Here is a 115343-nt window from a genome sequence, read left to right on the forward strand (position 1 = left end):
CACTGCTGCCTTTATAAAAAACGACATGAAACCTAGTTTTATTCCGTATTTCTTTTCAAAAATTTCCTTATATTTTGCTCTTAGATCCATGACATTTTTCATGTCAATTTCATTGAACGTGGTCAGTATTGCAGCAGTATTTTGCGATGCTTTCAAACGAGCAGCAATGACTTGCCTTATTTTGCTCATTTTCACTCGTTCTTCTCTTCTCTCTCCACTTGCTACACTTTTTGGCGATTCATATTGTTTTACCGCAGGTTGTTCAGCTTTACTCATATGGTCTATCACATCTGCTTTGGTTACTCTGCCTCCCATGCCAGTTCCTTTTATACTTTCTGCACTGATTGCATTTTCTTCCATAATTTTACGAGCTGAAGGGGCATCTTTTTTATCAGCGCTTTCGCCTTTATCTTCTTTTTTCACTTCTTCTTTTACTTCTCCTACAGCAAGTTTTGCCAGTAATTGATCAGGGCTGATTACATCATCTTCTTTCACAAAAAATTCGGTTATTTGTCCTGAAGCTTCTGCAGTTAGTTCTAGCGCCGTTTTATCAGTTTCAATTTCAAAGATCAAGTCATCTACTTTTATTGCTTCACCGATATTTTTCTTTATTTTTACTATACCTTCCGTAACCGATTCACCACCAAGAGTTTTTGGTGCTCTGACTTCTATAATTTTGCTCATAAAACAACTTCTTTATAAAACTTTCTATAAATTTATACATGAAAAGAAACATAAATAAACTAATAAATTCATTAGGCCTTTTATCATAATGCTTGATTATTTCTTTTTATATATTTAAAATTAAAATACTAAGTAAATTGAAATAAGATTATGGATTTTGATAAAGCAGGCAATGCAGAAGATTTAGATAACGAAAAACTTCAACTGATATGTAAGGCTTATAACAGAAGATTACTATCAAGTCAAAGAGTTGTTGATGGCATCAATTCAATGAATTACAGTAAACTTAAAATCTTATGCAAGTATAATAATAAGTTTAGTTACAAAGGTATTGAAGAATTACTATCAGATAAAGAAATTGTTGATAACATCAACGATTACGATGATGAAATGTTTAGGTCTATGATAAATCATGCAACTTCGGAGCACAATATTCTAGAAATACTAAAAGGTGGAGAGGTTTGCAATACCAATAATGAATTTGAGAGTAGTGATAGTGAGGAAAATGAAGAAGATTATGGATATTATGATAATTCTGATTACGAGGAAGATGAAAAAAATGATCTGAATAACTTTGCTAAAGAAGCACTAGGAAATAAAGGAACTAATGAAAAACGTATTGATGATGGTCAGTCTCATAATATTAATCACGTAATATTTATATACATGACTAATAGTAAGAAGTTTGCTGATAAAGATTTTACAAAGTTATACGACAATAAGGAAATTCTTGAACGCATTAATTCAGTTACTGATGAAAGATTTGAACTCATACTTAGTATTGATAGGTTTGACGGTACCAGTATTATAGAATTACTAGAAAATCAAAATGCTGCTAGGAACATCGATCTTATTGATAAAGAAACGTTGAAATATATAATTGAGAATGATAAATTTAGTCTTAAAGATATCATAAAATTACTAGAAAATCAGGAAGTTGTTGAACGCATTAATTCGGTTGGTCCTAAAAAATCTAAAATCATACTTAATAGTGATAAGTTTAATGATACCAGTGTTATTGTAGAACTACTAAAAAATAAGGAAGTTGCTGAGAACATCAATCTTATTAGTGAAGGACTGCTTAAATACATAGTTAAGAGTGTTAGGTTTAGTAAAGTACTAAAAGATCGAGAATTTATTAAGCTTACTAATTTGATTGATTCTGAAAAATCTAAATCCGTATTTAGGAAATTTGATCATACCATTATTATAGAATTACTAGAAAATCAGGAAGTTGTTAAACGCATCAATTCGATGAATAGTGAAATATTTAACTTGATATTTAAATATCTTGATAAAGGATATATTATGAATTTACTGAAATATCAGAGTTTGTTTGATCAAATCAATTCTCTTGATGGGAGTAAAGTTAGTATCATGATAAGTAATAATTTTTATACAGATGAAGAGATTGTAGAAATACTAAAAGATCAGAGTTTACTCGCTCGAGTCAATTCTATTGATCTTGAAAAACTTGAACTTATATCTAATAGTAGTAAGTTTTATCGCCCCATGATTATGGATTTACTAAAAAGTCAGAATTTTATCGATTCTATTAATACTGAAAAATTTCGACTTCTACTTAATAGTATCAAATTGCATGGCAAAAGGATTATAATACTACTAAAAGATCAAAATGCTGTTAAGCATATCAATTCTGTCAATAATGAAGAGCTAAAAGCAATAACAGATAATGTTACTGGTAAGGTATTTGTCAATATATTTAAAAATTTTAAACCTAGCGTAAAGTCGACTTTGAGGCTTGCTATAATCCTGCGTAAAGCTGGTAAAATTACAGATATTAATATCGATTACTTGAACAACAAGGAACGTATTTACGAAGATATAATTAAATATGTTCCCCAAGAGCTGAGCATAGACATTAAATATCCTTTACCAGGAATTGCCATGGACGTTAAAGATCTTCCTCAAAAGCTGGACATAGATATAAAGTCATTTGTAGAATCCAGTATATTCAAGAAAGGTATTGCATGCGAAGAACCTACGTCAACATTATATAATTTATCTCTAGCGCAGGTTATTGAGAATATAAATCCACATAAAAGAGCCAGGTATTCCTAACACCACTAAATTCATTTGTTTATAATAATTTCACTATACCGTAAAATCATCTATATTAGACTGTTTTTGCTATATTTTCTCTCCGCTTTTTCTTGGTAAGATCACTAAGCAGCTGATTGAGAAAATTTTTATAATATAGACCTTCGATGATTTTTCAGTAATAATATAGTTTCAGGTGAATATAGTGAACGTTTCATACAGAAATATAGAAATTAAGCTAATTTAATATAGGTAATATAGGTAATATTGGTAAAACCGAATAACAGGTTGAATTTAAATGTTAAATCTAGAATCTCTACCAAAACATCTAGCAATTATTATGGATGGTAATGGTAGGTGGGCAAAGAATCAAGGAATGGTAAAAATTGATGGTTATAGAAAAGGCAGTGAAGTTGCATTTGATATTGCTAAACATTGCACAACCTTAGCCATATCTTACTTAACTTTGTATGCATTTTCCATGGAAAATTGGCTCAGACCTGAAAACGAAACAGACTACCTATTTAATTTATTTTACTCCACTTTAACTAATGAAGATAAAATGAAATTCATTTGCAATTGTAACATTAAGTTAAATTTTATTGGCAATTTAAGTCTATTGCCCAGTAAAATATTCGATCAAATCAAAAAAGCAGAAGAAGTGACACATAAGAACGATGGTCTATTACTCACTGTTGCAGTTAGTTATGGAGCAAAGCAGGAAATTATACATGCTATCAACAACGTCATAAAAGGAAATATTGATTGCGTATTGGAAGAGGAATTTGAAAAATTTCTGTATACTAAAGATTTACCAAAATTGGATTTATTAATTCGCACTGGTGGCGAGAAAAGGTTAAGCAATTTTTTATTATGGCAAGCAGCTTATGCTGAATTGTATTTTTGTGATACTTTGTGGCCCGATTTTTCTTGTCAAGATTTGACCAAAGCACTAGAAGATTATACAAAAAGAGAAAAAAAATATGGTAGATAATAACTTTATGGTTAGAATATTGTCCTCAATAGTAATATTACTCATATTTTCTTTTGCTACATATTTCAGTGATTTATCATTTTATCTACTAATTTTTTCAATTGCAGTTTTATCTTCTTTTGAATGGTATAATCTAACTCAGGGCAATAGAATCTTATACATTTTCGCATTACTATTAATCGCACTACCAAATGCCTCGCTAATATGCCTATATAATCTACCACAGGGAAAATATGCATTAGTATGGCTTATCTTAACTATTTGGAGCATCGATATTGCTGCCTATTTTTTCGGCAAAAATTTTGGTAAAACTAGAATTTGTCCAATCATTAGCCCTGGGAAAACTTGGTTAGGACTTTTTGGTGCAGTCTTAGCTGGAATAGTGTGTACAATTTTTGGCTCAATATTTTTGAGTTTATTTCCAATTTTTTATTCTCCAATAATTGGTTTGATAGTTGCTATTCTAGCCCAACTTGGAGATTTCACTGAGTCACTCATCAAAAGAGTTTACAATGTTAAAGATAGTGGAGGTATTATACCAGGCCATGGAGGAGTACTCGACCGTATGGATAGTTTCATTTTTACTGCCCCTCTCATTGCTATTTACATAAGCTAAAAAAATGAAGTACTATTAACCTTTGGTTCTTTCCTTCTTGCTTATTACTTTCACCTCAACAGATTGAAATTCTTCGGCACTCACTATTTCATCCATTGACTTATTACAATAAGGACAATACATTTCTCCTTCTTTGTGTAAGTATACTATTGGATGACCAGAACCATCATCATTCTCATCACCACGGCAGCAAACTATTACATTATTATCCCTCACTTTTAACATGTCTCTCCTTTAGCTTACAATATTTTACACATCTAACATACTCGTTTGGAAATAAAAAAGACAACAAATACTTATTCTCCATTTTCTACCCTATTTAGATTAATCAATTCACTTTGGACACTTTTTGACACAAAGTTGCTAACATCTCCTCCTAATCTCGCTATTTCCTTTACAAAACTTGATGAGATAAATTGAGTATCCTCAGATGCAGGAAGAAATATAGTTTCGATTTCAGGAAAGAGCTTATAATTTACCCAACTCATTTGAAACTCGTAATCAAAATCCGATACTGCTCTCAGTCCTCTAATAATAACAGAAGCATTTTGCTCTTTGGCAAACTTCACTAGCAACCCATTAAAGGATATAATATCTGCATCAATTCCTGCTCCTTTCACTTCATTTTTAGCCATGCTTGTGCGCAGGCTTATGTCAAAATTAGTATGTTTATTAACATTCTCTGCAACACCAATTATCAACTTATCGACTAGCTTACATGCTCTTTTTATTATGTCAAGGTGCCCAAAAGTTATGGGGTCAAATGTACCAGGATAAATTCCTATTTTGTTACTAATGTTCATTTTTTGTTTCTATACTTCAAAAACTTTTGATGGACATGATAACGTTTTTTATCTAAAAATGAAAGTACGTAGTTGGCCTGATAGCTCAGTTGGTAGAGCAAAGGACTGAAAATCCTTGTGTCGCTGGTTCGATTCCTGCTCAGGCCACATTCTTTTTCTTAATGTTCTATAATATATTATAATATTAATATAATTATTTAGGAAATAATGTATAAATGTTACAATAGAATATTTAATATACTATTAATTACATTTCTACTATTAAGTAATATCGCTTATAGTGAAAAAGTAAACAAAGAATTATCTGCTTTGACAGTGGAAAATGCAGTAAATTATAATATAATTGTTGGTTTATTGCAAACAGATGAATCTCAAAATATCTATGAGATATTCAATAATTTTGGGGTTAAAACTATATTCATTGACTACGACAAAATAATTAATCTAAAAGAAATCCAAGAAGAGTTCGCAAAACAAGATGAAATATTGGCAAAAAAGCTGATACTAGATCGAATAAAAGTTGAAGTTGCAAAATTTATCAAAGAGCAAAAGATAAACAGAATATTTATTTCAGATAACTTTCATTCAGCTCTTAACCCTTACCGCCAGCTTGTGAATGAAGCAATTGTAAAAATAGTAGAAGACAATCCTACAATTCATTTGCTTGCCATATGCGGTGGTTTAAAAGACATTATGCATGCAAAAGAAATTGAAATAACAAATGTTGTTAATGATGAGAAAAATCATTTAAAATCAGCATCCTATCCACAAAAAGAGAATATATCTCTTCAGCAGATAAAAATTGTTCCAGGTAGTCGTTTGGAAAAAGTGGTAGCTAGATTTTTACTACCTAATCAAAATGGCTGGTTTTCAACTTATTTTCCGAATGCTCATTCAGGTACAGTAAGTAATACTACAGAGAATAGAAGAAGGCTAGAGCTACTTGGATATAAAATTGCAGCATTTGCCAATGACGGGGTAATAGAAGCTATCGAAGATAAGCATGGTAATATTTACTTTCAAAGTCATCTAGAAGCCCTTGTTGTCAAATCAGATAAAAACTCTCGTTTGTCAAGCCAAAAGGTACGTCAGGTTTCAACACTAGTTGCTATAGCGATTATAAATGATTTTCTTCATCGCGTTTAATGCTAAAATAAGGAAAATCATTTAATGTCATGGCAGTACCCTTTTTCTTGTCATTCCAGTGCGTGACGATGGAATTCAGTTTTTTATTTCATCAAATTTAGCATAAGCTCAAGTTTGCTTATAAATTTTTCTGGATGCCAGTGTCTGGGCACTGGCATGACATTATGTAATTTGGGCTCCAGTGTCAACTACTCTAATGACACCTGATTATGATGAAAGCAATCTAATGATTTATATAAACCCCATAGCATGTCGAACGAAGCTTTTTTTAAGAAAATCTGAATTTTCAACTACCATTAAACCAAGATTGCTCAGAACTTTAACGCAAAGTATTCTGTTGGAAAATATTCTATTTAGTCCATCAGTTGCAAGTGCCATAGTAAAATTATCAAAGTATCTATCACGTGAAATTTTCTTCAATAGATAATTACTGCCAACATCAATGCCAGAGGATTTTGCAGCAGTTATTTGTCTAATAACACTCTCTACATCTCTCATTCCAAGGTTAAGTCCTTGACCTGCAACTGGATGGATTGAATGTGCTGCATCGCCAATAAGCAAAATTCTGCTTTTTCTTGTTTTGTATGAACTTAGAAAATTTTTATTTATAAATGACTTTAAGTTTAAAATTGAGAAAGTAGTTGTTATATATACCAGCAAGTATGAGTTAAATTTGTATTATGGACTTGAATAAATTTACCGAAAAAGCAAAAAGCCTAATCCAGAGCGCTCAAATTAAAGCATTGGGAGCTGGGCATCAGATTTTTATGCCTGAACATTTACTTAAAGTAATGCTTGAAGATGAGTCAGGTTTAGTTCAGGATTTGATAGGCGCTTGTGGTGGAAATGTTCAGAATATTTCTGATGCTGTGAGTAGTGCAATTAAAAAGTTTCCAGTGGTTGGAGGACCAGGTAGTGGTGGGCTTCAGCTTTCAAGAGAGGTAGCAAAAGTTTTTGATGATTCAATTGGTATTGCGAGGAGAAATAAAGACACATTTGTTACTGTTGAGCGGTTACTGCAGGGCCTTGCTGCACAAAAAGATGAAATTGTAGGTAAAATTTTAGCAGAAGGTGGTGTAACACCGCAAAAATTAAATTCAGTTATTGCAGAAATGAGAAAAGGTGGCAGTGCAGACTCTCCAAATAGCGAGGAAAAATTAAATGCGGCAAAGAGGTATACAAAAGATATTACAGAGCTTGCTATGCAAGGTAAGCTTGATCCTGTAATTGGTCGTGATGAGGAAATCAGAAGAACTATGCAGGTATCGTTGAGGCGAACAAAAAATAATCCAGTACTGATAGGTGAACCTGGTGTTGGAAAAACTGCAATAGTTGAAGGTTTAGCAAACAGAATTGTTGCAAATGATGTACCACTTGGTTTGCGTGATGCAAAAGTTTTAGCTTTGGATCTTGGTGCATTAATTGCTGGAACAAAATTTAGAGGGGAGTTTGAAGAGAGACTAAAAGCAGTGATTAATGAGATTTCAAAAGCAGAGGGAAAAGTTATTTTGTTTATAGATGAGCTTCATACTTTAGTGGGAGCAGGAGCGACAAGTGGTGCGATGGATGCTTCAAATTTGCTCAAGCCTGCTCTTGCGCGTGGAGAAATTCGCTGTATAGGGGCTACAACTTTGGATGAGTATCGTCAACATATAGAGAAAGACCCTGCGCTTGCAAGGCGTTTTCAGCCTGTGTTTATTTCTCAACCTACTGAGACTGATACTATTTCAATACTGAGGGGTTTGAAGGAGAGGTATGAGGTGCACCATGGTATTAGAATCACAGATGGTGCAATAATCGCTGCTGCAACGCTTTCTAATAGATATATAACAGATAGGTTTTTACCTGATAAAGCGATCGATTTAATTGATGAAGCAGCAAGTAGGGTTAGAATTGAAATGGACAGCAAGCCTGAGGTTGTTGATGAGCTTGAAAGAAAGATTATACAGCTGAAAATTGAGTCAGAGGCTTTGAAAAAAGAAAGTGATGAAAACTCTAAGCAACGTTTAAAAAAGATAAATGAGGAAATTGAGAGTCTAAACAGTAAATTTGCTGACTTAAGCAGTAAATGGCAGATGGAAAAGAATAAGATAGCTAAAATACAAGAAACAGCTGAAAAATTGGATAACTCGAGAAAAGAGTTGGAACTGGCTCAGCGTAATGGAAATTTAGGAAGGGCAGGGGAGTTGATGTATGGTGTGATTCCTCAACTTGAAAATGAGTTAAAAAATCAGGAAAAAGTTACTGATAGTTTCCTAAAGAAAGAAGTGACTGAGAGTGATATTGCAAATATTGTTTCAAAATGGACAGGCATTCCAGTTGATAACATGATGCATAGTGAAAAGGAAAAGCTCCTTAACATGGAAAATGAAATAGGAAAAAGAGTAATAGGGCAGAGAGATGCAATTGAAGCGATAAGTAATGCAGTAAGGCGCTCCCGCTCTGGTGTTCAGGATACTAATCGACCTTTTGGTTCATTTTTATTCTTAGGTCCAACCGGAGTTGGAAAAACAGAGTTGGCAAAATCCCTTGCCGAATTTTTGTTTGATGATCAATCAGCACTTCTACGCTTTGATATGTCAGAATATATGGAAAAACACTCCGTTTCAAAGTTAATTGGTGCGCCTCCAGGATATGTTGGCTATGAACAAGGTGGCAGGTTAACTGAGGCAGTAAGGAGAAGACCATATCAGGTAATTTTGTTTGATGAGATAGAAAAGGCAAATCCAGATATATTTAATATATTGCTGCAGATCTTGGATGAAGGCAGGCTCACCGATAGCCACGGTAAATTGATTGATTTTCGCAATACCATACTGATTCTAACTTCTAACCTTGGTGCTGAGGTGATGCTAAGAGGAGCTACCGAATCTGTGAAAGATGAGGTGATGAAAATAGTTAAGTCAGCGTTTCGTCCAGAATTTTTAAATAGACTGGATGAAATTATTATATTCCACAGCTTAACCAAAGATGACATTGATAAAATTATAGATGTTCAATTCTCTTATTTACAAAAGATGCTTGCTAAGCGTAAACTGAGTATTAGTTTATCGCAAGAAGCTAAAGAACTAATAGCACAAACTGGATATGACCCTGAATATGGAGCGCGGCCTCTGAAAAGGGTAATACAAGAATGCATTCAAAATAATCTAGCTAAGTTAGTTTTATCGGGGGAAATAGTAGAAGGAGATCAGCTAATAGTGTATACTTCTGGTAACGAAATCTTAGTTAAAAAGATCTAGATTCGCTGTGTATTTTTGTTTTGAAAAATGTGTATAAATCATAATGTTAATGTTGAGTCTTTATTTAAGCTAGTTGATCAAGGGAATAAAAAAGAGAAAGAAAAAATTAAAGAGTTTATACAGTACTTTTATAATTTTGTTTATAATAGTGACCTAAAAGTCAACGATAAATTTCTTTTATACATTGCAGAAGATGCATACAACTTCATTCTTAAAAAAGAAAAAGAAGAAAGTAAATTGGCAGTAAGTAATGTAAATGATATTTCAGGAATAGAAGGCAATTTCACTATAATTAAAATCACAAATTATGACATGCCCTTTTTAGTGGATTCTGTCATTTCCACTATTAAGTCACACGGTTTAACTATATGCTATTATAGTAACAGCATAATTAATGTTCAAAGAAAAAATAGCCTAATAGATAAAATTCATCTTTTGGAAGAAAGTAATGGAATCAAAGAGTCAGTAATATATGTAATTATTAAAGGCATAAGTGGTAGCTTTGTTGATACACTAGAAGAATCTCTACGAAAGACGCTAAAAGCAGTTAACTGCGTTGTAAAGGACTGGCAATTGATGCTCAAGAAGCTTCTTGAGCATCCGGCATTGGATGCTGGAGGCAGAGATTTTCTAGCTTGGTTGAAAAATAACAATTTTGTATTTTTAGGTTATCAAGAATACATTACTAATAAAGAAGGGAAGCTTGCTCTAAGTGGTAAGGAGAGCCTCGGGTTAATGAGAGCAAGTGAAGAGTACCAAAATTCATCAATTTCTTCTGAAAGCTTGAATTCTTTATACATACTAAGATCAGACCTAATCTCAATAGTTCATCGGCGTACCTATATGAATTGTATAGGAGTGAAAGAATTTAATGATCAGGGTGATGTAATAAAGGAACAGCATTTTTTTGGGCTATTTACTTCTATAGCAGAAGTGCAAGATATTCGAACTATTCCGGTAATAAAGGATAAGGTTACAACAATAGAAAAAAAGGCAGGATTTGTTCCTGGTGGCCATAACAATAAAGCTTTAATTTCCATTTTACAGGCATTTTCTTGTGACGAATTATTCCAATCAAATGAAGATGAGTTATTTGAAACTTGCACCTCGATCATGTCTCTTGCGATTAGACCAAGAGTCAAATTATTTTTGAGAAAGGTAGGGAACTTTATTAGTTGCATAGTATTGATACCGATGCGTTATGCTAGTGCAAGACTAATGTTTAAGATACGCGATATATTGAAAGATGAAACGAATGCAGAAAGTTCAGATATTTATAACAATCACATTATCAATGAATATGATTTGATGAAATTACACGTGGTGCTAAGAACCAAAAGTGCTAGCGTTTTTGATGATGAAGTTTTGCGTATCGAAAACAAGTTAAGAAACATTACAGAAAAGTGGGAAGATCGTTTTATAGACAATTTATATAATACTTTTAGCACTGTTGAGGATATATTTATCCGCTATTGCAAGGCATTTCCGATAAGTTATCAAGAGAATTTTGAACCTCATGATGCGTATTATGATATGAAAAAATTGGAGATAGTGAGAAAGAAAAAAGTCAGCGAAGTTGATTTGAGGCTTACTCGTGACAATCTCAACTATCAATTGAAGGTTTACACTCCAAGCAACGGAGGCCTTGAATTGTCAAAGATATTAAAGGTTACTAAGAATTTAGGGGCTAAGATTCTATCTCATAATGGTTATTATATAGAAATCAACGGTGGAATATGGATACATCATTTTGTGTTGTCAAGAGTTGATGAATTAATAGACAACATTACTTTAAAAGAGCAGTTTGAGGTAACACTTGTAAAAGTGTTCAGCAAGGAAATAAAAAATGACTATTTTAACAGCTTGATCATTATTGCTGGGCTCGAGTGGAAGGAAGTGCTTCTGATTAGAGCGCTAAGCGCCTACCTAAAGCAGACATCATTTAGCTATAACCCAGAATATATCCAGAAAGTAGTATCAGAGTATCCAAAAGTAGTAAGGTATTTAGTAGAATTATTTCATTCAAGATTTGATACTAAAATAGATATTGATAGGGCAGAAACTACTAGCATTTTGACAGAAAAAATCGAGGAGCTTCTAAAGGAAATCAGCAATGCTTCACATGATTATGTTTTACGTTCGATATTTAATTTGATGATGGCCATTTTGAGGACCAGTTATTATCAGGATGATAAACCTTACTTATCTATAAAATTTGATTCAAGTAAGATAAATGATTTACCTGATCCGCGTCCATATCGTGAATTGTATGTTTATTCAAACCTTTTTGAAGGAATACATCTAAGAGGAGGGAAATTGGCCCGTGGCGGCTTGAGATGGTCAGATAGGACGGAAGATTTTCGCACTGAAGTTTTGGGCCTCATGAAAGCCCAGATGACAAAAAATGCAGTTATTGTACCTGTTGGTGCAAAAGGTGGGTTTGTAATAAAGCAAGTTTATAAAGACAAAAACACTTTAAGAGAGAAAGGTGTTGAATGCTACAAGAATTTCATTAGAGGAATGCTTGATATTACTGATAATGTAGTTGATGGCAAAATAATTCCACCAGAGAATGTAATTAGGTATGACGAAGATGATCCATATTTGGTAGTTGCGGCAGATAAAGGCACTGCTTCATTTTCTGATTATGCTAACCAAATAGCTTATGAATGTAATTTTTGGCTTGGAGATGCATTTGCATCTGGTGGATCAGCAGGTTATGACCACAAAAAAATGGGTATTACAGCAAGAGGTGCATGGATTGCAGCAGAGCGGCATTTTTGGAGAATGAATAAGGATATTTACCAAGATGCAACTGTTATTGGAATTGGAGATATGGCTGGCGATCTGTTTGGAAACGGTATGCTGCTTTCAAAAGATATGCGCTTGATTGGTGCATTTAACCATATGCATATTTTTGTTGATCCAAACCCTGACGCAGAAAAAAGTTTCGCAGAGCGTAAACGCCTCTTTGAATTACCGTTTTCCACTTGGATGGATTACAATAAAGATTTGATTTCTTATGGTGGTGGGGTATTTGAGCGTAGCAGCAAGCAAGTAGACATTTCTCAAGAAATGAAAAAGTGCTTTGATATAGTGGAAGATATCTTATCTCCAAATGATTTGATTCGGTATCTGCTCAAGGCAAAAGTGGACTTCATATGGAATGGAGGAATTGGCACATTTGTTAAGGCAAAGAGTGAAAGCCATGGCATGGTTGGTGATAAAGCAAACGATGAGTTAAGAGTGAATGGTGAGGATATTAGAGCTTCTATGTTTATAGAGGGTGGCAATCTTGGTTGCACGCAGCTTGGAAGGGTAGAGTATGCTAAGAGAGGTGGGTACATCAATGCAGATTTTGTTGATAATTCAGCAGGAGTAATATGTTCCGATCTTGAAGTTAACATCAAGATTGCTTTTGTTGCAATTATGAAAGAAGGGGGAATTTCCTTGGAAAAAAGGAATGAAATACTGGCTAGCATGATAGATGAAGTTGCATCTAAGGTACTTGAAAACCATAACAGGATTGAAACAAAAGCATTGCTTCTTGAGTGCTTGCAAGCTAAAGAAAAGTTGGAGCAGCACCATAAATTATTACTCAGTTTAGAGAAATTTGGGCTGCTAAACCGAGATGTAGAATTTCTTCCAGCTGAAGAAGAGGTAGCAAGAATGTTAACTGATGGAGAAGGTTTCTGTTCTCCTCAGCTTTCTGTTCTGATGTCTTATGCAAGAACAGCAATAAAAAATGAAGTTATACACTCTGAGCTACCTGAAAAAGATTTTTTGTGCCGTGATTACTTACTAAATTACTTTCCACAAAGGATGGTAACAGAGTTCAAGGATTCCATATTGAAACACCAACTTTGTAGGGAAATTATTTCTACTTGCATTACAAACGATGTAGTAAATAGGATGGGCTGTATATTTATTAATAATTTGGTTGAGAGTACTGGAATTAAAGTACATGAAGCAGTTAACATATATATCGTTGTTAATCACCTATATAATTTAAGTAGCCTTTGGCAGAAAATTGATGAATTGGATGGAAAAATTGATGTTGATTCATATTTGCAAGTAGTGAGAAGTGTGCAAAAATTTATTGGTAGGGTATCATTTTGGTTAGTAAAAAATCTTGGTAAGCTTAATCTTGTAGAACTAGATGGTGTTACAAAATTTAGGGGTGCAATTGAAACTTTAGGCCATGATATTTTAGATGAGCACCTATTAGAGGTCTATAATCATGGATTAGCTTCTTTGTTAGAGCTTAACATAAATAAAGATCTAGCAAAAAGGGTTGCTGATCTACGTATTCTTATTTATGCGCTGGACGTTATATCTGTTGCTGAGCAGACATCTTTGTCCATCCTTGAGGCTGGTAGAATATACTTTGAATTAAAGTCGCTGCTAAGATTTGATATGATTAGAACAGTTGCTGGCAAGATGAAAAGCCATTCTTCCTATTGGGATCGCAGCTTAATTAATGATTTATTAGATGATTTAAGCAATTATCAACATAAGCTAGCTGTTAAAGTTATAAAAGCTACTGATAATCATGTAGACAAGGTTCAAACTTGGGCTATTAATGATAAGGATTATATAGAGCGCTACAATAGCTTTTTAGATGAGATGGTCGCTTATAAACTTGATTTAAGTAAATTAATACTCATAATCAGAAGAGTTAAAATACTTGCTTCATAGGAAAAATGTTTAATATAGGTCTGTCAGAAGTTTTAGTTGTAGCTTTAGTGAGTATAATTGTTCTTGATAAAAGTAAAGTACCTGTATTTCTTAATCTTATTAAAAATATATATAGGTATTTCTGGGTTGTAAAATCAAGAGTTAGGAAATTGTTGAAGGATACCGGAATTAAAGAATTATATGAAGAGCATAACGTTGAAAAAGTCAATTACATAATTGGTGAAGATGGCAAGCTTTATCCTACTTACAATGTAGATAGTACAAAAAATGACAGCAAAAATCCTAGTAGTAGATGATATACCATCTAATGTTAAGCTTTTGGAGGCTCAGCTAAAAGCAGAGTACTATACAGTTATTGTAGCTTATGATGGCGAGGAGGCGATAGATTTAGTAGCGGAACAGCAGCCAGATATTATCTTACTTGATGTCATGATGCCAAAAATGAGTGGTTTTGAGGTTTGTAAGAAGCTAAAGAATGATCCCTTAACGACTTATATTCCAATAATTATGGTAACTGCGCTGCATGACACTCATGATAGAGTGGAAGGAATTAATGCTGGTGCGGATGACTTTCTAACTAAGCCGATAGATGAAACTGCTTTATCTGCAAGAATTAAGTCTCTTGTGCGCTTAAAGATGATAATAGATGAGTTGTGCTTGAGAGGAGAAACTAATGCTGAGATTGGTGGAGTAGCAGAAAGCAGTATTATGGATTATTCTAATCAGATTTTTGATGCTAATATACTTGTTGTAGATGAGGACACCTTTCAAGCAGAGCAGATACACAATGTTCTAAAGCAACGCTTCAGATCAATTAAAATACTGCACGATCCAAAAGAAGCATTAAAGGTTGGTATTAAGGATAATTACGACCTGATTATTTCTGACATGCAGTTTTCAAAAACTGACGGCCTACGGTTGTGTTCTAAGTTTCGTAGTAAAGTAGAAACACGTTATACACCAATTCTGATCCTTTCTGAAGATTATGATAAAAGCAATTTAGTAAAGGCACTTGATGTAGGTGCTAATGATTATTTAACAGTACCTTTAGATGAGAGTGAATTAATAGCTAGGGTTAATTTGCAAGTGAAACGCAAAAGGTATCAAGATGCCTTGAGAATGAATTTATTTAATAATGTGGAAATGTCTATAAAGGATCCATTAACTAACTGTTATAATAGAAGATATTTTGATGCACACTTAAGAAATATTGTTAAGGATTCTGTGGAAAAAGATAGAAGTTTATCTCTTATGATACTTGATATAGATTATTTTAAGATGGTGAATGATAACTTTGGGCATAATGCTGGAGATGAACTTTTAAAGGAAATACAGAAAAGAATTTCTGAAAATATCAGAGTGACAGATTTATTAGCTAGGTTTGGTGGTGAGGAATTTGTTGTTGTAATGCCAGATACCAATGTATCAGATGCGTATACTATTGCAGAGAGAATAAGGAAAATTATTGCCAAAGAACCTTTTATACTTGTGGATAAAAATACAACCCATAATGTAACTGTGAGCATTGGAATTTCAGCAATGCAAAGATCTGACCTTGATGATGTTAAAAAATTTATAGTACGTGCTGACAAATATTTATATAAAGCAAAAAACAGTGGTAGAAATAGAGTGGTTACTGGTTGAAGTTCTTTTAAATAAGTAGTAACTAAGATTCAAATGATAGCATAAAATTTCTCAACTCCGGAAATTTCGCATTTAACTGCAGAAATAGATATTTATTTAAAAAATACCCTGTAATTTTTAACCCTAGTCTGAATTCTTGATATGAGTAGCTATTTTGTAGGTTGTTATTGTATACATCATGCAACATCTGTGGAAAAGGTAGTAATTTATCTGCATAACAGTCACCTACTTTTTTTGACACTGCTCTACCAGTTTTTGGAGAAATAAATTGTAGATTTTCTTTCACACCTGTTACAGCACATTTTGATAGGTCTAACTTAAATCCAAGTTGCGTAAGAAGCAGAAGCTCTAAGTTAAGGTAATGACTTTGCCAAAACTGGCTATTATGTTTTATTACATCGATGAAGTGTCTAAAATTATCATACAACTTGATGCAGGATTCACTTTCTGGAAGCACTTTTTCTAATATAGACGAGAAAGAAACAATAGCAATGCTTTTTAACCTATCTTGAAAGAAATGATGAAATGGAGATTCAATCAATTCGCACTTTAAAAAACCTAGATTTTCAGGTAGCTTAGCACTCCATTCTGCATGTAATAGATTACTTATTTGAAACTTATAATTGCTATTGTTTGTTAACCTAGTTAATCCTCTGCACTTTCCATGATTTTTTGTAAATAGAGAAAGAATTAAATTTTTATCACCGTATTTTTTAACAGCTATAATAACACCTTCATCTTTCCATCTCATTTAGAGTATATTGACCATATGATATTATAGAGATAATAAAATTAGTGTAGCAAATTTGAGTTTAAGTCAACTGAAATATATTGACTTTATGTGCAATATTAGCTTTAAACCAGTAAAACAAGCTGCTTAACATATGCGCCCTCTCTATTTTAATTATATTCTTCTTTTGTCTCTATGTTGTTTTTTGCTTTTTTCAATGAAAGCCCAAACGAATGATTCATCAGTTATTCCTATACCACAAAGAAAAAAAGAATTAGTTGAGTTAGTACAACCGAGGCAAATTATTGAAATACAGGAAATTGATGAGGGTATTCCAATTCCCAAAAGAAAAAAGGGTGTAGAAAGAAAACTAAGAGAATACATCAAAGAGGTGAAAAATGAAATAAGAGATAAGAAAAATATTGAGAACAAAGATGATGAATTGGCTGTAACAGAAATTATTAATTCTATAAGGGATAAACTGACAGAGTGTTGGAGCATTCCTGAGGGCATAGTTTATAAAGAAAATTTTAGTATAAAAATTAACTTATTATTATCCAGTAAAGGCGAGATCGTTGTAGCCAACGTAGCAGATAGTAGTTCTTATCAAAATAATCCTCTTTTTAGATCAGCAGCAGATAATGCAATGCGTGCAGTGTATAAATGTAGCCCGTTAATTGGCTTACCTGCTGAGCAGCATCACATTTGGCGCGAAGTCACGTTAGATTTTATTCTAAATAGGTGAATTTACGTTACCTGAATTAGTTACTTGTGATGAAAAATAGATCAGCAAATTTTCAATCAACAACAGCTAAAGACCTTTCTGCAACGTTGATTTCTCTTATATCTGTAACTTCGTCATTCTGATTAAACGAAATTTGCAGAGACTTACTACTGTACTTCCTTTTTCCCAAGAAGTTAGCTTGTTTAATTTTATATGAGACATAGTACCAAACATTTTCGTCGAACTTTGATACTAATGTTGGCAATCCTAAAGTATGAACCACTTTTTCTCTATCATCACCTACTTTTATTTTGCTCCACAGTTCAACATTAATGCCAGGAACTCCGTGATTATAGATAGTGTGCATGCAGCCTACTGAAAACAGCAAAACAGAAAATATTAATACTCGCATTTTGTCAATTAGTTATTTGAAATCATAATACACTGATAAACTATCTGTCGTCAAATTTCAAAAAAGTTAAATTGACTGATTCTCAATATCATTTAATATAATATTTACTTCAAAATAATTAGGTACCTTATGTCATTGCTAGAAGCAGATCCAATATACAAGCCTTTTAATTATCCTTGGGCATATGATGCATGGTTGCAGCAACAAAGGATACACTGGATACCTGAAGAAGTTCCGCTTGCTGATGATGTGAAAGATTGGAAAACTAAACTTTCGAATGTAGAGAAAAATTTATTGACCCAGATTTTTAGGTTTTTTACTCAAGCAGATATTGAAGTAAATAATTGCTATATGAGGCATTATTCAAATATATTTAAGCCAACAGAAATATGTATGATGCTTGCAAGCTTTTCCAATATGGAGACTATACACATTGCAGCCTATTCATACCTTCTAGATACGATTGGCATGCCAGAAAGTGAATATCAAGCATTCTTAAAATATGATGCTATGAGAAAGAAGTATGAATACATGTTAGAATTTGAGGAAAGTAAAAAGCACGATAAAAAACATGTTGCTAAAACTTTAGCAGTATTTGGTGCCTTCACTGAAGGATTGCAGTTATTTGCATCATTTGCAATTTTGCTCAATTTTCAACGGTTTGGAAAAATGAAAGGTATGGGGCAAATAATTGCTTGGTCAGCACGTGACGAAACCTTGCATACCAATTCAATTATCAATTTGTTCAATACGTTTATTAAAGAGAATAATGAAATTTGGAATGACGAGTTCAAAGAAGAATTATATTCTGCATGTCGCACTATTGTTGAACTTGAAGATGAATTTATAAGTCTTGCTTTTGATTTAGGAGATGTTGAAGGGCTATCTGCAGAGGAAGTGCGCAATTATATACGTTACATAGCAAACAGAAGGTTAACGCAATTAGGTCTTAAATCTATATATAATGTTCAAGATAACCCTATTCCGTGGCTTGATGAAATACTAAATGGCGTGGAACATACAAATTTCTTTGAAAATAGAGTAACAGAGTATAGCCGTGCAGCAACTCAAGGCACTTGGGAGGAAGCTTTTGCTAAAAACTATACAAAAAGTGAATAGCAGTAACTTCACCCTTTTTTATCGTTTCAACGGAAGTTTGCGATACATATCAAAGGTGGAAGGAGGAAGAATTTGATATAAATCATCTATTTAGCTTAGAGAAAAGAGAGTATAGATATAAAGTTACATTATTGCATGTAATAGTTGGAGATTTTGATTGCTTAGAGGAGGAGGAGAAGAAGTTAATACGATATCTATTAGACAAAGGTGCTAATGTTAATGCACGAGATTCTTTTGGAAAAACTCCTTTGCACAATAGTCATGACAAAGAGGTAACACAAATTTTACTAGATGCAGGTGCTGATCTTTTTATAAAGGATCATTATGGAATGACTGCAAGATAGCGTTGATGCAGAACAAAAAGCTAGTACAGCGGCAAGTATTGTAGTGTAGTTAAGTAAAAAAAGGAAGAAGAGACTTCTTCCTCTTTTCTCCAAATTTTTTATATATAATTGAGAATAAAAAAACTGTGGATAACTCTGAAAAAGATCAAAAAAGACATCAAAAAGAGTATGATTAGATTGAAATATTTACAGAAAAACTTACTCAATTGATAAATATCTTAACACTTTTTTGATAAAAGACAAATAGAGGGTCGTATTGGAGCTAAAGGTTGAAATTTTAAGTGTTTTTAAAGTAGCAATTTAATCTTAAAGAGGTACTTTAATAGTTCCTTTTAAGTACTAATCCGGAGGTTCGATAGGTTGTTGTTTAAAAGATTGGCGGATATTTTTATTAGTATCGAAAATTACATAATGTATATTATGGAAAATATAAGAAACACAAGCTTTCAGCAAGAGAAAATTCAATTTTTGCTCTTCTCAAACAGCATAAAAAAGTGCCTGTTGAACCTCCAGATTAATGCTCAAAAATGTTCAATTGATACTTTAAAAGTATTACTTTAAAAATACCTAAAGTATCACTTCAAAAGCACTTAAAAATTTTATCTTTTAGGAAAAATTTTCCAAGACTACCCCCTTATTGGCTTTTGTTAGAAAAATATTAAAATTATAACCAAATATGTAATCTTTTATATAATTGTATTAGCTTGGCTCCCTTAATGGTTGTTTCTTTTTTTTAAAAAATATTAAAATAAATATAACTTTTTAGAGTTATCCACAGTTCTTTTGCTTTCAATTATATATATATTAGTATTTGGAGATCATATTTATTATAGATCTCCGAAGTACTCATAATGTGTAAAATATGTATTTCTCTGGGTTATCAACTTAGTTATTAACAATTCTGTGAATAACTAAAACAAGAAAAAGGGGCTTCTAATCAAATGGAAATAGTGTCATTCTTTAAAAAACGACGCTAAAAACATTGTTTCTGTTCGAGCAATGGTTACACCTATTATCAGATCTAGGTACCCTGAATAGGATTAAGGGTACCTAACGAAGTAAAAAACTTGGAGAAAAGGAAGAAGTCTTTTCTTCCTTTTACTTAATTTGGCTGAGGCAAACCTTGTTCTGTTGCCGACCTTGATGTGTCAGGATTTTCTATCTTAGTAGATACTGCATATGTAATACCACCAGCAATAAGTCCAGTGAGTACAGCAGCAGCTACAACTATACCAACTAAAACCAGTATTGGTAATGCAACCACCAGCAGCAAAAAGTCCACCACCAACTGCTAATGCAGCTACAACACCACAAACACTACCAACTTTCATTGCCTTATACTTGTATTTATCCTCTGCCTTTTTTAAAAGCTGCTTTCTTTCTTTATCATAGGTACAATCTCTTGCAGTCTTTCCATAATGATCCTTTATAAAAGGATTAGCACCTGCATCTAGTAAAATTTGTATTACCTCTTTGTAACAACTCTCGTGCAAAGGAGTGTTTCCACAAGAATTTCGTTTATTAACATTAGCACCTGCATCTAGTAAAATTTGTGTTACCTCTTTTTCATGACTCTTGTGCAAAGGAGTGTTTCTAAAAGAATCTAGTGCATTAACATTAGCACCTTCGTCTAATAGATATCGTATTAACTTCTTCTTTTCCTCCTCTAAGTAATCAAAATCTCCAACTACTAAATGCAATAATGTACTTTGATATCTATACTCTATTTCCTCTAAGCTAAATAGATGATTTATATCAAATTCCTTCTCCTTCCACTCTTTATATGCATGTTTATAGCTTTCTTGCAAGAAGTCTTTAAATAGATCCAGATTATGATCATTCAACACACTTTCCCTAAACCAGAATAAAAGCTCTTCTTTTCTAATAGCCATAATATTTATAAAAACACTAATACTTTAATTATTATACATTTAAGCAAGAAAGTCAAGAATTTAACTAGTATCACAAACATTCAAACAAGAAAAAGGTGCTTTTACCCGAATAGATATTTTATAACGTCTTAATGCTAACTCCACCGACATATAAATTTGCGTGGCTTTTTCCAGTATTAAGCAATGCAAGTCCAATATTGTCGACACTAGAGCGTAGTTCTCCTACTTCTTCATTATGTTCACTGATTACTTTAGTGCCAATATTTGGAAGTGCATTTTTTCCCTCAACAAGGTAAAGTTTCCTTCTGAATTTTTCTTGTCTGCTCATTCGATTTACAACTTCCTGACCTATATAGCACCCTTTATTAAAGCTTATACCATTTATCTTATCGATTAAATATTGCAGCGGAAATGATGAATTTTGCACCATATCTTTTGCTCCATCTGGGACAAGGTTTTTAATTCTAACTTTTTCATACTGAATAAAATCTCCAACCGGTTCTTTTATTTCATCTTCATGTATGATCCTCATTCCTAGCAGCTTGTGCCTTGGATCTTGAAAAATAACTTGTGACTTACTACTACACTTCGCCAACTTAGCATCAAACAAAACTCCAACCTTATATAGTGAACTAATGTCTTTAATCCTCACTCTAAGGTAAGTTTTGAGCAAGTCTAATTTTTCAATTATTTGCTGTAGATGGGCATTTTCACACTCCAAATAAATATATTTATCATGCTCAATGAGGAAAAAATCGTACAGATATTTTCCCTGAGGGTTGAGTAATAAAGAGTAAATTGCCTGCTGGCTACTTAGTTTATTAATATCATTTGTTATAACACCCTGAAGAAAATCTCTCGTATCTGGTCCGTATAAAGATATTAGACTACGGTTTGCTAGCGGTATGTAACCCATAAAACTTCTGTTCAAACCTTAAATTATACACTTTTACTAACTCCAACCCTTGAAATGTAACCTTTAGATGACTACATAGAATTGTAGGTTAATCTATTAATGAGGAAACATAAATGTCAAGTGTAAATTTGAATGTATTAGATGATAACGTGCTAATAAAGCCTATTACTGAAGAAAAACAAGGTGGAATTGTACTACCATCAAGTGCTGAAAAGAAGCCTACTAAAGGTGAAGTTATAGCAATTGGTAGTGGTTCACGCAACTCAAGCGGAGAGCGTATAGCTTTAACTGTAAAAACTGGTGATAAGGTTTTCTACAGGCAGTGGGCTGGGACAGAAGTAGAGCATGATAATGAAAAGTATGTCGTGATGAAGGAGTCAGACCTACTTGCTGTTATCAAGTAGGTATTCCTATTTTACTAAACTAATGCGCTATATAGTGCATTATGTATTTTAATATTCTAAATTTTTTATTAATTTAAGGAGTGATAAAAATGGCTAACATAGTAGTATCAGGCGAACAGTTGCAAGAAGCCTTTCGTGAAGTTGCAGCAATGGTTGACTCAACGGTGGGAGCAACTGCAGGGCCTAGGGGAAATACAGTAGGAATTAGCAAGCCATATGGTGGACCAGAGGTCACAAAGGATGGCTATAAGGTAATGAAAGGTATAAAGCCTGAAAAACCATTACACTCTGCGATAGTAAGCACCATTGCTCAAAGTGCTTCTCAGTGTAATGACAAAGTTGGTGATGGTACCACAACATGCTCAATACTGACTAGCAATATGATAATGGAAGCTTCAAAGTCAATTGCAGCTGGAAATGATCGTATTTGTATCAAAAATGGAATACAGAAGGCAAAAGATGTGATATTAAAGGAGATTACATCAATGTCTCGCACAATTTCTTTAGAGAAAATGGATGAAGTTGCACAAGTTGCAATAATTTCTGCAAATGGTGATAAAGATATTGGTAATAGCATTGCTGATGCTGTTAAAAAGGTTGGAAAAGAAGGCGTCATCACTGTTGAAGAGAGTAAGGGTTCAAAAGAATTAGAAGTTGAACTTACAACTGGTATGCAGTTTGACCGTGGTTATCTCTCTCCATACTTTGTTACAAATAATGAAAAGATGAGCGTGGAGCTTGATGATCCATATTTGCTGATTACAGAAAAAAAACTTAATATTATTCAACCTTTACTTCCTATTCTTGAGGCTATTTTTAAGTCTGGTAAACCTTTGTTTATCATTGCAGAAGATGTTGAAGGTGAAGCATTAAGCACTTTAGTGATCAACAAATTACGTGGTCTAAAAGTTGCTGCAGTAAAAGCTCCAGGTTTTGGTGATAGGAGAAAGGAGATGCTCGAAGATATAGCAGCTTTAACAGGTGCTAAGTATGTCATAAAAGATGAGCTTGGAATCAAGATGGAAGATTTGACTCTTGAAGATCTTGGTACTGCCAAAAATGTTAAAATCACTAAAGACAATACTACAATTGTTAGTGAAGACAGCGACTCTGATAAAAAAAACAGAGTAGATGCTAGAGTTAACCAGATTAAATCTCAGATTGAAACTTCAACCTCTGATTATGATAAAGAAAAGCTGAGAGAGCGTTTAGCGAAATTATCAGGGGGTGTTGCTGTGCTCAAAGTTGGTGGAGCAACTGAAGTGGAAGTTAAAGAGCGTAGAGATAGAGTCGAAGATGCTCTGCATGCAACAAGAGCTGCAATTGAAGAAGGGATAGTTCCAGGTGGAGGAGTTGCGCTTCTTTATGCTGCATCTGCTCTTGATAAGCTAAAAGCTTCAAGCGATGAAGAGCAAATAGGTATCAACATTGTCAAAAAAGTTCTCAGTGCTCCAATCAAAAGATTGGTTAAAAATGCTGGTCTTGAATCTGCTGTTATAATTGACTATTTGATTAAGCAGAATGATAAAGAGCTTATATACAACGTTGAGGCTATGAACTACGCTAATGCATCAACAGCTGGTGTAATTGATCCGGCAAAAGTAGTTCGTATTGCTTTTGAAACGGCAGTGTCTGTAGCAAGCGCACTTATTACTACTGAATCTATGATAGTTGATCTACCAAACAAAGAAGAAAATGCTTCATCACCTATGGGTGCAGGAGCAATGGGCGGAATGGGTGGATTCTAAGTAAACAAGAGCCTTGGAGCAACTTGCTCCAAGGTATCTTTCTAGTTCTAAAAAGTCTTACATTTATAAAGGAAATAAATTTGTGATTTTCTATGCAAAGCCACTACTATTTATATTTGTTACGTCTCTTTAATATTATAACTGCTTAAAAATAAAAAAATAATATATGAAAGTTATAATTGCTACTATATTTGTATTAGCATAATATTATATTAACAAATGATTTATATAATATTTTTATTATAATAGATAGAACTTAAATTATTTTCTTCATAAATAGAGTATTTATGAAAATACGTATATACTCAATCCTACTTTTACTTTTTTCTTGCACTCAATTGTGCGCTGAAGAAGAAGTTGCAAAATTTGATCTGCTCATTGGTAAGGTAAATAAAGCAAACCTTACCATTGAAGGCGCAATAAAGGTTACAATAAAACCAGGTTGGCATATATATTACAAAGACCCTGGAGATTTCGGCCTTCCTACTTCCTTTGACTGTCAGGGTAACATATCAAATATAGATATTCATTGGCCTACTCCCAAGGAACATGAAGATAAAGTTGGGGAAGTTACATTTGTTAGTAACATATATGAAGATATGGTGTTATTTCCCTTTAAAAACAATATCATTCCAAATCAGGAATACGCTGATATTAACTTTCATATAAAGTACGCAATATGTAAAGATAGGTGTATCCCTAAAAATGCCGAGATAAAAACCAGTCAACCACTAAAGGATTTTATAGATTCTGATATCAATAAACTCATAAATGAGTGGTATGAAAAATAGAGCTCCCAGCGAGCAAGTGATAGTTATACGATAGCTTAAAAATGTTATTCCTGTCCCTGAATTTTCCAATAAAGATCTTTCCAAAAATTTCGATCATGAAGCCTTTTGGGGACCAAAAGGCTTCATTTCAATCAATAACGAAAATTATAACTTTGAAAGAGCTGCTTGCTTATTAACTCCTGTAGTAATTTGTATGCTTTCCACACTTGTTGAAGGATAAAATCCTTTTATTACTTCAGAGCCTTCTCGCTTTAAATATGACAATGCTTCATATAAAGGCTTCGCTTCATATTGTCTTCCTACTTTTACTTCTTTATGTGCAGCTAATTGATCCCAAGTAACACCATTGCTTTCAATAAACTCTACAGAACCATTATCGCTAATGCTAATTTTCATTTTACACTCTTTCCCCTCAACATACCAATTTAAATTCATATAATATGAGCCATTAGCTACTTCATAAATTCTTACTCCATTCTCATCAACTCTGCAGCGTATTCCCCTTGTTTCACACTTGCTTTTACTAGGCAGTAATAATGTAATTCCATCTACACCATATTTTCTGCATAGATCACTATTTAAAACATCAACCACATTTATTGATTTTGTAGAATCGCCAAGCATAATTCTGAGTGCAGGCTTAATCTTACCTTTCTTTCTACTTTCTTTAATTCCTATATATTCTAAAGTATTGTCTTTTATACTTTCCTTTACATCTTGTGCAATGTTGTTAGCAATTTTGCCTACAATATTTTTGCTATCGTACTTATTAGCATATTTGTATTCATATCTGCCATTAACTTCATATCTATACTTTTCCTGTCCTTCTTCACTAGGAACCACAGTAGAAAAGTGTTTAAACCACACTTCATCATAATCAATACTAACTTCTTCGTTCTTATCTTCAGAATCTATAGATATTTTGCTACCTGGGCTTACATTTTTAAAGAACTTATCCTTTGCACGTAAATAAAAATTTTCATTTGTATTTTGATTCAGGTCAGTTTTAATTAGACCTTTAGGATTATCTAACATATACCTCCACACATTAAATTATATAGAGGTATATTAGTGTTGACCTTCTAAGTCAACACTAAACAATAACAAAAACTATAGTTGTTTCTTTTCACCTGCTAAAGATTGTGCTTGTGCTCCATCTACACTTGTTGAAGGTTGCTTCAATATGTGATTTAGATATTCTCTGTACTTCATCAGTGTATTTAATGCTCTTGTAGCTTAAACTTCTTATCAACACCTTGCCTAAATGAAAAATATTTCCTCTTTCTTGGAGAAATTTGTTATATTCATTGCAGTTACTGACTTTCATTTGCTGTGGCATATTTTTTCTTCAATGGTTAAATGGCTATTCTATAATGAATTTTGTCAGTAACTGCCAGTTCTTTTCTCTTGAGTGATGCAACAAAGCCATCCCAGTGTCAAGCACTGGAATGACACCCATTTCTTTCTAGTGTCCCCTTTCTTGTCATTCAAGTATCCTTTTCTTATCATCCGAGTAGCTAAAACTAGGATCCATTGTTCATTTTCTGGATTCCAGTCTGGAATGACATTGTTTTAACATTGTACCATATTACAATCAGTTGTGATTGGTATGACAAGATAAGAGGTGCTAGAATAATGGAACCGAAGTCATACATAGAAAATAGGTTAGGTATTTTTCAACTTTTGCTATATACTCAAGTAAAAATCTCTCTTTTACAGATGGATACAGTAAAGTTTGTTTTATTACTGCCAACAATACTACTCATACTAGTTGCTGGTGTTTACCTATCGGTTAAACTAAAATGGTTGCAGATATTTAGACTACCGTATACCCTTTCACTTATTGGAGCTAAAAGAGGAGAAAATAAATTTTCTTCTATAGCTGCTCTGTTTACAATCTTAGGGGGAAATTTAGGAGTAGGAAATATTTCAGGAACTGCTGTTGCTCTAAAAACCGGAGGACCGGGATCCATTTTATGGATGGCAATAATTATTGTTGTTACTTCTGTGATAAAATATGTTACTTGTTACCTAAGTATAAAAACCAGAAAAGAAAAAAATGGACGGTTTATAGGTGGACCTGTAGCCTACATGGCTGATGCATTTAACTCTAGAAAAGCTACAGTTGTGTTTCTAGTTATTATGATGATGGTTTCAATAACAGTTGGTAACCTTGTTCAGGTAAATTCTCTATCAATACCACTCAGCATGGTAGATATACCTGTAGTCATTGGCGGCATTATAATGGCCATAATATTTTTTGTTGTTGCAGCTCTCAGCTTAAAAAAAATTAAAATTTTTATATCGGCTATGATACCGATAATGACGGTAAGTTACCTCACACTTTGCGGTATCATATTATTTAAGTTTAGTGAAAATATTCTTCCTTCTCTAAAACTAATAACAAGCAATTTTTTTACAACTAGTAGCTTTAACTCTGGCTTATCTTTAGGTTTAATTTTAGAAATATTGACTATTATTCAAGTAGGAACTCTGCGAGGTATTTTTGCAACAGATATAGGACTTGGCCTCGAAGGAATTGTACACTCCTCGATTACTCCTAAAAAAAATAACAATAAATTTATCATTGAACAGAGTCTAATCACAATAATATCTCCTTTTATAGTTGCACTCATAGTATTCATTACAACAATGGTACTGCTTGTCACAGATTCTTGGATTACTGATTTAGAGAGCACTAACATGTGCATATTTGCTTTTAGAAAAGCTATGAATTGGCCCTATACTGACTATTTAATTATGGCTATAATGTTTTGTTTTGCCTTTACTACTATCTTTACTTGGTTTTTTTGTTCAAAACAAACAATACGCTATGTATCTATGGATAATAAATACACCAAAATCTGGACTGTAGTTTTTACCTTAATCATTCCATTTGGTGCAATTGGTGGAGTTAAGTTACTCTGGGATATAGCTGATATCTCGATTGCTGCTTTGCTTTTTATTAACATACTTGCTATACTCAAGCTCACTTCTCAAGATCCAGAAGTATTTACTATGAGTAGCAAATACTTGAAGTTGCAAAAACAGAGCTAAAGCAATATTTTAAGTTGTCATCCCAGTCTGGAATCCAGCCTTTCATGAACTTCATCAAAAATGTTATGTTTTAACATAATAATTGTATGCTCACTAACTGAGTGCGACTGGATCCCAGTGTCAGCTACTAGAATGACATACTTTTTGGTGAAAATTACTCTTATATTATAACGTTTGTAGTTATGAATTTGACTATAGGATCAAGTCTAGAAAAATCTAGATTCCAGACTGGAATGACAACTTAAATTGCTTGATGTGAACATAAAATAGCTCATGTCATCACGTTAGCAATACAACTTCTTTAATAAAAACTAAATCAATTCCCGTAATAATTGTACTAGCTAAGGCTAAAAGGCAGAGGGTTATTAGTGAGGAAAAATATGAATACTCAAAGCACACAACAATATCATGAATTCATTCGAGGATTTTTTACTTTATTCGATGAAATAAAAAAGGAAGACGACCCAATTTATAATTCCAGAGTTGGTTTTAATGCAGTAAAGTTTCTAATAAAGCACCCCATCTGGAATTTGGAGACAGATGAAGACAAAAATAAAGCTTATGAAGTTATTCTTCCAGAGCAGAACAAGATAAAGAAAGCCGAACAAAAGCTTGAAAGTGAAGTTAAAGCAAGGTTAAAAGAGTATGTTGATGATATCGAAGGAGTTTCAATATATGGCGATCACGCAAGTATTACACTGGGAGATGACAAAAAAGAGTTTAAAATCAGCGAGTTTTTAAATAGTGACTTTTGTCAGAAGAAAGGAATTTCGGGATTTTCAACGCTGCATAGTGATGGAAAGAGCGGAATGCACGGTTTTGTTGCCGAAGAAGGAAAGAAAAGAATAAGGCATTATGTTGTAACCGATGGTTCATATGAAATGACTTTGAATTGGCATGACAAAAATGGAAAAAAATGTACTATCAAAATCAAGATTGATAAAGATGGTGTAGATCTCACTGAACGTAATGGTGTTACTGAGGAACAATTAAAAGCAAACACAGATGTAAAAATAGGTGGCTTATTCCTATATCAAATACAATTCAAGGAGAAAGGACAAGAACAAGAGAAACAACAATCATCTGAAACTTTCATAGAAAGTGATATTAGTAAAGGTATTGGCGTTCAAGCTACTCAAGATCAAGAAGTTGAGTTTAAGCATGTAACGACTAGCACTACAAATTCTAATAACGCATCTGCTAAAAAGATTCCACCGTCACTGCCACCTAGAGCTAGTTCATTACCTAATAATCAGAAAAAAGATGAGTATCAGCCAATACGGATTAATAGTAGAAATAACTACAATTCTCCATATTCTGATGCTTCTTCAAGCAGTACTATTTTCACCAAGTCTGTAATCTACAATCAAGATAATACACAAGAGGATGAACGGTATGACAATCCTACATTTGGACATGCTGTACCTGGAAGCCGAAAATCAGATGAAAGTGAGCAAATATCTAATAATCGGCAAAAAGGTGCAATTTTTGATCCTACAACTACTGAAAGCGCTGCACCAGTACAAGACGTTGCATTCAAAAAAGTTAAAGATGCATTTAAGTATGAAAACGCTAAAGAATCACGCAATACTGGAAATAAGCAACCACTAAATGATGTAGCTTCGATTCTTGCATGGAAAGCAAAAAATGAGTTATTACGTAGTGAAAGTGAGTATGATGAAGAATTTTCTGACTTCGAAGATGGTTGGAGCGATAACGAAGATGAGTATATAACGCTTTCAAATCCTCAATCAGATTATAAACAAGAAAAAGATTATCTTAGCACTAAGGAAAACGAAGAAAGAGGAAACGATAAACAAAAAGAAACCGAACAAGAAAATGAATCGCTAGAATACAGCTCAACAGACATAAAAACAAACGATTCGGGCTATTCATCTCCAACTCACTCTAATCATGAAAAATCTCGAGTAAATTCCGGACAGTTAAAAGCGAGCCTAATGAATGTTGAACAAAGAGATGATACCCTACTTACGGAATTTACCAGTAAGTTGGATAAAGAAACTCAGAAGTTCCCACTAAAACCGGTGGATAAGAAAGAAATGAGCGAACAAATCAAAGAACATTTATTAGCAGCTGGATTGCTAAAAGACAATGCAGCAGAAACAAAAACAAACGACTCAGGTTACTCATCTCCAACTTACACTAGTAACTATAATTTTCAGGTCAATTCTGAGCAATTAGAGAAGAGATTAGAAACCATTGAACCAAAAGATACATTGGAAAAATTGAATAAAGGATTGAGAGAACCTTCACACCAGGCTACTAAAGATTTATTCTCAGAAAGTATGTTGAAAGAAATAAAAGAAGGTAAAAAATATGACCCTGTACGTAAGTTATTAGAAAGAAAAGTGGCAGAACAAGAAAATGATAATACTAATCTGACTATAGACAAAAATAGCGAACTATATAAATTGCTAGAAAAAGATGCAGCACAACTGAAAGCTGGAATAGTAGAAGAGGAAAGAAAAGATACTTTAACAGAACGCAATGATAGTCCTGATCGCAATAGAATTGCATTAGCAAATAGAAATAGAATCTGGGCTAAACTTATTGCTGAAGAAAAACAAAAAAAGGACAGTGGTATTAGTATAGGTTAAAGTAATTACTTAGCAAGCAATGGGTTTCATGTAATGGTAACCCTATTACAGAAGAGTATGAGCCACGTAAAAATAATACAAACATTCCTGCAAGACCTTGTATGTTGCACCCCCCTGCCCTGTTTTTCCACTCTTCTGATGCTAAATAATATTTAATTTCTTGTTCGCTGAGACGCTTAAATTTCACTATTGTAACTACAGTCCTAATATGCTGTTTAGATTGATCAGGAGTTAATAAACACACACTGGTGTATACTCTATGCCTTCTTCCTGATAACAAGCGAACGCATTTTTCTGCTTGCTCAACGTTTTCAGCTTTGAGCAGTATCCTTCTACCACAAGCAACAACTGTATCAACACCAAGCACAAAGTAATTTGGATTTGAACTTTGTGTTTTCTCAGCTTTACTTTTTGCCATACGGATTGAGTAATCTCTTGGAAGTTCCTTTTTTAAAGGAAATTCATCTATGTCTGCTGGCAAAATTAAACCTGGCTCAATATTTATTTGTTTTAGTAAAGCTATACGCCTTTTCGATGATGAAGCAAGAATAAGATTATTTAGAGATCGTTCTGTCACTTGTACCTTTAAGCCTTCTAATTATCCTACCCTTTTTTGCATTCCTATCATAAACACTCATCTCAACCAACACCCTATCGCCTATAATTATGCGTATTTTACTTCTTCTCACTTTCCCTGATACATGACAGATAATCTCATGTTCATTGTCCAGCTTCACTCTAAATTCTGCTGCAGGTAGTAAAGCAGTTACTGCCCCTTCCACTTCAAAAATTGTTTTTGATTTGTCTTCTTTTATCATTGTCGTATTATAATTTAATAATCTTTTTCAGTCTACTATAGATTTTAAATTATTATCAATACAGGAGATTTTTATACTCTACTTGAGTATTGCTCTTGCAACTTAACTCCAATCATCTCCTTAACAATGCAAGAGGAAAGCGAGCTACCTACGCTTCTACTCTCTACTACCTTCTCAATAGAAGTTATGTTAGAAGATAAATCATTATCACAATTTTCCTCATCGCTATCAAGTCCACTATCAAAACTTGAAGATCTGGATAACTCTGTCTTCTTTTGTGAGGCACTATCAGGCTCACTAAAAACGTTTCCTGCTAGAGTATAAAATTGATGATTGAAGCTTCTTTGTTCAATAGAACTCATGTTAGAAGATAAACCATTATCACTACCATATCCGCCATCAGAGCTTGAAGATCTGAGTAACGTCATCTTTTCTTCCAGTGGAACACAAGACTCATTATTAGTCTCATTAAAAATATTTCTTGTTGGAGTATAAAATTGATTATTGAGGCTTCTTTGTTCATCAGCATGAATTTTTTCTCCCAGTCCATCAGCTATTTCTACAACTTTATCATCCCATTCATTCTCACACTCTAGCTTGCTTCTTAACTCTTCAACTTCCCATGCTAGTTTGCATATCCCTTGTTCATAAGATTCCAGTTGTGCTTTATGCTCATCTTTCAACTCTTGCACTTGAAGTTTTAAATTGCTTATATACTGCTCCTTTTCCTTCATTATGTGTGCTGCTTCTTTTAATTTGTCTTCTAACTCCTTCTTTTCTGTATTAACACCTTTTAGCTTACCCTCTAGCTTTCCTTTTGCTTCACATACATTTTTAAGTTCTTGTGCTTTCTCTTGTAACTCTGCTAACACACTTGCTAACTTTTTATCTTTTTGTGCCAGTTCAGTTTGCAATTCCGTGTTTTTTCGCTCTTCTTTTCCAAAACTGTTTTGTAAATCAGTTATTTGTTGTGAAGCAATTTCTGGTTGAGTTTCAGTGTGCTGTAAATTGGCTTCCAATGCATTGCTATTAATAGAAGGAGAAGAAGGAAGGCTATTATCAGCATCAACTTTATGATCTAACTTCCCCTCTGGTTCCTTACCTTGATAAGCCACCATAGATTCATTGTAAAGATTAATAGGAGTAGCCCTATCCTCTTCTAGTGATTCCATTACAGCATCATATAAGGAGAGACCTTGAATATATAATTCATCGTTTTGCTTTATTAATTCTAGAATCTCCTTCGATGAAACAAAATCTTCACCATTAAATTTTAGTATTTCAGTTATGCCATCGCTACTCACATTCATAATCATGGTACACATTCCTGATCCATCTTTTGCAGGCCAAGTGCTTGTCATTTCATAATATGCACCTTCTTTAAATTCATAATATCTTTTCTTATCTTTTTTATGAGCGTGTATTTCATGTTTTTTATTGCAATAGATATTCAGTTCTTTAATATCTTTCTCTTGCTGTAAAACGTCACTAATCTTTGTTGGCTCACTATTGTCGTAATGAGTAAGGTTAATATTCAAAACTTTATTATTATTGTCAATTTCTTCACAGTAAACTTGAAAGTCCTCTTTCCATTTTCCAAAATACCTACTTGCAACTTCTTTTCCTTCCTTTACTAACTCTATGTATTTACCTATATTTTTCTCAAAGTCCTCATTAACAGGCTTTTCTCTTTCTTTTACTGCTTGATCCACGTACATTCGCTTAAAATCATTATCACCTATTAGATCATTAAAACGCCAATTATCATAAGCTTTTTGTATATCAGCAAAGTCCATCTTTTCTCTCAAAAGCGCTAATAAGCTTATCTTATCTCTCAAATTTTCTAACTCACAATCGAGAAAATCATCGAAACTTCATAACTTTTTATACAGTTCTCTATCTTCTATAATTGAGCGAAGAAATTTCATTATAGTAAGGTTCTTAATGGAAGGCTCATTTTTTTCTACATCATTAATATAGCTTTTGAGAAATTGAAATATACCAAGCCCATCACTATCTTGGACAAACTTCTCTCTATCATTAACACAATTGTTGCCCTGTGATGAACATAATCTATTATGCAATTTTTGCAAGTCATGTATTGACTTAACTACATATTCTGCAACTGACAATTCTCTCAGCTGATCACTTGTTTTTTCCGCTTTTATTGCTTTGTCTCCCTTAGTCAAACCTGCAATCATAATACGCCTCCTTTAACTATGTTTATATTATAACAATCAACATGTATTTAAGAAAAATCACACTGCTCACTGTACGTTTACGCTGCTACTTTGCATAATAGATTGCTTGAAGTCACACAAGTATCGTTTTTTATTAGATAAAAGTTAACAAGACGTTTTCATAGATTTTTAAGCTTAATAACATCCTCTCTATTGGGACTAGTTGAAATTAGATGAATTGATACGCCTATTAATTCTTCTATTTTTCTCACATATTTCATCAAATTTGCAGGTAATTCCTTAACTGACCTTTTGCCTTGAGTTTTCTCTTTCCAACCAGGAAATTCTTCATATATTGGCTCTAATTCTTTTTGTATTGAATGTGATGCGGGTAAATAATCATACATTTTTCCGCCATACTTATAACCAGTGCCTATTTTAATAGTATCAAAAGAATCAAGAATATCTAATTTGGTTAATACAATGCTTGAAACTCCAGAGAGTTTTACGGCCTGGCGCACTAAAACTGCGTCAAACCATCCGCAGCGCCTTCTTCTATTGCTTACTGTTCCAAGTTCCTTACCTATAGAAAATAAGCTGTCTCCAATCTCGTTATTTTGTTCAGTAGGAAATGGACCATTACCCACTCTTGTTGTATACGCTTTTGCTACACCAATAATGTGAGCATTGTAGGATAATCCTGAGCCTGTTATCGCTTGCGATGCTACGGTATTACTTGAAGTAACAAAAGGGTAAGTTCCGTGGTCGATATCTAAAAATGCGCCTTGAGCGCCTTCAAATATTATTTTCTTACCTTCTTTCATAAAATCATTTAGTATCTTCCACACAGGTTTTTTATATGAAAGAATTTTTTCTGAAATCTGTCGAATTTCCTTTAATATTTCTTCTTTTTCAACCACCTGGTAGTTAAGGCCTTTTCTGATAGAATTATGGTAACTCAGGAGAGCATCCACTCTTTGATTGAGCTCATCTGCGTTTTCTAAGTCACAAATGCGTATAGCTCTCCTTCCAACTTTATCTTCATAACATGGCCCTATTCCTTTGTTTGTTGTGCCAATTTTGCAATTTCCGTTTAAATCTTCAAATAGCTTTTCCTTGTCCTTATGTACGCTAAGTATTAATGGACAGCTCTCGGATACCATCAAGTTGTTATAGTTTACGTCCACTCCTTTAACTTTCAATGATTCTATTTCTGATATTAGAGCTTGTGAATCAAGAGCAACGCCATTTCCTATGATAGATATTTTTCCTGGCCTCAAAACAGCAGAGGGCAGTAAATTTAATTTATAAACCTCATCATCTATTACTATAGTGTGCCCTGCATTATTTCCCCCCTGAAATCTCACAACTACATCTGCATTCTCAGAAAGATAATCTACTATTTTACCCTTGCCTTCGTCACCCCATTGCAGACCAACAATTACAATATTATTCATCACTATTTTCTAGATTAATACGTAAATATTAATGCAGCATGCTACAAATGAAAAGAGAAATCTACGCCTTTCTTACACCTATTAAATAAAGAAATATACTATCGACTTTTTTTATATGTTATCAAATTATTCATCATTATATGATACAACTTACAGTATATTTATAGTAAGGTGTTAATTATGAAAAAGGCAAAGGAGAGTCCAGTAGTTAGATTAAAGGCCACAGCTAAAGAGTTCAATTTTGGTAAATTAAGAGCAGATCAAGATAATAAATTAGCGAATTCCGGTGAAACAATGTTCTTAGATTTTCAAAGAATGAATTTTATTATTAATGAAAAAGAAATAGATAAAAATTTTATTATTGCATTTAAGGAAGGAGCTAAAGATTATAAAAATGAGATTTTTAACCGTGATAATTTTGATAACCTCTCTGAAGAAGGTAAAGCTTTTATGGAACCAGTACTTAAGGAGCTTGATCAAGATAGACTATCTGAAGTTTGGGAAAATCATTGTAATAGCCCTACAATTGCTGATGAGAAAAAAATTGATGAATATAGAAAGGAATTTGAGAGATTTTATAACGCAGGGAGAAGCTCTTATCATCTATTCTCCAAAAAAGATTACCGTGCATTAGCAAAGGAAATTTTTAAGGAAATGTTTAGATACGCTGGAGCAAGGGTTCCAAGTGATGCTATTTTAGAAGAGTTAGTCACCAATTGTAATCAAGCAGGGTATGGGGCTGGTATATTTAATGAATCTCATGCCGCACTCAGTAGTTGTAATTTAACTCCACACAGTCCTAAAAAAGTGCTAAACATTTACTGCACTGACCACAACCGCATAAAAGTGACGTCTGATATGGCAATACCTATAACCACGATTGACAATCCGGAAGAGAAAATATGTGACCTATCCAGCTCATTAGAATTTACACTTGAGTCTCAATATGGTGAAGACCTTGTAAAATATGGAGATGGTAAATTATCACTTACTATTCCTGAAGAGTTGAAAAACTATAAAGACAATGGCAAGACCTTGTTTGACACTATTAAAGAATATTTTCAGAAATTCTGTGCAAAATTAGGATTTAAACCTGAGGCAAAAATACAAATAGAGCATAACTTAGGTACTCAAATCAAAGTAAACAACTATTTAGATGGTACAATATCTACTACAGGATCGGATGCAAATGAAAAATTTACCAATCTTTTAAAGAAAAATCTCAGAGAGAGGTTATTGGGATCAGGAGTTGCTCTAGGAGGTGAAGATGTTGATGATATTATTGAAGTCAGAGTATCTGCAGTTATGGATCTACTGCGTGATTATACTAAATTGGAAGATAATAAAGAAAACAGAGAGTTATTAATAAGTGAAGTAGCAGATAATTTAGGGCTTTCCACTCAAGATAAAACAGCATCAGAAGTATTGATGGAATTAAACTCTTTACCTTCTTCGATAAAAGGTCAGGTTAATCATAATCAAGTGCAGTTTGTTGTAAATATTTTTACCAATTTAATTGTTGAAGGAAAAAGCGAAGTATACAAAGAAAAAAATGCAATTAATGCAATGGATGCAATTCATCAGAAGATAGATAAGGCAATTGTTGAGCAAGAAAAAAGAGCAACCAACAAACAAGATATAGAAAATGATAAATGGACAGATAAAATAAAAAAACAGAGATTATCTATGGAATCACATGGGCATTTGCATTAAAGATACTGTGTACAGAGGCGTAGTATGCTCAATTTTCGCCTTTCATTTAAAGCACTCAAATTGACCAAACACACTCAATCCAAAGCGTTTGTAGATTCGATATCTTGAGTAACTTGACGCAGAGAGAATTGTATACCTTAGTCAACTTTTCTAGCGGTATCCATAAGGTAAATCATTATTTGAGTGTTACACCCAAGCCCTCTTTATTTTCCTCTGTTATCAAGCTAAAAATACCATTTGGTTTCATTATGTATACGAAACTATTATGCTTGCAAGAAAAAAAACCTAAAAAACTGGAAAAGAGAATAGGAATTTGACATAAGCTATTCCCAAATTTTCAATGTTCATATGGTTATAAGCAGTACAGCTATTAATCATCCATTATTGATATACCTGAATTATTCTCAGTAAATAAATCAAGTATAATGTTAGGTACTCTACCATCAACTATGTGAACAACCCCTGCACATTCTTCTACCATTTTAGTATATGACATAAGCCTTTCAACAAATTTTTCTCCTTTAATTTTTCCACAATCAATCGATTCTTTTAAATTTTTAATCAAGACTCTTCTATTGCCAACTTTGTTTATTTCTTCATCTGTATCACTCAAGATTATCATTTTAGATGCGTAAACTGCAAGTGCAATTGCACTTGCAGTGCTATCAGTATCAATATGATATGTTTCTCCATTTTTTCCATAACCGATAGGTGCAATAACTGGTATAGAATCTGATTCTTCAATAAAGAATAATATATCAGGATTGATTTCAGTTGGTCTACCGATAAATCCCATGTCTAGTATTTTTTCAATATTATTTAATCTATTTTCCCTAAGCGTAGTGCTTATCTTTTCAGCTTTTATGAGGTTGCCATCTTTTCCACATAGTCCAATAGCTGAACCACCAGCAGAATTTATATGCTGAACAATTTTTTTATTAATTGAACCACACAGTGCCATTTCAATGATTTTCATAGTGCTTTTGTCTGTAAGTCTGACACCATTTATAAACTTATCATTCATACCTAGCATTTTTAACACTAAGTTAATTTCATATTCTCCGTCATGAACTACCACCGGATTTATACCAAGCTGTTTCAACAGAACAACATTATGCGCAAAAGCACTAAGCAGCGTTTCATCTGAGATTATTACACTGCTGCATTTGATGATAAAAGTTTCGCCTACAAATTTAGGTATGTTAGACAGAACTTCAAATAATATTTCTGTTTTTTCCTTCAATGGCATCTTACCATTTAAAGATTCATCACTTTTCATTTTTTTATCTTGTAAATTTGAAAAACTCATCTCTTACCTTGGTGATTTTATGCTTAACACGAATGCTTATTTGATGAATTGATACATGTTCATTATTAACCCACTTTTGAGTATTTTCTAGAATAGCATCTAGACTTTCCTGATTCACTTTATCTATTTTTGTTAGCACAATATTAAAGTTAATATTATTACATATTAACCAATAAACAAAGTCTTTGTCTATTTCTTTTAATCCTACCTTGCTATCTATAAGCACAAACAATCTTTTTAGATTTCTCCTGTGAATTAGATAGTACTCAATTAGGTTTAAGTATTGTACTGCTTCTTCCTTGCTTGCACAAGAATAGCCATAACCCGGTAGGTCGACAATCCTAAACTTATCATTGTACATAGAGTAAAAATTTATTTGTCTAGTGCATCCAGGTTTAGAAGAAACTCTTGCAGCTTTTTTGCTGTTTATCAGCAAGTTGATTAAACTTGATTTTCCTACGTTTGATCTACCAGCAAATGCAATCTCTGGAGCCGACTCATCTGGTAATGATTTTTTGTCTGAAGCTCCAAATATGAAGCTGCAGATTGATGTTATCTGTTTTGCCATTATACTTAGGTAGAAATATTCGAGACAATTATAGTGTTATTGCTTGATATAAGAAATTTTTTATTTCAGTATATATTACTTACTTAAACAGCTGAAAACTAGACCTGTACTATATGGATATAGAGAATAATTTACAAGACTTAAAAAAAAAGTTTTCTGATGTAGAGAGAAATCTGGAAAACCCTACCAATTTGAGTCAAAAAGAATTCGTTAGTTTTTCAAAGGAATACTCTGAACTCAGACCAATTATCGAGATAATCGATGAATATAATATATTAAAAGAGGAAATTTCAGATTTAGAAGAAATCATGAAAGATGAGAACAGCGATGGTGATATAAAAGAGTTAGCAAAAGAAGAACTTCTTGAGAAGCAAAAGATAGTATTACCGAAAGTAAAAGCAAAACTAAAGTTGGCATTATTACCCAAAGATGAAGATGACTCAAGAAATGCAATATTAGAAATTAGAGCAGGCACAGGCGGAGAAGAAGCAGCATTATTTGCAGCGATGTTATTTCGTATGTATCAAAAATATGCAGAAAGAAGAAATTGGAAGTTTGAGCCAATAAGTATTTCTAATACAGGTATAGGTGGCTATAAGGAAGCTTCTGCACTCATTAATGGAACAGAAGTTTTTGCAAGACTGAAATTTGAGTCAGGGGTGCACAGAGTACAAAGAGTGCCAGAAACTGAATCCTCAGGAAGATTGCACACTTCCGCAGCTACTGTTGCAATATTACCTGAAGTAGAAGAGGTTGACTTTGAAATAGAAGAAAAAGATTTACGCATAGATGTTTATAGATCCAGTGGTCCTGGAGGACAATCAGTGAATACAACTGACAGCGCAGTAAGGGTCACCCACTTGCCAACAGGGATAGTTGTAATACAGCAAGATGAAAAATCGCAGCACAAAAATAAGGCTAAAGCGCTCAAAGTGTTGAGAGCAAGGCTATACGAAATTGAAAGACAAAAAAAAGAAATGGAAAGGTCAACAATGAGGAAAAGCCAAATTGGTTCTGGAGATCGCTCTGAACGTATAAGAACTTATAACTTTCCACAATCAAGAATAACAGATCATAGAATTAATCTCACTTCACATCGACTAGAACAGATTATAAAAGAAGGTGAACTAGATGAATTTATTGAGGCATTGATTTCACGAAATGAAGCAGAAAGGTTGACTGGAGGGGGTAATGTTACTTTTTGATGGAAATTTGAAACAAAGCATAGGTATCAGGTTAAAAAGAAGTAAAGTTAGTTGTTCATAAGGTTGACAATTATTTAAATTTATGCTATAATTAGCAGCTCTATAACTTACAGAAACTATGGAAGTTGACTTTAATCAATATGTTAATAGTAACACCTTAGAGTTAAATAATCTATATGTATATATGGAGAAGCTAGTAAACTTTTTACAGAAAAAGCAAAATATTTAGCTCTTTACCAAAGCAGCTTATGGTTATTTAAAGCCTGCTCTTGCAAACCGACTTTGAGGGACCTACCCTCATCTATTTCGTAGCTTAAACACTCAGTTTGCTCATTTCTGACCATTCTTTGTGTCTCTACGGCACACTACGTCCACACACACTTAAAGTATTTATCCACAGTTACACTAATTTATAGAAAATGCAGATAAATTTTTTGTTGTTTTATAGCTAAATAACTTGTTGACAATAAAGACAGTATCTCCACTCTCCCTCATTACATGCATTTAGCCTTGCTCCAGCAGCTAGCGCTTCGTCTACAGCCTTGTGCAGTTCATTTGGACTTTTTGCTCTTACCACAGCACTTTTAAGCCAGCTCAACTTTTCTGCACTTGGCTTTATTTTTTGCAAAGCTGAAGCAAATGGATTCAACCCTTCTGGATAATCTGCTTGATTATTCAAAGGTTTTGTGCCATATATGTAGTCAAGTCCTTTTCCATAGTTGATTTTGTTTTCGTGAACGTTTCTGCTAGGGAAAGGCATTGTATCTTCCGGTTTTATCTCCTTCTGATTATTAATTTTGCTCACAAACTTAGACTGCTTTATATCAACGCCTTCAAGAGCACCAAATATTTTCTTCAATAACTTGTCTTTACTAGTAATATAACCCCCATATTAAAAATACTTTTTAAGTATATAAATCTTAGTTTATACACTCTATTACTCAGTATAAATTATAGTGAGTAGTTTTGCAAATACTTCCTACTATAACAATCCGTTTTCTCGAAAGCTGAAATAGCCTCCACTTGTGATGATAATATGGTCAAACAATTTTACGCTTACAGTACTACATGCTGCTGCTAAGCTCTTCGTTACTGCTTGATCTTCTTCTGACGGCTCTAAGCTTCCTCCAGGATGGTTATGTGACATTATTATTAATGTTGCATTTTTTATTAATGCTTTTTTTATAATCTCCTTTATGTATACCGGTGCTTTTTCCATTTCACCAATATAGGATTCTTCTCCGATGTAAGTCCATTATTGGCTCACTCTTAAGCTTTTCTCTGAGCACCCTTTCTAGTGTTTCCTTAACACACATAATCATTGCTACTGCAGAATCAGTCACTCCTTCTATAACTTTCAGGTCATCCATTTCTCTACCTAAAATTCTTCCTACTCCCGTATAAGTGTTCACCAGATTTTTAGCAATTTCTTGAGCTTGCGGCCTTTCATGTACTGCACTTAAAAATGTTTCCATTATTTCACGATCAAGTAGTGCTTTACCTTTGCTTTCTAATATTCTGAATTCGATTTCTTCTTTACTTTTATTCATATAATTTACCTTTCACTAACAACAAACTTTTTTTAAATATTTACTGCTGTTTTTTTATCAGCATTGGCATAGCTTTCGAGTGAAGTCAAATCAATTTTTCAATCTTTTTTACTTATTTTTTCATTAATAAGCGAAGATATTAATATATGATGATTTTTTTATTTTAAACTTGTTGAATTTCGTCTAAAGAGATGCCTACCGCTTGCAAAATAATATCAATAGAAATTCCTCCTTTCACTAAATCCTTTGCAATTTTCATCTTTTCTGCTCTTTTCACTTTCTCTTCGCAAATTTGCATGCTTTCAAACAGAGACTCTCTTAATGCATTACTTGGCTCTCAATTTCTTTGTATTCTTTTATCAAATCCTGTAGCTCATTTTCTACTTTACTACCTTCATCTATTAGTAGATCTGTAATATTAATCGATAACGCTTCTGCCATTTCATATAATTTATCAAGTGGAACAGCAGTCCTTCTTTGCTCATAGTTACTTATTTCATCACGTGTTGTATTCATTTTCTCAGCCAAATCCTTCTGAGTATATTCCCGTCCATTCTTTTATCTTTTTTCCTATCTTGTAGTATATAGAACCTGTTTTTTCTTCAACACATTCATCAGCAGACAGACCTATTGTTTTTGAAACAGTATCAACAGAAACTCCTGCTTTAACCAGACCTTTTGCAATTTTTATTCTCTCCGTTTTTTTACTATTTTTCTCACTAACTTGAACAAATTTGGTTAGTAAACAAAACATTCTACGTAATTCCTGATCATTAATCGTTTTATATTTTCTTACTAATTTCCTCTCCCTCATCTTCAAAACAGATTTTTTCATTTAATACAGGAATTAGGTCTACAATACCAATCGACAATATCTCTGCTATAGCATACAACTTTTCAATCGAAATTTTACGTGTTCCTTTTTCATATTGTAGTACTATTTGATACGTTACGCCGATTTTTCCCGCTAAATCTTTTTGAGTATAACCCTTTGCTAACCTAAAACTTCTTACCTTCTTTCCTACTTCGTGATCTAAAGAACTAGTATAGCTAACGGTCATTCTTTTTCATAACCTGCCATTTTAAAAGTTTCAGATAGAAATTTTGCTAGCATATGTTACCTTTGTTGAGAACTATAGTATTTCCCAAAGTAAATGATAAAGGTATAATAAGGTATTTGGGTTATAATGGCGTATAGTGTGGATTTAAGAGAAAAGGCAATATCGATGATAGGAAAAGGGAAGACGAAGGTTGAGGTGGCAGAGCTTCTGGAGATAGGAATAGCAACTTTGTACCGCTGGTTAAAAAAGAAAGCTGCTGGTGAAAGCCTCAAGCCATCTAAAAACGGCAGCTTCATTCGAAAAATAGACCCAAAAATACTCGAAGAATATGTTACAAAGAATCCAGATCATACTCTGGCAGAGATGAAACAAAATCTTGGATTTGGAATAAATTCAATTTGGTATAGACTAAAACAGCTAAAAATTACTTTAAAAAAAAGTCACACTATATCAAGAGCGCAATCAAGAAGCAGTTTATTGATAAAATCTCAAAAATAGACCATTCCAGCATCTTATATATAGATGAAGCAGGAGTTGATAATAAATTATACCGAGAATATGGACGTGCTCCAAGAGGAAAGAAAATTTATGCAGATATTCCAGCGAGAGAGAATCAGTATAGTAGCCGGGTGGATTGGAATGAGATTTATTGCACCAATGACTTTCAAAGGTGGGTGTGACAAAGAGGTATTCAATATATGGTTGGAGAAACCTAAATTGCCACTTGGCACAACCATAGTTATGGATAATGCTACATTTCATAAGACCACTAAAACAAAATCATTAATAGAGTCTTTTGGCTGTCATGTGCTGTATCTTCCAACATATTCACCAGATTTGAATCCCATAGAACACTGTTGGCATACCATCAAAAGCCGCCTCAGACCTCTAATGTATAAATGTACAGACTTACAACTTTTGGTTGGTAATACCATAATGGAAATTTATCATTCATTTTAGAAAATACTATACAAGCTGATCCGCCCCTGTTCTTCGCATCGGTACTCTCATCCTTGAAGTTTAGCTTCTTGGATTTCTCCCTTGTCATCGAAACGACAGGTTCCCGCAGTTCTACACAATAGCCTATAATAGTTTTCACGCCACCTATATGCCGGACGCCACCTACCCAGTAAGCAAGTTCCTTGTAGATCTATCCCAGGAGAGATGGGAGCTCCTGGTTTTGACGTCGTCTCAGCCCTTTCGACACTTCATCAGTGGTTCATTTTCATTCGCCTCTCTATTTCGTACATGACACGTATTTGTGCCTTTTCCATAACGCTCACTACCTTGACTCTTTATCAAAGCAGCTTATGGTTGTTTAAAGCCTGCTCTTGCAAGCCGACTTTGAGGGACCTTCCCTCATCTATTGTGCAGCTTAAGCACTTAGTTTGCTCATTTCTGATCATTCTTTGTGTCTCTACGGCACACCCCATCATCCGGCTTCTCTCTAATTTGGTATGCATACTTCCATGTAATTGATCGTGGCAGTGCTTATGAAGCAAGGATAGATTTTTCATGTTATTATTGCAATCTTGATGATGTACATGTGTTAAACCTAAACCAAAGATAACAATAATTACATTTACCTTGCTGTAACTTCAGTAATTTTATTACTCGTGATCTGGTAATTTACTTAAACGATTTCCCCAATATGGCCAATCTCCATCATACGGAGATCTATTTCCATTTACTTTGATATGTCGTTTAATAGCATGATCCCTATGTCTAATAAGATATAACTTGTTACTTACCATATATCTCCAATTGTCGTTACCATACTTTTTAAAGTATTTTCTTTTAACCCAACACCTTCTTTTGTCATGGTGTCTATAGACAGCCCATTTCCAAAGTTTGTTATGCATAGAGTAGTCTAATAAATTAAAGACTTTGCTTGAGACTACCGAGATGTAATATTGGCTCCAACCCCTTATTATTGGATTAAGTTCTTTTATTACAGCTTCTTGTGGCGCTGCTCGCAACTCTTTAAGCTTATGTTTTATAGATAACAAGTGTTGACTTATAGATTTACGACTTGGTTTACTTGTAACCTCTCTTATTTTGACGTGTTTGATAATGCCTTATTGAAAATCCAAGAAAATCAAATCCTGGCTTTTCCCCATTTAGGGATTTCAGTGTATGTGCAATTCTTGTCTTTGATGACTTTAATTCTAGTCCAACGGGTTTTAGCCATTTTTCAGTTAGAACCTTTGCCTTCATCACAAGTTCCTCGCTCTCGTGTAATACCACAAAATCATCAGCGTACGTAATTACACTAACTGAATTTTGCGCCTGCTTGCGAGACACCCTGCTATATTTCTTTTTCGCATATTGGAAAAGTTCTTCCTTAAGTTCTTCTTTGATATTCTGTTCTAGTCCATATAGTGCTACACATGCAAGTAATGGAGAAATTGCTCCACCTTGAATTGTGCCACGTTTGGTAGGACTGGACTTTCTATCTTCCATAATGCCTGCTTTCAACCATCCTTTTATAATTCTCTTTAAAGTTGGTGTGGTATTAAGTTTTTCAAGCAGTGCAGAATGTTTCAAAGCATCCGGAAATATCAGCATCTAGTATAAATGCTGTTTTCTGACCAAGTGCGATAAATATAGCTGCTATTGCATCATGACAGGATCTACCAGATCTAAAACCGTAAGTGTTAGGCTCAAACTTTGCTTCCCATTCCGGTTCTAGTGCCATTTTAACAAGTGTTTGCTTTGCTCTATCTGCTATTGGTAGGAATACCGAGCGGGCGATACTCCGATGACCTATCAGATTTTGGGATCCATACCCGTCTTGATGGCTTTGCCTTCTCTCTTATATTTAAGGAATTTGCTAATAGCAATCTTTCCTTTTTATTAAGATTAGACTTTCCATCAATGCCTGAAGTCTTTTTCCCTTTGTTATCCTGAGTTACCCTTCTAACAGCGAGCATTCTTGCACTTGTTGACTTTAGTAATAACCTCTGAAGATTATGCATCTTCATATCATTACATTGTGAAGCTCGGTAAATTCGTTTTTGTAGCTTAAATGAAGATTTCTCAAGCTTGCGCCAAATTCCATTCATACTTAACATTTTGTTGGCTCATAACATATTCACTACTATTCACAACTTTACCTTCCAAATTACAGTGTTTACGTCTGCATATCCCAAATATTACTTTAGGCATTAGCTTCTTAAACAATCCCTCCACATAGAAGCATTTAGTGGGCCACCTTCTTAGTTATCCTTTTTAAACAAAGGATAATAAGAGCTTCCATGTGGTTACTCCGTTCCATGAAATCTTTTCACGTTAACTTAGGTTCTTACTATTTGCCGGGAGGTTGAAAACATCTTAATTAGACCTTCTCATTCTAATTATTCATCTCTCCGTACCTTTTGGTTTATGCGTCTCAACTTTATTTCGCATATCACAAATAACGACAATTCAGACATAAGTTCCTTTCGTAACCATATCTAACTTTCTTAGGGGGGTTTATTATAAAGTTTAATATTACCCCTTTTTAATCCATGCTTGCACCTTAGAAAATCGCCACTTTCCTAAAGTGTGGATTATGCTTTCAACCCGATGTTAAGGCGGATGGAATTTAACCATCACGATTTCATGACTTTCGGGTCGCACGTTAAGTGTTTGTTTTGGATGTGTTGGTATATTAAATGTTCTACACAAACTTTTCTTTATATTAATTTATTTTTTGATTTGACACACTTTTTTGAATGTTTTCTCAACATTTCATTACCTTCTCTCTTTCTCCATTTCCTGGCTCAATATTTACACATGACATTTTTCTTTGAGGATGCCTTGATAGTGGTTTATACCCAGAAGGTCCTGGCTGTGATTTTGATAAATCTTCTATTGCCTCAAATTTTCTCTTTCTCTCTTGATAAGATTCATCTACTTCTTGACGGGTACTGGAAGGGAAAAGGTTTGACTGCACTGTATCAAGCATTTCCTTACTATTATAGTTTATCACAGCTTCAAGACACATCCTTTTGAACTCCTCAGAAGAATATTCATGGCTCTCAATTATCTGGGAAGAAAGCATTTTATGATTATAAGCTGCTAACATTGCATATTGTTCTTTTGGTGATCCTGCTTTATCTAATAGAAATTCTAACACTTCAATATCAACTTCAGCAGCAGCTTCTCTAAATGCTTCATAATTATTGGCCGCCAACATTGCATGTCGTTTTTCTGGCGATCCTACTTTATCTAATAGAAATTCTAATACTTTAATGTCAACATGAACAGTATTTACCCTAAACGCTTCATAATTATTAGCCGCCAACATTGCATGTCGTTTTTCTGGCGATCCTGCTTTATCCAATAGTAGCTCCAACACTTCAATATTACCTTCACTGGCAGCTATTCTGAGTGCTTGACAAGCATTAGCCACCAACATTGCATATTGTTCTTCTGGCAATCCTGCTCTATCCAATAAAAACTCCAATGCTTTAATATTACTTTCAGCAGCAGCTTCTCTAAATGCTTCATAATTATTAGCCACCAACATTGTATGTCGTTCTTCTGGCAATTCTACTCTATCCAGCAGTAGTTTCAACACTTCAATATTACCATTACCGGTAGCAGCTACTCTAAATACTTCATAATTATTAGCTGCCAATATTTTACTCTGTACATCTAGTAATTTCGCTTTATCCAATAGAAACTCCAACGTTTTAATATTACCACTGTCAGCAGCTGCCCTAAATGCTTCATAATTCTCCACTGCTAACATTGCATGTTGTTCTTCTAGTGATCCTGCTCTATCCAAGAGCAACTTCGACACTTTAATATTACCTTCACTGATAGCTTCCCAAAACGCTTCGTAATTATTAGCCGCCAACATTTCACACTGTAAATCTAGTAGTTTCGCTCTGTCCAATAGAAACTCCAACGTTTCAATATCACCATCATCATCTGCAGCTACTCTAAACGCTTCATAATTATTAGCCGCCAACATTTCACGCTGTACATTTGATGATTCTGTTCTATTCAATAAGAGTTTCAGTACTTCAGTGTGCCCTGCATAAGCAGCTACTCTAAATGCTTCATAATTATTAGCTGCCAACATTTTATACTGTACATCTAGTAATTTTGCTTTGTCCAATAGAAGCTCCAATACTTTAATATTACTTTCAACAGCAGCTTCTCTAAATGCTTCATAATTCTTCACTGCTAACATTGTATGTAGTTCTTCTGGTAATTCTACTCTATTCAGCAGAAGCTCTAATACTTCAGCATTATCATTACCGGCAGCTTCTCTAAATACTTCATAATCATTAACTGCCAACATTTTACACTGTAAATCTAGTAATTTCGCTCTGTCCAATAGAAATTTCAACGTTTCAATATTACCTTCAGTAGCAGCTTCCCTAAATGCTTTATAATTAGCAACCTCTATTAACATTTTATATTGAATATTTTTCTGTGATTGTGTGTTTCTGTTCATAAATTACCTCTAACCTATAGATACATTATGCAGCATAAATACTTAATAGTTTTTAACATTACTGTACTTACATTTTTGAGTACTATAAATGCTTATATTTTTTTTGTATACTTCTGCGATTTTTGCTTTCTTTAGGAAAATTTCTATTGCACTTTTATTATAAGATAAGCATAAACTTTTCTTACCATAATTCTTCTTTTCCATTTTTTAATGAATTAGTATTACATATTGCTAAAAATTTAAACAATATAACCATTTCCAGCGCTCAAAACCAAGAAGCGTGAGAACTGTTTTTCTTGGGATGCGTTGATCTACCAAACGATACATACGAACTTTTTTGTATTCTGACTTTGCTATACGCTAAAACTAGCCATATTAGCCCATTTTATCCATATATACATACGAACTGTTTTGCCTAAGCTTATGGAAATAATTTAAATCTTCTATTTTTATAACCTTATTTTTACGCAACTTGTTCTCAAAAATATACGATCTTTTTTGAAGGAGTAAACAATTGAATTGTTTATAACACTAGCTAGCATGGTATCTTCACTAAAATATTTTTTGAAAAAGTTAATTGACTTATAAATAATTCTCTACTAATACTGGCATGTGTTTGTTTATTCTGCTGAAGTTGCTCCATACAGGTTTGCTGTAAAAACTTCAGCAGTTTCCGTACTCCTTTAAAGCATAATCCATCACGCTCTTAATAATAGTGATATCAAATATAGGTCTTAACTATTTTAATCTATAGTAAAATTAGCTCAAATTTGCAGTCATAAGCAACTTTTAACCTATCTACATACTCCATTGTTACTCACCATAAAAACTTAACAAAAATATGAGTAGTAAAAAGATTGTGTTGAAATTAGCTTGACCAATATTATATATTGTACATAATATATTCTATATCTAGGCTAGGAGGTAGTATGGATACAGAGTCAGTAAAATATGTTGTAGAATCTATCAGTAAACAAAAGCTAGGAGAGGAATTAAATACTGAGCCATGGCATTCAAAAATTGAGCGTAATAGCAATGAGGAACCAACGCCTGAAGATGACATAACAGATTTAGATGATTATAGTTTGTTTGTTCAAGGAATAAGTAATCGTTCGGAATGTTATGACCTTGATCAGAGACATGAAACTAGGGAGGCTGTTGACACATGTGTAAAACATACATTGTCGTATCAGAGTGAAACTGATGATAGTGATTTATATTGGAAAAATTACTCTATTAGTCCAAGAGACTCTGCTTTAATTAAGTTAGATCTACTACTGACTGAAAGTGAGAGAAGTCTAATTGATGAATTTCGTAAAGAGTTAAAAGATGTAGTAACAAAAAATGATCAAGGTTATAGGGATAAGCATGAAAATTTTACAAACACTGCTTTAGAGCGTATAGAGTGCATAACAAATAAATATTTGCAAAAAGGGATAAGACTCAATTCAAAATATAACGATGATAAGTATACTATAACAAGTTTAATTTTTAAGGAAATAAGAAATATCCCTGATAGAATACGACAGCATAAGGGATTACCACCTTATGAGAGTTTATCAGACGATAGTGAGACTATAACAAGTTTAGTTTCTAAGGGAATAAGAGATATTCCTGCCTACGAGGGTGTATCAGATGATAAAAATATAGGTATTATACGCAATATCATGAGTAATTTACTATTAAAAGGTGGAAGAGTAAAATGCAGTTCCTTTTATGATGATAAGTTATTGTATGCAACTTATGGGTTCAGTTATGAGATTTTTGCAGAACGTGAAGAAATCGATAACAAGCTAAAAAGTGTAGCAGATGAAGGTATTATAAACAGTAGTGCCCAAGGCAAAGCTTTACACGTAGAAATGGATAATGGATATTTTTATGTAAAATATTCGCAAGATAGCACTGTTGAGGTTGCAAAAGTTATAAATAATCCAAAAGTGAAAGATTTAAGTTTTAGACATCATATATTTCATGTTGGAAAGAGTATAGTAAGAGTTGAAAATGTAGGAGGAAAAAGAAATTATACAGACGTTTTAGAAGGTGGCATTGAAATGTCTTTTACTACTGAAGTAGGAAAGATTAGTATTCATCTACGTTCTAGTGATAAAGACAACAATAAAATTGAAGTAAAGATAAGTGACGATGACAAGAAGAAACTTGATCAATTAAAAGATAAGGAAGAAATAGGAGAAAATTGCTTACTTGGTGGATATTCAGTACATGATGCGATTAAACGAGGATATTTTGAAAAACATGAAACACTACGTCAATCTTCTGAAAAAATTACCTTATCTAATGAAAAGAAAAAAAATAGTTGGTGTGAGATAGTAACAAATTCAAAACAGACAACAAGCCGTACTGTAGGGTAAATGCTAAACTGCTTGATTGTCTAAAGATCTTATATTACTCACCATAAAAACTTCACAAAAGCTTAACGACGTGAGTAGTAAAAAGATTATTGACTTAATGTTACATATTGCATACAATGTATCATATATCTTAGCTTAGAGGGATAAGTATGGGTGAGTCTACTGGGATAGTAAAATCTATTATCAATCTACTAAAACCAAAATCCAAACCAGAGCCATCTGATTTTGAATATGAATCAATTATAGAACATCTATCATCTAAAGAGCATTTATTAAATGAGCTGATGAATGATATGTGGTACTCAGGAGACTTACCATCAGTCAGAAACTATAATGAACCATTATCTTTGATAGATAGCAAACTTGGATTAAGTGAACAGATTTGTGTTTGGTTTGCTCTAGATCATGACCTTACACCAAGTCAAAAAAATTTAAACAAAAAGTTACTTAGTGCTCTAAAATGTTTAACTTCTAACTGTGGTTCATTTGATAATACTGAGCCCCTTGAAGAATTTTTACATGATAATAGAAACAATAAAGATTTAAAAGTAATTCTTAACCTAAGAAGAGGAGAATCTCAATCAACAGTATTGCATGCGATTGCAGGAGCAAACATTGGTGGATTTCGTCGCACAGGAAATCAGGCTATAGATTTACTCTTAGAAGCAGGCGCAGATCCTAACATACAAGATAATAAAGGAAAAACACCATTATACCTTGCTGCTGCCAAAGGTCACCACGATAATGCAAACTCTCTTCTTTTGAAAGGAGCTAAACCTAATATAACAAGTAGAAAGGGTAAAACTCCACAACGAATAGCAACTAATAACCTCTGCTATGATATTGAAGAATTATTTTTAACTGGTAAACAGAAAAAGATGAATAAGGAATTGTATGACTTACTTGTACTCGATTCAGACTGCACTAAAAATTTAAAGGAGTTTTTAAGTAAGCATAAAAGAGATTCAGACCTAAAAGTAGTGCTAAATATTAGGCAAGGAATGGGTGAATCAAAAGTGTTTTCGTATGTTGATCGTTTTGCTTGGGATAATGAAGATCTTGCTCAAGAGTTAAGAAAAATATTTCTAGAAGCAGGAGCATTAGATTATGGTATAAATATTTATCGTCAGCAAAAGAAAAGACAGGTCAGTAAATTACTCGTTAATTTAACCTCAAATCAAAAGGAAAAGTTAAATGAGTTTTCTGATAAGGTGTTTCAGGCTCAAAACATGGCTGAAATTGAAGAGATTGTAAACGATGCTATAAAGTCTGGTGTACGATTAAACTATTCTCTTTCACAAGATTTCTTTTCAGGTAATGAGTACACTTTTACCGATTATGTGATGAAAAAAATCAGTGAGTTGGAAAAAAATCCTAAAGTTGCTAGTAATATAATATGTCAATTAGTATCAAAAGGGGCAGTGTTTGGTAATACAGTTGATGCTAACACACTGACATCAGAATTTAAAGAGCATAAAACTAACCTAAAAAAAGCTTATATAGATTATGTTAGCAATTCTCATAAGTTTATTGAAATCGCAAAAAGTGCAACCAATAGCGAGCTAAAAGATGCAAGAATAGACAACTCCGTTTTTTACTTAGAATATTCTAAAGATAGTAAAATAGACATTATAAAGATAACAGATGGGGTAAGGGATTTAGGTCTAACCGATGGAGATGTAAAATGTGGAAGAAATATAGTAAAGATCGGTAAAAGTGAAGTAGAAATTAAAACTGAAGATGGCATAAGGAATTACACAGATCTTACAGAAGGTAGCAGTATAGTATTAACTTTCTATACTAGTTTGGGAAATGTAGACGTTAGGCTGTATCCTGACGTACAGAATAAAAGCAAAATTATAGTAGAAGTGAGTAATAGAGAAGAAATATTAGAAAAATTCAAAGGTCGCGAAGAAGAGTTAGGCAATGATTGCGAGCTTGGTAACTACTGGGTCTACGATGCTATTGAACAGGGATATTTTGAAAGATCTGGTGGATTAATGCGTCCTGAAGTAATAAGCGAGTCTAACAACAAATGGACAGAACGTGAAGAGTTAAGAAGGGTTTCTAGGGAGGAAATTACTAGGTAGAAAGTATTAACTAAGATGATTAGTAATCTAAGAAACGAATTGTCTTAAGCTCTACACGGGAGTGTTAAATAAACTGTGTCAAACCGCATTTTTAGTTCAACTCAATTTTCAATCTGCCAGGAAAGAAAACATCAAGTTGAGAGATAGTTAATGCCCAATCATGTACAGCACTTTTCCTCTGCCTTCTTTATAGCACAATATACCTGCTTATACAAGGCATTTATGCTGGTAAATGAGCCTTTGGTCTTAGTGAATTTCCTAATTTGCCTATGTAGCCCCTCTATGGGATTGGTGGTGTAGATTATCCTCCTAACTGGACCAGAATACTTAAAATAACCAGACAAGTTTTCCCAATTATTCTGCCAAGATTTTATAACCATAGGGTACTTTGTGCCCCATTTTTCATCCAATTCTAACAGATAATTCTCGGCAATTTCCTTGCTTGAAGCTTGATATACCTTCTTTAAATCGCTCAAAAAACTCTTCGCATCTTTACCGGCCACATACTTCAGTGAGTTGCGTATCTGATGCACTATACACATCTGCACTTCCGCATTAGGAAAGACACTGTTTATAGCTGCAGAAAAGCTTTTTAGCCCATCAACGCAGGCAATAAGGATATCTTCTACTCCTCTTTCTTTGAGGTCATTTAGCACTCCCAACCAGAAGTTAGCTCCTTCACTTTCAGCCAAATAAAAACCTAATACTTCTTTTTTGCCATTTTGATCTATGCCTAATATGTTATACATGCATTTACTTACGCAATGCCCGTCCTCTTTGACTTTAAAAAACATGCCATCCATGAAAACTATCGGATATACAGACTGCAGCGGGCGACTACGCCATTCGTTGATTACTGGTAGCAATTTGTCAGTAATACTTGATATCTCTGCCGCCGATATTTTGTGATCATAAATTTCCTCAACATGTGACACTATATCTCTATAGCCCATACCACTGGCAAATGTGCTCAAAATCTTCGTTTCAAGCTCTGGATGTAAGTTTGTTTGCCTTTTTTTGACTATTTGTGGTTCGAAACTTCCTTCCCTATCTCTTGGCGTCAAAAGCTCAAATGACCCTGCGCTTGTACGTAAAGTCTTTGCATTCCTCCCATTTCTTCGATTATTCTCTTCGCTTTCAGCCGATAAGTGGTTTTCTATTTCACCTTCCAGGCTTACCTCCAGCAACTTTTTTATAAACGGTGTTAATGCTCCATCTCTTCCTGTCAACGGTCTTCCTTCTCGTATAGACGACAGGATATTTGTTTCTAATTCTTTATAATCTACCAAACCGGTAGTTCTGTTTACTACTTTCTGACTCATTGTCAAACCTCCATTTTTTTATATCAACTTATTACTTTTTTTTCGGTTTGACACAGTTTATTTAACACTCCCCTCTACACAAATCACTCGCTCTTTTTTACAATTAATTTGGTTTATAGAACTACTCGTAGTAATCAAAATAAGATTTTTTCTATAGTCAAGTTATAGTAAAATGAAATGCGATAAAGTTGCATTATTACTTCTACAGCTAAATTTTAGCCTTAGCGTATTTATTATACAGGTAGTACAAAGCCATTGTTAGACTCATATATCTTCAATAATCTATTAACAATTCCTATGGTACAATCAATTTTGAAGGCTTTAGTAAAGGGGGAGTATGACAAAAGCAAATCCAATAGTTACATTAAAGGCTAAAATTAAAGAATTTGGTTTTAGTAAATTAAAGGCTGGTAAGAGCAATAAATCAGCAAACTCTGGTGAAACAATGTATTTGGATGTTTCAAGAATGAATTTTGTTATTAATGGAAAAATTATAGATACAGTTTTAACCTCTGCATTAATGGAAGGAGCTAAATGTCGCAAAAGCAATCTTTTTAACAGTGGTGATATATATAGTACTGAAACCGCAAGAAAAAAACAAAGAGAAATAGACACAGATCATGGTAGGGATTTTGTTAATTCAGTTCTAAAAGATCTTGAAAAAGAGCTTGCATATAATGCGTTAAGTGGATTATGGGAAAGTCATTGTAAAAATCTTGAAATTCCTGATTATCAGAAAACCAACTCATATAGGAAAGATTTCGAGAGATTTTACAATGCTGGAAGAGAGCACATGGATTTATTACTAAAAGTAGGAGATGACAATAAGAACTACCGCCCATTTGTAAAAGAAGTTTTTAAGGAAATGTTTAAATATGCTGAAGCAGAAGTTCCAACTGACCTTATCTTAGAAGAACTAGTTACTAATTGTAATCAAGCAGGATACTTAGCAGGTATATTTGTTGAGTATCACTCTGCACTGAGTAATTATCAATTAACACTTCGAGAACCTGATAAAGTAATAAATATTGATTACACTGGCCATAATAATATAAGAGTAAAGTCTGATATGGAAATACCTGTAGCCAAATTTGATAATCCAGGAGAAAAAATATGCGATCTATCGACTTCACTTGAATTTGTACTTGAGTCTCAAGATGGTAAAGATGGTGTAACCTATAAAGATGGCAAATTATTACTTACTATTCCTAATGAACTAAAAAATTATAAAGAGGAAGGTAGAAACTTGTTTGATGTTATTAAAGAATATTTTCAAAAATTCTGCGAAAAATTAGGATTTAAATTCGAGATAAAAACACAAAAAATAGAGCATGATTTGGATGACTCGCTGAAAGTAAACAGTTATCTTGAAGGCCTAAGAACGCCTATTTCTAGCACCAACCATATTATTGGTCATTAAAAGTAAGTATGTGCTGTAAGAGAGTTCAGTTAAGCTTTTTTCTAAAGCATACATTTCTTGTAATAATCCGAACAGGGTAAGATATGTGAGCAAGGTTATATTTGACTTGCATTATTTTTTGGTATTGGTTAATTTAATGTAAGTCAAAGGTAAATTAGGTGGATAATAAAGAAAAAGTATACCTATTTAAGCTCTCCCTAAATAAAAAAATCTATCGTGAAATGGCATTGAAAGGCAGAACTAGTCTCTATACTTTTGCAAAAGAGATTGTTGATGCTTTTGACTTTGAGTTTGATCATGCGTTTGGTTTTTATGATAACATAAAAGATATTCACGAAAGCTCAGAGGCGTATACGTTATTTTATGATTTTGGTGATCCAGTTAATGATAATGAAAAAAGTGTAAAAAAATCTTACATATATAAAATTTTTCAACTTAACAAAAAAATGCTATTCCTTTTTGATTATGGTGATAATTGGGAGTTCTTAGTAGAATGTTGTGGTGTCATTGAAGCGGAAATTGGAAAAAGATATCCAAAAATCACTAAAAAGCAAGGAGAAGCTCCTCCACAATATCCTGACTATGATATATAGTTTAGGTGCTACTTTCTATCAAATTTTTCTTATTCTTTTTAACTTTGTAGTATACCCTTTCTTATAATAGTCCGAATGAGATAAGATATGTGTTTATGTCTATATATAGGCCAATAGAGTATTATGATCTGTTCGGGTTATTTTTAAAAAGGGCTATACAACGCAACACTACTCACTAATAACGCTGTACCAACAAAACCAGCTAAGATTGCTTGTCTTTTATGGATTTTTTTTGTCTGTTGCATCGCTATCAAAACATACAGCTAAAGAGGTGCTGTCATTTGCGTTTCTATTGAGAAGTTCTGGGCTTTTTTTGCTGGTTTCACATGTAGGTTGAATCATATTAAGATCATCATTATTTTTGTTGATATTTTTACACAACTGAGTGTCGATTTCTGTAACTTTTTCAGTATTAGTTTGTTCTTTGATTCCTCTATATCAACTGCAGTAGCAGCAATTTGGCTACCTTTCTTATTTCTCAGCAATACCTTTCAATAGTTTTGGTGTTTTCATAGTTTCTCTCCTTTTGTTGTTTTTATAAATGGTATAATTACGCCGCTAATCCATAAAATTTCTCCCTTTGCTCACCCCAAAGCATCGGTATTTCCCTTAATTCAGCTAACCTCAAATCTCTTGGCTGCCTCCCATTTACTATGTCTTCTTTAATCTTTGGTGCTAAATAATTCAGCCTCAAAATTTGCTGTATACGTCTTGTACCTATATTAATTTTGGCACTCAGCTCTTTCACACTTCCATATTTTCCTGCCTCCAGTTGACGTTTCCACGAATGAGCTCTTACCACTGCTTTCAGTAGCACATTATTTGTTTTACCTTCTGGCTCTACTATCCTGCATTTATTTCCTTTCTTCTTTATTGGTACAAATTCTACCTTACCCTCTAAACGCACTTCTATTCCATCTTCTTTTACCATCACTCCCTTTATTAACTTTTTCACTACTTCTTTCTGCTTTCCAAAACTCCACTCTTCCGCTTTTTCTTCCCATTTTTCATATAAATCTTCTGCTCTCTTCATTACTTCTTTTTCTACTTCTCCTGCTATTACATTTCGGCTTCCTGATTCACAACCCTTTCCCCTTAAATGATTGTTGCATACGTAATATCGATATCTCTTATTCTCTTTTTTTGAGTATGTCAGCGTCATATTTACATCACAGCTCTTACATTTAATTATTCCCTTTAGTAGCGCTTCCTCATATTTTACTCCTCGATACGGTTGATTACTTATCAATTCTTGTGCTTTTTTCCACTTTTCCTCTTCTATTATTGCTTCATGCTTTCCCTCATACTGTTTGTCATAATGTCTTATCTTTCCCACATATATTGGATTTGTTATTATTCTTCTCACCGTTGCTTTTTTAAAGATATCCGTTTTTGCTTTTGTTCGGTATCCTTCCCTGTTTAACTCTCTTGCCAACTCTGCCATTGACTTCAGCTCCAAATATCTTTCAAATATATGCTGCACTGTTTTTGCTTCTTTTTCATTTATTATTAATTCCTTATCTTTTACATCATACCCAAGCGGTAAAGTTCCTCCCATCCATAAACCTTGTTCTTTTGATGTTGCTATTTTATTTTTTACTCTCTCTACTATCATCTCTCTTTCTAGTTGTGCTGCTCCTGATAATACTGTCTGTACGAATTTTCCCATTGGCGTATTATTGTCAAATATCTGTGTTACTGCTACAAAATTTACTCGGTGCCTTCTAAAAAATGACGTTACTTCTATGCTGTCTTTTGTTTCTCTTGATAACCTATCTAGTGTATATACTACTACACAGTCTATCTCTCCTCCTCTGACATCTTCAAATAATTCCTTTATCGCTGGTCTTTCTAAATTTTTTCCTGAATATCCTCCATCATCGTACTTTTTTGCCAATGCTACCCAGCCTTCTTTGCTCTTTATATACTTTTCACATGCTACTCGTTGCGCATCAAGACTGTTAAACTTTTGTTCTAGTCCATCCTCATTTGACTTTCTCGTATATATTGCACATCTTACTTCTTTTAGCATTTTCAACTTCCATTTTTTTCACGCATTCCAAATAATAAAGGGCCGTTGTAACTCATTCCCATTATTTTTCCGGCTACTGCTGACAATGACGTAAAAAATTCTTCTCTGTAGATTAAACCCTTATCTGTTACTATTTACCGCATGCGTCTCTTCCCCTCTCTCTAATATTAGCTCTGTTCCTGCTACTGGCAGTTTATCGCTACTTATTCTTTTTCCCTTCTCTAGCCGATCTGCCAGATACTCTAGTCTTTTTCTCCCCTTTCTTGACATTTCTCCATACGCTTTTTCCTGCATTCTATAAGCTAATCTTGGTATCAGATATTTCTTTGAATGTTTAGGTGCCTCTTCCCCAAATACCTTCTTCCACATTCTCCTTAGCTCTTCTAACGTTTTTTTCTCCAAATTCATTACTTTCTTTTCTATTTCTTTCTCCATATTTTTAGCCCTTCATAAATAGCTTTTCAATTCTGTCTGTTTCTTTCTTTAATACCTCGGTTATCTTTTTGCTACTTTTAGCATAATCCATCCCTGTCATTCCAAATTTATCTGCTTGCTCTATTTCAGCCCCTGCTTTTACTAGCTCCTCCACTATTTCTTTTTCACCTACCATACATGCAAGGTGCAGCGGTGTGCATTTACTTCCATATTCTTCCGCATTTACATTCCCTCCTGATTTTATTAATTCTCTCACGGTTTCTAGGCGTTTCTCGGTTACCGCTAGATGCAGTGCTGTATATCCTCTTGCATCTGCTGCATTCACATTCGCTCCTTTTTCGACTAATAACTTCACTGTTTTTGCGTTTATCACATAATGCAAAACTGTTCTTCCTTTTTCGTCTCTTGCATAAATATTTTTATATGAGTTCTCTAATAATTCTTTTGCTGACTTCTCTTTCTTGCCAAGCTTTAACATAATCCACCCCATCTTTTCTTTAAAAAATTTAAATCCCTTTTTTAAGCCTTCCCTCTCACTACATTTTCTATCTCATCTATCATTTCGTTCACTTGGCCCATTATCTTGCTTGCTAAATTTTTACATTCTTTCTTTATTAGCGACTTGTCTCTCTTCCTTATTTCTTCTATCTCTATTATTTTTAGCTCCGGCATATAGCTCCCATTCAACATGTCTGCTATTTCTCCCACTATCCTCTCTATTCCATAGCACGTCAGTTCTCTACTTTTTGTTATTCCTCCTTTTTCTCTCAGAAATTTACTTGCCCTTTCACTCTCTTTGCTATCACACAGACGATACTTTTCACTTTCCCAAATGTAATACATTGGTGTTGCACCATATTTATTCAGTTGATTAACCTCAGCTCCTGCTTTTACTAGCTCTTTTATTATTTCAACTCCTGCTCCTCCTATTTTGCACGCAGAGTGCAGTGGCGTACATCCAGTGACATATTGAGTGGCATTTACTTCTGCTCCCGACCTTAGCAGCACTTTTACATTTTCTAAGCTTTTCGCAAATACTGCACAGTGTAGTGGCGTATAACCATTTTTATCTCTTGCATTAACCTCTGCCCCTTTTTTTATTAATAATCTCACTGTTTTGTAATCGGAGATTTCTACTGCTTGATGCAAGATCGTTTCTCCTTCTTCATTTCTTTTATTAATATCGTTACTTGATACTTCTTTAAAAAACTTACTCTTTCTAAAACTCATTTCATACCTCACAAAATTAGCTTTTCTAGCGCCAGACAAATTTCTTATATTTACCTGCTGCTATTCAAGTCATGTCCTTTTTAGCATGAGAAAGCAAGTCCTTTTCTTTTTATTTCATACATTTTAACCTATTATTAATATAATATATGAGGATCTAAATATAAATACTTAACTTATTAGAGATATTACTTGACTATTTTTCCAACTTCTGTGCAAATGTCGATGTTCATGCCACTTCAGTACTCCTGGGTAAAACACTAAAATGTAATTTTCTAATTCGTGTATTGAATCTTCTTTTCCTGAACTTCTATCATTTTTGCAACTAACGTGATATTCCGTTAAATTAGCTTTCGCAACCTTTTGATCAGTAAGATTCTTTGCTTCATATTCATAGCTGATATTAAATCTTTCCAAAATTGGTTTGTATTCCAAGTTCCATAGCTGATCAGAAAGTTTATCATTACCAAGGAAAAGTGTGCCTCCTATCTCTTCTTGATAACAAAGAGGAAAACAGCTATTTATTTCTCCTAATTTCCAGCTATCTGACAGTACAATCTGTGCTTTCGCAAACTTAATTTCTGGTAATAAACTTTGTGGTAATGGATATAGTGCTTTTACGTTATACCACTGATGACTTCTTTCATAAATGCCTTTGTAATCCTTTGTGTGAGGCTCTGTTTCTCCAAGTACTGCTACATCTAATCGATATATGTCATTACTAAATGTTTGTTCATAATGCTCTCTTAAATAGTTGTCTACAATCTCTACTAACGGACCTCTAGAACTGAAAAAATTTATTCTTCCAAACGATAACACTGGCCCATTTTTTTCAACTTTTATACCAGAGTAGTCTGATAACAAACTTCCAAATAAACTTTCATCTAAAATAAACCTATCAACGTTATAGTGATCATTGAAAATCCTCATTAGCCGCGATCTTGCTGGTAACGATAGTTTTGCAAGTTCTACTACTGCATCTACAAAAAAGTCATTTGGAACATCTTTTATTCCTATTTGTAATTCAAAGAAGTGTTTACCAGGTGGTTCTTCGATGATTGTAATATCTTCTATATTTGCCCATTTTAGTGCTACTTTTAGTGATGCTGGAGTTCCTCTCAGTCTTTGAAATTTTACTCCTTCTATTACGGCTTTTCTTCTATCTTTTACCCAGCGCAGTATTTCTTCTAAACCATATTCTTCTATTATCCACGGCAGTATTTCATCTTTAAGACTAAACTTAAATCCTCTGATACAGCTCGGATCAACCTTATAATCTGTTGCATCAACCAGTGCTTGCTCTTGCTTTGTTGCGTTTGGGGGTAATAACATTAATTCAACTCAATCTTTAAATTTTTCAAATTTGCAGATTCATTTCCCAGAACCACAACATCCTCTCTTGGCTCGATCAATTCCACATTTTCTACACCATCTACAAATAGATTCGCTATTATCCATGATCTTGTTACACTCCACCCTAATCTTTTTGCTAATTCAAACTTCTTAATAAACTGCTTCTTGATTTCTTCCTCTGATATTAAAGGACTTATGCTCATTCTACTGTGGATATCTATTTCCATAATATTGCAGCCAATTACTGTTACTGTATCGGTTAAAACCCTTATATCATCTCTAGTAACCTGCTTTTTTACAATTTCTAGTAGCTCTTCTGACACTATGCCAGTTTGTGTTGATAAGATTGAGATTTGTACTTTCCCTGGTATAGTTGATTCCACTAGTGCATCTTTTACTCTACTATCTGCTGACAGTGCATGATATTTATAATATTCCTTACTTCCTCCTGTTAACCAACCTGCTATTTTTGCTTTTACCCTCTTTCTAAATCTTTCATCCTCTTCTTCTTTTTCTCTCTCTACTCCATAAAACTCAGCCAAATTATCAAGATCTTCTCCTGTCGCAAATTTAAGTAAGTTACTCTTTACTGCTTCATTTATTCTTTCTCTAAGCAAAAGTTCTCGCCATGCTGCTACTTCTAATACCTTCATTGCTGGATCACTTTCCACCAATCCTGTAAAACTTGCATCTCGCTTTACTAACTCTTCCTTCATTCTCGAAAAGATTTCCTCAAAGCTCAGTGATTCAATAATATTTGGCTGCTGCATCTTTATACTACAACCCCATCGAAGCGAATCTTTCTTCCCATTGGCAGATACAATCCTTCTAGATCAAGCGTCACTTTTCCTTCTTTTACTCCTTCAACTTTTACTTTTTCTAACTTAAATCTCTTCTCAAATTTCCCCAGTGCTTCTGCAGTTGATGCGTAAATTTCCAAAGTTAAATCCCTATTTATTGGCTTATCTACTAATTCAAATAGTCTTGAGCCATAATCTCTTCTCATTATTCTACTGTTAATAGGAGTGGTCAATATATCAATTATCGATTGTTTCAGATGTTCTATTCCCTCTAATTCTTTACCTGTTTTAGCGTCCATTCCTTTCATTTTTCGACTATTTTAATTTTTTTATTTTGAAAACACACTTTGATTTTTACTTACTATTTGAAAACTACAGGATGCCACATCACCTGTTCTCGCTACACCAATACCATTTACAAATACGTTGTTTGATCCTTGCGTTAGTGTTTCCCCAATACTCAAGATATCACCCTTACGACAAGCAGGTCTACCATTAACAAATACATCTTCACTCCCGCTCACACAGACATGAATCGGCATACCTGTACAATGATCTCCTATGCAAACAACTGCTTTACTCATATATATCAATTTAAATCTACTCTTCTTGCTTTTAATTTAATACTATCTTTTGTCATTTCTATACTCGATTCCCCAGCCTTCAGTGTTATTTTGTCCACTACTTCAATCTCTAAATGATGCTTCCCTTTATCATATGTAAACTTTGTCCCATCCTGAAATTTTACACTATTTATTTCCTTTTTATTCTCTGGTGCAGCATACTTCTGTTGATATATTCCAGACAGTACTACTCCTAATGATAACTCTCCCAATGGTGACAATATTACTACCTGTTCATTTATGCTTGGTGGTAGCCAGCTTCTTTCCTCTCCTGCTCTAGAAGTTATCCATGGAAGAAAATCTGTTAAAAGTTCACCTATTTTTACTCTTACTTTTGCTTTTTCATAATCTACTTCTTTTACAACTCCTATACGAACAATGTTGGCCATTTTCCTCTGTAGTTCCGAAATTGCAAAATTATTTTCTAACATTTATTTCACCGATTTCTATTTTGTGTGGCATAAATTTTCCTTCTTTCCAAATAGATCGCCCTACGTGTATTGTATGCACCCATTCAACCATCCACACTAAATATGCATCGAGCTCTGGTCTAAAGTCATCTCCTCCTCCTGATATAAATTCTCCTGGTGAAACATTTTTCACGTTCCAAGTATTTTTATTTACTACTTTCGCAACTTCAGCAGCTAATGTTCTGACAATAATAGGGGCATTTTCTATTGTGCTATCAATCACAATTCGTGCTTCAAATCTTGCTTTCAGCGCTAATTCCTCTGTTCCAGGATCATGTCCTTTTTCAAAGCTACTAAGTTCTACAAATACCGCTGGTGCTAACAGTTCTTTCCTTATTGCTGGATAAATTTCACATGTCTGTATAGCCGGTATTTCTTCCTTCAGTGTGCTGCAAATTGCTTGATGTAAATCTTTCCAGAACTTTGTCATGCATATAATTTAACTCATGTAATGTATAAAATATTTTTCAAATACCTTTTCAACTTCATAATTAACAATATTATCCTTGAAGCCTCAGGTTCTAGTGGCAACTTAACTTCCTTTATTGGCAATGCTGCCCTTCCTTCACGTTTAAACATACCGCTATTTCCTTTTGGCATAACTGCTGCAAATCCTCCTATAAACTCATGCTTTCCTACTTTCGATCCTCTTCTTGTTTTTTGTATTTTGCCAATTGCCGATGCTCTAATGTCATAGAGATTTGCTCTAATTAACACGTCTAATCTGCTAGTTTTCGCCTTAAAAATTCTTAATCTCTTTCTTATCAAACTTAATTTTATCTGCTTTTCCTCACTGATTTCCTTAGCTGCTTGCGCTTTTAACCATAGTGCCGTTTTGTTTAATGCCTTTACCGTTGCTAATTCTACTTTTCTTCTTTTAGCATTTACACTTTCTATTACCTCAACTTCTATATGAACAGACATTTTACACCCCAGACGCTTTTATTTTCCACGTTATTCCAGACTTGTCTCTAAGTGGCGGTGAGTGTACTTTATATCTTCGATCACCTATAACAAAAACATCTCCCACTATTGGCTTTAACACATCAAACGCACTTACTTCTAACGCTAAAGTTTCTTCCACAAATTGTCCTTCACCAATCTCGTATAATTTATCTGGCTGTTGCTTTAATACTTGTACCATGTATGACTTATCCTTTGATTTATACAAAGCCACTTCTCCTAAATGGGCAAAACAATCTTCTAATAATCGCTTAATATTCTCTTGCATATTTCTTTTTGATATACTAACCTTTACATGCTAAGAAAGCGCATACCGGTAGAGTCGTTCTGTGCCTCACCACCTTGTAGTTACTCTACCAGTATGTTATGCTATAGCGACTTTTACTAATACGCCAGGTCTATGGCACATTGGCAATGGATTTGACTGCGTATGTAAATCTGTTCCTCTATCAAATCTTCTTGGCTCTTGTTTTGCATAAAGTGGTTGTCCTAGTGTGTTTACCGTTTCATTAAAATCTGCTGGTGCAAAATATGTCGTAAATGTGCTTGCTGTTCCTAGTGGAAAACAGTGCCCTGTATCTTTCTCAATAAATCTTCTCACGGTTCCTTCAGGGTCAGTTGCTTGCCCTCTATATTCCTCAAATGTTATACCACAAAACGTAAATCCTGACCTCATATCATTTCGAAGCGCTGCTCCTTCTTGCCATCTCTCGTATGCTTCTTTCACTTTAGTATGTGAAGTTAGTGCATCAAAAAACTCAGGGCTTACCAAGGCATGAATTCCGGTCATATATTCACCACTTAGATTATCTTCTATGTGCCGCAATACTTCCAGACACTTACGTTTTACATCTGTTGTTGCTGTTCCCAGTGCAAAATTTACTACTTTTGGCGTGATTTCAAATTCGTTGTACAGATTTAATAATTCTGACCCATCAGCATCTAAAATTATTCCTTTCAGCGCTCCCATTCGCAAATGCTCTAATGTTATTGCATGTTTGTTCCTCATCAATTGCAAATGATCGGTTATTACATCTGCCAGCGCTTTAAGTTCACTCTCTGATCCAAATGCCCTTATTCCCTGTACTTCCTCTGGTAACACTACATCATCATGTGGAATATGTGGAATCGTAAATGTTCTTACCTTTCTTTTTCCTCTTTTTCCTACTGTTGCTGGTGCTCCGGGTAACTGCGTTGGTAGTAAACTTAATACTCCGTTTTGCTCTTCTATGGTAATATGTCTAAATCTTACTGACCTACTTGGAAACAAATTTAAATTTTCAACTCGTCCATAATTTACCGGCAATATATTCATCGCATTTGTTAGTGCCGTCATACTAAATGCTGTATTTGTAAATGGATTTTGCATTCTTTTTCCCCCTTATTAATTTAAGTTACACTCCCTTGCGGACAATGATCCCTCGTCCTTCAAGTTGCTTTATTGCTGCAGCTTTCTGCTCTTCAGTGATATTTGCTGGCCATACAACTGCATGATCTGCTAGCATTGCTATACGTGTAATGATTACTGCTTTGGCATTTTCTGTCGAATTTACATCACTTACTATTGCACCTATTGCTGTTTGTGTGCCATCTGTGGCAGTTGGATTTATTATCCTAATCATGTTGTCTTTATCACGACCAACAACTGTCCCTAGCTTCAGATTTTGACCCTTTGCTACCGTTATTTGGTCTCTTGAATATAGACTTGATGCCTCATACTTTAATAAGTCACCTAGATTATTTTGTTCTGTTATACTACTCATTTTGCTTTTCTCCTTTTGTTATATATTTTAAATGCCTACGACTTTTCGCTACCTGCATCATCAACTCTTCTCCTGAATTCTGTGGTATTGTACTTATTATCTCTGTCTTCTTTGTTCTTTCTGCAAGTAATTCCATTAAAACCTCCCTTGCTTGCTCAACACTTACACCCTGCTCAATAAATTCTCCTATTTTCTCTGGCATTCGTGATAAGTTACACAAACGTATTAATTCAACAACTTCAGTACGATACTTAGTTAAATTATTAGTTTTTAGGTCATTTGTAGTTTGTTCATTCATAATAATACTCCTGTTTTGATTAATAGATGAAAGAATTGTAATTCCATCTGCAAGACCTATCTCTACTGCTTTCTCGCCAAAATATAGCCCTGCTTCTGTTGATTTGATTGCTTCTACAGAAAGGTTTCTATTGCGTGCTATTAGCTCAACCAGCATTCCATATAAACGATTCACTTCGCTTTTTAGGTTTTCTAAACTCTCAGAAGTTATTGGCTCATGTGGATTTAAATCATTTTTTCTACTTCCTGCAAATACTGTCGTATATTTTATTCCCTGTTTTTCATCAAACCCACTTTGATCTATATGACTTGCTATTACTCCTATGCTTCCTACTCCTGAAGTTCTACTCACAAATACCTTTTCAGCGCTAGAAGCTATAGCGTACGCAGCAGAATATGCATCATCATTTGCTATCGCTATTATCCTCTTTTTTCCTCTTGATTCATAAATAAAGTCAGCTAGGTCAAATATACCGTTTACCTCTCCTCCGGGGCTATCTATTTCCAGTATAATTGTCTCTATGCTACTATCTGCTAATGCTTGTGTAATTTGTTCTTCTATTTGCTCATATGATGTCATTCCGAGCATTTCATCAAATGCACCAGGTTTTTTAGTTAAAATGCCATGTATCGGTATTATTCCTCTTTCACTATTTCTTACTGCATGTTTTATATTTTTAAAGATAGGCTGCTTTCCTGTTTGTAGTGACAGTAACTCAAAACTCCTTGGTTCTACCATTACACATCTGTTTAGCCATTGTTGTTTCATATCACCTCTTGATTGGCCGTAACGTCAGAATCAAAACTTAAGCCCAGTTCACTTGCACGTCTTTGATCTTCTGCTATTTCTTGGTCAATTTCTTCTACATCATAACCCATTTCTGATACTACTTCCGCTCGACTCTTGAATCCATTTCTTACTGCCATTTGCTGTGCTTGCTGATCTTTTAGCGGATCGACCCAATCAAATCCCTGTGGTATCCATTTTACTTCTTTTTTTGCTCCTTCTTTTCCCTTTGTCCATTCTTCACCTATGTCTAGCTCTCCAGAAAGTAGTGCTAACTCTAACCACCTATCCCATACAGGACGGCAAAACTGAAATACCATTATGTTATGCTGTAACATTGTACATCTCCTACGAAACTCTATTAATCCTGCTCTAATTGATGAATAATTAACACCGGTTAAATCTCCTGTTAGTTGCTCATATGTTATCCCTGTACCAATCGCTATTGCCCTGAGTTGCTGTCTTATAAACGCTTCATAACTTCCTCCAACATCTGACGGTTCTGAAAATTTTATGTCTTCTCCTGGGTCTAAAAGCTGCATTGTTCCTGGCTCTAAACCTGATAGTGCCACTCCTTGCTCATTACTTTCACTTTCTCCCATGATATTTGCTTCTGGATCGAGTCTCGTAATAAATCCAGCAAACATTGCTGCAGTTTTCTTTCTCACCAGCTCTGCATCATCATATTGATCAAGCTCATAAAGCTTCAGCAGTATATTAGAAAGCCAAGGCTCCCCTCTGATTTGCCCAGGTCTTAATGGTCTATAAATATGTAAAACATCATTTGCTGGCACTCTCACTGATTCTCCAAACATACTTTCACCAGGGTGTTCTTTAAATAGGTAGTATGCTTCTCTTTGCCCAAGCCTGTTAAACTCAATCCCGTTTCTTATTACATTACCATTTCCTAAAGTTTGATTTGTTTTATTATCTAAATGTTCAGACTCAAGTACTTGCAGTTGTAATGGTACAGAAAATCTATCTTCCAGCTTTCTCGTTCTTAAACGTACAAAACATTCTCCTCCCTCTATCATACTTCTGCACACTAGAGCTTGTAATCCATAAAAATCACTTACTCCGTTACTGTCTGCTTCATCTGTCCATTTTAGCCATAATTCTTGCACCTTCTTTCGAAATTCTCCATCTCTTGCTTTTGATTGTGGTTTTATTCCTGTTCCAATAGAGTTACTTACTATCGTATCAATTATATTTGCAGCGTAAGGATTTTTTCTCACCATATCACGTGATCTACTACGTAAAGTTTCAAGGCTTTGAGACAGCAAATTGTTTATACTTCCTAACTCTGGTTGAAAGTGAAAAAATCTTCTTCCTGATCCTGCTGCATCCCAGGCTGAGCTTTTGATTTTTGGCTTACTAAATAGTTGTTTGAATGATTTGAGTAGCATTACTTCTCTTTATCTGAAACTTTAGATAACTCAGCTTCTAATTCCTCTATCGTTGGTAAAGCTGTCTTTATATTCTCTGGTAGACTTTCAGTTATTCGATATTCTGCTAGTCCTATTGGTTTTGTCATATCTTTTAGAGTGTATTTTGCTAGTACATCATTTTTAGATTTACATAAAATCAACCCTACAGATGGTTGATCTGTCTCGTGTTTTAGCAAGTCATCTACTGCTGAAAGGTAGAAATTCATTTTACCGGCGTATTCTGGTTTAAACTTATTATCTTTCAATTCAATTACTATAAAACAACGTAATTTTAGATGGTAGAATAATAGATCGACAAAGAAGTCTTCATCACCAACATCTAAATGAAATTGTCTACCTACAAATGCAAAGCCTTCACCAAGTTCTAACAAAAACTTCTCCATATGTCCTACAAGACCTTTTTCTACTTCTCTTTCATGAGCATCCTTTCCTATACTTAAAAAATCAAAAATATATGGATCTTTTAACGTGTAATGCGCTAGATCTGATTGAGGTGAAGGTAACTTCTCTTTAAAATTAGTGATAGCCTTTCCTTGACGTTTATGTAACCCAAGTTCAATCTGCATTACCATGATGTTTCTTGACCAGCCATGTTCTATAGCTTCTTTTATGTAGAATAGCCTCGCTTCTTTGTCCCGAACTAAGTCCATCAGAAATACATTATGTCCCCATGGCAATTGGGCAACAAGTTGTTGCACAAATTCAATATCTTGATATTCCCCTGCAAACTGCCTCATATATTTTAGATTTCTTGTGCTAAAACCTTTCATTTCTGGAAACTCAGCCTTTAAGTCTCTACTTAACTGCTCAATTACTTTGGATCCCCAACCTTGGCTCTTTTGTTTTTCTAGAATCTGTGTTCCAATATAATGATAAAGTAGTAGTAGCTCTTTATTTACTGTTCTTGCTGCTTTATAACGACTAATAGCAATCTGTTCTTTCAGCTGCTCTAAAAATTCTGTATATTCTTTTGCTATAATTTTTGTCATACGGTTCCTTTCAACGATTTTCATCATTATATGATCCCCTTACTCGTTGAAAAAACAATTTTCCTCTTTGGCTTCATGCCCGCAACTTTTAACCCCGCTTTTATTCGTTGCCTGAGCTCCAATAAATCCTTTATTTGAACTTCCCCGTACCGTACAATATGGTCACCATATGCAATTGATACTACTCTCTCTCCATTTTGTAGTTTCTTTATCGCTTCTTCGACTTGAATTAAATATTCTGCGTTATACATTTACTACTTGCTGATCCACTTGCTTTTGACTATTTTCTTTGATTTTTTGCTTTCTGGTTTTTCACTTAAACTATTCCATTTACTCTCTGGCCAACGATCAATTCCAAGCGCAATAGATGCTGCTCTCGCATAAATTCGGCAATCCAGTACTTCATTTCTTTCTCTTACCTTCTGCCACTCTTGTTTGGTGTATCCTTTTACCACTTTGCTGACTAATTGCTCTGCTGTTAGCTGCTTAAAATATTCAGGTGCATATTCGGGAAAATGACAATATCCTGCTGGAGCTTCTTCACCTTCTTTTAAAACATTAAGTAATTGAAAAAGCTCTGACTTTAATATCGATACTCCTACTGGCCATAGCTTTATTCCTCTCTTTAGCTTTTGACCACCAACTGTTATATCTACTCTACTTGGGCTGCTAAGTGGCACTAGTGCTTTATTTACACCTTTTACTGCCATTACTCTTCCAGAGCCTTGATGACTCCTTACCCAATTATACACTTCCTGCGTTGCATACCCTGCATCAACCGCCATCATACTTATCATATATTCAAGACCATTTTCACCGATAAAATGATGATTGAGGAGCTCCGAAAGCTTTCCCCATACTTCTCCTCCTCCTGTATCTCCTTCAAATACTCGGTAGTCTATTGACCAACTTTCACGGCTTTTTCCCCATGCTACAACTTCTACTTCTAACCGATCTTTTTGGACATCTACTCCTGCTGTGAGAACCACTTCACCTTTTGGTACTGTGCCTACGGGAAAAAATTCTCTCCTGTTAAATAATTGCTTCCAATCTGGTACTTCTCCTTTATCTACCCAGGTTTCTCCAAGCGTAGTATTTATCCAAACCTTCAGTAATTGTTCGCTTTCCTTTGCATGGAGAAAGTCCTCTACTGCTTGTTGCCAACTATACCAGCCTACTGGACTATAAAGACTTGAAAGATGAAATCCTTTTTTCTCCCCTTCTTTTGCCCCTGTAGCTCTCCATTCTCCACGGTCTAGCATCTCTGTCTTTTGATGATTTTCTATCTTTTCACCACATTCTATACACATATAGTGTGCTGTATTTGGATTTTTATCTTCCCATTTTATTTGTGACCACTTTAAAATTTGGTAATAATTACAATGCGGACATGGTACAAAAAAATATCTCTTGTCTGTAGCTTCAAATTCCTTCTCAATTCTGCTTATTCCATGAATCGTTGGCGTTGATACTAAAAAAATCTTTCGCCGTGCAAATGTATTAGTACGGGCTATGCTGAGTAAAACTGGATCTCCTTCACCTCCCGAATCTCCTGGATAGGCATCTATTTCATCAAGAAAGAGATATTTTACTGGCATAGATCGGAGGCCTACACTGCTATTTGCTCCGGTTATTACTACTATTCCACCTGGAAATTCCTTACTTTGTACAGTATTCCCTGAATCTCTTGATCTTGGGTCTTTTACTTTACTTTTTAAACATGGTGTACTTTCAATCAGTGGCGCAAATCTTCCTTTTGACCAACGTTTTCCCATTTCAACTGTTGGCTGTACTACTAGCATTGGCCCTGGTGTTTGATCGATGATATAGCCTATCCAATTGTTACCAGCTTCTGTTCCCCCAATCTGCGCTCCTTTCATGAATACTACTTTTTCTGCAGGTGAAGAAGGAGAAAGTGAATCCATTATTTCTTTTAAATAAGGAGTTCTTTCTGTTCTCCATTTCCCTGGCTCTGATGCTGCAGTTGGTGCTAGAACTCGATACTCATTTGCCCACTCTGATACTTTAAGCTCTGGATCTGGTCTTAAACCTTCAGAAAAAGCTCTAGCGTATATCATTGTCTGCATCTACTCATAATTGACTCTATCTCAACATCATTAACAGTAGAACTACACTCTTCCAGTTCCATAAACATCTTTTTCTGAAATTCCTTTTCTATGTATCTTTTGCTCATCTCACTTATCATTATTGCTATAATAAGCGCAAGTATTCCTGTTGTTGTTGCAAAAATGATTGTACTGCTTATTGTTGTTGCTGTTAAACCTATATATGCTGCCATTGCTACTGCGCTAACTGTAATACAGATGCAGATAATATTATTATGTTTTTTCATCCTTTTATCTGCTATTTCTCTCTGTGCTATATATTTATTATGAAGGGTTGGAAAATTAACAACGGTATCTCTGCAGAGTAACGCTCCATTTTTTTCAGTAAATAAAACTTTAAGTAACTCTAAATTATTTGACTTGATTGCTAAGTGCAAAACAGGTGTATAGTTTGCTCCTTTTTTCAGTAGTAATTTTACTACATGTAAATGTCCTTTTTCTGCAGCAAGGTAAATAGGTGATAAACCTTTATTATTTACAATATCAATATCAATTTCTTCCTTTAAGATTGCATCTACAAGCTCAATTTCTCCTCTTTGTGCAGCTAAATGGAGTAGACTATTCTTTTCAGAACCGTATTTATTACTCATCAAAGCCTTCTTTATCTCAGGTTTAGCGTAATCAAATGGTGTCTTGCCCCTATCGTCTTTTACCAGAGGGTCTATATCTTCTCGCGTTAGTAAGACCTCTATTGTTTTAAGTCTTTCAGCGTAATGTAGAGGTGTTCTATTTTCGTAGTCCTGCAAATTGACTTGAGCATTAGGCTCCTTTATTAAGCATTTGAGAATATCAAGACATAAATCCCTTTCATCGTAATTAGTATTACTTACAGCTATATGCACAGGTGATAATTTCATCGAGTTTTGTCCTACACGTGCGCTATTTACATCTGCTCCTAGCTCCAGTAATAACTTTACTATCTCCAACTTCTTGTTATTAACTGCATAGTGCATTGGTGTCTGATTTCGTGCATCAAAGACATCTATTTCAGCGCTTCCTTCTTCCACTAAAATTTTGACAATCAACTATGTTTTTTAAAAATTTTTTATTTGTGTAATTTTGCAAATTATATGGGCAATAAAAACCCGTTTGTCATAGAAATAGAATTTTATATCAAACAGCTACCACAGAAATTTCTGCTTAAGCCAATGAATATGTGAATAAGTACTTTAAGTTTGTGTATTATTCACAATATTCATTGTCAGTTACTACTGTGTGAAATAATCGCTGCTTTAAGTCTTGCATTAGCAATTACTATAATTTTTCGCATTAGAGCTGTTATAGCCACCATCTTCTTCTTACCACTTTCAACAAGCTTAGAATAAAACGCACCAAGTACAGATTTGGACTTTGCTGCAGCCATAGCAGCTGTAAAGAGCTTTGAACGAATGTTACTTCTACCACCTATAATCCTTCGATAACCAATAGCTTTACCACTTTCCTTAGGATGAGGTGCTACTCCGGCAAGACTTGCTACTTCTCTTCTGTTTAAGTAACCAAGCTCTGGCATTAAACACAAAAAATCTTGTGATAACTTTTTGCCTATTCCAGGAACTGTTTTAAGGATTTTTTGATGTTGTTGTAGCTCATGGCTTTCATCAATAATTTTTTGCATAGTGTCATTGAGTTCGTTTATTTGACTATTGAAAAATTCAATGGTCTTCTGGCAACTTTCCTTTATCTGGTCATTTTCAGGAGCTTCCAGTCTACACTTTTCCTGAGCTCTCATTTGCGTAATGTCGTCACGACGTTGACAAAGTGCAGCTAGAGTTGATTGTTCTTTTGACGTAGGTGCAAATAGAGAGAGAGTTCTATGGCGTTCACATCCATATTGAGCAAGAGCTCTTGCATCTGATCTATCAGACTTCGCCAAAGTTCCATGAGATAAAATAAAGCTTTTTACTTTACGAGTATTAGCTCGGTGCACAGCAATATTTTTGTCGGTAAGAAAATGTGATAAGCCAAGCTCATATTTCCCTGTATTTTCTAAAGTCACTAAAGAATTAGGTAGGACATCTGAAAACTCTTGGAACAATTGTTGCCAGCCAGAAGCATTATTGTCAAATTCGACAGCATTTTTCTGTTTGTGAATTGCAACGACATTTTTAAATTTTCCGATGTCAATGCCAATAAAATTTTGATAAGATGTAACCATAATAAACCTCGATAGTTTTAGTTAATTTAAGATTGTAAACGGGTGCATATATATGTCCCAAACAACTATTCAAACGTATCGAGAGATAGGGCTAGTGTACCTTGATTCTAACGGTTGTAATACCAATTTCCTCCCGGTCGCACACGCCCGTGGTAACCCTATTCCTAGTGAGCAGGGTTATCTTTCTCTCTTATCTCTTTTATATCACATTTCCATCTTACAATTTCCTCCTTTCACTAAATCCTTTGCAATTTTCATCTTTTCTGCTCTTTTCACTTTTTCTTCGCAAATTTGTATGCTTTCAAACAGAGATTTTATTAGCGCATAGCGTAATTCTTGACTCTCAATTTTTTTGTATTCTTTTATTAAATCAGGTACCACTTTATCATCTGCATCTTCTGTTAGCTCAAGTAGGTCCATAATATTAATCGATAATGCCTTTGCTATCTCATATAATTTATCAAGTGGAACAGCAACCCTTCCTTGTTCATAATTGCTTATTTCATCACGTGTTGTAACCATTTTCTCTGCTAAATCCTTCTGAGTATATTCCCGTACTGCCCTCCATTCTTTTATCTTTTTTCCTATTTGGCAGTAGATAGAACCAACTTTTTCTTCAACACATTCATCAGCAGAGAGACCTATTGTTTTTGCAACGATATCAACAGAAATTCCTTCTTTAACCAAACCCTTTGCAATTTTTACTTTCTCTGCTTTCCTACTACTTTTTTCACTGACTTGGATAAATTTGGTTAGCAAACAAAACATTCTACGTAACTCCTGATCATTAATCTTTTTATATTCTCTTACTAGATTTAATATCTCTTCTTCCTCATACCTTTCCTCATTTGATACTTCTTGTCCGCAAGCTAGATCTCTAGCAGTTGTTGATAATGCTTCTGCTAATTCATATAACTTCTTAATTGAAATTCTGCGTGTTCCTTTTTCATATTGCAGTATTACCTGATATGTTGTTCCGATTTTTTTTGCTAAATCTTTTTGAGTATATCCCTTTGCTAATCTAAGATTTCTTACTTCCTGTCCTATCACTTTGTAATCTAAAAAATTAGAGCATTTGTTCTCTTTTTTCACATTTTATACTCCATAACCAGAAGAGCTGTTACGTATACTTAATTGGCAACCTTTTTGACAAACTGAACTCATCTCCTTTCAGTAGGGTCGAGAACTGGCGCGCCTCTTTAGGGTTTGGTGGCTGATCCATTATTTTCATCCTGGGCCTCAATCCAAAATTCCCTTGTTCACGTTTCCAGCTCCCGCCTCATCAAACGCAGCATGCAGTTTTCCCGCACTACGCTTTCCTAGCAGATTCTTTACCAAAGTTTATAACATATTGTGCTGATGAGACTTTTGTGTTGAGATACCTTATTCCGTAGTCTGAATACAGGCCTAGGGTTTTATATATCCATTCATTATTCCACCTCTTCCAGCCAAATCCTTTCCTTGCTTTTCTGGCTTTTGTTAAGTTGCGTCTTATTTTCTTCTCTACCCAATGCTTGACGTAACAAAAGCTTCGGTTTGCGTTTCCGATCCTAAAATAGTTTATCCACCCTCTCAATATCGGATTAATGATATGGATCACTTTCCCTATTGGTTGTGATTTATAACAACGAAATACTCCCTTCAGTTTTTGAAGTAGGTTTGTTCGTGCTTTCATCTTGGGTGTTATCCTCACATTCCACTTTCCTTGTCTTGTAATATTCGGTTAAAAATCAAATCCTAGAAAGCTGAATGTCCCTTTTTCTTTAAGATTAATCACTTTTGTCTTTTCTTCGTTTACTTCTACTTTTAGTTTTGCTAATTCTTCTTGTAACCTTTTGTATACTAATTTCTCGAGCCATTCCCATCTCTGGTGCCCATCTATCAGTATCACTAAATCGTCTGCCCATCTGGCGTATTCTATATGTCGATATTTTCCCTCTTTTGTTACCTCTTTTGCCTTCTCTAGCATTTTATCTACCTCATTAAGGTATATATTGCTTAGTAGTGGTGAAAGTGGTGATCCTTGTGCTATTCCTCGTTTCCCTCCTGTTTCAAGGATTAGCTTGATCAAGTGCATGGTTTCTTTATCTTTTATTCTTTTGGAAATCTTTTCCATAAGAATATGATGTCGTACATTGTCAAAGTAGGATTTCAGGTCTATGTCAATAACTTTTGTATTGCCTTTGATTGCTGCTTTCGCTACTCTGCTTACTGCTTCATGCGCTTTTCTCTTGGGTCTATATCCATATGATCCGTCCTGAAAGTCAGATTCATATATCGGTTCAATTATTAGCTTTAGTGCACTTTGCACTATTCTATCCCGGATGCAGGGTATGTTCAACGTTCTGAGTTTTCCCCCAACTTTTGGTATTTCCTTTCTCCGGTTCCTATTTGGGCTATAGGTTTTGGTTATTAGTTCATGTCTTATTTGCTGAAGATACTTTTCTAAGCCTTCTGCCTCTATCGATTTGAATGTTACCCCATCAATTCCTGGTGCCCCATTGCTTTTCTTTGTTAGCTTATATGCTTCTTTTAGTGTCTCCATCTTGCAGACGTGTACATAGATTCCCCAGCATCGCCATTCCGGTTCTGCTTTCGCTTTGATATATATCTTTCTTCTCAGGTCTTGTAATTTTATTGGCATTTTTGTCATTTTTACCTTTACCTTCCTTTTGTTAAAAGATTCCTACTAGTAGGGTGCCTTTGCTCCATGAGCATTACCTCACTTCATCACTACTACGCACCCATCCGCCACCCTTTCATCTTCGGTTCATTTCCTGTTTCCAGTTATAGAACCTACCGCTCCAAGGTATTTCTCCCTGGGATGAGAAGGGCTTCTCCAGTTGCCTCGTATGCCCTAATTATCATGTCATCACTACCACCCCGCTAAAGTAGATATGCTGTATCATTCGTATTTCAGCTATCTATGTTGCTTTCACCCAATTGCCGTGAGCTCAGCCTTTAGTTTTGCAGACTTTCGAGGCCACCTGTGTGTTCGCTTTCGCTACAACCTGATAATTTGCCATTATCCTTACGATAACGTTGTCGGTAGGCTTCAATATCTTGGTTTCCCTCCATATTGCTACCCAAGCTACAGGACTCCGACTTTTATCCTGGTAGGTTTGTCTCCTACTGAGCATACTTACCTTTTCTGGACACACAACAATTTTTCTATATCACTTAGTTTCATTTCTATATACGTTGGTCTTCCGTGATCAGAATATGGAGTTTTCTCAATTTGTCTTAGTATCTCATTCATCTCTTCCAATTTCATTTTTCTTCCTGCTCCGTGGCAAGCGATTATGGATGATATTTTGTTCACCTTATCCTCTATTGGTAGCGTATCTTCTATTTCCATTAACTTATCTACTATATCAACTAGCATCTCTTTTATATCTATTGTTCCCAAGATTGCAGGTATTTCTTTTACCCTTACTTTATCTTCTGATTCTATTTCAATACCAAAACCCATTTCAAAAAGCTTATCTTTATAAGTTTTAACCATCTCCATTCCAGCTTGGTTTTTAATTTCAACTATTTCAGGAATGAGAAGTTTTTGTCTTTTTATGCTTGTTAAGCACTCGTATATCAATCTCTCATAGGCTGCATGTTGATCTACTATAATCAGCCTATCTCCAGCCTCAGCAATAATGTAAGTATTGTAGACCTGACAGCGTGCATATCCCAGAGGATAATCCTCTATTAAATCAATTTGCTCCCTTTCTAGAACCATAGTCTCCGCTTGTAGTGGTAATCTCTGTATACCAGTATAGTCAAATGATTCTGACCGTTCTGATAAGCCTTTCTCTCCTGCATTTGGCAAGTTGAATTCTTTCATTAGCTGATTCTCAAAAGGACTTGGCCTTCTTTCGTAAAATTCTTTTCGACCCTTTACTTCTCTGCTTTTTCCATTATTAACACGCTCATTATTCCTTTGACTTTCACTAACATCAAAAGACGAACCACCCAGTTCTTCTCCAATACCTTGACACCTAGATCCATCAATATCACTCACTGAAGAGGTACCTATTCTCATTGACAACGCTTTTATTAGCCCTCTTCTCACTATTTCATATACTAGCCTCTTGTTCTGAAACCTTACCTCTGATTTATTTGGATGCACATTTACATCTACTTGATCGTATGGTATCTCTAAGTGCAGCACTGCAAAAGGATACCTCCCACTTGGAATAAAGTCCTGATACGCATATCGAATTGCACCAATAAGTAGATTGTCTTTTATTGGCCTGCCATTAACAAACGTATAGATCTGAGTTGAATTACCACGACTAATAGTTGGTTTACAGATGTGTCCCTTAAGTTTGATGCCGTCTTCTTCCTCTTTAACTTCCAGCGAATTGCTCTGAAATTCTTCTTCTGTTTCACATAATCTGTTAAATAATGAAGTTTGCTTAACATATTTTAAGAGCTTTTTATTACCGGAAGTGAGAGTAAACCCAATACTATAGTTAATCATTGCTAAGTTATTTACAATGTCAACAATGCTTTGTGTTTCTGCCCTCTCGGTTTTTAGAAATTTTAATCTATTTGGTGTGGCAAAAAATAAGTCACGAATTTCAATATATGTACCTTGCAACAAAGAACAAGGGATAATCTCTCTTATTTTTTCTCCTCCCTCATATCTTATAGACCATGCTTCCTTTGCTCCACTTGCCTTAGATGATAATTTAATTCTGCTTACTGCTGCAATTGAAGGCAGAGCCTCTCCTCTAAAGCCAAGATGTCTGATCTCTATTAACTCACTATCACTTAATTTTGAAGTGGCATGCCTCATAAGTGCTAGTTCCAGATCGTTCTTTTCTATTCCATTTCCATCATCTGTCACAGTTATAAGGTTACGTCCACCACTTTCTATTTTGATCTCTATCTCTAGCATCTATTGCATTTTCTACTAATTCCTTTACTACACTCGCTGGCCTTTCTATTACCTCTCCTGCTGCTATACGGTTTATAGTTTTTGTGTCTAAAAGAATTATTGCCATAACACTCCCTCCAATCTATGAAACTTAGAGCTCCCTCTATTTTTTTGTGATTTCTTGATCTCACAATCTCTCTCTATATTTTAGCTTTTTAGATTCCTTTCTAGCAAGTCTATCTGCCTCTTCATTATAGGTATTACCACTGTGAGCCTTAACCCACTTCCAGTTAATATCATGCTGCAAGACAATTTCATCCAATTCCTTCCATAACTCAACGTTTTTTACTGATTTTTTATTGGCTGTCTTCCAACCATTTGTTCTCCACTTATTGATCCACTCTGTTATACCTTGTTTAATATACTGACTATCAGTGTGTAAAACAACTTTGCAAGAAACTTTCAACATCTTTAGCCCGTTAATCACAGCCTTTAACTCCATCTTGTTATTTGTTTTCACCTCCAGAGATACGTTTTTTGATAAAGACACTTTTATTTTCATACATCATCACAGCTGCCCATCCACCAGGACCTGGATTTCCATCCATCTGTATATATTATAACCTTCTTTTTTTCGCCCATACTTACAGAATATAGATTCAACGTAAATTTGCCACCGAAATGTTGACATTAAGTTTCAAGATCTTTATCATGTAAAGGTGTGGGAGGCTAATGAACCTGTCCTTGTATCTTGAAAAAAGCATCTAATGTTTTAAGCTTAAATATTAGATGGAGGAGGAAGAACTCTGAAACCTGTCCAAGATTAAGAATCTGCTCGTGAGATAAGAGCTTCCTCCTCAAAAGTATAGGCTGGACGGTATCATAGAAAAACCTAAGTGGTTCTAATTCTGTATTCACAAGGTAAGCCTTACTTTTCATTTTAATAGTAACGTACGGGGTTATATATGATCAACAATTTTTTAGGCATAGACATTTCAAAAGAACGTTTTGATGTCTTTCTTTCATTCATAAGCAAAAAAGGAAAACGTGAAGCTAGGAAAAGGAGCTTTAAGAACGATGATAATGGGTTTCAAGGTCTACTGAGCTTTCTACAAAAACATAACGTAGAACAAGTGAAAGCTTGTATGGAAGCTACTGGTTGTTATAGCGGAGCTTTGGCTGAATTTCTGCACAATACTGGGCATTTTGTTAGTGTTATAAATCCTTATTGTATTAAATCTTATGCGAGGAGTAAGCTTGTACGACAAAAGAATGATCAGACTGATGCAGAAATTATTGCTGATTATTGCCAAAGACAGGAACCTTCTCGCTGGACACCGCCTTCTTCTGAATTGAAAAAACTAAAACATCTTTATCGCTGCTCGGCTGCGTTAAAAGATGAATTGACATTAGTAAATAACCACTTAGAAAAAAAAGAGAGACTGCCAAAAGAAGTTGCAAATGCTTGGGAAGACCTTGCAATGAACATAGAACAAAAAATAGAAACAATAAAAAACTCTGTACGTGAACTACTAAAACAGCACAAAGAATTGTTGGAAAATTTTCAACTTTTATTAACTATTCCAGGAATAGGAGAGGAATCAGCAATAGCTATTTTAGCTGAAGTTCCTGACATAAAGGCTTTTAGAGATGCCAGGCAATTGGCAGCATATGCAGGAGTTATACCACGAAACATAACGTCAGGTTCATCTGTACATGCCAAGCCCAGATTAAGTAAAGTTGGTTCGCGAACATTATGTAAGGCACTTTTCTTTCCTGCTATAGTAGCTAAGAATCACAATCCTATCATTATGAGCTTTTGCCAAAGATTAAAGGAAAAGGGTAAGCATAATATGGCCATCGTTGGTGCTGCAATGCGTAAACTACTCCATACTATTTTTGGTATCCTGAGATCCAAAAGTGCTTTTAATCCTGACCATATTAAAAACTACAGGGCTAGGAGGTTGACTGAAGTTTTAGTAATTTAAGATGCTACCATCTAATATAAAATAGTATTTTATATAAATTCGTTTAATGTAGTTGGTTAATGTATATGTTGATAAGTAAATTCCTGCTGTCTTATATATAAAACTAATTTACTTATCAACATATACATTAACTATAATAATCTTTATACCACTAAACAGTTGGCAGTATTTTGTGATTTTACAATACAGCTTAAGGTTCAATTTTTATAATTTTTTTGTTGACTGACGAGACGGTATCTCTCGATATTAGGTAAATCGTAATTGAGCTTTTGGGCTCGTATTTTTATTAGGAGGTTAATCTCTCACACTGAAAATAAATATTTTTAAGCTCTTCACAGCTCATTAATTCATTTGCTGGGGTTTATGGAGGGAGTTGTAAAAGATAATAAAATAAACATCTAAGGTGCGCAGTAGCATTCTATGGTCATCTATGAAGGTAATTTTTTGCCAACTCTTGAAATTTAGCTAACTTTAATAGACTTTAGCACAAAAACGTTGAATATTTCTTCACAATTGTGTATAATTATTAATGCTTTCTTGGTTAATTTGTCATGGCTCTTTCTAAGTTTCTCGATCCAAAATTAGATTTAACATTTAAGAAAATCTTCGGTACTGAAAAAAATAAGAATATCCTTATCCATTTTTTGAATGATATTTTAGGGTTCACTGAAATAAATACTATACAAGAAGTCGAATTCCTTAGCACCATTATGGACCCTGAAATTGCCTCTGATAAGCAGAGTATTGTTGATGTTCTGTGCAGAGATTCCACTGGGGCCAGATACGTGATTGAGATGCAACTCGCTCGTGATAAAGGCTTTGAAAAACGTGCCCAACTTTATGCTGCTAAGGCTTACTCAAGGCAGGCTGATAAAGGTGGTAAGTACATTGATTTAAAGAAGGTTTTCTTTATTGCTATTTCCAATTGTAATTTATTTCCTGATAAGCTTGATTATATATCTAGCCATACCATAAGAGATGAAAAAACTAACGAGCATGATTTAAAAGATTTTCAATTTATTTTCATTGAGTTGCCAAAATTTCCCAAAAGTAAAGAAGAGCAGCTAGAAAATGTAGTAGATCGTTGGCTATTTTTTTTCAAGTATGCAGAAGAAACAACTGATGAAGATTTAAGAAAAATAGCAGAAAAGTCACCGATAATAAAGTTAGCGTATGACGAGTTAGATAAATTTCATTGGAATGAGAAAGATCTTGTAGCTTATGAAGAAAGGGTAATGGATTTACAGAAAGAAGCTGCTATCTTGGAACAAAAACTCGATGATGCTAAACTAGAAGGTAGACAAGAAGAAAAAATCGAAGTTGCAAAAAACTCACTCAAGGCCGGTGTCTCTATAGATGTTATCGCTCAAATTACCGGTCTCTCTCATTCTGAAATTTTACAACTCAAGGAAAAAACATAATTATTCACTTCAACATTGATGAAAATCTTTCCTAAGTTAGACATATCCTATAATTAAGAGTCTAATGAACTATCTAAAACAGCTATGAAGATTGCACAAAGAATTATATAAATTACTATCATAACGTTACCCAAACTTCTATATCAAAGCTACGTGCTGTAAGTTCAATATGGAAAACACATTAACCACTTAGCATTTAATGTCTACTTCATCCATTTTAGTATTAAGATCATCAAACTTGCTACTGGTTTCCCTAATTATTTTGGCTACCTTTACTTTAAATTCTATTATAAGCTTTTCACTATTTGGTATATTATATCTTCCATATCCTCATCTACTTACTCAAAGTATTTCCAAGCTTGGTTACTCCTACATCAGAAAGACAAGTTGATACTTTGTCCTTTGAATGGCTTTGAATAGAAGCATTACTTAAATAACTTTGAGGCTCTAAACTCATCTGCTTTGCACCATCAACTTCTAATGTACCATCTCTGTTGTGTAATATCTGCTCTATTGATTGATTTAGCAGACCCTTATTAAATTTAGCTATAAACTTTTCAAATTTCTTCGAACTTAACTTACCAGGACATCCTGCTTCTCTACTAGGACATGCTTTCTCTAAATACGAGCTTAAAACTCCTGAAATCTCATTAAATTGACCTCTTATGACTTTTCTAACAATCTCTTTCTGCATTCCCATATAATCAATATTTAATCGATGCATTAATACACCACTTTTTAATCCAGCTTGCTCTACTACTTTCTTGAATCCATTTGTGATGCTTAATGCATAGCCCTGTGCTTTTAGTGGAGATATAGACTGATCTACAGTAGAAATATACTTCTGACCTGTAAATTTTCTAATCAATAAGTCAAATAAAGTTATTGTACCATTAAAGTCAACCTGTGATAGATAGTGATCTCCCATTTCTAATATTGTATTTCCTCCACTAGGCTTAAATTTAACAGGTGCTTGCCTTTCACGCATTTGCTTTAGATTTGCATTTACATAATCGACGTTATTTCGAAAGAAACCTCCATTTTCTTGTCTTTTATCTTTACCATCAGATGGTAGTGTGGTACTTGTCAAACTACTATTACTTACCGACGCTTTGGCAAATTGCCCATCAACTTGTGATACTGAACTTGTAGTCCCCTCAGATTTAGAGCTCAATAACCCACCTATAAAGCTTTTTACCAAACCAGGTAAATAATTTAGCCATGAAGACGGTCTTGTGCCACTACTTGCTGCTATCTCAGGTTGATTTATAGCAAGAGGTTTACGTGATAAGTGATGACGACTATGATCTCCATGGTGATGCCGACGTTTGCGTTCTCCTCTTTCCTGACTGAGTTTTTCTTCTAAATATGTCACAATATTACCACATCCTTGATCTCTAGCAATATTTAGTGGTGTTCTGCCGTAATCATCTGTAGCACTAAGATTAGCACCGGCATTGACAAGGACCTTCACTATATCAAAACTGTGAGCATTAACAGCATAATGTAGAGGTGTACTACGATTCCTGTTTTGGACGTTAACATTTCCACCATAACTGAGAAGTAAATCCACTATATATGGCTTACAGTATTTAACTGCTACATGTAAAGGAGTTTCATAAAGTTCCCCATTTTTAACTTCAGTACTAGCACCATTTTGAAGTAGGAGAAGAGCTCCACCATAATCACCTATTTCAGCCGCTAAAGACAGTAGTGTATTTCCATGCTTGTCCTTGGCATCAATGTTAGCACCACGGTTAATAAGACTTGTGATTCTACCACGATCACCTATACTATCGTTCAGTCCTACTTCTGTGAACAAATGCCTTTCTAGGACTAATTCTGGATGTTCTAAAGCTTCAATTATATTTGTGTAACGCGCTCGAGTAGCTAAGACCAAAGGCGTTTGGCCATTAATATCCTTAACTTCAATGTTAGCACTTCTACCGAGGAGAAATTTAACTGTATTTAATTTATTTCCCTTGACAGCTACATGTAAAAGTGTAGAGCGGTCATTAGTTACATCATTAATATCATTAGCATTCTTGTCTAAAAGAAATTCAACTATTTCAAGCTTATTACTATACTGAGCAGCCACATGTAAAGGCGTATTACCGTAGATATCTCTAGCTTTAATATTAGCGTTCTTATCAAAAAGAAACTTAACTATGTCAAACTTATTACTAGAAGCAGCAAAGTGTAAAGGTGTCCATCCATATTTGTCTTTGGCTTCAATCTTAGCACCTCTACCAAGGAAAAACTGGACCATGTCCAGATTACCTTCTTGAGCAGCAAAGTGTAAAGGTGTCCATCCATATTTGTCTTTGGCTTCAATCTTAGCACCTCTACCAAGGAAAAATTGGACCATGTCCAGATTACCTTCTTGAGCAGCAAAATGCAAAGGTGTTTTACCATCCTTATCTTGAGCATCAATGTTAGCAGCATCTAAGCTAGCACCTCGGCTTACAAGATCTTTAACTTTTTCAAAATCACCATCTTGTACTGCAGTCAACAATTGTTGATTTAGCCGTAATTCTGCTTGTTGTAAATACTCTACAACATTATCATACTGGTGACCTTTAGCCACATCTAGCGGGTTTCTACCATCCTTATCTTTAGCACTGATATCAGCTCCTTTACCTATAAGATACTCTACTACATCCAGACGACCATTCCAAGAAGCCCAGTACAGCGGTGTCCTGCCATCTTTGTCAGTATCATTAACACTCACTCCCTTACTAATAAGAAACTCTATAATGTTTTTACTATTATTCTCAGCGGCAACATGTATAGGTTTTTCACCAATAGTAGAAGTATCTGCAGCATTGATATTAGCTCCTTTTTCTATCAAGAATTTTGCAACCTCTAATTGATCAAACTTAGCAGCATAGTGTAAAGGTGCCCAACCATTTTTATCAGTCTCATCAACGTTTACCCCCTTGCTGATAAGAAACTCTATAATACTTTTACTGTTATTTTCAGCAGCAACATGTATAGGCTTTTTACCAGCAGTAGAGGCATCTGCGGCATTGATATTAGCTCCCTTATCAAAAAGAAGACTAGCAACCTCTGAACGACCTCTCCATGCAGCATAGTGCAGTGGTGTATAACCTTGCTTGTCAGTATCATCAATACTCACTCCTTTGCTGAGAAGAAACCCTATGATATCTTTACTATTATTCTCAATAGCAACATGCACAGGCTTTTTACCATAAGGGCCTTTATCTGCAGCATTAATATCAGCGCCTTTTTTTATCAAAAACCTTGCAATTTCTAAACGATCCTCAAATGCAGCCCAATGTAGTGGTGTCCAACTGTATATATCTGTAGTATTAACATTAGCATTCCGACTAACAAGATCTTCAGCTTCATTGAGATTACCATCTTGTACTGCAGTCAACAATCCTTCATCTAAATCTAATTGTACTTGCTCTATCATCTCCACTATATTTGTATAACCTTCTTGCACAGCCAAATCCAAAGGTGTTTTACCATCCTTGTCTTTAGCGTTAATATTAGCACCTTTTTTGAGAAGAAGTTTGACTGTACTTGGTTTATTTCCTTGTATAGCTAAATGTAAAGGTGTTCTACCGTTATTAGTTATATCATTAATACCACTAAGATCTCTGTTCAAAATAAATTCAATTACTTCAAGTGTACTATCGTGTTGAGCAGCTACATGCAAAGGTGTTTCACCATCTTTATTTTTAACCTTTAAGCTAGCTCCCTCTTCGACAAGATATTCTACTACTTTCACATGACCATTATTACAAGCGTTATGTAAAGGAGTATTATCACTATTATCTTTCGCTTCTAAATTAGCACCTTGGCTAACAAGAGCCTTGACTCTATTAAGATCATCACCGTTTACTACAGCCAACAATTCTTTATTTAAACCTGACTGTGCTTTTTTCAAAAATTCTTTTATATTTTCTTTAACAGCCAAGTCTAAAGGTGTGTTACCATCTTTATTTTTAGCCTTTAAGCTAGCACCCTGGCCAAAAAGATCCTCAACTTCATTAAGATCATCATTTTTTACTGCAGATAACAATTTTTCATCTAAGCCCAATTGCATCTTCTTTATCACTTCTACTATATCTGTGTAACCCTTTTGCTCAGCCAACTCTAAAGGTATTTTACCGTCTTTATTTTTAGCCTTTAAACTAGCTCCTTTTTTGATAAGATATTTCACTACTTCTAAGCGATCATTATTACAAGCATTATGTAGAGTAGTATTATCATTATTGTCTTTAGTTTCTAAATTTGCACCTCGAGCGATAAGATCTTTTACTTTATCAAGATTACCATCCCTTGCATTAATTAACAACCCTTGATCCAACTGTGCTTTCTCCAAAACTTCTATCATATCTCCTTTAGTAGCTAAGTCTAAAGGTGTTCTATCATTCTTATCTTTAGCATTGACACTAGCACCTCTATCAAGAAGAAGTTTTACTACGTTCAACCTTCCTGCTTCAACAGCAAGATGTAGAGGTTTTCTATTATGGTCGTCTTGAGACTCTATGTCAGCACCTTCATCAAGAAGAAATTGAGCTATATCCAGATTACCCTCTTGAGCAGCAAAATGTAAAGGCGTGCCCTGATACGTTATCTCATTATTAAATTTTGCACCGTTACTAACAAGAAGCTTGACCACACCCCATCTACCTAACTGAGCAGCAGAAAGTATTGGTATGTAACCAAGCTTGTCTTGAACTTCGACCTTAGCACCTCTGTCAAGAAGGAATTTAACCATATCCAAATTATCCTTTTGAGCAGCAAAGTGTAAAGGCGTATGATCTTCCTTATCTTGAGCATTAATATTAGCACCATAATCAAGAAGAAGTTCTACCACACTCCATTTACCTGATTGAATAGCAAGAAACATTGGCGTGTACCCAAACTTATCTTGAATTTCGGTATTAGCCCACCTATCAAGAAGGAGTTTAACTTTATCCCATTCACCTGCTTCAGAAGCAAGATGCAAAGATGTCCTACCAAGTTTACCTTGAGCATTTATATCTCCACTGTTTGGAGCCTCTAAAGGTATAGAATTCTTTTGTGAATTAATAATAGAACTCACATTATTTAATTCATCAATACTATCTGAATTACGTATTTTATCTATTTCGTTACTTAATAATATTTCTTTGTCAGCAAATTTTATAGATAATGTTTCCATTTTAGGTTCTTTATAGAAATCTCTAAAACGTATAATACACGACTCACTTGCCTCTATATCAGCATTAAAGGCATTGGTAACTATCAAATCATATTTATCATGAAGATAGGTATACTGCCCTGCTTTTTTAGATATGATTAGTTTATTCTTTTCTTCCACGTCTTGAGGTGTTACTACAATAATTTTTTCATCAGAAATAAAGAACGAAGACTTTAAACCTAAACTATCATCGATTTCCATCGGTGCATTATCAAAAATAATTTGTAATTTTTTATACCACTTATTTACAAGGGCATCTTTCAGCCTCACTGTTATTACATCTTGCTGCAAGCTGGTAGCTGATATAGATAACTTAATTAATAAATCATTTTTGTCTTTAATAACTGTTGGTATCGGTTTTATACTCAAATCCCTATCTACTTGTTGCACCAACTGATGTAAATCTAATGTACTTCTTAAACTTTTCTTTCCATTGACATCATCATTAATTACTACTTCTTGAATAGGGAAGTTTTCAATATCAAGTGTTTCATGACCTGAAGTAATTGCACATATATCGTTTCCTCCTAGAGTAATATTTTTTCTCTCACTTGCATTGAGTTCACTACATACGTCTCTCCTCATAAAATCCGCAGCATTGCTCTTTCCTCTATTACTTAAATAACTATCCAAATCTAACTTATTTTCTGATTGATTTAAAAAGGTGTGCCTGTCAACATCTTCAGCTATAGCAGATATTCTACTTGCTATTTGCTGACTATTTTCTTCAGTCAATATTGACTGATAGTCTACTACAGTTTGATTATAACCATTTAATTCTTGTATACTACGTCTATTGCGAGTAGATCCACAATTTTCAATTTTCCACTTAAATTGACCACCCTTTCCATTTGAAGGCCAGGTAAACACATACCTCCTATCCCTGTCACAATTGTTTAAGTGGTACATACAATTATTGTTAGGTGAGTACAAGTACCTTCCATACTCAACATTTTTTAGATACACATTATCACCGTTAAGCTCAACCTTCCACTTAAAATTACTACCCCCTCTATTTGAAGGCCAGGTAAACGCATACCGCCTGTCGCTGTCACAATCGTTTAAGTGGTACGTACAATCATCATTAGGTGAGTACAAGTATCTTCCATACGCAACATTTTTTAGATACACATTATCACCGTTAAGCTCAACCTTCCACTTAAAATTACTACCCCCTCTATTTGAAGGCCAGGTAAACGCATACCGCCTGTCCGTGTCACAATTGTTTAAGTGGTACATACAATCATCATTAGGTGAGTACAAGTACCTTCCATACTCAACATTTTTAATACATATCGCTGAAGAAAATACCATATTCCTCACTGATTTCGGTAATTTACTTTTTAGCTTTTCAAGATCGGATCTTTCTTCTGAACTGACCTTAGAATAGTTGTCCATTTTCATGGCTTCTCTAATAGAGTAAGCTAATTTTAATATTGTACTATCGTCCTTTGGTATTTTATCAAACACAGCTATATAACCTGGAATAAACTGATCAATATAATGGTGACTGCGTATAAACCTTAATACTTTTTCTACACCTACTTGCCAGTATACGTCATTTACAGCTTCCTTAATTGCCTCACCAAATAACTTTTTATCAAAATTATACACTCCATCCACAAGTTTAATGGTTGAAGCATTAAGATCATTTAGCATACCGTCCTTTAGCACCTTTTTGGCTGCATTTTTTATTGAACCTCTTAAACTACTTATACAAGACTCTACCGATCTTTTTGCATTAGATGGAATATTTGCTTGGTTAACAACTTCCTTCTTTAAAAATTTAACCTGTTTTATCATTTTAAATGCGTCATTACTTTTAGTCTTGATCCTGTTACAAAGAAGTTCAATTACACCTGAGTCATTATTGTAAGCGGCTAAATATAGAGGTGTTCTACCATCGTTGTTTTTAGCCTCGATATCAGCACCTCTATCAAGAAGAAGATTAATTACGTTTTGCTTTGCTTCTTCAACAGCCAAATGCAGGGGGGTCTTACCCTCCTTACTTCTAATTTCAATACTAGCACCTTTATCTATAAGAAAGCTAACCATATCAGGATTACCATAATGAACAGCATAGTGCAAAAGCGCCCAATTATCACTGTTGCAACTAGTACTCTCTAAAGCATTAATATTACCTTTCTTCTCTAAAAATGCTTTGAATACACTCTTGCTTAATTCTACATTACCGTTGTAAATAGCATAATGCAAAGGCGTCCAGTTCTGTGAACACTGATTTTTATGTTCAATATCAACATTACTTTTTTTAGCAGTTTTATCAAGAAGGGTTTTAACTTCATCCCATTTACCTTCATAAACTGCTGTACTTACCAAAGGTTTCAATACTCCCAACCCTGAAGAGATCATCCACTTATTGCACTGATCTATTATGTTTGAATCATAGCCATTCAGCAAAAGGTTGTTTTCTAACTTTTCAAGCAATGTTAAAATCTGATTACTACTTGGCGTTTTATTTTTTAATTCCTCAATTTGTTCTAAACTACAGGAACTTTCTGTAAAGCTAACCCGGTCTTGCAGTGAAGGAAAACCAAGACACTGATGTACTGAATCTCTATTTCCTCTTTCAAAATCGTCAACTGATATTAAACATTTAAAGTCATTTTCTACTTTAGGGGTATATTTACTTCCATTTTGGTAATTTTCTGAAGCTTTATCAATTAAAGCTTGTATTTTTCTTACCTCAGATAAACTAAACCTATCTAATCTACGGAGCATTATTGGTTCTAAACCTAAATCAAACTCCAACGTAGAAATTCTATGAAATTCATTATTATCCCAATCTTTTATATTGATCGTGTGATTAGACATCTTATCGCGAAATATCAGATCTGCACCATTGCTGAAAATTTCAACTTGACCCGGAGTAATATTCTTTAATATCACTACTCCTATGTGTTCCTCATCTTGTACTACAGAAGTAGAAATATTTTTTTCTAATTTTTGATTGTGTTGAATGATACTAGTAGAGTTACTAAAGTCTTCAATATATTCTTTTACAACTCTTTCATAGTCACTTCTAAGTTTATCCTTATGCTCCATTACATTATCAACGTTCTCTAATAACTCAGGAGATGGAGAAAAATGATCATTATTCCATAGAGAATAAGAAATATTTTCCCATTTGCTTCGTTCAGTATAAAAACCTTCTATTCTAATGATAAAAGGAATTTCACTTTCTCTTATTAATAAGAGATCATCTTTATCTTTATACTTTTTAATATCTTCAAGACGAGAATCTATTACTACATGATCACCTTGAAAATCTTTAGGTAACAAAAACATATTCTGAGTTTGTGTAGCCTGTAAAAAAGGAACTAATTTACCCTTTCCCGAAGAAGAGGGAGAACAAGACATTGATTGTATATTGGGGATAAAAGTTTCTCCTTTTTTGTTCATAACTATAAGATGCCTATAATTAGGATCTTGAAAGTAATTTTTCACTCGAATGTTACTATTATTGTATTTTAAATACAGATCACATTGCTGGATTGAAAAATCTTTCTCAACTGCCGACATAAATAGTGTATCTAGTTTTTTATCACTTGAGTTATTATCAATTTTAACTTCTCTACTATTTATATCATTGCTAATAAAATACACATCACTTCCTCCTCCCCTAGCAAACATAGTTCCTTGATCGAAGTTTATTACATCATCTTCCAGAGAACCAAAAACCATATGTGGAACTGCACTATTACCCTGATTCTGTACTCTATCTCTGATAACACTAAAGACTTTGTAATCCTTGTTATTGTTTAGAATTTTCTTATAATGACTTGCAACATCGTCAAAATTATCTAAGGAATGTTCTGAATGTAATTCAAATGAAGTAATTTTTATAGTTGATGAGTCTGATCTTTCAATCTTAGGAACAATATTGCTACCATTTTTGTCTATTAGTGCAAAGTGAGGTTTATTACTGCTTTGCTCGACATAATTTTTTACATCAAGAGTAAATTGATTGTTTTGACCAAAATTTATTTTTAAAGATAAAGTATTACTATTTGTAGAGTAAGTTATTTGATCACAATCACCTAATAAATCAATTTCCGGAAAAATTACAGTTCCTGTTCCATCTACATCAATTTCTGAATATAAACCCTTACCTTTGTAGTCTGCAGCTTTTACGTAAAAAGTATAATTGCTCTTTCCACCCTTAACTGTAGTATACGGCGAAATAATTACTTTTTTACAATTTTCAACTACATCTTTCTCATTTTTATTAGAACCACCACTACTATCTATGATAACGTCACGATCATCGATTCCTGTAAAGTGTTCAGAGTAACCCATGCACGAAATCTCATCCACCTTGTTCTTTCTTCCAACATAGTAGTAATTAAAGATGTCATTATTATCAATTTGATCATTGATTAGCCAACGACCATTTACTCTTGCCTTTAATGACCCAGAGGCACTAGGCTTAAAACGATAGTTAACATTCACTCCTACAACTGTATCTTTCAATTGGCTCAAATCAAGTATATTAACAGAGTTACTTCCACCAATAATTTTACCTGAGAAGTCAACGTTATTTACAACAAACCTATTTACTACCTTATTACTACCACCAGTTATGTTTGCTGTACCTGAGCCAATTAGAAAATTATTGTTCCACTCGTTACTTCCAACGATGGTACCTCTGTCCACATTGCTTAAATCATAAATAATTGTTTTGTCCTTTTGCATCATATTTACTCTCTTATCATGGCTAATAACTATTGCATTATCACAATAGTACTTAGCCGATGGAACTGAGCTTTTAATACCCTTTTCGTAATCTTGACTAGTACTGTGTGGCAAACAAATCATGCTAGCACCTTCAATATAATCAGGTATAACACGCGAAAGATCTTGTGTATTGGCATTTTTCCTATTCATCATAATCGTTGCATAATCTGGACGAAGAGTATTACCGTTTATTTTTCCAAGACCAATACCATAAGCAACAACATTACTAACGCTAACTATGGATTAGCCGACAAAGAAAGAATTGGAAATGGAAGGTTTTTTACGTTGTAAAGAGTATGAAATGAGTGTAGAAAAAATATGAACCAGAAAGTTAAAAGGAGATCGGTGGCGAGTGTGTTCAATTTCTAATCTATTTTTTAGGTAACCAAAAACTGTTTCAATAATAGATCTTTTCCTCAGAAAAATCTTCTCATTTAGAGAGATTAATGCGTTTTTCATCCCTTTTTTTATCTTGGTAACAAGCTTTAAATTTCTATCAAGTAATTGTAGAAACAGACCTTTTTGGATATAACCTTTATCTCCAAATAATAAACCCGTTAGTTTTTTAGTCAGATCCGGAACTGGCTTTCTATCATCAACGTTACCTTTGGTTAGCGTAACACCTTGAATTTCGCCTATTTCATTGATTACTACATGTAATTTAAAACCAAAAAACCAGCCATAAGTGCTTTTGCTTAATTTTGCAATTCCAGTAAAAACTTTATTTTTAGATATTCTTTTTGCATGACAGACCGTGATAGGAGTTGAATCAATGTAGGAAATACCTGTATTTTTTGCCTGCTCACATAACCATTGTAGCAGCATTGCTAAATACCATAAAACTCGAGGTTTTAGCGCAATAAATCTATCATAAGAAGGTAGTCTAGAAAAGTCTGACTTATGCAGCAACTGTAAGTAACATATGTAAAATGATTTAAAGTTTTCATATCTAGATTGCTGATATAACAGAATTATTGTTATAATTTCGGAATGCGTTATTTCTGGCACTCTTGTAGGTTTTTTACCATTGGATAATAATCTACCTGCAAAATTTTTGTCTATTATTTTACAATAATCATCTACAAAACAGAATAATTCTGTTACATTCTTATTCACTGGGTAACCTCCTATTATCTCTAAAATACTGGAGTTTACCCTCTTTTCTTATTCTCTTCTAATCCATAGTTAGCGTTACTAGGGTCATTATTTAAAGCTTTCCAAACTCCTTTAGCTAGACTATTAACCATTTCCTTTCTTGCTGCAAGATGTTGTACATCTTGTGGTATAGGTTGAAAAGCAAATGTATGCCAAAAAATACGCCAATTTTCATCATGGGTTGTATCATACTTTTTCTCGTACTCCACGATATTGCTAACACCACTATAAACCCCAGAAGCTACCATCAATGCAACTCCAACTGCAATGCCGATTCCAGGCATACCAAGTGCTGTAAGAGCAACACCAGACACAAACGATATAGTGGAAAAAGATATAGTTGCTATATTATCTTGTATCTTGAAAAAAGCATCTAATGTTTTAAGCTTAAGCATTAGGTGGAGAAGGGAAGAACTCTGGATGTTATCTTAGATATAAAATCTGTCCAAGAGAAAAGAGTTCCCTTCTCAAAAGTAGAGGTTGGACGGTATCTTAGAAAGACCTAAATGGTTCTAATTCTGTATGCACAAGGTTAGCCTTACTTTTCATTTTAAATGGTAACGTATGGAGTTATAAATGATCAACAACTTTTTAGGTATAGACATATCAAAAGATCGCTTTGATGTTTTTCTTTCTTTCATAAGTAAAAAAGGGAAACGCGAAACTAAGAAAAGGAATTTTAAAAACGATGATTCTGGGTTTCAAGGTCTACTTGATTTTTTACAAAAACATAATGTGGAGCAAGTAACAATCTGTATGGAAGCTACAGGTTGTTATAGTGAAGCTTTGGCTGAATTTCTACACAATGCTGGATATTTTGTTAGTGTAGTAAATCCTTATTGCATAAAATCTTATGCAAGGAGTAAGCTTGTGCGACAAAAGAATGATCAGAGCGATGCAGAGATTATAGCAGATTATTGTCAAAGACAGGAACCTACACGTTGGACACCACCTTCTTCTGAAAAGAAAAAATTAAAACATCTTTATCGTTGTTCAGCTGCGTTAAAAAATGAATTAACATTAGTAAATAATCATTTAGAAAAGAAAGAGAGACTGCCTGAAAAAGTTGTAAATGTTTGGGAAAATCTTTCAGTGAACATAGAGCAATCAATAGAAACAATAAAAAACTCCATACATGAACTATTAAAACAACACAAAGAATTGTTGGAAGATTTTCAGCTACTATTAACTGTTCCAGGCATAGGAAAGGAATCAGCAGTAGCTATTTTAGCTGAAATTTCTGATATAAAAGTTTTTATAAATGCCAGGCAATTGGCATCATATGCTGGAACTATACCACGGAATATAACATCAGGTTCATCTGTATATGCCAAGCCCAGATTAAGTAAATCAGGTTCACAAACATTACGTAAGGCAATGTATTTTCCTGCTATAGTATCTAAAAAGCATAATCCTATTATTATGACTTTTTGTAAGAGGTTAAAAGAGAAAGGCAAGCATAACATGGCCATTGTAGGAGCTGCAATGCGCAAGTTACTCCATATAGTTTTTGGTGTTTTAAGTTCAAGGAAGGCTTTTGATCCAGATCATATCAAGAATTATAAGGCTAGAAGATTAGCTGAAGTTTAAAGTCAAAAAGTGCTCCATCACATCTTATGTGAAATAGTATCTTACACAAATTTATTTAATGTTGCTGGTTAGTGTGTATGTTGATAAGTAAATTGATTTTACATATACACAACAGCAGAAATTTACTTATCAACATATACACTAACTATAATCTGTGTACTGCTACACAGATTGTGAATTGGAAGTATTTTTTTTGGTTTTATGATGCAATTTAGGAAATTTTTATGTTGACTAACAAGACGGTATCTCTTATTTCTTTCTCTCCACATGGATTATCACTATTCTCTCTTTTTTTACAATCAACAAGATTGTTTGCTGACATGCCTATATCAACAATATCAAAGACGCCAGTTATAGCTCCTGCTGTACCTCTTGCTATTGTACTGCCAAATTTTACTCCCACAACTCGAATAGCAAATTTTGTCTGTTTACCTAAAGTACCTGGTATAATTTTTCCCACAACCTTTTCAGCTGATGCTACAACTTTTGGAGTAATTTTAACCATTACATTTTCAATCGGTTGAGATGCAAAAGACCATCCTATTCCGCCTAGATTTAATCCACAATCTGTAGCTGTCCCTTCCTTGCAAGATACAATAGCACCATGGATCCCTCTTATTAATTGTATCCCACCAGCAGCATTCATTAACCTGCCTTTTAATTTTGAGCCTTTTGTTGCACTGCTAGCTTGCTGTGAGATATCTCCATGCAAATTCTTAACACGTTCATTCTGAATATAACGTTCATATCCTTGATCTTCAGTTACCTTGTCAAGTAAGTACTTATGATCCCCTTCAATACTTTTGTCCCCAACAAACTCTATTAACTGAGCATTTTTCGCTTCATCTTGACTACTTTTAACATAAGTTAGAAATTTTTCGCTATCAATTATAATTTTGTCTGCATTATTTTCATCCACTTTGCCTTTACTAAACTTTTCTACATCACCCTTTGAAAATAAACAAGGATTAATACTTCTTCTACTTCTACCTCCTCCTACGCAACTATTTAGGTCGAATTTTGGTTGTTGTGTCCCAGCAAGTACAGCCTCTAAGTTAGCTATACGTTGTGGATCTATACTTAATGTGTTTGAAATACCTTCTCTCATACGTATAAAATGATTTTCTCTTCTTTGAATTCGCAAATGGTTACGTATTTCATCAGGAATATTACTTAATCTACTTCCTTGCAACACAGTATTAATATCTCTAGCGTTTTCTAACGCCCATAAGCCGCAATTATAACCATCTCTTTGTTGAGTAACAGAAACATCATTAACGGTAATTTGAGCCTGTTGTAAAACTTAACGAATATTATCTGGAACATTATTACCCAACGAGTCTACATAGTATCCATTATACTGCCCATTTTGATGGGAGATGACTAACGTAACCCAATGGTTATTATTTAAATTAACAATTAAAGTTAATGGCCTTCTTTCACCTCTTGTTGCTACGCTATCTTGAAACTGTTGCAATTGATTAACTATGTGTTCCGGTGATCCTACTATTTCAAATAATGTGTCAGCTCCATCAATTCCATAACCATATTTTATTCTTGCAATATCAGCTATATCATGTTGTTGAAGCCAATAATGATAATCTTTTTCTGCTGTTGCAGATTCTAATGTACGTAAATTCTCCTCTTGTATACCAATATTTTTAAGCCTCTGAGTTACCTCTTGTATTTCTTCTAAATGTTTTCTCTTAGCTATGTCAATAGAACTATGAACTACTATAGCAGGAACAAACTCATCACTCGTTAATATTAAAGAATTTTTGTCTTTAGCCTTCACATTCACAACCACACCCATGAAAAGCATTTTATCACTATCTGTTATTGTTTTCAGTGCTGCCCCTTTAGCATATCTAATATTTTGTTCCTTTGTTAATTCATCAACTTCTTCTTTCATTTGTTTTTCATTTAAGTCTTTATCTATAAGCTTAAATTCCAGCGCTATAGGAGTATATTCTTTAGTACCCTGAGGCGAAGGACCAATACCTTGAATTACCATATCAACACGACCACCTGCTCCTGTTTGAAATTCAGGTATAATTACAATTTTTGCAGAATCCTCTTGTTTTGCAGAAGTCTCTTTTAGCTTCAAATCACTGTAACTACTAAGCAAGCCATTAAGCACAGCTTGCAATTTAGCTTCATCAGTTATCAAACCTTTTATAGGATAAATTGTATCTGCTATATCAGTAAGTAGCTTTTTATAATCTGGTAATAAATCTTTACTATCAGAGGAAGTAGCATGCTGAGAAGTGATTGCTTGATCAAATTTTACCCTTAATTCATCAGAATTAGGTATCTCAAGAAAATTACCTGTAAATTGCTGAGCGTTACTACTTGGATTATATTTACTTATTTGCTTTATCTCAAAAAGGTCTTTGAAAGATAAGTTTTCTTTATACTTTTTTAAACCCATAGTAATTTCTATAACATTTTCTATTTTTCCAACTTCAGGTATATCCGTAACTGGAATTTTTTTTGGGTTAAGATTTTGTATTTCTGTTTCTTGTTCAATTATGTGAAAAACAAATGCTGTTTTATCTTGTTTCTTATCACCTTTGATAAATACTAAGGTAGTTACAGGTCTTTCTTTTGACTGTGCTCCGCCTCTTGTCTTAGATTCTAAAGGATATTCACTATAAGAAAAGACATACTTTTCTACATCAGTTCCATCAAATTTATCAACTAAGATTGATTGACCTACAGTATATCTGCTAAAATAGTAAATGTCCCTTGTCTCCTTATTTGCCGTAAAAGTATAGTATTCACTCGATAACAAATCCGTTGCCCGTTGCTTAAAAATTTCCTCAGAAATTTGTTGATTACTCCATTTGCTAGCTAATTCTATAAAATCTTCCATCAAAGATGATGGTTGTTTAATAGGTTTTACTTCAGTTTTAAACGGTTCCGCATTATCTAAATTTAACCCAACAGCAATAGCATTACCGGCGTTGGTTAAAATCCTCATCTTATTTGGTCTAAAACCTTTAATATAGTCTTCAGCTTGCCTCAGTGCATCACTTGTAGTAACTTGCCCTTCAGTTCCAGCCTTAAGTTCAATAAGAATTGGTACTGAATCAACAGCACGGTCAGGTCCACGAACAAGTAAAACAATATCAGCATAACCTCTACCAGCAAATTGCTCCAGATATAGTTTGGTATTATCACGATATCGAAAATTATCGAATATTCCTGCCACAAAACCATGTTGATCAGCTTCGCGAGCTCTATTGCCATAAACACTATCTTGTAAGCCTAAATTGGTATGAATTTTTTTAATATAATTTAGAATGGCTTTGAGATTTTCCTGAATTTGATCTATTTCTGCATCTGGGTTAGCAAGCTTTTCAATATAACTTTCTAAATAAACAGACTTACCTAGCTTTTTTGTCACTTCTTGAAATTTTACTGTAGGCTCAATAGGTTGATCTATAATCTTCTTTTTACTTTCTACCTTAATGTTTATTTTTTCATCTTCTCCATCACTCTTTAAGGTATATCCCTTTGCTGACGTGATTCTTGATAACTCCTTCCTAACATCATCACTAAGATCTTTACCTGACTTACCTAGAAATTGCTTAATTTCATCAAAAAATTTATTTTTAAACGCATTATTACCTTTTAATTCACCAGAATCAATTTGCATTGTTTGAATATTTCCATATATATCCTTAGCTTTATACTCCAATACGTTATTCTTCAGATATAAATGTAACTTCTTCGACTTAACATCCTTGTCTGACTTTGGTCTGCTTTTTACTAACTCATACTTATCTTTCAAAATTTTTATCACATCAATTTGAAGCTTGCGAGCATCTGATTCAGTATAATCTCTACCCATTACACTCTTAAATTCACCTGTAGTAAATTCAAAATGCTTAACGTGCTTGTTGAGATTCAGCATGTTGAGCTTCTATATCCTCAGTGAAAATAAAAACATGTATTTTATCTTTTGTTTCTGCTACAACCTTTAAAGTTCTTGATCCCTCAAAACGAAAGTGCAACTTCTTTATGCCTAGCTTATCATTAAGCTTAGTATCTAATACACTAGAAAACCAACCTAAAAATCTATGAGGAAAAAAACTAGCCTTTTCACTAGAATGCAAATAAGATTGTATTTGATCAATCAATGACTGAAATCTTGCTTCAAAAGATTTATCTAATTGATCTGCTGCATTGGAACCCGTGGAGGGTACTTTCTGAAAAAGCAGCTCTATCAATTCAAAGTCTTGTGGTTTTTCTTGTTGTTGATTGTTATTAACCATAACTGCCCCCTGATTTCAACCTTTTACAACTTTTACTCTTACCTAAACTCTTTGCACACTTTCGTTTAAGTCCAAGTAACTGAATTTTCCAAAAGAGAAACATTACACTTTGCTTCTAACATCAGTTACCTTCTGCTGTATAGTTTCTACATCTAATGATGAATTTGGTACTGTTGAATCACCAGCACTACCATCTAATTGCTTGTTTCTAACCTTAGTGAATATCTCATATATTGACTTATCTTCTTCCATAATAGACTGCATTTGCTCTTGATTAAGAGAGTTAACGATTTCAGACAATATTTTAACAGCTTTATTCTTCTCAATGAGAGAAGCAACCAAATCTCTGGTTGATGAGAGTTGTTCGCTTAACTTATTTAAATAGTGTTGTCTATGAGCCTCAAAGCCAGGACTGTTCCACATAGAGGTGAGCATATCACTACCAGATTTAACAAAATTATCATCTGGTGCAGAAACAAGTGAGTTTAATGCTGAAAACATTGATGTACTATAACCTTCAGGAGATAAATCTTCTGGCTTTAAATGTTCAAATAGCTTTCTGGCATTTTCGAAAGAATGATTTCTTCTTAATATACTTAAAGCATAATAACACCTATGTTGTTTAAAGTCCCTTTTCAATAATTCATGGTATCTGTCAACATCAAGACGACGTAGGCAAAAATCAACCATTCCAACATCATCAGTAGAAAAATGTCCTTTATTATATGCCACTTGCATTAATAAATCTTCTTTTTGGAGATACAGAATCAATAGATTGCAATTTATTCCAAAAGAATTCTAAAGCTTCCACGTGCTTTTCTAGCATTGCACATTTAAAAGCATAAACGTATGGATGCTCGTTATTTAGCTTTAACTGATGTTCTTGGTTATTCATAGCATGTGACCAGTAGATCATTAAAGCTCCATCATCAAGCTTTCTCACTAAATTCTTCCCTGATTCATCACTTTGTTCTGATTTAAATTCTTCGAAAATAGCTTTTATCTCTTCTTCAAAGCAACACCAACAAGCAATCCTATAGCGATCAAAGCGACTGAGGAGAATTTTTTGCCCATCTTCAGCTTTTAATGTTAACAACTTTTTTCCAACAGTATATCTATTGAGTTTAACTTGACCTGAAGCACCTTCTACTTCCCAACAAGTTTCATTTTCTAAAATTTTCTTAAGAAAAGGTGGTATTATTGTTCCATCCCATCTACGCAGCAATGTCTGATATGCAATACAATACCTCTTAATCTCTAACTCTTTGAGCCCTTTATGAGAATCATCCTCTTTGATGGAAGTTAGTAATACTCTTTGTACATTTTCGTAATCCATACTTACCCCTAACAAGATTTAATATATTTTAGGCATGTTGCTCTACCTTTAAAACTTTGTCAATTACTATTTTAGAAAAATTTTCTAACCCAAAATAACTTTCGATAAAAGCCTCTTAACAGGCTCAATACATAGCCTTTTATTACTTTTAAATTCTGTTTTATCATAAGCTTGTCTTAATTATTCTTCTGCAAGCAAATTAATACTAATTTAGCAACACATATTGCTAGTAACTTAAACAATATAACTATCTCCAGCGTTCAAAACCAAGGACCATGAGAAGTATTTTTCTTGGGATCTTATGGTCTACCAAGTGTACCATACGAACTTTTTAATATAGTGATTTTATTATACGCTAAAATCATCTATATTGGCTTACTTTCACTAAATTTATATACGAACTAGTTTGCCTAACTTTGTTGTAACAACTTTGCGTTTTTATTTTTATAACCCTGCTTTTATTTCAGCTGCTCTCACAAAGGTAGGTACTTTTTTGTGGTTTTTGGAAAGAGTAAATAAACAAATTTCTTGTAACACTACAAAACCTAGTATTTTCTAAAAGTTTTTATGTTATTTTTAATAAGTTGATAAATATTGTAATACTTGTTATAATAATGTCAGAATATTAACAAATATGCAATGAGAGTTAATTTTAGTCAATATGTTGAAGGTGAAAAACTTTCAGTTTCATCTTTTATGCTATCACTAATAAATCTAGGTCAAAATGAGAAGATTTCAACTAAAAAAATAAATGATAAAAAGCATATATAAGAGAAAGAAAGGGAAGAAGTCGTCCAAGAAATAATGAGCAAGAAGCAACAAGAATTGGTAAATCAACTCATAGAATTTTTGCAAAGCAACAAGCATATTAAAGAGCTTAGTCTTCAAGATTCTTGGTACTGCACTCGGACTATAGAAACTTTAGCTCAATCTTCATCCCTACAGAATCTTAGAAAGCTTAATCTAAATTTGGAGGATATTGATGTTGAAGCTATAAAAACTTTAGCTAAATCTCCACATCTACAAAATCTTGAAAAGCTTATTATACATAGCAGAAGTATTGATTGTAAAATAGTTGAAGCTATAGCTGAACTTCGTGATCATAGAATTGAGTTTGATAAATTATTCAGGAATGAATATCAGATCTTTTATAGATTCTTATTATCAAAAGTATATTCTGATAACCAAATTGCAGGTGAAAAAGACGTAGAAAAGATGGTTATGGATTCAGCTTTATTTGATCTTAGAGGAAAAGTTATTGAATATATATTAGAAAATCCTGATAGATACCCTCTCTCAATCAACTCACAAGATCGAATACCAGGAAAACCTCTTTTACATTTTGCTGCTCGAATAGGAATGCTAGAGTTAGTAAAGATATTAATGAGAAACGGAGAAGATGTTAATACAATAAATGATGGAGAGACTCCTTTGCATTTAGCTGCTAAATATGTCTATACAAAGCCAATGCTAGATCTAATAAAAATAGGCTTAAGTATTAATTCAATAAATGCTTATAATTTAGCTAGAAAACGTAACGCTACAGAGGTAGTGCAAGCTCTAATAAAAGCAGGAGCAGATATTAATGCGGTAAATCGAACTGGGGAAACGCCTCTTACTACTGCTGATAATGCTAAAAACACAGATCTGAGTAGGCTAATAGTAAATCATATAACAAAGTTAGAAGCTATTGAGTTATATATAAGTGATCAAAACCTACAAAAAAAAATGAATTTATAAACTCTTCAGAGGAGAGAAAAAATTATTGCCAGCATTCTCAAAAATGTGAAAAAGAAGTTCAAAAGATTAAAGAAAGAAATGAGCCACTATATGACTTTTTGAGGGAAAGTGACGTTAATAAAATGGTTGACATATGGGAAAAAAATGAAAATGTACGTAATGAATTTGATAATGAAAAGGGTTTAAAAGGGAAATATCCAGAATATGCTGACATTTTAATTAACAAAGCTAATAAAGTAAAAAAAGAAATTTTTCTGCATAATCAGAAGCCACTGATTCACTGGCTACAAGCATATTATAAATGTAATTTTCGAGCAATAACATTTTCCGGTATATGCTCCTTCTTTGATAAGAGGAAACAGGATAAGATATTCAAAAAGTATCCAATGCGTTTAGGCAGTATTATGGGCAGGTTTAATTCTGATAGGTTAAAATACTTAATAGATTGTGAAGAGAGAAGCTGTCCTAAACTGTCAGTACAGACAGCTAAATACTGCATAAAAAATAAACTACTAGAAGGAAATCTTTGTAATCCAAATATTGAGCAACTTCCAGCAGTTAGTCAGGCTTGTTTTTCGGATGAACAAGTTTCTCCACCAACAAATGATGCTCCACGAAGTAAAGAAAAAAATAAACTGCCTACTGTATGTGCTTTCACATTAGCAATAGCTGGAATTGTTTCAGGAATAGCTATTGCATTTTACTCAGGAATGTTAGCGGTAGGAATAGCAGTTGGAGTTTGTTGTCTAATTGCTGCTGCAGTCATATACTGTTGTAATAGTCCTTCAAATTTACTTAAAGATAGCAATGTTGAAATTGTAGTGAATCAAATAACAGTGGAATGATTATAACTCAAGGTAAGGAGAAATATCAGGAAGGTTGGCTTTGTTACCTATGAAAGGCTACCTTCCTGAAAATGTTATTTTTTTGCAGTCAATTTATCCAATTTAGTGGGAGTGTTAAATTTACTAATCTTTCCATAAGTGAGATTAAAGAATTGCAGAAAGTTTAATAATTTATATATTCTTTTAAAGAAATTATCTTATTTTTTATTGGCAGACAGCTTGCTTAAACCCGTAAAACCTCTCCAGTTGTTCACCCCATAACATCGGTATTTCTCTTTTTAGTTTTTTCCATAACACAAGAAAAACTAACCTCTTTTTCAGCCAATACAAGGCTAGTTTTTCTTTCAATTCTGAATTTGTTTTCAACTTGAATTATCATTTTTTATTGAAACTACGTTTATGGAATCACTCAAATCATACTACACTACACCAACTTGATCAGAGCTCATAAGCACCTCTTCTTGACTAGCCATAAGTTCTTGTAACCTATTTTCCTGCTCTGTAAGGCACTCAAATTTCTCTAATTCTGTATTATTATATTCAATGCATCCAAGCTTTGCTGACATCAATTCAGCTTGCTCCATACACATAAGCTCTAATAATTCTTCATCTTGGTTTGCGTGAAGCATTTTCGCTCGCTCAAGACATTCCGAATTCAATTTCATTCTAATGGAGTCAATGTCTCTCAAAAAACTTATATTACTCATATAGTCCTCTATTTGAAAAAAGCAAGTTATACAATAAAGTGTAATAGTTTAGACTTAATCTGACAAGCGTGAATTATCTGACAGAAAAATCGACAAAGTCAAAAGAAAAAAGCACAAGCTCCTCCAAGAACGGCTCCACCTAGAGACCAATTACGTAATAATTTATTACGTTCTGGGAGTGTTAAATAAACTGTGTCAAATCGCATTTTTAGTTCAACTCGATTTTTAACCTACCAGGAAAAAAGATATCAAGTTGGATGATAAGATATTTGTTTCTAATTCTTTATAGTCTACCAAACCGGTAGTTGTGTTTGCTTGACTCATTGTCAAACCTCCATTTTTTTATCAATTTATTACTTTACTTCTCGGTTTGACACAGTTTATTTAACACTCCCGACAAGTTCTAATCATTAATGTTATACACGTTCTTTTCTTTTTCTATTCTCTCTTGTTCTTCAATACAATACATAGCAAGCGGATTAGCTTTAAGTCTTTCGACTCCTATTTCTTCTCCCGTTCCATCGCAGTAACCATAAATGCCTAATTTTATTTTTTCCAACGCCTCCTTAATTTTTTCTTTTCTATCTTTTCGGCGCTTAATTAATTCTCCATTTTCACTATCAGAATAAATACTACTATCTTCTAGATCTTGTTTCTCCAGTTCAGAGAGTATTGATTTTAACTTTAAGCTAAAGTATTCCAGTTGTTTTACGTTCATATATTCTTCATTTTCTGAAGGAACGTAATCTTCCGGTAACTTTATTTTTATTAATTTTTCCATAGCATTATCAATAAAATATATTAAAACTTATATAACTTATAAACAAAAAAAATTATACTACCCTCAAAGTAAACACTATAATTTATAATAAACATTTAAAATCCTGGTATGATTAGTTCGGTAAAAAAATTAGTAATAAATGATAATAACCTTACTTATATAGTATGTATTTTTATTATAATGTTAAGTTTATCTTCATATACACTTGAAAACAACAGTAAACAAGAAGTCATATTAACATTAACATGGATATGTGCTACATTTGTTTTGCAGATCTCTACAAATAATTTATTTACATCTGATTATCATGATGGAATATTAGAGCAAATCTTTGTACAGCCACTCTCTTCTAGGCTGATAGTTGCTTATAAAATCTTCGCTCACTGGTTGTTATTTGGGTTACCGATTTCAGTGATTTCTTTCATGTTCAGCTTTGCAATTCTAGGCAATAATATTGAACATTCAATAGCAGTTGGAGTGTCTTTATTATTTAATACGCTGATAATCATTAATATTTCAGCTACTGGAAATGCATTGATGATTGGTCGAAATAACTTAGCATCAGGAGTGTCGCAAATTCTTGTTTTGCCAATGATAATGCCAACTTTTGTATATTTCAAATTGCTAACTCAATTTGAAAATTTATCCTTGAATATTTATACACTACTAATCACCATCTTAGTTTTTGTCATTTTAATTGTTAACAGCACTATAACTACTCACATAGCATTAAAATTTGCTGTGGAGCAGGATTGAAAAAACTTACTAGTTATTTACTTGTATCTGCTTAGTTAAGGGTGTTAACTTAAGTAGAGATGGAGACATTAGACTTCTTGCATGAATTGAAGAGTTACAGAGTGTGAAACCATTATTGGATTTCAGACTGGCTGGTTATGCAAGAAATCTAATATCTATCGAAGAGTCAGAAACTTTTATAACTTACCTTTAATCAACCTAACCCATGCGTGCCAATCTCTCTCACCAAGATTGCTTTCGAAAGACAGAAGATCCTTTACGGCTTTTGAGCAAATTTCTTCACTTGGAATTGACAACGCCCTATTCATTGCTAGCGTCAGGCATTGAGTTTTACAAGCTTGTTCTAAGTGATACGTATAAAACATTGCTTCTTGTATAGTCTGACCACATGTTATAGATCCATGATTGCGCATTAACATCACAAAATTTTCTTTCAAATCAGCTATTAATCTTTTTCCTTCTGTATCATCAAGTGCCAGGGAATTATAATCATGGTAAGATACCTTATTATAAAAGTGCAGCGCCCACTGACTTATTGGGAGTAATCCATCCTTGAGAGAAGAAACTGCTACAATAGAAGGTGTATGTAGATGAAAAATTGCTTGAATATCTTTCCTTGCTTGATAAATGAAGCCATGGATTACATAGCCAGTTTTATTATATTGATATTCTTTGCCTTCAATTATATTCCCATCAAACGATACTTTCATCAATGAACTTTCATCTACTTCATAAAAACGTATACCAAACGGATAAACATAAAATGACTTTTTATCTTCAGAACGTACAGAGAGATGAGTATACGTATGATCATCTAATTTAAGATAAGATAAAATCTGATAGGCGTTAACTAGGTCTCTTTTCAACTCACTATTTGTTAATAACATAGCTCTTGACTAAAATTTTCTAAGGATTTATACGTGAAAAAAAGTTTATTATAAACTAAAAAGTGAACCTACTTTAAAATAATAAGCACTTTTACTTGCCTTAGGTGATTAGAGTTTACATTTCTAGATTACATAATATTTTAACTATAAAAACGGCTTTTTATGTAATATTTCATATGTTTTAAAGCCTTGTTTTTATGTTATTATAAGTGTAGGTTTTAATATTAAGAGTAATATGGTAAATATTGACATAAAAAAACAGCTAACAAAATTTTTCATATATATCACTGGTCTTCCAGGAAGTGGTAAACTTTCTACAGCAATAGTATTATCTAGTATGATAAATGCACTAATTGTAAGTGGATTTGAATATAATCAAACTTCCAAAGAAGTTCAAAATAGAATATATAACATTGTGCAGGTTATGCTTCAGGCAGTAGAAGCCTATCCAATTGATTCAAAAAATTATATATTTCTTGATGACTTAATGAAAAATAATAATGACAACATAACAATATATAACTCAATAGTAGAACTTAGTAAAAAAATGAGCACAAAAATCCTTCCCATAGTACTTAGGTGCAATCCATTGATATTACAAGAGCGTACTATATTAAAAAAGCAAAGAAAAAATAGGAAGGTTACCAATATAAATAGTATTAAATTTAGAGCGGAAAATTTATTTGTGCCACCAAATGCTATAGAGATAGAAAATTCAAATATGAGTATAAAAGAAGTAGCAGAAGAAATAGTAAGTCAGATGTACAAACTTGGCCAAATTAATAGTGTTTACGCAATAGGCAACGATTTCATATACTGAGGCTCATTTAAATATAGAGCTTCAACACCATTTAATTTTTGTTTATTTTTTAGTCTATAACGGACTAATAGCCCTGCATGGCTAGCATTTAACTCTGGTAAACTGCAATCCATATATGTAATGCAGTCCGTTTCAGGCTGGAGTTCACTTACTACAGCAGGATTTGATAGCGGTAACAAATTGAAATCAAATAACTGTGTATAAAACTTTTGATCATCTTCGATTATAGCTTTAATATTTTTTTTGCTATTTGCACAAAGTAGCGATATTGCATATGCTTGAGCTTCCAGCTCACTAACCCCATATAACGGCTTATTTGTAGCAAGATTTATACCTTGTGCAGTTGATATACCAACTCTGATTCCAGTAAAACTTCCTGGTCCAACTATCACTGCTAAATGGTCTATTTTATCGTAGCTGTAATTATGCTTATCAAACAAAGTATTCAGTATTTGAAAAAATGATTCTGCATGACTATTGTTTGCAGAATTGCGTTCTACAAAACAATTACCATCGTAATCAATTACTGCTATTGAACTACCAGCACCTACAGTATTAATTGCTAGAATGGACATCACTTAAGCTTATCATAGAGCTTTGTAAACATCATAGTGAACGCACCGTTACCCATAACATTTGCTGAAGTTATTATTGGGTCAAATACTATATACAATGCTGTAATTAATGAAAGCATCTCTGGAGAGAATTTAAGATACTTCTCAAGAACAGGCAACATTACCATAATTCCTCCCGCTGGAACTGCAACAATAGCAAATTTAAATAACAGAAAGTAGAGAAGGAAAGTCACATAGTCTGTTGCAGACAATGCACCACCAAAAGTCATTATCATTGATAGTATTATAATAAAAAAGCAATCACCTACTAAATGAAAGCTAGCAGTTATTGGCACAACAGACGATGCTATATCATGCTGCTTTACATTTTTTTTGCTTCCTTCAAGAGTAAGCGGCATAGCTGCATTACTAGACATTGTGCTCATTGCAGTAATAAATGCTGGTATCATATTACCTATACTAGCTATCCAGCTTGTGATCTTGAACGAATTTGCTGCTCCATATAAGAGAAAAACATAAAGGTAGGTTGCAGATGATATAATAATAAAAATTATTGAGTAATCCTTAAATATTATGGGTAAAACCTGATCATGTTCCATTTTTAAAGCAAGACCAAGTACAAACATTGGAATAATTGGCGTCAAAAATGTCTTCAAAAGAAAGAGAGTTAAATCTAACATTTTGTTCGAGAGCTCTTTGCTTTTTTTTGGTAATATTGTGGACACTAATATGCTTAACACAAATCCACAAGCAAGGGCATAAAAATTAGAAAGCAATGCAGGTATCCTAAATGACCATAAAGGAACAATTGTTTCTTCATATGTTATATCTTGTATTGAATAAGTGTTTTGTGTGATGAAATGCCCAACAGAATAAGCTATTAAACTTGAAGCTAGATTCGACAAGAAAATCGTTATAATAAGTAACAATATAAACTTTATAGCCGACTGCTTAAGATTGTTAACACTACTAAAGATTAATGCAAAAACAATAAAAGGCATTATAAATAGTAAGATCTCTTTTATACTAAGGCTTATTGAATACAAGAAGGTTTTCACTTCCATTGGAACTAGATGACCAAAAAATACAACCGAAGTGATAACAGCAAGTAAGGTTAGTAATTGTAACATATTCTAATATAGCGATATCCTATGGAAATACATATGATAAATTAGCTGCTAAGTAAAGTAAAACTGCCTAAAATATTTGCATTACCTTCTAGTACTTGAATGAGATTTCAAGTTACAACGTTTCCACAAAGTATATAATTAACATCCACACCTTTGGTCAAGTTCCATTCACGCTTTATTACATTATATTCCATACCAGCCATGTTTTGCAGTATTACGTTGTTTTCCCTTAGATGATTTGCAATTTCTGATGGCTTGAGAAATTTATTCCAATTATGTGTGCCTTTTGGCAGCCAGTTTAATATGTACTCTGCGCCGACTATTGCAAGACAGAAGGATTTAATAGTTCTATTTATCGTCGATATAAAAATTAGCCCTTCTGGCTTCAACAGCTCTATTGCTTTTTTCATGAAAAACTCTAAATTATCGACATGTTCAACCACTTCCATCAACAAAACCACGTCATACTTCTTGTCATTGCTTAGCTCTTCAATGCTAGTGTGTGTGTATTCTATATTTAACCCTACTTTCTTCGCATGCGACTGTGCCACTTTTATGTTTTCCTCACATACATCTATTCCTGCAACGCTAATACCAATACGCGCCATTGACTCTGACAAAATGCCACCACCACAACCAACATCGAGCAATGATAGTTCTTTTAAATCGCATTTTTTTAATTCTTTTATTTTCTCAACGATGTATGATACTCTCACAGGATTCATCATGTGCAATGGCTTGAATTTGCCATTCTCATTCCACCATTCACCTGCTATTTTAGTGAATTTTGATATTTCATCTTCGTTATAAGTTTTTGTGGTTTTTTTCTTGCTAATATTGCTAAGTTTATCAAGGCGTTCTTTATGTCTACTTTCTTTTGAAAATTCTGTTTCGAGGAATTGTTTGACTATGTCTTTTGCTAATCCACTCGCAGTAAACCCTGCACCAAGACAAAGTATATTCGCGTTGCCATGCTCGCGAGCTAATTTTGCGATCTCAACACTATTACATAAAGCAGCGTAGATTCCTTCAAAACGATTTGCCACAGTACTCATGCCCAAACCTGTACCGCAAATTAATATTCCATAATTTGCTTTTTTGTTTGTTATATCTTCTACAACTTCAGCAGCATAGTCAGGGTAGTCTACACTCTTTTGTTCAGCAGTGCAGCCACGGTCTATCACTGTATAATCTAAAGTTTCCAAGTAAGCCTTTATTTCTGATTTTAGTTCATAACCTGCGTGGTCTGAAGCAACTGATATCACATCTGACATATAAGAAATTGCAACTTAAGGGTATTTATATGGGTAATTTATTTTGAGCTTTTTGTCAAGCTCTCCTGATCTTTCTGAATAAATTTCGAGTCAGATATGCATAAATTCTATATAATTTTTATCCTACCACTACTAATTCGGTAAAATGGATCATATAGATATTATAAAGTCAAAATTATTGTTGTCCGACATAGTAGGAAAAAAAGTTAGGTTAATAAAAAGAGGAGATAGTTTTGTTGGACTCTGCCCATTTCATAACGAAAAAACTCCATCTTTTTCGGTCAGCAATATTAAGGGTGTATATTATTGTTTCGGTTGCTCAGCTCATGGTGATGTGTTTGAATTTATTTCACAAACTGAAGGCTTAAGTTTTAAGGAAGCGTTGGAAAAATTGGCATCTGTTGCAGGTGTTGAGTTACCCAAAAACCTCAGCTTTGCTAAAGAAAATGACAAACTGTTTTCAGCACTGAATTTAGCTGCAAGTTGGTTCGCGCAGAAAAATCGAGGTGTTATGGCTTATTTAAGGCAGCGCAAGATCTCACTCAAAATCATAGATAAATTTAAGATAGGTTATGCACCAAGTTCTGGCTTGAAGGAATATTTGAACTCCTCTGGTATTAAAGACGAGATTTTGATCGATGTTGGGTTAATAAATAAGAATTCTCGTGATTATTTCTATGATCGGCTGATATTTCCTATACACAACATCACGGGCAAAGTTATTGGTTTTGGCGGACGTGCGCTGAACTCTGAGCAACAGCCGAAGTATTTAAACAGCCCAGAGAATCAGCTCTTTAAGAAAAGAGAAAATTTATATGGATTAAACTTTGCTTTGAGTGAAATACGCAAAAAACAGCATCTATTTGTTGTTGAAGGATATATGGATGTAATAGCACTACATCAAGCGGGAATTAGCAATACAGTTGCTCCGCTTGGTACCGCAATTTCTGCAGAGCAGATAAAAAATCTATGGAAATTTGCTAAAGAAATTTCCATCTGTATGGATGGCGATAGTGCCGGACGTCATGCTGCTATTCGAATTGCAGAACTTGTTCTACCGATACTGGAGCCTGGATACACATTGAAGTTCGTGACTTTGCCAAACAATCAGGACCCATACGATATATGCAATGAGCTAGAATATAAGACAGAAGACGTACTCTCTGCTTTTAACCACTCAACAGAACTGCACTCTGAATATTTATGGCATCACATAATTGGTAGCAATTTGCAAAATTATGAAAAATTTGCTCCGGAAAAATATTCAATTCTTGAGCACAAGTTCATGAAATATGTCAATGCTATCGGTAACAGCAGTATTAGAAGGTATTATAGAGATTATTTTTACAATAAGGTCAGTGAATTAAGAAGAAACTTTAAAAAGCTGATTTTTAATATCAAAGCAACAAAAGGTGAGTATCTTTACAATAAATCTCCAGAGCTAATTGAAGCAGAGCAAAATCAGGCCATAATTTTGCGTATAGCCGTAGAATTTCCTGAAATCTTGAACCGTCCTATATTTTTTGAGCAATTTTCTCATTTCGAATTTACTAATGAGATGAAAAAATTACAACAGTGCGTAATTAATATGGTAACTAGTGAGAGCAACTTTAATAAAGAAATTCTGCTACAGGAGTCTAGTGTTATAAAGTTTATATTTGAAAAAACTAGCGTACTAAATAGTCAATTAAGTGAGAAGAGATCGGCAGAAACTGTCTGGAATAACATAGTATTACGGAAAGAATTAAATGTATTACAAGAAGAAAAAATTAAAGCAAGGCTGGGCGGTAATTTTGACTTAGAGGAAAGGCTAATAGAACAAATAAAGCAAATAGAGGATAGTATACAAGAAATGCAAATGGAATTTATTCAAAAGTAGATGGCTTAAGATGTTCAAAATTATTAGAAAAACAGGGAGTGTTAAATAAACTGTGTCAAACCGAGAAGTAAAGTAATAAATTGATATAAAAAATGGAGGTTTGACATGAGTCAAAAAATAGCAAATAGAACTACCGGTTTGGTAGACTATAAAGAATTAGAAACAAATATCTTATCATCTATACGAGAAGGAAGACCATTGACAGGAAGAGATGGTGCATTAACACCATTTATAAAAAAACTGCTAGAGGTGAGCCTGGAAGGTGAGATAGAAAACCATTTGTCAACTGAAAGCGAAGAAAACAACCGAAGAAATGGTAGAAATTCAAAGACTTTGAATACAAGTTCAGGATCATTTGAACTCTTCACGCCAAGAGATAGAAATGGGAGTTTTGAACCTCAGGCGGTTAAGAAAAGGCAAACTAATCTACATCCTGAGCTTGAAAAAAAGATCCTGAGTATGTTTGCAAGTGGCATGGGCTACAAAGATATAGCATCGCATGTTGAAGAAATTTATGACCACAAAATATCAGCGGCAGAGATATCAAGCATTACCGACAAATTACTGCCAGTGATAAATGAATGGCGCAGTCGACCGCTGCAGTCTGTATATCCGATAGTTTTCATGGACGGCATGTTCTTCAAAGTCAAAGAAGACGGACGGTGTGTAAGCAAATGCATGTATAACATATTAGGTGTAGATCAAGAAGGCAAAAAGGAGGTTTTGGGCTTCTATTTGGCTGAAAGTGAGGGAGCTAACTTTTGGCTCGGTGTGTTAAATGACCTCAAAGAAAGGGGTGTAGAGGATATTCTAATTGCTTGTGTAGATGGGCTGAAAAGCTTTCCTACGGCTATAAATAGCGTGTTCCCTAATGCAGAGGTGCAGCTATGTATAGTGCATCAGATAAGGAACTCGCTGAAATATGTGTCTAGCAAAGATGTGAAAAGTTTTATGAGCGATTTGAAGAAAATATATCAGGCTTCAAACAAGGAAATTGCTGAAAATTATTTGCTGGAGCTGGATGAAAAATGGGGCACGAAATATCCAATGGTTATAAAGTCTTGGCAGAATAATTGGGAAAATTTGTCTGGCTATTTTAAGTATTCTGACCCAGTGAAAAGGCTGGTTTACACTACAAATCCAATTGAGGGCCTGCATAGACAAATCAGAAAATTTACCAAAACCAAGGGCTCATTTACCAGCATAAGTGCCTTGTACAAACAGGTATATTGTGCTATAAAAAAGGTGGAAGAGAAATGGACAATGTCTGTACAAAATTGGGCATTAACCGTGTCTCAACTTGATATTTTCTTTCCGAACAGATTGAAAATTGAGTTGAATTAAAAATGCGGTTTGACACAGTTTATTTAACACTCCCGAAAAACACTGTATTAGTAGTTGCTTAAAATAGCTTATTCTAGTATATTTTCAATTTATTTAATTACGACAAGTGTTTGCATTTCTCCCTCTCATTATTTTTTTAACCTTATATCTTGGTAGTGGTACTTATTTTTCCTTTATAGGACTTGACAATCCTCTTCATCAAATTTCACCGTTAGTTTGCTTATTACCAGCATTATTTTTTGCTATTCTATTCAATAAAAACAAAATTCAGCATAGCGTTGATACTCTTATAAAAGGTATGGGGAATAAAACTACTCTTACCGTGTGTTTGATTTTTCTCCTTGCTGGGGCATTTTCTACTGTTACTCAATCGCTTGGTAGTATAAATGTTATTGCTAGCTTAACTATTTGCTTTCTTCCAGCACAATTATTACTTCCTGGAATGTTTTTAATTTCTGTGTTTATTGCAAGTGCAATAGGCACATCAATCGGAGTTATTGCACTTATAACACCAATAGCTGTGAATCTAGCACAAAATGGAGCTTTTGATTGTGCGGTGGGCGTTGGAGCTGTGATAGGTGGGTCTATGTTTGGCAGCAACCTTTCAATGATATCTGACACTACTATTGCTGCTACTTCTTCACAAGGAGCTTCAGTAAAGGATAAACTAAAACTAACCCTAAAGACAGGATCTGTTACAGGTCTTATAATACTTACTTATCTAGTAATGATTTCAAATAGCACAGAAGTTGTTTCTCTCTCAAGTCTGAATTATTTATCCATAGTCAAAATTATCCCTTATATATCTTTAATAATTATGGGTTTATTTGAAATAAACACACTGGTAACATTAGCTGTTAATATGGTTGTTGCTGGAATATTAGGAATAGCTTTTTTTGATTATTCTATTATTGATTATTCTCATGATATATGTAGGGGTTTTAATAAGATGAATGAGGTAATGATATTTATTCTTTTCAGTAGTGGATTAAGCCACTTAATGTACGAATACAGTCAGAAAAAGATAGATAAATTCACCGATGAGGTGAATCTCACAAGAAGTCAAGCTGAACTTATGATTGCAGGAATATCATCTTTGTTTACTATTTTAGTTTCCAGCAATATTGTTGCTATTTTATTAACTAGTAATATTGCGAAAAGACTTGCACAAAGATATAACATTGCACCACACCGTAGTGCGTATTTATTAGAAATATTTACTGCGATCACAAAAAGTATCTTACCTTATGGTTCTCAAATATTGCTAGCAAGCAGCATTGCCTCTCTTTCACCTATTGCTGTACTGACAAAAGTATATTATTGTTTTGTTTTTGCAGCAGTTGCGATAGGTGAAATAGTTATTAACGGCAGACGTCGTACGGTTGTAGCTCCTCAATTACCATAAACAACTCTTTAAATTTTCACTCAATTTGTTGATAAATTGACAAATATTATAATATTTGCTAAAATACTTATATAGTACCAATTCTTTTAAAGACATAGTATTACTAATGTTATAAAAAATGTATCAAAATAGTGGAGAAACAAATGCCTGATTATTATGAAATATTAGGAGTAAAAAGAGATGCTACTCACGATGAGATAAAAAAAGCATATCGCAAATTAGCATTGAAGCTTCATCCAGATAAATTGCTTGAGGAAGTGAAAGAGCTAGATAGGCTAGAAGGAAAGAAGAAGGACGGAAAGCTACTATCACAGTCGGAAGAAGATCAACGGACTCAACTTGAAGAGAAATTGACAAAGTTCAAGGAAATATCAGTAGCACACGAAGTGTTATCTAACCCAACAACAAGAAGCCAGTACGATAGAGGAAAGTATGAGGATGGGGATTGTAGTGATGAACTGGAGTTGTTGCGGGCAAAACTGATGGAACTGATAAGTAAACTTAAACAAGAAAATAAAAGAATGAAAATTTTTTATGAAATATGTAATATGTATTTGTTGAAAAGTCAAAAATTAATCAAAGAGGAATCAGAAAGGGTAATCAAGCGTTTTAAACAAATAGGCAAGATGGGCAAAGCTAAAGAGACTGAAAAATTAACCGAACTCGAATATGTAAACACTATTATGGAATTGTTGTGCAATATCTCGTCAAATGAGTATGAAAAGTGTTCTGATATAATAAAGAAAGTTACAATTGCTGCTGGTGACATTACATTTCTAGTGCAAATTGCTATTACGTACGATCGTGTGGAATTTTTCGAGCTCTTTGAAGGAAGGATAGAAATATCACTAAATGAAATCTTAAGATATGCTTATGAATACCAATCTGAAAAGTTTTTGGATTATTTTTTTAATGAGTGCTTAGATAAATTAAATATCAACTATAAAGATGAAAAAGGAAATACATCTTTACATCATACATTAAAATGGTTGGATTTGGATAAATCAAAATACCAAGGTTTTGTCAAGTCACTTCTTAGTAAAGGTGCAAGGCTTGATGTTAAAAATAGCAAAGATGAAACTCCATTTGATCTCTTGGTCAATTATGCTACATACCCTTTTCTTAAGAGAAAAATAGAAAGATTAAATAATCTTTCGGTGGTGCTTAGTTGTTGTAAAACTGATGAGCTAAAGAAGCTAGAAGGTACACCTGCATTAAATAAACTAGTAGATATTATTGTTGAATGTAACCATAAAGAAGCTCTAAATCTTCTAGTCGAAAATAACATAAAAATTTCAAGTATTACTTTAGAAAATATCGTTACAAGCAATTGCAATAAAAAGATTTTTGATTGCTTTTTACA

93 protein-coding genes, 1 tRNA gene and 10 pseudogenes (2 of these 104 only partly in view) are annotated in these 115343 nt (G+C 33.9%); 37 read left to right on the plus strand and 67 right to left on the minus strand.

The window, feature by feature from the left end; translation table 11 throughout:
• Positions 1–684 carry the 5' portion of a 2-oxoglutarate dehydrogenase complex dihydrolipoyllysine-residue succinyltransferase gene (gene odhB, locus ONG78_RS05180; protein ID WP_264377847.1) on the minus strand. Its footprint begins 489 nt before the window's first position, so 684 of the gene's 1173 nt are visible here — the first part of the coding sequence; its start codon is at positions 682–684; the stop codon falls past the left edge of the window.
• Between the two features lie 150 nt (positions 685–834).
• On the opposite strand from odhB, the gene ONG78_RS05185 reads away from it, so the two are divergent.
• From ONG78_RS05185 to ONG78_RS05195, 3 genes are all read left to right on the plus strand, one after another.
• Positions 835–2766 carry a hypothetical protein gene (locus ONG78_RS05185; RefSeq protein ID WP_264377848.1) on the plus strand — a complete coding sequence of 644 codons (1932 nt, stop codon included), beginning with the start codon at positions 835–837 and terminating at the stop codon, positions 2764–2766.
• A gap of 277 nt (positions 2767–3043) precedes the next feature.
• Positions 3044–3739 carry a polyprenyl diphosphate synthase gene (uppS, locus tag ONG78_RS05190; RefSeq protein WP_264375309.1) on the plus strand — a complete coding sequence of 232 codons (696 nt, stop codon included), beginning with the start codon at positions 3044–3046 and terminating at the stop codon, positions 3737–3739.
• A complete protein-coding gene (locus ONG78_RS05195; protein ID WP_007302837.1) occupies positions 3729–4355 on the plus strand; it encodes a phosphatidate cytidylyltransferase in 627 nt (208 codons plus the stop codon). The genes uppS and ONG78_RS05195 overlap by 11 nt, the downstream gene beginning before the upstream one ends.
• Before the next feature lie 15 nt (positions 4356–4370).
• Here ONG78_RS05195 and ONG78_RS05200 read toward each other — a convergent pair whose 3' ends face one another.
• Positions 4371–4580, minus strand: a complete 210-nt coding sequence (locus tag ONG78_RS05200) for a zinc-finger domain-containing protein (protein ID WP_007302836.1) — start codon at positions 4578–4580, stop codon at positions 4371–4373.
• A gap of 71 nt (positions 4581–4651) precedes the next feature.
• A complete protein-coding gene (gene coaD / locus ONG78_RS05205; RefSeq protein WP_264375308.1) occupies positions 4652–5158 on the minus strand; it encodes a pantetheine-phosphate adenylyltransferase in 507 nt (168 codons plus the stop codon).
• 74 nt (positions 5159–5232) lie between these two features.
• On the opposite strand from coaD, the gene ONG78_RS05210 reads away from it, so the two are divergent.
• Both ONG78_RS05210 and ONG78_RS05215 read left to right on the plus strand, forming a co-directional pair.
• Positions 5233–5305 (plus strand) — tRNA-Phe (locus ONG78_RS05210).
• A 60-nt stretch (positions 5306–5365) separates the two neighbouring features.
• On the plus strand, positions 5366–6304 hold the full coding sequence (locus ONG78_RS05215) for a type 1 glutamine amidotransferase family protein (RefSeq protein WP_264376421.1): 939 nt from the start codon (positions 5366–5368) through the stop codon (positions 6302–6304).
• Positions 6305–6535: 231 nt separating this feature from the next.
• On the opposite strand, the gene ONG78_RS05220 is transcribed toward ONG78_RS05215, so the two are convergent.
• Positions 6536–6964, minus strand: a complete 429-nt coding sequence (locus tag ONG78_RS05220) for an FAD-dependent monooxygenase (protein WP_264375306.1) — start codon at positions 6962–6964, stop codon at positions 6536–6538.
• Positions 6965–6984: 20 nt separating this feature from the next.
• Between ONG78_RS05220 and clpB the strand changes: the two genes are divergently transcribed.
• From clpB to ONG78_RS05240, 4 genes are read left to right on the plus strand one after another with little or no spacing between them, the layout of a single operon-like run.
• Positions 6985–9546, plus strand: coding sequence for an ATP-dependent chaperone ClpB (gene clpB, locus ONG78_RS05225; protein ID WP_264377849.1), 2562 nt, complete (start codon positions 6985–6987; stop codon positions 9544–9546).
• A gap of 27 nt (positions 9547–9573) precedes the next feature.
• Positions 9574–14244 (plus strand): NAD-glutamate dehydrogenase, encoded by a 4671-nt coding sequence (locus tag ONG78_RS05230; protein ID WP_264377850.1) that lies wholly within the window; start codon positions 9574–9576, stop codon positions 14242–14244.
• Between the two features lie 5 nt (positions 14245–14249).
• On the plus strand, positions 14250–14540 hold the full coding sequence (gene tatB / locus ONG78_RS05235) for a Sec-independent protein translocase subunit TatB (RefSeq protein WP_010401887.1): 291 nt from the start codon (positions 14250–14252) through the stop codon (positions 14538–14540).
• Positions 14512–15888: a PleD family two-component system response regulator gene (locus ONG78_RS05240; protein ID WP_264377851.1), complete on the plus strand. Its 1377-nt coding sequence runs from the start codon at positions 14512–14514 to the stop codon at positions 15886–15888. The genes tatB and ONG78_RS05240 overlap by 29 nt, the downstream gene beginning before the upstream one ends.
• A 22-nt stretch (positions 15889–15910) precedes the next feature.
• Here ONG78_RS05240 and recO read toward each other — a convergent pair whose 3' ends face one another.
• A complete protein-coding gene (recO, locus tag ONG78_RS05245; protein ID WP_007302913.1) occupies positions 15911–16639 on the minus strand; it encodes a DNA repair protein RecO in 729 nt (242 codons plus the stop codon).
• Positions 16640–16835: 196 nt separating this feature from the next.
• Between recO and ONG78_RS05250 the strand changes: the two genes are divergently transcribed.
• Positions 16836–17363 (plus strand): hypothetical protein, encoded by a 528-nt coding sequence (locus tag ONG78_RS05250; protein ID WP_264377852.1) that lies wholly within the window; start codon positions 16836–16838, stop codon positions 17361–17363.
• A gap of 52 nt (positions 17364–17415) precedes the next feature.
• Here ONG78_RS05250 and ONG78_RS05255 read toward each other — a convergent pair whose 3' ends face one another.
• Complete coding sequence (locus tag ONG78_RS05255) at positions 17416–17754, minus strand: outer membrane protein assembly factor BamE (protein ID WP_029237605.1); 339 nt, start codon at positions 17752–17754, stop codon at positions 17416–17418.
• Positions 17755–17883: 129 nt separating this feature from the next.
• On the opposite strand from ONG78_RS05255, the gene ONG78_RS05260 reads away from it, so the two are divergent.
• The gene (locus ONG78_RS05260) at positions 17884–18873 is read left to right on the plus strand and encodes a ribonucleotide-diphosphate reductase subunit beta (RefSeq protein ID WP_264377853.1); all 990 of its coding nucleotides are present in this window, start codon (positions 17884–17886) and stop codon (positions 18871–18873) included.
• A 131-nt stretch (positions 18874–19004) separates the two neighbouring features.
• Positions 19005–19217, plus strand: coding sequence for an ankyrin repeat domain-containing protein (locus ONG78_RS05265; RefSeq protein WP_264377854.1), 213 nt, complete (start codon positions 19005–19007; stop codon positions 19215–19217).
• Between the two features lie 1163 nt (positions 19218–20380).
• Here the strand turns inward: ONG78_RS05265 and ONG78_RS05270 are convergent.
• Both ONG78_RS05270 and ygfZ read right to left on the minus strand, forming a co-directional pair.
• Positions 20381–21109: an ankyrin repeat domain-containing protein gene (locus ONG78_RS05270; RefSeq protein ID WP_264377855.1), complete on the minus strand. Its 729-nt coding sequence runs from the start codon at positions 21107–21109 to the stop codon at positions 20381–20383.
• A 118-nt stretch (positions 21110–21227) separates the two neighbouring features.
• Positions 21228–22025 (minus strand): CAF17-like 4Fe-4S cluster assembly/insertion protein YgfZ, encoded by a 798-nt coding sequence (gene ygfZ, locus ONG78_RS05275; protein WP_006012580.1) that lies wholly within the window; start codon positions 22023–22025, stop codon positions 21228–21230.
• Positions 22026–22138: 113 nt separating this feature from the next.
• Here ygfZ and ONG78_RS05280 point away from each other — a divergent pair, with 113 nt between their 5' ends.
• From ONG78_RS05280 to ONG78_RS05290, 3 genes are all read left to right on the plus strand, one after another.
• Entirely contained in the window at positions 22139–22429 is a 291-nt protein-coding gene (locus ONG78_RS05280) for a co-chaperone GroES (RefSeq protein ID WP_007302813.1), read from the plus strand.
• A gap of 89 nt (positions 22430–22518) precedes the next feature.
• Positions 22519–24177 (plus strand): chaperonin GroEL, encoded by a 1659-nt coding sequence (gene groL / locus ONG78_RS05285; protein WP_264377856.1) that lies wholly within the window; start codon positions 22519–22521, stop codon positions 24175–24177.
• Between the two features lie 287 nt (positions 24178–24464).
• A complete protein-coding gene (locus ONG78_RS05290; protein ID WP_264376423.1) occupies positions 24465–24968 on the plus strand; it encodes a protein-disulfide reductase DsbD domain-containing protein in 504 nt (167 codons plus the stop codon).
• Between the two features lie 144 nt (positions 24969–25112).
• Here ONG78_RS05290 and ONG78_RS05295 read toward each other — a convergent pair whose 3' ends face one another.
• The gene (locus ONG78_RS05295) at positions 25113–26003 is read right to left on the minus strand and encodes a hypothetical protein (RefSeq protein ID WP_264377857.1); all 891 of its coding nucleotides are present in this window, start codon (positions 26001–26003) and stop codon (positions 25113–25115) included.
• 684 nt (positions 26004–26687) lie between these two features.
• Here ONG78_RS05295 and ONG78_RS05300 point away from each other — a divergent pair.
• Both ONG78_RS05300 and ONG78_RS05305 read left to right on the plus strand, forming a co-directional pair.
• Entirely contained in the window at positions 26688–28025 is a 1338-nt protein-coding gene (locus ONG78_RS05300; protein ID WP_264378073.1) for an alanine/glycine:cation symporter family protein, read from the plus strand.
• Between the two features lie 380 nt (positions 28026–28405).
• Positions 28406–30643: a hypothetical protein gene (locus ONG78_RS05305; RefSeq protein WP_264377858.1), complete on the plus strand. Its 2238-nt coding sequence runs from the start codon at positions 28406–28408 to the stop codon at positions 30641–30643.
• Here the strand turns inward: ONG78_RS05305 and ONG78_RS05310 are convergent.
• The 5 genes from ONG78_RS05310 to ONG78_RS05330 all read right to left on the minus strand — a co-directional run bounded on the left by ONG78_RS05310 (position 30630) and on the right by ONG78_RS05330 (position 35098).
• Entirely contained in the window at positions 30630–31220 is a 591-nt protein-coding gene (locus ONG78_RS05310) for a Maf family nucleotide pyrophosphatase (protein WP_264376424.1), read from the minus strand. The two genes, ONG78_RS05305 and ONG78_RS05310, sit on opposite strands and share 14 nt — an antisense overlap.
• Positions 31198–31461 (minus strand): translation initiation factor IF-1, encoded by a 264-nt coding sequence (infA, locus tag ONG78_RS05315; RefSeq protein WP_052264695.1) that lies wholly within the window; start codon positions 31459–31461, stop codon positions 31198–31200. The genes ONG78_RS05310 and infA overlap by 23 nt, the downstream gene beginning before the upstream one ends.
• 71 nt (positions 31462–31532) lie before the next feature.
• Positions 31533–33299 carry a hypothetical protein gene (locus tag ONG78_RS05320; protein ID WP_264377859.1) on the minus strand — a complete coding sequence of 589 codons (1767 nt, stop codon included), beginning with the start codon at positions 33297–33299 and terminating at the stop codon, positions 31533–31535.
• A 36-nt stretch (positions 33300–33335) separates the two neighbouring features.
• Positions 33336–33662: a hypothetical protein gene (locus tag ONG78_RS08140; protein WP_264377860.1), complete on the minus strand. Its 327-nt coding sequence runs from the start codon at positions 33660–33662 to the stop codon at positions 33336–33338.
• Positions 33663–33820: 158 nt separating this feature from the next.
• Positions 33821–35098 carry an adenylosuccinate synthase gene (locus ONG78_RS05330; protein ID WP_264375289.1) on the minus strand — a complete coding sequence of 426 codons (1278 nt, stop codon included), beginning with the start codon at positions 35096–35098 and terminating at the stop codon, positions 33821–33823.
• 180 nt (positions 35099–35278) lie between these two features.
• Between ONG78_RS05330 and ONG78_RS05335 the strand changes: the two genes are divergently transcribed.
• The gene (locus ONG78_RS05335) at positions 35279–36811 is read left to right on the plus strand and encodes a hypothetical protein (RefSeq protein ID WP_264375288.1); all 1533 of its coding nucleotides are present in this window, start codon (positions 35279–35281) and stop codon (positions 36809–36811) included.
• 370 nt (positions 36812–37181) lie between these two features.
• Here the strand turns inward: ONG78_RS05335 and argB are convergent, their stop codons facing one another.
• Positions 37182–38090, minus strand: coding sequence for an acetylglutamate kinase (argB, locus tag ONG78_RS05340; RefSeq protein WP_039833213.1), 909 nt, complete (start codon positions 38088–38090; stop codon positions 37182–37184).
• A 4-nt stretch (positions 38091–38094) separates the two neighbouring features.
• The gene (gene yihA / locus ONG78_RS05345; protein WP_264377861.1) at positions 38095–38688 is read right to left on the minus strand and encodes a ribosome biogenesis GTP-binding protein YihA/YsxC; all 594 of its coding nucleotides are present in this window, start codon (positions 38686–38688) and stop codon (positions 38095–38097) included.
• A gap of 113 nt (positions 38689–38801) precedes the next feature.
• On the opposite strand from yihA, the gene prfA reads away from it, so the two are divergent.
• On the plus strand, positions 38802–39893 hold the full coding sequence (prfA, locus tag ONG78_RS05350; protein WP_007302826.1) for a peptide chain release factor 1: 1092 nt from the start codon (positions 38802–38804) through the stop codon (positions 39891–39893).
• Between the two features lie 466 nt (positions 39894–40359).
• Here the strand turns inward: prfA and ONG78_RS05355 are convergent.
• The 3 pseudogenes from ONG78_RS05355 to wmk (ONG78_RS05370) all read right to left on the minus strand — a co-directional run.
• A pseudogene (locus ONG78_RS05355) lies at positions 40360–40773 on the minus strand (hypothetical protein); the annotation flags it as partial.
• Positions 40774–40875: 102 nt separating this feature from the next.
• A pseudogene (locus ONG78_RS07960) lies at positions 40876–41443 on the minus strand (JAB domain-containing protein).
• Between the two features lie 163 nt (positions 41444–41606).
• Positions 41607–42504, minus strand: a pseudogene (gene wmk / locus ONG78_RS05370) (WO male-killing family protein Wmk).
• A gap of 126 nt (positions 42505–42630) precedes the next feature.
• On the opposite strand from wmk (ONG78_RS05370), the gene ONG78_RS05375 reads away from it, so the two are divergent.
• Both ONG78_RS05375 and ONG78_RS05380 read left to right on the plus strand, forming a co-directional pair.
• Positions 42631–43002: a transposase gene (locus ONG78_RS05375; RefSeq protein WP_264374776.1), complete on the plus strand. Its 372-nt coding sequence runs from the start codon at positions 42631–42633 to the stop codon at positions 43000–43002.
• 90 nt (positions 43003–43092) lie between these two features.
• Positions 43093–43464, plus strand: coding sequence for a transposase (locus tag ONG78_RS05380; RefSeq protein WP_264377573.1), 372 nt, complete (start codon positions 43093–43095; stop codon positions 43462–43464).
• A 650-nt stretch (positions 43465–44114) separates the two neighbouring features.
• Here ONG78_RS05380 and ONG78_RS05385 read toward each other — a convergent pair.
• The 4 genes and pseudogenes from ONG78_RS05385 to ONG78_RS05400 form a co-directional block, all read right to left on the minus strand.
• The gene (locus tag ONG78_RS05385; RefSeq protein ID WP_264377864.1) at positions 44115–44513 is read right to left on the minus strand and encodes a group II intron maturase-specific domain-containing protein; all 399 of its coding nucleotides are present in this window, start codon (positions 44511–44513) and stop codon (positions 44115–44117) included.
• Between the two features lie 28 nt (positions 44514–44541).
• Positions 44542–45202: pseudogene (locus tag ONG78_RS05390) on the minus strand (reverse transcriptase/maturase family protein).
• Between the two features lie 22 nt (positions 45203–45224).
• The gene (locus ONG78_RS05395; protein ID WP_264374769.1) at positions 45225–45578 is read right to left on the minus strand and encodes a reverse transcriptase N-terminal domain-containing protein; all 354 of its coding nucleotides are present in this window, start codon (positions 45576–45578) and stop codon (positions 45225–45227) included.
• A gap of 650 nt (positions 45579–46228) precedes the next feature.
• Entirely contained in the window at positions 46229–47956 is a 1728-nt protein-coding gene (locus ONG78_RS05400) for an ankyrin repeat domain-containing protein (protein WP_264374768.1), read from the minus strand.
• Between the two features lie 929 nt (positions 47957–48885).
• On the opposite strand from ONG78_RS05400, the gene ONG78_RS05405 reads away from it, so the two are divergent.
• Entirely contained in the window at positions 48886–50325 is a 1440-nt protein-coding gene (locus ONG78_RS05405) for a hypothetical protein (RefSeq protein WP_264377865.1), read from the plus strand.
• Positions 50326–50474: 149 nt separating this feature from the next.
• Positions 50475–52415, plus strand: a complete 1941-nt coding sequence (locus tag ONG78_RS05410; protein ID WP_264377866.1) for an ankyrin repeat domain-containing protein — start codon at positions 50475–50477, stop codon at positions 52413–52415.
• Positions 52416–52506: 91 nt separating this feature from the next.
• Here the strand turns inward: ONG78_RS05410 and ONG78_RS05415 are convergent.
• Positions 52507–53737, minus strand: a pseudogene (locus tag ONG78_RS05415) (IS256-like element ISWpi15 family transposase).
• A 337-nt stretch (positions 53738–54074) separates the two neighbouring features.
• Between ONG78_RS05415 and ONG78_RS05420 the strand changes: the two are divergent.
• Complete coding sequence (locus tag ONG78_RS05420; RefSeq protein ID WP_264377867.1) at positions 54075–55157, plus strand: hypothetical protein; 1083 nt, start codon at positions 54075–54077, stop codon at positions 55155–55157.
• Between the two features lie 158 nt (positions 55158–55315).
• A complete protein-coding gene (locus ONG78_RS05425) occupies positions 55316–55750 on the plus strand; it encodes a plasmid pRiA4b ORF-3 family protein (RefSeq protein WP_264377868.1) in 435 nt (144 codons plus the stop codon).
• Between the two features lie 550 nt (positions 55751–56300).
• Here ONG78_RS05425 and ONG78_RS05430 read toward each other — a convergent pair.
• The 28 genes and pseudogenes from ONG78_RS05430 to rnhA all read right to left on the minus strand — a co-directional run bounded on the left by ONG78_RS05430 (position 56301) and on the right by rnhA (position 78736).
• On the minus strand, positions 56301–57782 hold the full coding sequence (locus tag ONG78_RS05430) for a recombinase family protein (RefSeq protein ID WP_264377869.1): 1482 nt from the start codon (positions 57780–57782) through the stop codon (positions 56301–56303).
• A 2-nt stretch (positions 57783–57784) separates the two neighbouring features.
• Positions 57785–58217: pseudogene (locus ONG78_RS05435) on the minus strand (DUF2924 domain-containing protein).
• A gap of 4 nt (positions 58218–58221) precedes the next feature.
• The gene (locus ONG78_RS05440; RefSeq protein ID WP_262986421.1) at positions 58222–58695 is read right to left on the minus strand and encodes an ankyrin repeat domain-containing protein; all 474 of its coding nucleotides are present in this window, start codon (positions 58693–58695) and stop codon (positions 58222–58224) included.
• Between the two features lie 41 nt (positions 58696–58736).
• Positions 58737–59447, minus strand: coding sequence for an ankyrin repeat domain-containing protein (locus ONG78_RS05445; RefSeq protein ID WP_264377870.1), 711 nt, complete (start codon positions 59445–59447; stop codon positions 58737–58739).
• Positions 59448–59615: 168 nt separating this feature from the next.
• Entirely contained in the window at positions 59616–60776 is a 1161-nt protein-coding gene (locus ONG78_RS05450) for a phage tail protein (protein ID WP_264377871.1), read from the minus strand.
• On the minus strand, positions 60776–61567 hold the full coding sequence (locus tag ONG78_RS05455) for a baseplate assembly protein (protein WP_264377872.1): 792 nt from the start codon (positions 61565–61567) through the stop codon (positions 60776–60778). The genes ONG78_RS05450 and ONG78_RS05455 overlap by 1 nt, the downstream gene beginning before the upstream one ends.
• 2 nt (positions 61568–61569) lie before the next feature.
• On the minus strand, positions 61570–61905 hold the full coding sequence (locus ONG78_RS05460; RefSeq protein ID WP_262986416.1) for a GPW/gp25 family protein: 336 nt from the start codon (positions 61903–61905) through the stop codon (positions 61570–61572).
• A gap of 21 nt (positions 61906–61926) precedes the next feature.
• A complete protein-coding gene (locus ONG78_RS05465; RefSeq protein WP_065095513.1) occupies positions 61927–62181 on the minus strand; it encodes a PAAR domain-containing protein in 255 nt (84 codons plus the stop codon).
• Between the two features lie 5 nt (positions 62182–62186).
• A complete protein-coding gene (locus ONG78_RS05470; protein ID WP_264377873.1) occupies positions 62187–62651 on the minus strand; it encodes a phage baseplate assembly protein V in 465 nt (154 codons plus the stop codon).
• The gene (locus ONG78_RS05475; protein ID WP_264377874.1) at positions 62638–63120 is read right to left on the minus strand and encodes a hypothetical protein; all 483 of its coding nucleotides are present in this window, start codon (positions 63118–63120) and stop codon (positions 62638–62640) included. The genes ONG78_RS05470 and ONG78_RS05475 overlap by 14 nt, the downstream gene beginning before the upstream one ends.
• A 9-nt stretch (positions 63121–63129) precedes the next feature.
• A pseudogene (locus tag ONG78_RS05480) lies at positions 63130–63614 on the minus strand (phage tail protein).
• Between the two features lies 1 nt (position 63615).
• Positions 63616–63921 carry a head-tail joining protein gene (locus ONG78_RS05485; protein WP_262986521.1) on the minus strand — a complete coding sequence of 102 codons (306 nt, stop codon included), beginning with the start codon at positions 63919–63921 and terminating at the stop codon, positions 63616–63618.
• Between the two features lie 96 nt (positions 63922–64017).
• A complete protein-coding gene (locus ONG78_RS05490) occupies positions 64018–65022 on the minus strand; it encodes a major capsid protein (protein ID WP_264377875.1) in 1005 nt (334 codons plus the stop codon).
• Positions 65023–65047: 25 nt separating this feature from the next.
• Entirely contained in the window at positions 65048–65416 is a 369-nt protein-coding gene (locus tag ONG78_RS05495; protein WP_264377876.1) for a head decoration protein, read from the minus strand.
• Positions 65409–66482, minus strand: coding sequence for a S49 family peptidase (locus ONG78_RS05500; RefSeq protein WP_264337590.1), 1074 nt, complete (start codon positions 66480–66482; stop codon positions 65409–65411). Before ONG78_RS05500 ends, ONG78_RS05495 begins: the two co-directional genes overlap by 8 nt.
• Entirely contained in the window at positions 66479–67906 is a 1428-nt protein-coding gene (locus tag ONG78_RS05505) for a phage portal protein (protein ID WP_262986412.1), read from the minus strand. Before ONG78_RS05505 ends, ONG78_RS05500 begins: the two co-directional genes overlap by 4 nt.
• Positions 67906–68937 carry a PDDEXK nuclease domain-containing protein gene (locus ONG78_RS05510; protein ID WP_012482036.1) on the minus strand — a complete coding sequence of 344 codons (1032 nt, stop codon included), beginning with the start codon at positions 68935–68937 and terminating at the stop codon, positions 67906–67908. The genes ONG78_RS05505 and ONG78_RS05510 overlap by 1 nt, the downstream gene beginning before the upstream one ends.
• 26 nt (positions 68938–68963) lie before the next feature.
• Positions 68964–69188 (minus strand): hypothetical protein, encoded by a 225-nt coding sequence (locus ONG78_RS05515; RefSeq protein ID WP_264377877.1) that lies wholly within the window; start codon positions 69186–69188, stop codon positions 68964–68966.
• Positions 69189–69191: 3 nt separating this feature from the next.
• Positions 69192–71015 carry a phage terminase large subunit family protein gene (locus ONG78_RS05520; protein WP_264378065.1) on the minus strand — a complete coding sequence of 608 codons (1824 nt, stop codon included), beginning with the start codon at positions 71013–71015 and terminating at the stop codon, positions 69192–69194.
• Positions 71012–72085: pseudogene (locus tag ONG78_RS05525) on the minus strand (ankyrin repeat domain-containing protein); the annotation flags it as partial. The pseudogene ONG78_RS05525 and the gene ONG78_RS05520, both read right to left, overlap by 4 nt.
• 179 nt (positions 72086–72264) lie before the next feature.
• On the minus strand, positions 72265–73218 hold the full coding sequence (locus tag ONG78_RS05530; RefSeq protein ID WP_264377791.1) for an IS110 family RNA-guided transposase: 954 nt from the start codon (positions 73216–73218) through the stop codon (positions 72265–72267).
• Positions 73219–73422: 204 nt separating this feature from the next.
• Positions 73423–74310 carry a WO male-killing family protein Wmk gene (wmk, locus tag ONG78_RS05535; protein WP_264377878.1) on the minus strand — a complete coding sequence of 296 codons (888 nt, stop codon included), beginning with the start codon at positions 74308–74310 and terminating at the stop codon, positions 73423–73425.
• Positions 74311–74527: 217 nt separating this feature from the next.
• Positions 74528–74911, minus strand: coding sequence for a group II intron maturase-specific domain-containing protein (locus ONG78_RS05540; protein ID WP_264377879.1), 384 nt, complete (start codon positions 74909–74911; stop codon positions 74528–74530).
• Between the two features lie 30 nt (positions 74912–74941).
• Entirely contained in the window at positions 74942–75871 is a 930-nt protein-coding gene (locus ONG78_RS05545) for a reverse transcriptase domain-containing protein (protein ID WP_264377880.1), read from the minus strand.
• Between the two features lie 301 nt (positions 75872–76172).
• A complete protein-coding gene (locus ONG78_RS05550; protein ID WP_114517603.1) occupies positions 76173–76358 on the minus strand; it encodes a hypothetical protein in 186 nt (61 codons plus the stop codon).
• Between the two features lie 2 nt (positions 76359–76360).
• The gene (mutL, locus tag ONG78_RS05555; protein WP_405197781.1) at positions 76361–78115 is read right to left on the minus strand and encodes a DNA mismatch repair endonuclease MutL; all 1755 of its coding nucleotides are present in this window, start codon (positions 78113–78115) and stop codon (positions 76361–76363) included.
• Positions 78075–78221 (minus strand): hypothetical protein, encoded by a 147-nt coding sequence (locus ONG78_RS08030; RefSeq protein WP_405197782.1) that lies wholly within the window; start codon positions 78219–78221, stop codon positions 78075–78077. Before ONG78_RS08030 ends, mutL begins: the two co-directional genes overlap by 41 nt.
• Before the next feature lie 60 nt (positions 78222–78281).
• Positions 78282–78736 (minus strand): annotated as a pseudogene (gene rnhA / locus ONG78_RS05560) (ribonuclease HI).
• Between the two features lie 323 nt (positions 78737–79059).
• On the opposite strand from rnhA, the gene ONG78_RS05565 reads away from it, so the two are divergent.
• Both ONG78_RS05565 and ONG78_RS05570 read left to right on the plus strand, forming a co-directional pair.
• Positions 79060–80082, plus strand: coding sequence for an IS110 family RNA-guided transposase (locus ONG78_RS05565; protein WP_264377700.1), 1023 nt, complete (start codon positions 79060–79062; stop codon positions 80080–80082).
• A 551-nt stretch (positions 80083–80633) separates the two neighbouring features.
• On the plus strand, positions 80634–81503 hold the full coding sequence (locus ONG78_RS05570; protein ID WP_264377881.1) for an Rpn family recombination-promoting nuclease/putative transposase: 870 nt from the start codon (positions 80634–80636) through the stop codon (positions 81501–81503).
• A 334-nt stretch (positions 81504–81837) separates the two neighbouring features.
• On the opposite strand, the gene ONG78_RS05575 is transcribed toward ONG78_RS05570, so the two are convergent.
• The 3 genes from ONG78_RS05575 to ONG78_RS05585 all read right to left on the minus strand — a co-directional run bounded on the left by ONG78_RS05575 (position 81838) and on the right by ONG78_RS05585 (position 93026).
• Positions 81838–91629 (minus strand): ankyrin repeat domain-containing protein, encoded by a 9792-nt coding sequence (locus ONG78_RS05575; protein WP_264377882.1) that lies wholly within the window; start codon positions 91627–91629, stop codon positions 81838–81840.
• Positions 91630–91719: 90 nt separating this feature from the next.
• Complete coding sequence (locus ONG78_RS05580; RefSeq protein WP_019236992.1) at positions 91720–92592, minus strand: IS982 family transposase; 873 nt, start codon at positions 92590–92592, stop codon at positions 91720–91722.
• 35 nt (positions 92593–92627) lie between these two features.
• Positions 92628–93026 (minus strand): hypothetical protein, encoded by a 399-nt coding sequence (locus tag ONG78_RS05585; protein WP_264377883.1) that lies wholly within the window; start codon positions 93024–93026, stop codon positions 92628–92630.
• A gap of 181 nt (positions 93027–93207) precedes the next feature.
• Here ONG78_RS05585 and ONG78_RS05590 point away from each other — a divergent pair, with 181 nt between their 5' ends.
• Complete coding sequence (locus ONG78_RS05590) at positions 93208–94221, plus strand: IS110 family RNA-guided transposase (RefSeq protein ID WP_264377562.1); 1014 nt, start codon at positions 93208–93210, stop codon at positions 94219–94221.
• A 211-nt stretch (positions 94222–94432) separates the two neighbouring features.
• On the opposite strand, the gene ONG78_RS05595 is transcribed toward ONG78_RS05590, so the two are convergent.
• From ONG78_RS05595 to ONG78_RS05615, 5 genes are all read right to left on the minus strand, one after another.
• The gene (locus ONG78_RS05595; protein ID WP_264377884.1) at positions 94433–95416 is read right to left on the minus strand and encodes a hypothetical protein; all 984 of its coding nucleotides are present in this window, start codon (positions 95414–95416) and stop codon (positions 94433–94435) included.
• 108 nt (positions 95417–95524) lie between these two features.
• Positions 95525–98140 carry a hypothetical protein gene (locus ONG78_RS05600; protein ID WP_264377885.1) on the minus strand — a complete coding sequence of 872 codons (2616 nt, stop codon included), beginning with the start codon at positions 98138–98140 and terminating at the stop codon, positions 95525–95527.
• Positions 98115–98501, minus strand: a complete 387-nt coding sequence (locus ONG78_RS05605) for a hypothetical protein (protein WP_264377886.1) — start codon at positions 98499–98501, stop codon at positions 98115–98117. The genes ONG78_RS05600 and ONG78_RS05605 overlap by 26 nt, the downstream gene beginning before the upstream one ends.
• A 102-nt stretch (positions 98502–98603) precedes the next feature.
• The gene (locus ONG78_RS05610) at positions 98604–99239 is read right to left on the minus strand and encodes a hypothetical protein (protein WP_264377887.1); all 636 of its coding nucleotides are present in this window, start codon (positions 99237–99239) and stop codon (positions 98604–98606) included.
• Positions 99223–99837, minus strand: a complete 615-nt coding sequence (locus ONG78_RS05615; protein WP_264377888.1) for a hypothetical protein — start codon at positions 99835–99837, stop codon at positions 99223–99225. Before ONG78_RS05615 ends, ONG78_RS05610 begins: the two co-directional genes overlap by 17 nt.
• A gap of 804 nt (positions 99838–100641) precedes the next feature.
• Between ONG78_RS05615 and ONG78_RS05620 the strand changes: the two genes are divergently transcribed.
• Positions 100642–101577: an ankyrin repeat domain-containing protein gene (locus ONG78_RS05620; RefSeq protein WP_264377889.1), complete on the plus strand. Its 936-nt coding sequence runs from the start codon at positions 100642–100644 to the stop codon at positions 101575–101577.
• Positions 101578–101699: 122 nt separating this feature from the next.
• Positions 101700–102422 (plus strand): TomO hydrophobic C-terminal domain-containing protein, encoded by a 723-nt coding sequence (locus ONG78_RS05625; RefSeq protein WP_264374766.1) that lies wholly within the window; start codon positions 101700–101702, stop codon positions 102420–102422.
• 204 nt (positions 102423–102626) lie between these two features.
• On the opposite strand, the gene ONG78_RS05630 is transcribed toward ONG78_RS05625, so the two are convergent.
• The 3 genes from ONG78_RS05630 to ONG78_RS05640 form a co-directional block, all read right to left on the minus strand.
• Positions 102627–102788: a hypothetical protein gene (locus ONG78_RS05630; protein WP_264377890.1), complete on the minus strand. Its 162-nt coding sequence runs from the start codon at positions 102786–102788 to the stop codon at positions 102627–102629.
• A 53-nt stretch (positions 102789–102841) separates the two neighbouring features.
• Complete coding sequence (locus ONG78_RS05635; protein ID WP_264377891.1) at positions 102842–103129, minus strand: hypothetical protein; 288 nt, start codon at positions 103127–103129, stop codon at positions 102842–102844.
• A 403-nt stretch (positions 103130–103532) separates the two neighbouring features.
• Positions 103533–103910, minus strand: coding sequence for a TraR/DksA family transcriptional regulator (locus ONG78_RS05640; protein WP_254229723.1), 378 nt, complete (start codon positions 103908–103910; stop codon positions 103533–103535).
• Positions 103911–104018: 108 nt separating this feature from the next.
• Here ONG78_RS05640 and ONG78_RS05645 point away from each other — a divergent pair, with 108 nt between their 5' ends.
• Complete coding sequence (locus ONG78_RS05645) at positions 104019–104666, plus strand: heme exporter protein CcmB (RefSeq protein WP_264374763.1); 648 nt, start codon at positions 104019–104021, stop codon at positions 104664–104666.
• A gap of 176 nt (positions 104667–104842) precedes the next feature.
• On the opposite strand, the gene ONG78_RS05650 is transcribed toward ONG78_RS05645, so the two are convergent.
• Complete coding sequence (locus ONG78_RS05650; protein WP_264377892.1) at positions 104843–105553, minus strand: class II aldolase/adducin family protein; 711 nt, start codon at positions 105551–105553, stop codon at positions 104843–104845.
• A gap of 235 nt (positions 105554–105788) precedes the next feature.
• Between ONG78_RS05650 and ONG78_RS05655 the strand changes: the two genes are divergently transcribed.
• Entirely contained in the window at positions 105789–106373 is a 585-nt protein-coding gene (locus tag ONG78_RS05655; RefSeq protein WP_264377893.1) for an AAA family ATPase, read from the plus strand.
• Here the strand turns inward: ONG78_RS05655 and tsaB are convergent.
• From tsaB to ubiG, 3 genes are all read right to left on the minus strand, one after another.
• Complete coding sequence (gene tsaB / locus ONG78_RS05660; RefSeq protein WP_264377894.1) at positions 106343–106948, minus strand: tRNA (adenosine(37)-N6)-threonylcarbamoyltransferase complex dimerization subunit type 1 TsaB; 606 nt, start codon at positions 106946–106948, stop codon at positions 106343–106345. The genes ONG78_RS05655 and tsaB overlap by 31 nt on opposite strands.
• Complete coding sequence (locus ONG78_RS05665; protein WP_264377895.1) at positions 106948–108078, minus strand: dicarboxylate/amino acid:cation symporter; 1131 nt, start codon at positions 108076–108078, stop codon at positions 106948–106950. Before ONG78_RS05665 ends, tsaB begins: the two co-directional genes overlap by 1 nt.
• 107 nt (positions 108079–108185) lie before the next feature.
• Complete coding sequence (gene ubiG, locus ONG78_RS05670; RefSeq protein WP_264377896.1) at positions 108186–109352, minus strand: bifunctional 2-polyprenyl-6-hydroxyphenol methylase/3-demethylubiquinol 3-O-methyltransferase UbiG; 1167 nt, start codon at positions 109350–109352, stop codon at positions 108186–108188.
• A 145-nt stretch (positions 109353–109497) separates the two neighbouring features.
• On the opposite strand from ubiG, the gene dnaG reads away from it, so the two are divergent.
• The 5 genes and pseudogenes from dnaG to ONG78_RS08145 form a co-directional block, all read left to right on the plus strand.
• Positions 109498–111231, plus strand: a complete 1734-nt coding sequence (gene dnaG / locus ONG78_RS05675; RefSeq protein ID WP_264377897.1) for a DNA primase — start codon at positions 109498–109500, stop codon at positions 111229–111231.
• 105 nt (positions 111232–111336) lie between these two features.
• A complete protein-coding gene (locus ONG78_RS05680) occupies positions 111337–112575 on the plus strand; it encodes an IS256 family transposase (protein ID WP_019078875.1) in 1239 nt (412 codons plus the stop codon).
• A 106-nt stretch (positions 112576–112681) separates the two neighbouring features.
• Positions 112682–113980 (plus strand): Na+/H+ antiporter NhaC family protein, encoded by a 1299-nt coding sequence (locus ONG78_RS05685; RefSeq protein ID WP_264377898.1) that lies wholly within the window; start codon positions 112682–112684, stop codon positions 113978–113980.
• Positions 113981–114123: 143 nt separating this feature from the next.
• Positions 114124–114405, plus strand: a pseudogene (locus ONG78_RS08035) (DnaJ domain-containing protein); the annotation flags it as partial.
• 258 nt (positions 114406–114663) lie between these two features.
• Positions 114664–115343, plus strand: partial view of a TomO hydrophobic C-terminal domain-containing protein gene (locus ONG78_RS08145; protein ID WP_458694287.1) — the 5' portion only. 550 nt of this gene lie beyond the right edge of the window; only the first 680 of its 1230 coding nucleotides appear in the window; the start codon lies at positions 114664–114666; its stop codon lies off the right edge, out of view.

Source organism: Wolbachia endosymbiont (group B) of Philonthus cognatus (assembly GCF_947179345.1).
GTDB lineage: Bacteria > Pseudomonadota > Alphaproteobacteria > Rickettsiales > Anaplasmataceae > Wolbachia.

What these genes read in the sequence shown, in the direction of transcription:
- ONG78_RS05185 (WP_264377848.1), top strand. Translation starts at nt 835, where the DNA reads ATGGATTTTGATAAAGCAGGCAATGCAGAAGATTTAGATAACGAAAAA.
- uppS (WP_264375309.1), top strand. Translation starts at nt 3,044, where the DNA reads ATGTTAAATCTAGAATCTCTACCAAAACATCTAGCAATTATTATGGAT.
- ONG78_RS05195 (WP_007302837.1), top strand. Translation starts at nt 3,729, where the DNA reads ATGGTAGATAATAACTTTATGGTTAGAATATTGTCCTCAATAGTAATA.
- ONG78_RS05200 (WP_007302836.1), bottom strand. Translation starts at nt 4,580, where the DNA reads ATGTTAAAAGTGAGGGATAATAATGTAATAGTTTGCTGCCGTGGTGAT.
- coaD (WP_264375308.1), bottom strand. Translation starts at nt 5,158, where the DNA reads ATGAACATTAGTAACAAAATAGGAATTTATCCTGGTACATTTGACCCC.
- ONG78_RS05215 (WP_264376421.1), top strand. Translation starts at nt 5,366, where the DNA reads ATGTATAAATGTTACAATAGAATATTTAATATACTATTAATTACATTT.
- clpB (WP_264377849.1), top strand. Translation starts at nt 6,985, where the DNA reads ATGGACTTGAATAAATTTACCGAAAAAGCAAAAAGCCTAATCCAGAGC.
- ONG78_RS05230 (WP_264377850.1), top strand. Translation starts at nt 9,574, where the DNA reads ATGTGTATAAATCATAATGTTAATGTTGAGTCTTTATTTAAGCTAGTT.
- tatB (WP_010401887.1), top strand. Translation starts at nt 14,250, where the DNA reads ATGTTTAATATAGGTCTGTCAGAAGTTTTAGTTGTAGCTTTAGTGAGT.
- ONG78_RS05240 (WP_264377851.1), top strand. Translation starts at nt 14,512, where the DNA reads ATGACAGCAAAAATCCTAGTAGTAGATGATATACCATCTAATGTTAAG.
- recO (WP_007302913.1), bottom strand. Translation starts at nt 16,639, where the DNA reads ATGAGATGGAAAGATGAAGGTGTTATTATAGCTGTTAAAAAATACGGT.
- ONG78_RS05250 (WP_264377852.1), top strand. Translation starts at nt 16,836, where the DNA reads ATGAAAGCCCAAACGAATGATTCATCAGTTATTCCTATACCACAAAGA.
- ONG78_RS05255 (WP_029237605.1), bottom strand. Translation starts at nt 17,754, where the DNA reads ATGCGAGTATTAATATTTTCTGTTTTGCTGTTTTCAGTAGGCTGCATG.
- ONG78_RS05260 (WP_264377853.1), top strand. Translation starts at nt 17,884, where the DNA reads ATGTCATTGCTAGAAGCAGATCCAATATACAAGCCTTTTAATTATCCT.
- ONG78_RS05270 (WP_264377855.1), bottom strand. Translation starts at nt 21,109, where the DNA reads ATGGCTATTAGAAAAGAAGAGCTTTTATTCTGGTTTAGGGAAAGTGTG.
- ygfZ (WP_006012580.1), bottom strand. Translation starts at nt 22,025, where the DNA reads ATGGGTTACATACCGCTAGCAAACCGTAGTCTAATATCTTTATACGGA.
- ONG78_RS05280 (WP_007302813.1), top strand. Translation starts at nt 22,139, where the DNA reads ATGTCAAGTGTAAATTTGAATGTATTAGATGATAACGTGCTAATAAAG.
- groL (WP_264377856.1), top strand. Translation starts at nt 22,519, where the DNA reads ATGGCTAACATAGTAGTATCAGGCGAACAGTTGCAAGAAGCCTTTCGT.
- ONG78_RS05290 (WP_264376423.1), top strand. Translation starts at nt 24,465, where the DNA reads ATGAAAATACGTATATACTCAATCCTACTTTTACTTTTTTCTTGCACT.
- ONG78_RS05295 (WP_264377857.1), bottom strand. Translation starts at nt 26,003, where the DNA reads ATGTTAGATAATCCTAAAGGTCTAATTAAAACTGACCTGAATCAAAAT.
- ONG78_RS05300 (WP_264378073.1), top strand. Translation starts at nt 26,688, where the DNA reads ATGGATACAGTAAAGTTTGTTTTATTACTGCCAACAATACTACTCATA.
- ONG78_RS05305 (WP_264377858.1), top strand. Translation starts at nt 28,406, where the DNA reads ATGAATACTCAAAGCACACAACAATATCATGAATTCATTCGAGGATTT.
- infA (WP_052264695.1), bottom strand. Translation starts at nt 31,461, where the DNA reads ATGATAAAAGAAGACAAATCAAAAACAATTTTTGAAGTGGAAGGGGCA.
- ONG78_RS08140 (WP_264377860.1), bottom strand. Translation starts at nt 33,662, where the DNA reads ATGATTGCAGGTTTGACTAAGGGAGACAAAGCAATAAAAGCGGAAAAA.
- ONG78_RS05330 (WP_264375289.1), bottom strand. Translation starts at nt 35,098, where the DNA reads ATGAATAATATTGTAATTGTTGGTCTGCAATGGGGTGACGAAGGCAAG.
- ONG78_RS05335 (WP_264375288.1), top strand. Translation starts at nt 35,279, where the DNA reads ATGAAAAAGGCAAAGGAGAGTCCAGTAGTTAGATTAAAGGCCACAGCT.
- argB (WP_039833213.1), bottom strand. Translation starts at nt 38,090, where the DNA reads ATGAAAAGTGATGAATCTTTAAATGGTAAGATGCCATTGAAGGAAAAA.
- yihA (WP_264377861.1), bottom strand. Translation starts at nt 38,688, where the DNA reads ATGGCAAAACAGATAACATCAATCTGCAGCTTCATATTTGGAGCTTCA.
- prfA (WP_007302826.1), top strand. Translation starts at nt 38,802, where the DNA reads ATGGATATAGAGAATAATTTACAAGACTTAAAAAAAAAGTTTTCTGAT.
- ONG78_RS05375 (WP_264374776.1), top strand. Translation starts at nt 42,631, where the DNA reads ATGGCGTATAGTGTGGATTTAAGAGAAAAGGCAATATCGATGATAGGA.
- ONG78_RS05380 (WP_264377573.1), top strand. Translation starts at nt 43,093, where the DNA reads ATGCAGATATTCCAGCGAGAGAGAATCAGTATAGTAGCCGGGTGGATT.
- ONG78_RS05395 (WP_264374769.1), bottom strand. Translation starts at nt 45,578, where the DNA reads ATGTTAAGTATGAATGGAATTTGGCGCAAGCTTGAGAAATCTTCATTT.
- ONG78_RS05400 (WP_264374768.1), bottom strand. Translation starts at nt 47,956, where the DNA reads ATGAACAGAAACACACAATCACAGAAAAATATTCAATATAAAATGTTA.
- ONG78_RS05405 (WP_264377865.1), top strand. Translation starts at nt 48,886, where the DNA reads ATGGATACAGAGTCAGTAAAATATGTTGTAGAATCTATCAGTAAACAA.
- ONG78_RS05410 (WP_264377866.1), top strand. Translation starts at nt 50,475, where the DNA reads ATGGGTGAGTCTACTGGGATAGTAAAATCTATTATCAATCTACTAAAA.
- ONG78_RS05420 (WP_264377867.1), top strand. Translation starts at nt 54,075, where the DNA reads ATGACAAAAGCAAATCCAATAGTTACATTAAAGGCTAAAATTAAAGAA.
- ONG78_RS05430 (WP_264377869.1), bottom strand. Translation starts at nt 57,782, where the DNA reads ATGCTAAAAGAAGTAAGATGTGCAATATATACGAGAAAGTCAAATGAG.
- ONG78_RS05440 (WP_262986421.1), bottom strand. Translation starts at nt 58,695, where the DNA reads ATGTTAAAGCTTGGCAAGAAAGAGAAGTCAGCAAAAGAATTATTAGAG.
- ONG78_RS05445 (WP_264377870.1), bottom strand. Translation starts at nt 59,447, where the DNA reads ATGAGTTTTAGAAAGAGTAAGTTTTTTAAAGAAGTATCAAGTAACGAT.
- ONG78_RS05450 (WP_264377871.1), bottom strand. Translation starts at nt 60,776, where the DNA reads ATGTTATTACCCCCAAACGCAACAAAGCAAGAGCAAGCACTGGTTGAT.
- ONG78_RS05455 (WP_264377872.1), bottom strand. Translation starts at nt 61,567, where the DNA reads ATGCAGCAGCCAAATATTATTGAATCACTGAGCTTTGAGGAAATCTTT.
- ONG78_RS05460 (WP_262986416.1), bottom strand. Translation starts at nt 61,905, where the DNA reads ATGAAAGGAATGGACGCTAAAACAGGTAAAGAATTAGAGGGAATAGAA.
- ONG78_RS05465 (WP_065095513.1), bottom strand. Translation starts at nt 62,181, where the DNA reads ATGAGTAAAGCAGTTGTTTGCATAGGAGATCATTGTACAGGTATGCCG.
- ONG78_RS05470 (WP_264377873.1), bottom strand. Translation starts at nt 62,651, where the DNA reads ATGTTAGAAAATAATTTTGCAATTTCGGAACTACAGAGGAAAATGGCC.
- ONG78_RS05475 (WP_264377874.1), bottom strand. Translation starts at nt 63,120, where the DNA reads ATGACAAAGTTCTGGAAAGATTTACATCAAGCAATTTGCAGCACACTG.
- ONG78_RS05485 (WP_262986521.1), bottom strand. Translation starts at nt 63,921, where the DNA reads ATGCAAGAGAATATTAAGCGATTATTAGAAGATTGTTTTGCCCATTTA.
- ONG78_RS05490 (WP_264377875.1), bottom strand. Translation starts at nt 65,022, where the DNA reads ATGCAAAATCCATTTACAAATACAGCATTTAGTATGACGGCACTAACA.
- ONG78_RS05495 (WP_264377876.1), bottom strand. Translation starts at nt 65,416, where the DNA reads ATGAGTAGTATAACAGAACAAAATAATCTAGGTGACTTATTAAAGTAT.
- ONG78_RS05500 (WP_264337590.1), bottom strand. Translation starts at nt 66,482, where the DNA reads ATGAAACAACAATGGCTAAACAGATGTGTAATGGTAGAACCAAGGAGT.
- ONG78_RS05505 (WP_262986412.1), bottom strand. Translation starts at nt 67,906, where the DNA reads ATGCTACTCAAATCATTCAAACAACTATTTAGTAAGCCAAAAATCAAA.
- ONG78_RS05510 (WP_012482036.1), bottom strand. Translation starts at nt 68,937, where the DNA reads ATGACAAAAATTATAGCAAAAGAATATACAGAATTTTTAGAGCAGCTG.
- ONG78_RS05515 (WP_264377877.1), bottom strand. Translation starts at nt 69,188, where the DNA reads ATGTATAACGCAGAATATTTAATTCAAGTCGAAGAAGCGATAAAGAAA.
- ONG78_RS05520 (WP_264378065.1), bottom strand. Translation starts at nt 71,015, where the DNA reads ATGATATACGCTAGAGCTTTTTCTGAAGGTTTAAGACCAGATCCAGAG.
- ONG78_RS05530 (WP_264377791.1), bottom strand. Translation starts at nt 73,218, where the DNA reads ATGGTTACATCTTATCAAAATTTTATTGGCATTGACATCGGAAAATTT.
- ONG78_RS05545 (WP_264377880.1), bottom strand. Translation starts at nt 75,871, where the DNA reads ATGACAAAAATGCCAATAAAATTACAAGACCTGAGAAGAAAGATATAT.
- ONG78_RS05550 (WP_114517603.1), bottom strand. Translation starts at nt 76,358, where the DNA reads ATGCTCAGTAGGAGACAAACCTACCAGGATAAAAGTCGGAGTCCTGTA.
- mutL (WP_405197781.1), bottom strand. Translation starts at nt 78,115, where the DNA reads ATGCTAGAGATAGAGATCAAAATAGAAAGTGGTGGACGTAACCTTATA.
- ONG78_RS08030 (WP_405197782.1), bottom strand. Translation starts at nt 78,221, where the DNA reads ATGGCAATAATTCTTTTAGACACAAAAACTATAAACCGTATAGCAGCA.
- ONG78_RS05565 (WP_264377700.1), top strand. Translation starts at nt 79,060, where the DNA reads ATGATCAACAATTTTTTAGGCATAGACATTTCAAAAGAACGTTTTGAT.
- ONG78_RS05570 (WP_264377881.1), top strand. Translation starts at nt 80,634, where the DNA reads ATGGCTCTTTCTAAGTTTCTCGATCCAAAATTAGATTTAACATTTAAG.
- ONG78_RS05575 (WP_264377882.1), bottom strand. Translation starts at nt 91,629, where the DNA reads ATGATGAATAGGAAAAATGCCAATACACAAGATCTTTCGCGTGTTATA.
- ONG78_RS05585 (WP_264377883.1), bottom strand. Translation starts at nt 93,026, where the DNA reads ATGCTTAAGCTTAAAACATTAGATGCTTTTTTCAAGATACAAGATAAT.
- ONG78_RS05590 (WP_264377562.1), top strand. Translation starts at nt 93,208, where the DNA reads ATGATCAACAACTTTTTAGGTATAGACATATCAAAAGATCGCTTTGAT.
- ONG78_RS05600 (WP_264377885.1), bottom strand. Translation starts at nt 98,140, where the DNA reads ATGCTGAATCTCAACAAGCACGTTAAGCATTTTGAATTTACTACAGGT.
- ONG78_RS05605 (WP_264377886.1), bottom strand. Translation starts at nt 98,501, where the DNA reads ATGGTTAATAACAATCAACAACAAGAAAAACCACAAGACTTTGAATTG.
- ONG78_RS05610 (WP_264377887.1), bottom strand. Translation starts at nt 99,239, where the DNA reads ATGCAAGTGGCATATAATAAAGGACATTTTTCTACTGATGATGTTGGA.
- ONG78_RS05615 (WP_264377888.1), bottom strand. Translation starts at nt 99,837, where the DNA reads ATGGATTACGAAAATGTACAAAGAGTATTACTAACTTCCATCAAAGAG.
- ONG78_RS05620 (WP_264377889.1), top strand. Translation starts at nt 100,642, where the DNA reads ATGAGCAAGAAGCAACAAGAATTGGTAAATCAACTCATAGAATTTTTG.
- ONG78_RS05625 (WP_264374766.1), top strand. Translation starts at nt 101,700, where the DNA reads ATGGTTGACATATGGGAAAAAAATGAAAATGTACGTAATGAATTTGAT.
- ONG78_RS05635 (WP_264377891.1), bottom strand. Translation starts at nt 103,129, where the DNA reads ATGAGTAATATAAGTTTTTTGAGAGACATTGACTCCATTAGAATGAAA.
- ONG78_RS05640 (WP_254229723.1), bottom strand. Translation starts at nt 103,910, where the DNA reads ATGGAAAAATTAATAAAAATAAAGTTACCGGAAGATTACGTTCCTTCA.
- ONG78_RS05645 (WP_264374763.1), top strand. Translation starts at nt 104,019, where the DNA reads ATGATTAGTTCGGTAAAAAAATTAGTAATAAATGATAATAACCTTACT.
- ONG78_RS05650 (WP_264377892.1), bottom strand. Translation starts at nt 105,553, where the DNA reads ATGTTATTAACAAATAGTGAGTTGAAAAGAGACCTAGTTAACGCCTAT.
- ONG78_RS05655 (WP_264377893.1), top strand. Translation starts at nt 105,789, where the DNA reads ATGGTAAATATTGACATAAAAAAACAGCTAACAAAATTTTTCATATAT.
- tsaB (WP_264377894.1), bottom strand. Translation starts at nt 106,948, where the DNA reads ATGTCCATTCTAGCAATTAATACTGTAGGTGCTGGTAGTTCAATAGCA.
- ONG78_RS05665 (WP_264377895.1), bottom strand. Translation starts at nt 108,078, where the DNA reads ATGTTACAATTACTAACCTTACTTGCTGTTATCACTTCGGTTGTATTT.
- ubiG (WP_264377896.1), bottom strand. Translation starts at nt 109,352, where the DNA reads ATGTCAGATGTGATATCAGTTGCTTCAGACCACGCAGGTTATGAACTA.
- dnaG (WP_264377897.1), top strand. Translation starts at nt 109,498, where the DNA reads ATGGATCATATAGATATTATAAAGTCAAAATTATTGTTGTCCGACATA.
- ONG78_RS05680 (WP_019078875.1), top strand. Translation starts at nt 111,337, where the DNA reads ATGAGTCAAAAAATAGCAAATAGAACTACCGGTTTGGTAGACTATAAA.